The following is a 115,343-nucleotide window of genomic DNA, read 5'->3' as shown; positions in this document are numbered from 1 at the left end:
CGAGATCGCGCGCCAATTGGCGGCGGCCGATCTCGCCATGCTCGTGGTGTTCGTCTCGCCGTTCTATGACCCGCAAACGTTCATTGCCGAGTTGTCCAGCCGGATGCCCGACGTTCCGATCTTCGGCTGCACCACGGCCGGCGAACTGTCGCCCGGCGGCTGGGATGAGGACAGCGTCGTCGCGATGGGCTTTATCGCCGCCGATTTCGTCATCGCGGCCCGGCCGCTGTTCGATCTCGCGACGTTCCGGGTCGATCACGGCCGCTCGATGTGCACCGAGCTGCAAAGCGAATTCGCGCAACGCACCGAGCATTGCGACCACACTGAGGATTCCTTCGGGCTGCTCTTCATCGACGGCATGTGCCAGCGTGAGGAAACCATCATGTCGGCGATCTATGCATCGCTCGGCGACATTCCGGTGGTCGGCGGCTCCGCCGGCGACGGCCTGCGCTTCGAGAAGTCGTGGGTCTTCCACGGCGGTCAGGCCCATACCGACGCCGCCGTCCTGATCCTGATCCGGACGCGGCTGCCGTTCCGCACCTTCAAATGCGATCATTTCGAGCCGACCTCGACCAAGATGGTGGTGACCGAGGCCGACATCGAGCACCGTATCGTCAAGGAATTGAATGCCGAGCCCGCCGCGCTGGAATATTCCCGCGCGGTCGGCCTCAGCGACAGCAAGCTCGAACTGTTCTCGTTCGCCGCGCATCCGGTCCTGGTGCGTGTCGGCGGCGCCTATTACGCGCGGTCGATCCAGCGCACCAATCCGGACGGGTCGCTGCAATTCTTCTGCGCCATCGACGAGGGCATGGTGCTGACGGTGGCGCGCGAGCGCGACCCGATCGACGTGACGAGCCGCCTGCTCCAGGAACTGACCGAGGAGCTCGGCGAGGTCTCGATGTTCATCGGCTTCGAATGCGTGCTGCGCCGGCTCGATGTCGAGCAGCGCCAGCTGTCGCGGGAGATGTCGGAGCTCTATCGCCGCAACAAAGTGATTGGCTTTCAGACCTATGGCGAGCAGTATCGCTCCATGCATGTCAACCAGACGCTGACCGGCATCGCCATCGGCAAGCGGGCTGTCGCGCCGCAATGACCGACAGCAAGACCACGCGCATTGCGGCCCTCGAACGCGAAGCCGAGAAGCTGCGCAAGATCAACGCCGCGCTGATGTCGCGTGTCGAACGTTCGACCGACCAGCAGCTCAACGCTTTCTCGCTGTTCGAAACCGCCATCGCGCTGGATCAGCAGGTGCGCGACCGCACCCAGCAGCTCAAGCAGGCGCTGCAATCGCTGGAGAAAACCAACGGACGCCTGCTGCAGGCCAAGCAGCAGGCCGAGGCGGCAAGCTCGCTGAAATCATCGGTGCTGGTTTCGGTGACGCACGACCTGTTGCAGCCGCTCAATGCGGCGCGGCTGACGCTGTCCGCGCTGACCGAGATGGCCAGCGAGCCGAAGAGCGGCGCGCTGACCGATCAGATCGACCGTTCGCTGGCGACGCTGGAAGACATGCTGCGGACGCTGCTCGACATCTCGAAGCTCGATGCCGGCGTGCTCAGGCCCGAATTCGGTCCGGTCGCGATCGCCTCGCTGTTCGAGCCGCTTGAGCACGAGTTTGTGGCTACCGCCGCCAAGCGCAACCTCGGCTTCAAGATCATGCCGTCGTCGGCGGTGGTGCGCTCCGATCCGCTGATGCTGCGCCGGATCCTGCAGAACCTTGTGGCCAATGCGCTGCGCTACACCCAGCGCGGCACCGTGCTGATGGGATGCCGCCTCCAGGGCGACGACATCTGCATCGAGGTGCATGACACCGGGCCGGGCATCCCGGAGGCCCAGCGCGAGGCCATCTTCGTCGAGTTTCAGCGTGGCGACGCCGGTGCCGGCGACAAGGCGGGCATCGGGCTCGGCCTATCGATCGTGCGCCGGTTTGCCGACCTGCTCGGCCATGACATCAGGCTGAGTTCGCGCGCCGGCAAGGGCTCGGTGTTCTCGGTCACCGTGCCCCGCACCCTCGATCCGGTTGCGATCCCGGTACGCGAACAGGCCAGCGTCGATTATCGCTATGGCGGCATGGAAGGCGCGAAGATCCTGCTGATCGAGAACGACCTGTCGAGCGCCGAAGGCCTCGCCCATCTGCTGGAGAAATGGGGCTGCGACGTCGCGGTGACGATCTCCAAGACGGAAGCGCTCGAGCGCATCCACGCGCTGGACGGCATCCCCGACGCCATCATCGCCGACCTGCATCTCGACAATGGCGAGACCGGCATCCAGGCCGTCGACGTGATCCGCGGCGAGATCAACGCCAAGGTTCCAGCGATCATCGTGACCGCCGACTACTCGGCCAAGGCCGCTTCCGACGTCTCGGCCTTCGGCCACGAACTATTGAAGAAGCCGATCAAGCCGGCCGAGATGCGCTCGCTGCTGTCGTTCCTGCTGGCGGCCGAGCAGTCGAATGCGCGGCTATGAGTCCGCACCGGGCGGCGTGGCCGTCACCGGCGCGTGGTCGTGCTTGCCGAAATCCAGTTTCGACAGCGCGATGATGGCCTCGGTCCGGCTGCGCACGCCGAGCTTCCGCAGGATTTCGGAGACATGCACCTTGACGGTGGTGACCGAGATATCGAGCTGATAGGCGATGTGCTTGTTCTGCAGGCCACGGCAGATCATGTCGAGCACGCGTAGCTGCTGCGCGGTGAACTGGCCGAGCTGCTGCACCAATTGCTTGGTGTCGGCCTGGCCCTTCCGGGCGGCAGCCGAATCGCGGAAACGCGTCGGCAGACACACCTCGCCTTCGAGAATGCCGCGCAGCAGGCGCGCCAGCTCGAGCTTCGGCGTCGACTTCGGAATGAATCCGGAAATCCCGAGCGAAATGGCGCCGCCGATGATCCGGGAATCGTCATGTGCCGAGACGATGACGAGCGCGCTGCGCGGCGCGGCGGCCCGCACCCGGTAGGCACCGAGCAGGCCCGTGGTTCCCGGCATCGATAGATCGAGCAGGATCAGATCGAGGCCGTCACGCGCGGCGATCACGTCGAGCGCACCATCGATCGAGGTCGCCTGCAGCACCTCGGCGTCGGGAAACTCGGCCCCGATCACACCGATCAGGGCAGCACGGAACAGCGGGTGATCCTCGACGATCAGCAGTCGAGGCGCACCCGCTTGATCGACCGGCGGCTCGTCCGCCAGGGGCGCGGTCGTGGTCAATGCTGCGCCGTCCTCCCTCGGATGCTCATGACAGCCATTGTGCGCAGGACATTATCTCAAAGCCGACCGGCAGCCTATAGGTAGCATCCCGGATGCCCTCGCCTTGCAGCGCAGCAACCTAGGGCGCCTTCTCTGCCTTCGCAACCGAGCTGGCTTCAAAGACGGGAAGCGGAATCTTGCCGAGCTCGATGATCGCCTTGTTGCGGCTGAACAGCTTCAGCTTGCGCAGGATCTCGGTGACATGCGCCTTCACCGTGGATTCCGCGAGCTTGAGCTCGGAGGCAATCTCGCGGTTCTGCAGGCCGCGGATGATCAGATGCAGCACGCGAACTTGCTGCGGCGTCAGCTTCTGGATCCGCTCGCGCAGCGTCCGCGCCGACTCGGACTGATCCAGCGCGCCGACCGCGACGAAATCCCGCGGCGCCGAGACCGATCCGCTCAGCACACGCGCGATCGCCTGCGACAACTCGCCGAGCGAGGTCGATTTCGGCAGATAGCCGACCGCGCCCATTTCCAGCGCCTCGCGGATGGTGTGCTTGTCCTCTTCGCTGGAGACGATGGCAATCGGCAGCCGCGGATAGCGATCCCTGATCTTCTGGAAGCCGGAGAAGCCGACCACGTCGGGCAGCAGCAGATCGAGCAGCGCGAGGTCGATATTCGGCTCGCTGGCGAGGATACCAAGCGCGCCCTTGATCGAGGTGGCCTCATAGATCCGGGCATCGGGATGCGAGATGCGGATGGCGTTGCCAAGCGCCTCCCCAAACAGGGGGTGATCGTCGATGATCAGGAACCTCATCATGAGGACCCTCGCACTGCGCGAGCCTTTTCCGTTCCGATTGAATCGGAACGGGGCTCTCGATTCTCATTTTGACGCGTTGTCTTCACGCGAACCGGTGTCCACTTCGCTCGAAAACGCTTCTATTGCGGATCGCGGCAGCTAGTTCGATCCGCCGCTATCCTGCACACTCTGCAGATAGGCATATACGTTTCTGAGCTCGTCGTCGCTGAAGACGTCTTTCCAGGCCGGCATGCCCTTGGCCGGCCGCCCGTCATGGACCGTCTTCCAGAATGTCGTTTCCATGTCGTCAGCATAGCGCTTCTTCAGCAGCCTGAGATCGATCTTTCGCTCGGCCTGCACCGCATCCGGGCCGTGACAATGCGCGCAGGTGCCGTTGAAGACCTCCCGCCCCGCGGTGGCATCACCCTTGGCATCCCCGGTGGTTGCAGCTGTTTGAACCGGTTTCTCCGCCGCGGCCGCCTGCCCGACGGTCACCGGCTCGGCCGCGCCAGTGGACGACGTCGTTGCCCGATCCGCCTGGCCAAACTTCACCGGAGCGCCGTCCGGCACACCGTATTTGGCAAACAGGGCGGAAATCTCCGGCTGCAGCGAGGGCAGCACGCCGTCGACTTCATCGCGCATCGCGCCGGACGCCTTGGCGAAGCCGATCGCGGTCGCCCAGAGCAGGCCGTCACCCTCGGTCGACACGATCTGGTACTTGTCGCCATAGGTCGTCTTGTTGAGCCAGCCCGCCACCGGCGCCCAGATGAAGGCGATGTCCGCCTTGCCCTGTTCGAGGGCCGCCATGCCCTCCTCCGGGCTGAGCACCGTGACCTTCTGGATGTCGTCACGCAGCGCCAGCAGATTTTGCGGCGTCGACTGATACTGCACCGCAACCCGCAATCCCTTGAGGTCGTCGATGCCGGCGAGCTTGCGATCCTTGCCGCCGACCAGCGCGTAACCTTCATGGGCAATCGGCTTCGAGAAGATCACCGAAGGGCCCATGAAATCGTCGATCAGCGGCAGGCCGACCATGGCGTCGCACTGCTTGCTGAGCAGCGTCTCCCGTACGGTGCGCTTGCCGAAATAGGACTTGTACCAATTGGTGCTCACCGTGCGGCCGAGCTTCTGCGCCACCGCCTGGCCGATCTCGAGATAGAGGCCGGGCTTGCCCGGTTGGTCGCTCGAGAACGGCAGGTTGGTCGGGTCGGCGCAGAGCCGCAGCGGCGGTTTTGCCTCCTCGGCGCCGGCCGCCAGGGCCGGCACCATAAGGAAGGCGGAGAGCAGCACGGTCCGGATCGCATGTTCCAACCGCGTGTTGCGCGAGGGGGTGCGCAGTTCGTTTCGGGCGATGCAAGACACGGACAATGCTGCCTCCTTGACGATCGTTATTGCAGGGCGAACACGAACAGCGAGCCGCCTTCGGGCGCCGCGGCGACCATCTTCTTGCCGATGTCACCGAGGAAGGCCGGCAGCGCCGCGGTGCGTCCGACCACGATCGCGACATACTGCTTGCCGTCGACCGAATAGGTCACCGGACCCGCGCCGATGCCGCTGCCGAGGTTCTTGCTCCACACCACCTTGCCGTTCTTGGCATCGATGGCGCGGAAATCGCCGTGCAGATTGCCCGAAAACACCAAATTGCCGCCCGTCGTCAGCGTGCCGCCGTTGAAGGGCAGGTCTTCCTTGATGCTCCACACCTTCTTGTTGGCGACCGGATCCCAGGCCACGAGTTCGCCGAGGAAGCCACCGGGGCCTTCCTTGGTCGGGAATTCGGCGCCGAGGTAGAACACGCCGCGCTTGTAGTTCACGTCAGAGACCGACCAATCCATGCAGACATTGTTGGTCGGGATGTAGACGAGGCCGGTCTGCGGGTTGAACGACATCGGCTGCCAGTTCTTGCCGCCGATCAGGTTCGGACAGATGTCCTTGGCGGGATGGCCGGGGCCCGGACGCTTGTCCGGATCCTCTTCCGCCCGCATCGTGGTGATGTCCCACTTCTTGGCCCAGTTGGCGAAGACGTACTTCTCGGCCGAGATCATCTTGCCGGTCTCGCGGTTGGCCACGAAGAAGAAGCCGTTGCGGTCCGCCTTCATCAGGACCGGCGTCTCGCTGCCCTTGATCTTGAGGTCGGCGAGCAGCAGCTCGTTGACGCCGTCATAATCCCAGGCGTCAGCCGGCGTACCCTGGATGTGCCACTTGATCTTGCCGGTGTTCGGATCGATCGCCAGCGTCGAGGCGGTGTAGAGGTTGGTCAGCTTGCCGAAATTACCGTCGCCGGTGGAGCGCACGCCGGTATTCCAGGGTCCCGGATTGCTAGTCCCCCAGTAGACCGTGTCGGACTTGGCGTCGTAGGAGCCGACCAGCCAGGCGGCGCCGCCGCCATGCAGCCCGGTGTCGCCCTTCCAGGTGTCGCTGCCGGGTTCGCCCGGCGCCGGCACCGTGTAGGTCTGCCAGAGCAGCTTGCCGTCCTTGAGCGAGAACGCCTGCAACGAGCCGCGAACGCCGTATTCGCCGCCGCCGAAGCCGGTGATCACCTTGTCGCGGACGATGAGCGGCGGCGAGGTGATCACCGAGCCCTGCTTGTAGTCTACGACGGTCGAGGTCCAGAGCTCCTTGCCGGTCTCGGCGTCGAGCGCGGTCAGCTTGCCGTCGAGCCGGCCGACGAAGATCTTGCCGTCGGCGTAGGACACGCCGCGGTTATTGACGTCGCAGCAGGCGTATTGAAGCACGTCATCCGGAATGTCCGGCTGCCAGGTCCATTTGCGCGCGCCGGTCGCGGCATCGACCGCATAGACGTATTTCGGCCCCCACGATGTCGACACATACAGCATCTTGCCGATCACCAGCGGCGACGACTCGTTGGAGCGCAGCGAGGCCAGCGACAGCGAATAGACCAGCTGCAGCTTGCCGGCATTCTCGGAATTGATCTGCTTCAGGGGGCTGAAGCGCGTATTGCCGTAGTCGTGGCCGGCAATCGCCCATCCGTTCGGATCGGACGCCGCCTTCACGACGGAATCATTCGCTTTTGACGCGCCAATGCCTGCCATCACCATGGCAACCAGCGACACACCGGCAAAGAAAATCCCGCTCCTCAGCTTCATTGGCTTCCTCCAATATGGTTTCGTTGCCGCGATGGATGCATCGCGCGCGCGGATCGATACCCAATTTCATGAACCAGCGATCTGCTGTCGCTGCGTCGCCATTGAAAATGACAGCAACGCAATTGCGTCGTTATAGGCGGAAGGTAGTAGCAATCGCGGCGGCGATTTTCGGCGCGCCGTCACACCATCCGCCTGCCGAAAACCGCTTGCACTGCGGCGTGATTTCGTCGCGCCGGAGCATGCCCATGGCAGCTTGCAAATTGCCCCTCGAACGGCTGCCTGCTAGGATCGGAAATACAGCCCGGCGCCTTCACGACAGGGCCGCACCTACGACTTTGATCGCGGTTACGTCCCAAATGAAGCGTGGTCTACTGGGCCCATAACGAAGCTATTGGGAGAAACGCGTGTCTACAGTCAAACTGACGGTAAACGGCAGGGCAGTTTCGGTCGACGTCGAGGACCGGACCCTCCTCGTGCATCTCTTGCGCGAAAACCTCAACCTCACCGGCACCCATGTCGGCTGCGATACCAGCCAGTGCGGCGCCTGCGTCGTCCATGTCGATGGACGGGCAGTCAAATCCTGCACCATGCTGGCCGGCCAGGCCGCGGGCTCCAACGTCACCACGATCGAAGGCCTCGCCAAGGGCGACGAGCTGCACCCGATGCAGGCGGCGTTCCGCGACAATCACGGCCTGCAATGCGGCTATTGCACCCCCGGCATGATCATGTCCGCGGTCGATATCGTGCACCGCCATGGCGGCAAGCTCGACGAGGAAACGGTTCGCCACGAGCTCGAAGGCAACATCTGCCGCTGCACCGGCTACCACAACATCGTCAAGGCGGTGCTCGATGCCGCCGGCCGCATGAAGGTCGCGCAGGCCGCCGAATAGCCGGCCCACGCAGTACACACGATCAAGCTCATCACCGCCGGTCTCGATGGAAACGGCGGCAAATCGAATCTCCGTTGGGAGGACTAGACTATGGGTGTTGAAGGAATTGGCGCACGCGTCGTGCGCAAGGAAGATCGCCGGTTCATTACCGGACAAGGAAAATACGTCGACGACGTCAAGATGGTCGGCATGAGCTACGCTCACTTCATCCGCAGCCCGCATGCACATGCCAAGGTCAAGGGCATCAACTCCACCGAGGCCATGAAGATGCCCGGCGTGATCGCGGTGCTGACCGGACAGCAGATCGTCGACGACAAGGTCGGCAATCTGATCTGCGGCTGGGCCATCACCTCGAAAGACGGCTCGCCGATGAAAATGGGCGCGTGGCCGGCGATGGCGCCGGAGACCGTGCGCTTCGTCGGACAGGCGGTCGCGGTCGTGATCGCCGAGACCAAGAACCTGGCCAAGGACGCGGCGGAAGCCGTCGTCATCGACTACGAGGAGCTTCCCGCGGTGGCTGACGTCAGAGCCGCGATCAAGTCGGGCGCGCCGCAACTGCATCCCGAAGCCCCCGGCAACATCGTCTATGACTGGCATATCGGCGACGAAGCCGCGGTCGGCGACGCCTTCAGCAAGGCCGCCAACGTGGTGACGCTCGAGCTCACCAACAACCGCCTGGTGCCGAACGCGATGGAGCCGCGCGCGGCGGTCGCGCAATACGACCAGGCCGAAGAGCACTACACGCTCTACACGACCTCACAGAATCCGCACGTCGCCCGCCTCGTGCTGTCGGCGTTCTACAACATCGCGCCCGAGCACAAGCTGCGGGTGATCGCACCCGACGTCGGCGGTGGCTTCGGCTCCAAGATCTACATCTACCCGGAAGAGATGGTGGCGCTGTGGGCGTCGAAGAAGGTCAATCGCCCGGTGAAGTGGACCGGCGACCGTTCGGAGGCGTTCCTCACCGACGCGCATGGCCGCGACCATGTTTCGAAGGCGGAGATGGCGTTCGACAAGGACAACAAGATCCTTGGCCTGCGGGTGAAGACCCACGCCAATTTCGGCGCCTATATGTCGCTGTTCTCCTCGGCGGTGCCGACCTATCTCTACGCGACGCTGCTGTCGGGCCAGTATGTGATCCCGGCGATCTATGCCGAGGTGATCGGCGTCTACACCAACACCACGCCGGTCGACGCCTATCGCGGCGCCGGCCGTCCCGAGGCAAGCTATCTGCTCGAGCGCATGATGGAGACGGCGGCGCGGCAGCTGAAGGTCGATCCGACCGAGCTGCGCAAGAAGAACTTCATCAACGCGTTCCCGTATCAGACGCCTGTGATCATGGCGTATGACATCGGCGACTTCCACGCCTCGATCGATGCGGCGATGAAGGCGATCGACTATGCCGGCTTCCCGGCCCGCAAGGCCAAGGCGAAAGCCGACGGCAAGCTGCGCGGCATCGGTGTCTCCTGCTACATCGAGGCCTGCGGCATCGCACCGTCGAAGGCGGTCGGCAGCTTAGGGGCCGGCGTCGGCCTGTGGGAATCGGCCGAGATCCGCGTCAATCCGGTCGGCACCATCGAGGTGCTCACCGGCTCGCACAGCCACGGCCAGGGCCACGAAACGACGTTCTGCCAGATCATCGCCGAGCGGCTCGGCGTGCCGATCAGCCAGGTCTCGATCGTCCATGGCGACACTGACAAAGTGCAGTTCGGCATGGGCACCTACGGCTCGCGCTCGATCGCGGTCGGCGGTGCGGCGATCGTGAAGGCGATGGAGAAGGTGGAAGCCAAGGCCAAGAAGATCGCGGCGCACGCGCTCGAGGCGTCCGAGAGCGACATCGTGATCGAGAACGGCGAGTTCAAGGTCACCGGCACCGACAAGGCGATCGCGCTGCCGATGGTCGCGCTCGCCGCCTACACCGCGCACAATCTGCCCGACGGCATGGAGCCCGGCCTGAAGGAGACGGCGTTCTACGACCCGACCAACTTCACCTTCCCGGCCGGCGCCTATATCTGCGAGCTCGAGGTCGATCCGGGCACCGGCAAGACCACCTTCGTCGACTTCGTGGCGGCGGACGATTTCGGCCGGCTGATCAACCCGATGATTGTCGAGGGCCAGGTCCATGGCGGCCTTGCGCAGGGCATCGGCCAGGCGCTGCTCGAGGGCGCGGTCTATGACGACACCGGTCAGCTCGTGACCGCGTCGTTTATGGACTACACCATGCCGCGTGCCGACGACCTGCCGTCGTTCCAGCTCTCCCACACCACGACGCTGTGTCCGGGCAACCCGCTCGGCGTCAAGGGCTGCGGCGAAGCCGGCGCGATCGGCGCCTCTGCTGCCGTGATCAACGCGATCACGGACGCCATCGGCAACAACAAGCTGGAAATGCCGGCGACGCCCGATCGCGTCTGGCACGCCATTCACGGTTGAGGGAGGAAGAGCCATGTACGAGACCACTTATCACCGCGCTTCCTCGATCGACGATGCTGTGGCGCAATTCGCCAAGGGCACGGAGTCCAAGTTCCTGTCCGGCGGACAGACCTTGCTCCCCGTGATGAAGCAGCGCCTTGCTGCCCCATCCGATGTGATCGACGTCGCCAAGATCAAGGACATGATCGGCATCGACGTGTCCGGCGACACCGTCACTATCAAGGCCGCGACCACGCATTACGACGTGGCGCAGAGCGACGCCGTGCAGAAGGCGATCCCGGCGCTTGCCCATCTGGCGTCGATGATCGGCGATCCCGCCGTGCGTCATCGCGGCACAATCGGCGGCTCGCTCGCCAACAACGACCCGGCGGCGGATTATCCGGCGGCGGTGCTGGCGCTCGGCGCGACGGTCAAGACCAACAAGCGCTCGATCGCGGCGGATGACTACTTCAAGGGCCTGTTCACGACGGCGCTCGAGGATGGCGAGATCATCACCGCGGTCTCGTTCCCGATTCCGGCCAAGGCGGGTTATGCCAAGTTTCCGAACCCGGCCTCGCGCTTCGCCCTGACTGGCGTGTTCGTCGCCAAGACCAAGTCGGGTGACGTCCGCGTCACCGCGACCGGTGCGTCGCAAAGCGGCGTCATGCGGGTGGCGCCGATCGAGCAGGCGTTGAAGGCGAACTGGGCGGCCTCGGCGCTCGACAGCGTGACGATTCCGGCGAGCGGCCTGCTCGCCGACATCCACGGCTCGGCGGACTATCGCGCCAACCTGATCAAGGTGATGGGACAGCGGGCGGTGACTGCCGCCGGCTGATAGCGCCTAAACACAAGTCGAGCGGCGGCGCGCAGCGATGCGCGCCGTTCGCGTTTGACCGGCGTCTCGTTTTACCGGCGCTTCGGGGCAAAAGACGCTTGCCTCATCGCGCGTTCGGCGAGACAATTTAGCTAATCAGCTAATTAAAAATACCGTCCCACGGACGGCTGGGAGAACGCAGGACATTCGGCACCAAGCCAGCCGTAAGCACCTCAGCCGCTTAACGCCCACAACGAACGGATAACAACGTGCTCGATAAACCCGCCTCCCAAACCGCTGCCCGCACCTCGGGCCCGCTCGCCGGCTTCCGCATCGTCGAATTCGCCGGCATCGGCCCCGGCCCGTTCGCCTGCATGCTGCTCGCCGACATGGGCGCCGAGGTCATCACCCTCGATCGGGTCGGCGCGGGCAAGAATTTGAAGGCGGTGGCGACCCGCGGCCGCAAGGTCATCGAGCTCGACCTGAAGAACAAAGCGGCGATCGCTGAAGTGCTCGACCTGCTCAGCCATGCCGACGCACTGATCGAAGGTTTTCGTCCGGGCGTGATGGAGCGCCTCGGCCTCGGTCCCGATGTCGTGCTCGCGCGCAATCCGAGGCTGGTCTTCGGCCGCATGACCGGCTGGGGCCAGGAAGGCCCGCTGGCCAACGCCGCCGGCCACGACATCAACTACATCTCGATCACAGGCGCGCTGGCCGCGATCGGCACCAAGGAGAAGCCGGTGCCGCCGCTCAATTTGGTCGGCGATTTCGGCGGCGGTGCGCTCTATCTCGTGGTCGGCGTGCTCGCTGCGCTGCTGGAAGCGCAGAAGTCCGGCAAGGGCCAGGTGGTCGACACCGCGATGTGCGACGGCGCGGCCTCGCTGATGTCGATGTTCTACGACATGGCGGCGCAGGGCCGCTGGAGCGGCGGCCGCGACCAGAACTTCCTGGATGGCGGCGCGCATTTCTACGGCGTCTACGAATGCTCCTGCGGCAACTTCATCTCGATCGGCTCGATCGAGCCGCAGTTCTATGCGCTGCTGCGCAAGCATGCCGACCTAACCGACGCCGACTTCGACGCCCAGATGGACCGCAAGGCCTGGCCGGCACTGAAGGCGAAGCTGGAGAAGGTGTTCAAGAACAAGTCGCGCGCGGACTGGTGCACAATCATGGAAGGCACCGACATCTGCTTCGCCCCGATCCTGACCATGGAAGAGGCGCCGAAGCATCCGCACATGGCCGCACGCCAGGTGTTCGTCGAGCGTCACGGCGTCACCCAGCCCGCCCCCGCGCCGCGCTTCTCGCGCACGCCGTCCGCGATCCGCGAGCCGGAGCTGGCAAGCATCGGGGACGTGACGAGTGCGTGGAAGGCGGGGAAGTAACTCCGCCGTCATTGCGAGGAGCGAAGCGACGAAGCAATCCATATCTCCGCGAGCGGTGAGATGGATTGCTTCGCTTCGCTCGCAATGACGACGTATTGCGCCGCGGTCGCCACTCAGCAGTTAGGCCGCGTGATCGACCTTCAGCACGCCGCGGCGGATCTGGTCTTCCTCGATCGATTCGAACAGCGCCTTGAAGTTGCCTTCGCCGAAGCCATCGTCGCCCTTGCGCTGGATGAATTCGAAGAAGATCGGCCCGATCGCGTTCGCTGAGAAGATCTGCAGCAGCACCTTGGTCTGGCCGCCGTCGACCACGCCTTCGCCGTCGATCAGGATGCCGTTGGTCTTGAGCCGCGCGGTGTCCTCGCCATGCTGCGGCAGGCGGGCGTCGATCCGCTCGAAATAGGTCTCGGGCGGCGACGGCATGAACGGCAGGCCCTCCGCGCGCAGCGTCTCGACCGTCGAATGGATATCGCGCGCGCCGCAGGCGATGTGCTGGATGCCCTCGCCGCGATAGATGTTGAGATATTCCTCGATCTGTCCGGAATCGCCGGCATCCTCGTTGATCGGAATCCGGATCTTGCCGTCAGGGCTGGTCAACGCGCGGGAGAACAGGCCGGACGCGCGGCCCTCGATGTCGAAGAAGCGGATCTGGCGGAAGTTGAACAGCTTGGCATAGAAGCCGGTCCAGACATCCATCCGACCGCGATGGACGTTGTGGGTGAGGTGATCGACGTAATAGAGGCCGGAGCCCGCGGGGCGCGGGTTGGCGGCGCCCAACCACTCGAATTCGGCATCATAGGCCGAGCCCTTGGCGCCGTAGCGGTCGACGAAATACAGCAGGCTGCCGCCGATGCCCTTGATCGCGGGCACATCGAGCGTCTTCTCCGCGGACGACACATTCGCCGGCTCGGCGCCGCGCGCGATCGCGCGCTCATAGGCATGCTTCGCATCGACCACGCGGAACGCCATCGACGGCGCACAGGGGCCGTGCGCGGCGACGAAATTGAAGCCGTGAGTGCCCGGCTCTTCGTTGACGAGATAGTTGATGTCGCCCTGGCGATAGACCGTGATGGCCTTGGTCTTGTGGCGGGCAACCGCGACAAAACCCATCAGCTTGAACAGGGCATGCAGCTCGCCGGGGTTGGGGTGGGCATATTCGACGAACTCGAAGCCGTCGGTGCCCATCGGGTTCTCAGTGCTGATTTCGGCCGGCGGCGCATCGTGCGGAAACGGACCCATGACGGTAACTCCCTGATTTGTCTGGAGATCAGCTTCCGTCACCTGCTGCGCAACGTGCGTGCAAAATAGCCCCTGATTTGCTAAAATCGCGCACGATCCGTGCATGAATTGGACCATTCGCGCATGCCAGACGTCGATGCCTTCGACCTCAAAATGCTCGCCGCGCTGCAAGACGACGGTCGGCTGACCAACCAGCAACTCGCCGACCTGGTCGGGCTGTCCGCCTCGCAATGCTCGCGGCGGCGCATGCGGCTGGAGGAGGAGAAGGTGATCGCGGGCTACCACGCCGACCTCGCCGGCGAGGCGCTTGGCTTCGGCCTGATCGCCTTCATCCACATCACGCTTGCGACCCACTCGCCCGACAACGCGAAGCGGTTTCGCGAGCTGGTCAACCGCGTCGACGACATCCAGGAAGCCTATGCGCTGACCGGCGATGCCGATTACGTGCTCAAGGTGATGCTACGCGATCTGAAGAGCTTGTCCGACATCGTCAACAACGTGCTGATGCCGCATCAGAGCGTGGCCCACGTGCGCTCATCGATCGTGCTCGACCGCCTGAAGGAGAGCACCAGGCTGCCGTTGAAGGCTCTGCAGACCTGACTGGCGCAAATCGAGGGAATTCCGTCATTCGCTTCGGTGACACGACCTGCGATCATTCATCCAACATCCAGCTAGAGAGACGACCATGGCGCTGCAGCTGCGACCGAACTGCGAGTATTGCGACAAGGACCTGCCACCGAGCGCGCTGGAGGCGCGGATCTGTTCGTACGAATGCACGTTCTGTGCGGATTGTGCGGAGACCAAGCTCGGCAATGTCTGCCCGAACTGCGGCGGCGGTTTTGCGCCGCGGCCGATCCGCCCGGCCAAGCCGTGGCGCCCCGGCGTCTGCACCGTGAACCAGCCGCCGTCCGACAAGCGGGTGCATCTGAAATACAGCCTCGAGGACTGCGCGGCGAACACGGCGCGGCTGCGGGATGTCAGGCCGGAGGAGCGCTAATCAGCCAGCCGGTCATTCCGGGATCGTCCGAAGGACCAGACCTCAGATGCGCGATTGCGCATCGGTGAATCTCCAGATTCCGGGTTCGATGCTGCGCATCGCCCCGGCATGACGGATTCGTCACTCCGCGGCGACGATGGTGCCTTCGACATCGCCAAAGCCGACCCGATAGCCGTCGCCCTGGCACCAGCCTCGCATGACCAGCGAGTCGCCGTTTTCGAGGAACGAGCGCGTCACACCGCTGCCAAGCTCGACCGGCTCGGTGCCGTTCCAGCTGATTTCCAGGAGGCTGCCGCGCTGGTGCTTTTCGGGACCGGAGATCGTGCCGCTGCCTAAGAGATCGCCGACATTCATCGCACAGCCGCTGGAGGCGTGGTGCACCAGCTGCTGCACCGACGACCAGTACATGTATTTGAAGTTGGTGCTGCAGATCGTCTTCGCTTCGTTCATCGCACCGGCGCGCAAGCTCACATTGAGCTGCATATCGTAATTGTTCGGCTGGGTCTGCTTGAGATACGCCAGCGGCTCCGGCTGCTGCGCCGGGCCCTGCATCCGGAACGGCTCCAGCGCCTCGCGCGTCACCACCCACGGGCTGATCGAGGTCGCGAACGCCTTGGCCTGGAACGGCCCGAGCGGCACGTATTCCCACTGCTGAATGTCGCGCGCGCTCCAGTCGTTGAGGATGACGAAGCCGAAGATCATCTCTTCGGCCTGCTTCTCGGTGAGCATCTCGCCCATCGCTGATGCCTGGCCAACCACCACGCCCATCTCGAGCTCGAAGTCGAGCCGCTTGCAGGCGCCGAAGCTCGGCACCTCCGCAGTCGGCGGCTTTAGCTGGCCGCGCGGCCGCCGCACCTTGGTGCCGCCAACCACCACGGTCGAGGCGCGGCCGTTGTAGCCGATCGGCATGTGCAGCCAGTTCGGTTGCAGCGCATTGTCCTTGCCGCGGAACATGACGCCGACATTGGTGGCGTGCTCCTTCGACGAATAGAAATCGGTATAGCCCGAGACGGCGAACGGCATGTGCAGCCGGACGTCAGCCATCGGCACCAGCGCCCGCGCCCGCAACTCCCTGTTGTCGCGCAGCTCCGGATGATCTGATCGCAACAGCTCACTGATCCGCGCCCGCGTCGCCGACCACACCTTCGGCCCCAGCGCCATGAAGGCGTTGAGCGACGGCTGCGAGAACACGCCGAGCGGCCCGACATCGAGCCGCGAGTCCTGCTCGAGCTCCCAGAGGTCGAGCACGTAATCGCCGATCGCAACGCCGACACGCGGCGCAAGGCCGTCCTTCGACGAGAACACGCCGTAGGGCAGATTCTGGATCGGGAAGTCGGAGGTCGGGGCGACGTCGATGAAGGAGCGGAGGGATGGGTCGTTGGGGTGGGCCATGGTCTCGTCCCTGAAATGGTCGGATATTATTTCCGCCGTCATTCCGGGATGCGCCGTCAGGCGCAGGCCCGGAATCCATACTCATTATGGTGGTTATGGATTCCGGGCCCATCGCTTCGCGATGCCCCGGAATGACGGAGAGTTGTGTTTACGGCTTGGTCGGGTCGAACTTCTTCTCCAACCCCTTCCAGCAATCCGAGTAATCGTCCTGCAGCGTCGATGACGTCGCGGCATGCTGCGTCACGCGCTGCGGGTATCGGGTCTCGAACATGAAGGCCATCGTGCCGGTCAGCTTCACCGGCTTCAGCTCGCTGTTGCTAGCGTGCTCGAAGGCTTCGCGGTCGGGGCCGTGCGGCAGCATCATGTTGTGCAGGCTGATGCCGCCGGGCACGAAGCCCTGCGGCTTGGCGTCGTAGACGCCGTAGATCAGCCCCATGAACTCCGACATGATGTTCATGTGGTACCACGGCGGGCGGAAGGTGTTGTCGGCCACCATCCAGCGTTCCGGGAAGATCACGAAGTCAATATTCGCGGTGCCGGTGGTCTCCGACGGCGAGGTCAGCACCGTGAAGATCGACGGATCGGGATGATCGAACGCGATCGCGCCGACCGGCGAGAAGGTGCGGAGATCATATTTGTAGGGCGCGTAATTGCCGTGCCAGGCGACGACGTCGATCGGCGAATGCGGCAACGTGGTCTTGAACAGCGCGCCGCCCCACTTCACGTAGAGCTCGGTCGGCGTGTCCTTGTCCTCATAGCTCGCAACCGGCGTCAGGAAATCGCGCGAATTGGCCAGGCAATTGGCGCCGATCGGGCCGCGTTCCGGCAGCGTGAAGGCGCCGCCGTAATTCTCGCAGAGATAGCCGCGCGCCGGGCCGTTCGGAATCTCGACGCGGAATTTCACGCCGCGCGGGATCACCACGATCTCGCCGGGCTCGGCATCGATGCGGCCGAACTCGGTGACGAGACGCAGATTGCCCTGCTGCAGCACGAACATCATCTCGCCGTCGGCATTGTAGAAGTGCTGATCGACCATCGATTTGGTGATGAGATAGATGTGCGCCGCCATGCCGGCTTGGGTATTGGCATCGCCGGCCGTGGTCATGGTCTGCACGCCCTGCAGGAACGTCATGTCTTCCTTGGGGATCGGCGCCGGGTCCCAGCGCAGCTGCGCGATCGGCATGTCGTATTCGTGGCACGGCGCGGTGCGCCACAGCCCGCAATCTGCCTTGGCGAAGCGGCCGGAGTGCCGCACCGATGGACGGATGCGATACAACCATGAGCGCTCATTGGTGCCGCGCGGCGCCGTGAACGGCGAGCCCGATAGCTGCTCGGCATAGAGCCCATAGGCGCAGCGCTGCGGCGAGTTGCGCCCCATCGGCAGCGCGCCGGGCAACGCCTCGGTCTCAAAGCTGTTGCCGAAGCCGGACATGTAGCCCGGCGTGACTTGCCCCGAGCTGCGAACGATCTGATCAGGCGAGGTGTTGATGTTCATCGCTATCCTCCTTGCAGGGCAGCCCACATTTCCTGGTCGCGCTTGTCGGTCCAGATCACGGGATCGTCGATCCCGGACGCCTCGTCATAGGCACGCGAAACGTTGAACGGCAGGCAGTGCTCGTAGATCGCGAAGTCAGAGAATTTCGGATCCATCACCTCGCGTGTCGCCGCCATCGATTCCTTCAGGCTGCGGCCCTTGGCGACGGAGGATTCGGCGGCACCGTAGAGCGTGGTGACGAAATCGCGGGTCATCGCGATCGCATCGCGCCCGGTCTCGAGGCCCTTCAGCGCATCGCCGCGGCCCGGCGCGATCGCCTTGGGATTGAAGGCGCGGATCTCGTTCAAGGTCATCGGCCATTCGCGCAGATGCGCATCGCCGCAATAGCAGGCCGAGTGATATTCGATCAGGTCGCCGGAGAACATCACCTCGGCGTCCGGCACCCAGGCGACGATATCGCCCGAGGTGTGACCGGCGCCGAGCTGCATCAGCCGCACCTCGCGCTTGCCGAGATAGATCGACATCTCGCCTTCGAAGGTCAGCGTCGGCCAGGTCAGGCCGGGAATGCTCGCGGCGTCCTGGAACAGCCGCGGGAAGCGGCCGTATTCGGAATCCCAATCTTGCTGACCGCGCTCCTGGATCAGGCGATAGGTCTCCTGCGAGGCGACGATGCCCTGCGCGTGATAGGCCGAGGCGCCGAGCACGCGCACCGCGTGATAATGCGACAGCACGACGTATTTGATCGGCTTGTCGGTGACGGTCTTGACCCGCTCGATCACCTTGTTGGCCATTGCGGGCGTCGCCTGGGCGTCGAACACCAGGCAACCGTCCTCGCCGACGATGACGGCGGTGTTGGGATCGCCCTCGGCAGTGAAGGCATAGAGATCAGTTCCGATCTCGGAGAAGGTGACTTTCTTCTCCGCGAGATCCGTGGTCGATGCAAAACCTTTGGCCATCAGTTCAATCCTGTCCGTTTGATCAGTGCTATTGTTGTTGCTGTTGTTGCTGCTGGCTCGCGTCCAGCGTCCGCCGCTTCGCCAGCGCGATCGCCTCGCGCAGCACGTCGAGATCGCCGATGTGGTTGGCGAGCACCAGAACCAGCGCGGCATCGAGATCGGCGCTCTGCGCCTCGGTGAGGCCGCGATGCGCCTCGACGATGGCGCGGAAGGCGTCGTCGGGCTTTGCGAAGTTCGAACTGGTCGACAGCGCCATGACTGCTCCTCAGTTCAGACCGGCTGCGCGCGCCAGCGCCGCATCGAGTGCCGGCCGCGCCGCGTTCCGGAAGCGCGCCGCGACGTAGCCGTCCGGCCGCAGCAGATAGGCGGTGCCGGGCTCGGCATCATAGCGCTTGCCGGCAAGGCCTTGCGCGTCGACCAGCCCGCCCTCGCCGCCGACGCGGATAGTGCCGACGCCGTCAGGCACATCGACGGCCGCGTCATTGCCAAACTCCAGCAGCGTGAAACGCGTTCCCTGCCTGATGAAAACATCGGTCAGATAGCTGGAACCGCCGCCCTGCTCGGTCACCGGCGCATCCAGCATCGAGGCGCCCGGCCGCGGGCCGCCGCGCCAGTCGTCGCGATCGCCGCTCGACAGCGGCGTGTCGTAGACCGACGGCACCGACAGCCGGCCGCCATTGACCATGCGCTTGCCGAACTCGGTATCCTTGGCGAGCGAGAGCACCGCTTCGCGCAGCCGCGCCTCCTGCCGGGTCACCGGCGCCATGAAATCGGTCGAGCGGGTGGACTCGCGGATATTCTCATCCGCCGCCGCACTGCGCTCGATGTGATAGGTCTCCAGCAGGCCTTCCGGCGACAGCCGCCGCAGCACGCGATCGAGCTTCCAGGCCAGATTCTCGGCGTCCTCGAGCCCGGAATTGGCGCCGCGCGCGCCGAACGGCGAGACCTGGTGTGCGGAATCGCCCGCAAAGATCACGCGGCCGTGGATGAATTTTGCCATCCGGCGGCACTGGAACTTGTACAGCGAGATCCATTCGAACTCGAACTTGTCATGCCCGAGCATGCGCTCGATCCGCGGCCGCACGTTCTCGGGCTGCTTCTCGGCCACCGGATCGGCATCCGGATTAAGCTGCAGATCGATCCGCCAGATGTCGTCCGGCTGCTTGTGCAGCAGCGCCGAGCGTCCGGCGTGGAACGGCGGATCGAACCAGAACCAGCGCTCGGTCGGGAATGCCGCGGTCATCTTGACGTCGGCGATCAGGAACTGGTCCTCGAACACCTGCCCCGCAAAGTCCGCGCCGACCATCTGCCGCAGCGACGAGCGGGCGCCGTCACAGGCGACGACGAAGGAGGCGTGTACCTGATAGGAGCCTTCGGGTGTCGCGATCGTCAGCGCGACGCCATCGTTGCGGCTTTCCAGCGCGATCACCTTGTTGCGCCAGCGCAGATCGATGTCGGGCAGTTGCTCGACCCGGTCGACCAGATAGGCCTCGGCGTAAAACTGCTGCAGGTTGATGAAGGCGGGCCGCTTGTGCCCCTCTTCGGGCAGCAAATTGAACTGGTAGAGCTGCGAGGCGCCGTGGAAGATCTTGCCGACGCTCCACACCACGCCCTTCTCGACCATGCGGTCGCCGACGCCGAGGCGATCCCAGAACTCGAGCGAGCGCTTCGAGAAGCAGATCGCGCGCGAACCCTCGCCGATCCGGTCGGCATCGTCGAGCAGCACCACGCGCTGGCCGCGCTGCGCAAGATCGATCGCGAGCGACAGCCCCACCGGCCCGGCGCCGACCACCACGACCGGATGCTCCGCGACGTTGGCGCCCGACCGCTCCTGGTCGGGATGACGGCGATAGCCGAACTGGGTTTTGGCCTGTGCCGTGTTGGCTGCCATTGCGTGACCCTGGATGTTCCCTGGCGCCGGCCCTTGTCTGTGGCACGGACTGCGGCTTGTGTGACCGGCTTGCGACAAGACCTTGCGGGCCGAGCGCGACCTTGCTAAATTAGTCTCACTTGCAACTATCTTAAACTCCCAGTCGAGCTCGCCGTCAACTCAAATTGGAGGAATTTTTGGCCAGGACCTCTGCAAGCCAGCCTCCGATGCGGCCGCGCAGCGCCGTGGAAGCGGATGCGCGCGACAATACCGCGCCGACCAAGAAGCGCCTCGACCTCTTCCACTTCATGCCGTTCCGCCTGAACCGGCTGGCGGCCGAGGTGTCCTCGGCGCTGTCGAGCGAATATCAGGCGCGTTACGGCCTCGATATTCCGGAATGGCGTGTGCTCGCGACGCTCGGTTTCCGCAATGATCCCTGCAGCGCGCAATACATCGCGCATTGCACCCGCACGCATAAATCCACCATCAGCCGCGCGGTGTCGGCGCTGATGGAGCGCGAGATCGTGGAGCGCGTCGAGAACGCCGACGACCGCCGCGAATTCCGCCTGCGACTGACCAAGAAGGGCCAGGCGCTGTATGAAGAGCTGATCCCGCGCCTGCTGCGCAAAGAGCAGGAGATCCTGTCCTGCCTGTCCGCGCAGGAGCGCCGCGATCTCGCACGCCTGCTCGGCAAGGTGGAGACCAGCCTCGAGCTGGTGCAAACCAGCGAAGAAGCCGACGCGAAGGACGTGTATTAGGCTCACTCAACCCGTCATCCTTGTAAGTCTCGAATCGCCGGATCGGATAGAGTGTCCGGTGCGGTAGCGGACGGGAGACCGCTTCATCCAAGGGCTTTGAAGCCCGTGCCTCAGCGCGGCGCCCCGTCCGTTGTTCCATTGAACCCGAACAGTCGCGAGGCCGCCTGGCGAGCCCGGTTGCGCAAGGATGGGTGCAGATGGACGCGATCTACGTTGGCATTGATGTGTCGAAGGACCGGCTGGACGTGCATGTGCGTCCAAGCGGAGAAGCCTTTGCCGTGGCACGTGACGGCAAAGGCTTGGAAGAGCTCGTTGCGCGCTTGCAGGTGATCTCGCCGGCGCTGATTGCGGTGGAGGCAACCGGCGGCTTCGAGACCATCGTCGCTGCTGCGCTGGCGGGCGCCCAGCTGCCGCTGGTGGTGGTCAATCCGGCCCAGATCCGGCACTTCGCGCAGGCGGTTGGTCAGCGTGCCAAGACGGACCCGATCGATGCGGCAGTCATCGCGCGGTTTGTCGAGGCCGTAAAGCCGGAGCCACGTGCCATGCCGGATCAGGAAGCTCGGCTGCTGGCTGAACTGGTCAGTCGCCGACGGCAGATCATCGAGATGATCGTTGCCGAGCGTCAGCGCGAGAAGCGGGCCGAGAACGTCCGCGTCCGCAAGAGCCTTGCCCGCCATATCAAGGTCCTCGAGAAGGAGCTGCCGGAGATCGACAACGACATCGACACGCTGGTGCGCGGCTCGCCAGTCTGGCGCGCCAAGGAGGAACTGCTGGTCAGCTTTCCTGGCGTGAGCAACACCCTCGCGCGGACCTTCCTTGCCGAGGTGCCGGAGCTCGGCGCACTCAATCGGCGCCAGATCGCGAGCCTCGCCGGTCTTGCCCCGTTCACCCGCCAGTCGGGCCGCTGGAAGGGCAAGAGCATGATCGGCGGCGGAAGAGCCAAGCTGCGCGCCGGGCTCTACATGGCCGCTCTGTCGGCCAGCCGGTACCATCCGCAGCTCAAGGTCTTCTATCGGCGCCTGGTGACCGCTGGAAAGCCCAAGATGGTCGCCCTCATCGCCGTTGCGCGCAAAGTTCTCACCACCCTCAACGCCATGCTCAGGGACCAAAAACCATGGCAACCCGCTTGACGAAGAACACAGTCGCTGAGGAGCGCGCAGCGCGTCTCGAAGGATGCACGGCCCGGCTGGTGGCCGTCGACCCTTCGAGACGCGCGCAAAGAGTGCGCTCCTCCAGCGACAACGGCGATGCCGTTGCGCGGGGGTGACGGTGTGGAATGTTTGCCCGCGACTCCCTCCGATGTCATTCCGGGGCGTGCGAAGCACGAACCCGGAATCCATCGAGCCGCATTACTTGTGGTGGAATGGATTCCGGGCTCTCGCTTCGCGAGCCCCGGAATGACGATGGAGGGATTTACGCCCCGCCGATATGCTTCGCGATCACAGGGAAATAATTATCCCTCGATCCCGTGTCGATCGCCTCCTGTAGCACGGTGCCGATCAGCTCCGCGCCGCGGATCTTGATGCCGGCGTCGGCGGCGAGCTCCAGCGCGTAGGACAGATCCTTCAGCGCATATTCGGTCGAGAACGCGCGCTCCGGAAACACGCCGGGCACGATCGCCTTCATGCCGTGGTTGCGCAGCGCAAAGCTGTCGGCCGAGCCCTTCGACAGGGTTTCCAGCAAGAGCTTAGGATCGACGCCATTGTGCTTCGCCACCGCAACCGCCTCAGCCAGCGCGTTCACGGTCTCGAACAGCACCATGTTGTTGAGGATCTTGGTCACCTGCCCTGCGCCGACCTCGCCGCAATTGGTGACGTCGGTGGCAAAGCAGCGGATCAAGGGCTCGATCGCGGCATAGAGCACGGGCACCGCACCGACCATCACGCTGAGCGTGCCGTCCTGCGCCGCCTGCCGGGTGCGCGCGATCGGCGCGTCGGCCCAGGCCGCGCCCTTGGCTTGCAACTGCCCGGCGAAGTCGCGGGTCTGGCTGACCGAAGACGTGCCCAGATCGACCACGATCTGGCCGCTTCTGACGTTATTCAGAATGCCGTCGCCCTCGAACACCGCGCGCACGTGCCTGGCGCTCGGCAGGCAGAGGAACAGCACATCGCTCTGCTTGATGACATCGGCGACCGTTTCAGCCACATCGGCGCCATCGGCACGCAGGCGCAGCAACGGTTCGGCCGCGAGGTCGAACACCACGACGCGCTTGCCGCTCTTCTTGACCAGGTTGCGGCAAATCGGCTCACCCATCACGCCGAGGCCGATGAATCCGAGAGTTTTGTATTCAGTCATATCGCTTCTTCTTTTTGACGTTTCTTGACGTGTTGCAGATACGCCTCGCCCGGTCGGCGAGGCTATTTCGCGAACGATCGCGACGGCGCCAGATGCAGCGCGAACGCATCGACCTTGTCGCTGGCGCGCGGATAGATCTCGCTGACGATCGGATCGTGGCCGGGGATAAAGCGGTCGGGATGACCGGCAAGCCGCTCGACCGTCTCCCAGCCCTGCGCCATGTCGCCGACATTGTAGACGATCGGGAACGGGCTCTTCTTGTGCAAGTTCGCATAATAATGCGCAGCATCGGACGCCAGCACGACCGGCCCGCGCGCGGTCTCGACCCGCACCACCTGCAGGCCGTCGGAATGGCCACCGACGCGATGCACGGTGACGCCGGGCGCGATCTCGCCGTCGCCGGAATGGAAGGTGACGCGCTCGCCATAGACATGGCGCACCATCTGCGTGACGTGCTCGATCGAGAACGGATGGCGCAGCATGCCGTTGCACATGCAGCGGCCGGTCGCGTAGCTCATCTCGCGTTCCTGCAGATGGAATTTGGCGTTCGGGAAGCGATCCAGATTGCCGGCGTGGTCATAATGCAGATGGGTCACGATGACGTCGCGGATCGCATCGGCACTGACGCCGAAGGCGGCCAGCGCATCGACCGGGTTGAGCGTCAGCTTGCGGGCGCGCGCCTTGGCCTCCTCGGCGTTGAAGCCGGTGTCCACCAGGACGTCGCGGCCATGGCCGCGGATCAGCCAGACGAAATAATCGAGATCCTGCGCCGTGGTGTCGTGCGGATCGGGCACCAGGAAGTTGAGGTGGGGCGTGCGCGGCGACATCGTCGCATAGCGCAGGGCGTAGATTTCGAAGGCGTTTCCCATCGGTTTCGCTCTTGTTGGCTGTTCTTGAATGGCTTGGCGTCCCGACCACAAAGCCATCGCCTCGCGCAAAGGTCAAACCGCGCAAAGTGCGACGAGCGCATGACAGGTCGGCCCAAACCACTGCACAAGCCTCTGTGAATGCAATCACACTATCCGGTCGCAGGAACCTGCACCATGCCACGGAGGCGATGGCCGCCATGATCGCGGCTGTTGCACTGCGGCCTCGTTACCGCCGCCGCGATTAGCGATGGTGCCGCAGGCCGTTGACGGGGGTTTGACCGTGGTTTGATAATGGATTTTCGCTAGAGTAAGGTCCCCGGGGCGCAGGCTGAAAGCGGCGCCATTTCATTGCAATGCCGCGATCTGGATTAGCCGCGATTATGAAAATCCGCCTTGCCTTGCTCGCCACGCTGATTTTTTCAATCGCGTCGCCCACCCTGTCCGTCGCTGCCGGCGATCGTTTCGCGCTGGTCATCGGCAATGCCAAATATCCCGACGCCGACGCGCCGCTGAAGGAGCCGGTCAACGACGCCCGCGACGTCGCCGACGAGCTCAAGCGCGATGGCTTCACCGTCGAGGTCGGCGAGAACCTGACCGGCGATGGCATGCGCCGCGCCTTCGACCGGCTCTATGGCAAGATCAAGCCGGGCTCGGTCGCGCTGATCTTCTTCTCGGGTTACGGCATCCAGTCGAACCGGCAGAGCTACATGATCCCGATCGATGCCCAGATCTGGGCCGAGGCCGACGTCCGCCGCGACGGCTTCAGCCTCGAGACCGTGCTCGGCGAGATCAATAGCCGCGGCGCCGGGGTGAAGATCGCCCTGGTCGACGCCTCCAGGCGCAACCCGTTCGAGCGCCGCTTCCGCAGCTTCTCGGCGGGGCTCGCCCCGGTGATCGCCCCCAACGGCACGTTGGTGATGTATTCGGCCGCGCTGTCGTCCGTGGTCTCGGACAATGGCAGCGACCGCAGCCTGTTCGTGCGGGAACTGCTGAAGGAGATCCGCACCCCCGACCTGATGGCGGAGGAAACGCTGAACCGCACCCGCGTCGGCGTCACCCGCGCCTCGCGGCAGGAACAGGTGCCGTGGATCTCGTCGTCGCTGGCCGAGGATTTCTCGTTCAGTCCAGCCGGCGCAGCCACGCCAAGCGGCGCAGCCAGTCCAGGCGGCGCACCGGGACCGTCGAGCGCTGCGCCCGCGCCGGCCGCATCACCGTCGCCCGAGGTGGCCACGGCACCGCCGGTCTCGCCGCCGCCCGCTCCGCCAGCCCCACCCGCTGCAACGCCGAAGCCGACACCCACGCCTCCGGCTGCAACCGCGCCGCCACCGGCGCCGCCGAAGCCGGTCGCGACAGCGCCGGCGGCACCGCCGCCTCCGCCAAAAGCGCCCGAGATCGCGCTGCCGCCACCCGCGCCTCCGCCGCCGGTGGTAATCCAGCCCACGCCGGCCCCGAGCAATTCGCCGGTGCTCGCGGATGATCCGACGATCAAGGGCCTGAACGAGAAGCTCGACAAGAACCCGGATGACGCGGCTGCCCTGTATCGCCGCGGCCAGGTCTTTGCCAGCAAGGGCGCCTACGATCTCGCGGTCAAGGATTTCACCAATTCGCTGCGGCTGAACCCGAAGGATGTCGAGGCCTATAACAACCGCTGCTGGGTGCGCACCGTGATCGGCGACCTGCAGGCGGCGCTGAAGGACTGCAACGAGGCGCTGCGGCTGCGCCCGAATTTCGTCGATGCACTCGACAGCCGCGGGCTGATGAACCTGAAGGGCGGGCAGAACAAGAACGCCATCGCCGATTTCGACGCCGCGCTGAAGATCAACCCGCGGCTGACCTCGTCGCTGTACGGGCGTGGCCTTGCCAAGAAGCGCAGCGGCGCGGTCGCGGAAGGCGATCTCGATATCGCCAACGCCAAGGCGATGGACCCGAACATCGTCAAGGAATTCGCCGACTACGGCGTGCAATGACAACAGGCCGAGACCCGCCCGCGGCTCGAACCGCGGACGAAATTACGCGACTAATCAGAGGGTGCGTGCCGGGCAGCGATGCCCGCGATCAATCCGAAGCGTTGCATGGAACCGCGCCGGCCGGCGCAGGAGGAACCGAAATGTTCAAGCCGTCGGCAAGGGCCGCGATGCTTTCGATCGTGACCGTCGGCGCCGTGCTGTTATCAGGTATGGCGGCCGCCCGCGCTGGTGACGTCACCGAGGACCAGATCATCAAGGCGCTGACGCCCGAGAAGAAGCCGCTGACCCGCGGCCTCTCGGCCGGCCCGCAGACCTCGCCCGGACTGAGCGCCGACCAGGCCAAATTCGTGCAGAGCGTCCGTGGCCGCGCCACCCGCTCGCTGTCCTCGACCGAGCGCGAGGAAATCGCGACTATCGTCCAGGACAAGCCGAAGATCGATCTCGAGATCAACTTCGACTACAACTCCGCCGACATCAGCGCGAAGTCGCTGCCGTCGGTGCAGGCACTCGGCCGCGCCCTGACCAATCAGGACCTGAAGGGCTCGACCTTCGTGGTCGCCGGCCACACCGACGCTGCCGGCGGCGAGGACTACAATCAGGGCCTGTCGGAGCGCCGCGCCGACGCTATCAAGCGCTATCTGGTCGACAAATATGGCATCAACGGCACCGATCTCGTCACCGTCGGCTATGGCAAGAGCAAGCTGAAGGACCCGAGCCACCCGATGGCGGATGTCAACCGGCGCGTGCAGGTCGTGAACATGGAAAACAAGGACACCGCCGCCAAGTAATCCAGAGGCGATGGGCGGTGGCGTGACCGCTTTTTGAGGTTACAATGCGTCCCGCACCCCGGCGGGGCGCATTTGCTTTGGGGCGAACGCCCAAAGCGGGCCACAGGTGACCCGCCTCACATGACGTCAGGGCATGATCCGGAACAATGGACCCCGGCCCTTCCGATGCCCACACGCTACGACGGCGAGATGAGACTTCGACGAGCGCCCAAGACAATCACTGTCGATACGCGCCAAGTGCTGGATTGATCAGGCGATGCATTTTTCCCAATACCTCAAGCCTGCGCTCGGCACCGTGGTTTTCCTCGCGCTGGCGATCGCCTATTACGCGTTCGAGCACCGCTCCCATCCGGAGGAGAAGGAGACGCCGGGCCAGGCGCTGGTCGTGGTGACGAAGTCGACTAATGCCTGCTTCTCCGACATGGTCCGCGTCACCGGCTTCATCGTGCCGCGCCGCGAGGCGCAGGTGAATGTCGACCAGGACGGCTCCAAGGTCACCGATGTGCTGGTTCGCGAGGGCGACATTGTGACCGAGAACCAGGAACTGGCGCGGCTGACCCCGCCGCCGCAGCAGGCGGCGCAGGGCAATGCCAAGCCGCTCGTGCTGCGCGCGCCCGCCGCCGGCCTTGTCACCGAAGTGCGCACCGCGCCCGGCGCCCCGGCCTCGCCGCAGGCTCCGGCGATGTTCAAGATCTCCGTCAACAACGAGATCGAGCTCGACGCCGAGGTGCCGGGCTTCCAGCTCCTGAAGCTCAATCCCGGCGCCAATGTCCGGATCAGCCGCGACGACGCGCCCGACATCGTCGGCAAGGTCCGCCAGATCTCGCCGCAGATCGACCGCGCCACCCAGCTCGGGCACGTCCGCATCACCATCAACAACAATCCGACGCTGAAGGTCGGCATGTTCGCGCGCGCCAATATCGACGCCAAGCGCTCCTGCGGCGTCGCGGTGCCGCGCACCGCGATCGACCGCCTGACCCTGCAGGTCGTGAAGGGCAACACGGTCGAGAGCCGTAGGGTGCGCGTCGGGCTGACCTCCGACACCTCGACCGAAATCCTTGAAGGCCTCGACGTCGGCGAAATCGTCGTGGCCGATGCTGGCACCTCGCTGCATGACGGCGACCAGATCAAGACCATGTTCGCCGACGAACTCGATCGCACGCGATCACGCTAATTCGGATACGCTAATGGCTTTGAACATCTCGGCATGGTCGATCCGGAACCCGCTTCCCTCGATCGTCTTCTCGATCATCCTGCTGGTGCTGGGCTGGGTCTCCTTCACCAAGCTCGCCGTGACGCGGCTGCCGAGCGCCGACATTCCGGTGATCTCGGTCGCGGTCTCGCAGTTCGGCGCCGCGCCTTCCGAACTTGAATCGCAGGTCACCAAGACGATCGAGGACGGCGTCTCCGGCGTCGAGGGCGTGCGCCATATCTCGTCCTCGATCACCGACGGCCTGTCGGTGACCACGATCCAGTTCGCGCTGGAGACCAACACCGATCGCGCGCTCAACGACGTCAAGGACGCCGTGACGCGGGTGCGCGCCAACCTGCCGCAGAACGTCACCGAACCGTTGATCCAGCGCGTCGACGTGATCGGCCTGCCGATCGTGACCTATGCTGCGATCTCGCCCGGCAAGACGCCGGAGCAGCTTTCATACTTCGTCGACGACGTGGTCAAGCGCGCGCTGCAGGGCGTGCGCGGCGTCGCCCAGGTCGAGCGCATCGGCGGTGTCGAGCGCGAGATCCTGGTCTCGCTCGATCCCGACAAGCTGCAGGCGGTGGGGCTCACCGCCGTCAATGTCAGCCAGATCCTGCGCGGCACCAATGTCGACGTCGCCGGCGGCCGCGCCGAGATCGGCAAGAACGACCAGGCGATCCGGACGCTTGCCGGCGCCAAGACGCTGAATGAGCTCGCCGGCACCATGATTCCGCTGTTCGGCGGCGGCGAGATCCGGCTCGACGATCTCGGCACCGTCACCGACACCATCGCCGACCGCCGCACCTTCGCCCGCTTCAACGGCGAGCCGGTGGTCGCGCTCGGCATCAAGCGCTCCAAGGGCGCCAGCGACGTCGTCGTCGCGGCCGCGGTGCAGAAGCGGATCGACGCCCTGAAGGTTGCCTATCCCGACGTCGACCTCAAGCTGATCGACACCTCGGTCGAGTTTACGAAGGGCAATTACGAGGCGGCGATCTCGACCTTGTTCGAGGGCGCGATCCTCGCCGTCATCATCGTGCTGCTGTTCCTGCGCGACATGCGCGCCACCATCATCGCGGCGGTCTCGCTGCCGCTGTCGATCTTCCCGGCCTTCTGGGCGATGGACCTGCTCGGCTTCTCGCTCAACCTGGTCTCTTTCCTCGCCATCACGCTGTCGACCGGCATCCTGGTCGACGACGCCATCGTCGAGATCGAGAACATCGTCCGCCACATGCGGATGGGCAAGACGCCCTACCGGGCCGCGCTTGAGGCCGCCGACGAGATCGGCCTCGCGGTGATCGCGATCTCGCTCACCATCATCGCGATCTTCGCGCCGGCGAGCTTCATGTCCGGGATCGCCGGGCAGTTCTTCAAGCAGTTCGGCATCACCGTGTCGGTGCAGGTGTTCTTCTCGCTGCTCGCCGCGCGCTTCGTGACGCCGATGCTGGCGGCCTATTTCCTCAAGCATCACGACCACGACGACCCGCCGCCCGGCCGCATCCTGCGCGGCTATCACGGCCTCGTCACCTGGTCGGTGAAGCACCATTACATCACCGTGCTGATTGGCTTTGCGGTGTTCGCCGCGTCGATCTGGAGCATCACGCTGCTGCCGCAGGGCTTCCTGCCGGCGCAGGACACCGCGCGCTCGCTGCTGGCGATGGAGCTGCCGCCGGGCTCGCAGCTTGCCTATACCGAGAAGGTCACCGAGGAGATCGTGGCACGGCTGCGCAAGCGGGCCGAGGTGCGCAGCGTATTCGTCGACGGCGGCCGCGTGCCGCCGGGCATCCAGGAGGTGCGCCGCGCCGCGCTGATCATCAACTACACGCCGAAGGCGGACCGCAGGATCACCCAGCGCGAGCTGGAGCTGTCGATCGGCAAGGAGCTCGATAACGTCCCCGATATCCGGTTCTGGTTCCTCGACGAGAACGGCCTGCGCGCCATCTCGCTGGTGGTCACCGGCACCGACAGCAACATCGTCAACAACGTCGCCAGCGAACTGGCGACGCAGATGAAGCGGATCCCGATCATCGCCAACGTGATCTCGGAGACCGCGCTCGACCGGCCCGAGCTGCGCATCCGCCCACGCGCCGAGCTCGCGGCGCGGCTCGGCGTCTCGACCGAAAGCCTGTCGCAGACCATTCGCGTCGCCACCATCGGCGACGTCGGCCCGGCGCTGGCCAAGTTCGACGCCGGCGAGCGTCAGGTACCGATCCGCGTCCAGCTCGAGGACAACGCGCGCAGCGATTTGCAGATGCTGGAGCAGCTGCGCGTGCCGCTCGGTCAGCGCGGCGAGCGCGGCGGCGTGCCGCTCTCCGTCGTCGCCGACATCCAGCTCGATCAGGGCCCGACCAGCATCAACCGCTACGACCGCGAGCGGCAGGCCACGGTCGCGGCCGACCTGGTCGGCAATGCCGCGCTCGGCGATGCCACCAAGCTGATCTACGATCTGCCTGTGATGAAGAGCCTGCCGAAGGGCGTGAGGGTCAGCCCGTCCGGCGACGCCGAGAGCCTCGCTGAACTCTCCGACGGCTTCGCCACCGCGATCACCGCCGGCCTGATGATGGTCTATGCCGTGCTGGTGCTGCTGTTCGGCACCTTCCTGCAGCCGATCACCATCCTGTTCTCGCTGCCGCTCTCGATCGGCGGCGCAATTGGCGCGCTGCTTTTGACCGGCAAACAGCTCACCACGCCGGTGTGGATCGGCATCCTGATGCTGATGGGCATCGTCACCAAGAACGCCATCATGCTGGTGGAATTCGCGGTGGAGGCGATCCGTGACGGCAAAGCGCGCGAGGATGCGATGATCGACGCCGGCATGAAGCGCGCCCGCCCGATCGTGATGACCACGATCGCGATGGCCGCCGGCATGATGCCCTCGGCGCTGGCGTTCGGGGCCGGCGGTGAATTCCGCTCGCCGATGGCGCTCGCGGTGATCGGCGGCCTGATCTTCTCGACCGTGCTGTCGCTGGTGTTCGTGCCGGCGATGTTCATGGTGATGGACGATATCGGCAACCTGATCTGGCGCTTCGGCAAGCGGCTCGTAGTCTCGCATGCCGACCACGAGCTGACCCCGAGCGAGCCCGAGGCTGACAAGGCCAAGAAGCCCGGCCCGCCGAGCATGATCTCGCCCGCCGCAGAATGAATTGAGGCGCGGCGCGTCAGCGCACGAAGGGGCGCCCACCAAAATATCGAAAACAACCCCATGCACAGTAGCCGGCGGCCACCGCGTTCGACACGGCAACTTTACTCGTCGGGCAACTCAGGGGTATTTTTCCATTATCCAGAAATCGTGCAGACGTCCCTTCAGCTTGCTCAGTGTCATCACCCGCGCATGCGGGTGATCCAGTATTCCAGAGACCGCGGTGCTTGAGCCGAGGGGGCGCGGCGTACTGGATCGCCCGGTCGAGCCGGGCGATGACAGCGTTGGACTGGGATATACGTCTTGTTTGGCGGCTCAACTGTAGAGACGCCTCATGGTGAGCAGCGCCGCTCGCGGAGCGTCTCGAACCACGAGGCCATCCTGTCGCGCTCTAATACAGCCGCGTGCGATACGCCTCTTCCATCGTCTTCTCGGCGACCTCGACCTCGACCGCCGCGGTCTGCTCGGCGATGATGCGGCCGAGCGTCGGGAAGCTGTGGCGCTCGACCTGCGCGGCGGGATTCCAGAGCTTCGAGCGCATCAGCGCCTTGCCGCAATGGAAGTAGGTCTCATCGACATGCACCTTGATGCCGATGATCGGGGTGACGTTCTGCACCGTCAACGGCGTCAAGAGATCCGGCTCCTGCGAGATCTCGGCTCGCCCGTTGATCCGCAGGGTCTCGTTGATGCCAGGCACCATGAAGATCAACCCGATGCCGGGTGAAGCGATGATATTGCCGAACGTATCGACGCGGTTGTTGCCGCGGCGATCCGGGATCAGCAGCGTCTTGTCGTCGAGCACGGAGACGAAGCCCGGCGCATCGCCGCGCGGACTGGCGTCGGCATGGCCCTTGCCGTCGCTGGAGGCGATGACGAGGAACGGCGACAGCGCGATGAAGTCGCGGCAGAACTTGTCGAGATGGTTGAGCACCTTCTTCTCGGCTAGCGGGCTCAATTGCCCGAAATGCGCGCGAAGATCCTCCTGCGACTTGACCGGCGGCTTGCCGCCTGCGCCCTCGTGACCCATAGCGAACCTCCCTTTGTTGTTAGTCTATACCGCGTCGATGCCGGAATCGATCCTCGCCGTCTGGCGTGCGCCGGCCGCGGCCGCAAAGCCCGGCTGGTCGAAGAAATCGCGGCCGGGGATCGCATCGAGCAAGTCGCGGGTATAGGCCTGACGCGGCGCGGTGAAGACCTCGGCCGTGGTGCCTTCCTCGACGATGCGCCCCTTCTGCAGCACGATAACGCGATCGGCGATCTCGGCGGCGATGCGCAGATCATGGGTGATGAAGATCATCGCCAGCCGCATTTCCTGGCGCAGCTCGGCGAGCAGCGCCAGCACCTGGGCCTGCACCGAGACGTCGAGCGCCGACACCGCCTCATCGGCGATCAAGACCCGCGGCTTGAGCGCGAGCGCCCGCGCGATGCAGATGCGCTGGCGCTGGCCGCCCGAGAATTCGTGCGGATAGCGATCGGCAGCGGCCTCCGACAATCCGACCCGAACCAGCAGCTTCCGCGCCTGCGCCATCGCCTCGGCGCGCGAGGTGCCGTAGGCCATCGGGCCGCGCGCGACGGCATCGCCGACCTTTTGGCGGGGATCGAGGCTGGCGAACGGATCCTGGAACACGATCTGAAGCTGCCGCCGCGCCTGGCGCAACGCCTCGCCGCGTAGCTGCCGGAGGTCTGCGCCGCCGAAGCGGATGGCGCCGTCATCCGGCTCGGTCAGCCGCATGATCATGCGCCCGAGCGTGGATTTCCCCGAGCCGGATTCGCCGACGACGGCCAGCGTCTCGCCCTCGTGCAGGGTCAGGGAGATGCCGTCCGCGGCGACCACCTCGCGCGGCGGCTGCAACCAGCCGCGCTTGACCCGAAAGGTCTTTTGCAGGCCGACGACTTCGAGCAACGGCTCTGGCCGCACTATCGTGTCATGGATGTCGGCGAGCCGCGCCTTCGGCACCGCGTCGATCAATTCGCGCGTGTAGGCGGCCTGCGGATTGCGCAGCACCTCGCTGGTGGTGCCTTGCTCGACCACCTTGCCATGGCGCAGCACCAACACACGGTCGGCGACATCGGCGACGACCCCGAAATCATGGGTGATCAGCAACACGCCCATGCCGCGCTCGCGCCGGAGATCGTCGATCAGGCGCAGGATCTGGCGCTGGGTCGTGACATCGAGCGCGGTGGTCGGCTCGTCCGCGATCAAGAGCGCGGGCCGGTTGGCCATCGCCATCGCGATCATCACGCGCTGGCGCTGGCCGCCGGACAGTTCGAACGGGTAGCTCTTCTCCAGCAGCAGCGGGTTCGGCAGCCCGACCTGCGTCAGCAGCGTCTGCACCCGCGCGCGGACCTCCGCCATCGACGGCGTCGGCCGCTGGTGCGCCAGGATCATCTCCTCGATCTGCTTGCCGACCCGCTTGAGCGGATTGAGCGAGGACAGCGGCTCCTGAAAGATCATCGCGGCGTTGCCGCCGCGCAAATTCCGTAAGCCGCGGCCGTCGAGTTGCGACGGATCCTGCCCCGCGACCATCACGGTGCCGGACACGATATCGACGCCCCGCGGCAACAGCTGCAGCACCGCATGGGCGATCATCGACTTGCCGGAGCCGGATTCGCCGACCAGGCAAACGACCTCGTTCGGCTTGATCTCAAACGACACATTCTCGACCGCGAAGGGCCGGTCGCCGCCCTTGGGAAGCGCGATCGAGAGGCGATCGACGGCCAGAACGGGCGCGCTGGACTGCATGGTTTCGCTCATGACCGGCGCCTCGATACGCGCGGGTTGAGAACATCGGACAGGCCCTCGCCGAACAGGTTGATCGCCAGCACGGTGACGAGGATGGCAAGCCCGGGAAACACGCTCATCCACCACGCATTGCGGATCGCGGTGCGCCCCGCGCCGATCATGAAGCCCCACGACATCAAATTGGGATCGCCGAGCCCCATGAAGGACAGCGCGCTTTCGAGCAGGATCGCGGTGGCGACCGTCAGCGATGTCACGACCAGGATCGGTGAGATCGCATTCGGCAGGATGTGGCCGAGCACGATGCGCCAGGTGCGCTCGCCCTGGCACAGTGCCGCCTCGACGAATTCGCGGTGACGCAGGCGCAGGAACTCGGCGCGCGTCAGCCGCGCCAGCGGCGGCCAGCTCACAGCCCCGATGGTCAGGATGATCGTCAGCAGCGACGGATTGAAGGTCGCGACCAGCAGGATCGCCAGCACGAAAGCCGGAATGGTCTGGAACAATTCCGTCATCCGCATCAGCACCAGATCGACCTTGCCGCCGAAATAACCCGAGATCGCACCGACCACGACGCCGATCGCCATCGCCGCGAGCGCCGACGCGATACCGATCAACAGCGAGACGCGCGCGCCGTAGGCGACGCCGGCCGCGACATCGCGGCCGAGCGTGTCGCCGCCGAGCCACAGCCCGTCCTCGCCGGGCGGGGTGAACGGCGCGCCGACCATCTCCCAGGGCGAGACCGGAAACAGGATCGGCGCTGTTATCGCGACGACAACGACGATCAGCAGCAGGACAAGCCCGATCATGCCGCTGGGATGACGCAGGAACGCGCGTAACGTCGCCATCACGCCGCTCCCGTGGTCATGCGCGGATCGATCAGGCGATAGACCAGGTCAGTCAGGAGATTGAGCGCGATCACGACGATCGAGAGGATCAGGAAAATGCCGAGCAGGACCGGATAGTCGCGTTGCAGCAGCGCCTCGAAGGTCAGGCGGCCGAGGCCGGGCCAGGCGAACACCGTCTCGATCACCACGGCGCCGCCGACCAGCGCGCCGGCCTGCATGCCGGCGACAGTGACGACCGGCACCAGCGCATTGCGCAGCATGTGGCCGACGACGATGCGCGTTCCGGACAGGCCCTTGGCGCGCGCCGTCTTGATGAAATCCTGCTGCGCCACCTCGATGATCGAGGAGCGCATCAGCCGCGCATAGATCGCGAGGTAAATCGCCGCCAGCGAGGTCACCGGCATGATCATGTGCTTCATGATGTCGAGCGCGTGCGCGATCGGCGAGAGCTGAACGTTGATGGTCTCGTAGCCAAACGGCGGCAGCCAGCCGAGCGTCACCGAGAACACCAGCACCAGCATCAGGCCAAGCCAGAACACCGGCGTCGCGTAGAGCACGAGCGAGAGCACGGTGAATACCGTATCGAGCACGCTGCCCGCCGCGAGCCCCGCCAGCGCGCCGAGCGCAGTGCCGATCAGCAGCGCGAGACAGAACGCCGTCACCGTCAGCAGCAGTGTCGCCGGCAGTCGCTCGAGGATCAGATCGACGACCGGGCGGCGCTGGCGATAGGAATAGCCGAGATCGAGCCGGACGACGCGGCCGAGGTGACTTACGAGTTGCACGAAATACGGCTTGTCGAGCCCGTATTCCTTGCGCAGATCGTCGAGCAGCTTCGGATCGGACGCGCCGGATTGCCCGGCCATCACCTGGGCCGGATCGCCCGGGGCGGCCCGCACCAGCACAAAGTTGAACGTCGCGATGACGAGGATCACGGCGACGAGCTGCGCGATACGGCTGATCGCCCGGAGCCCGATCGCCGCTGCGCTCCCGAGTGGCGTCACGATTTGTAGACCGACCCGAAGGTTTCGTGCGAGCCGATGCCCGTCGTCACGATGTTCTTGAACGCCTTGTCGTAGATGATGGGATATTCGATCTCGAGCGTCCAGGCGACCGGCACGTCCTCGACCAGGATCTGCTGCACCTTGCTGTAGAGCTCCTGCCGCTTGGCTTCATCGAGCGTGATTGCGGCTTCGTCGAACAGTTTGTCGACCTCGGGATTCGAGTAGCCTTGCGTGTTCGAGAACAGGATGCCCTTCTTGATGTTCGACGAAATATAGGTGCGGGCGACGCCGAGCGCGGGATCACCGAGCTGATAGAGCAGATTCTGGGTCATCTCATAATCCCAGTTGCCAACCTTCTCGGCCCAGCCGGCCATGTCGGTGCCAACAAGCACGAGGTCGATGCCGACGCGCGCAAAGCTCTGGCGGAAGAATTCGCCGGCGCGCTGATAGGACTCGCCATAGGGCGGCACGATGTACTTGATCTCGGCCCGCTTGCCGTTGGCGCCAGGCTTCAGTCCCATATCGTCGAGCAGCACCTTGGCCTTGTCGACGGAGAACTCGTAGCGCTTCACGTTCGGATCGTAGAACCGCGTCTTCGACGAGATCGGACCGGTCGCGACCTTGGCGTTGCCGAAATACACCCGCTTGCTGAACGCCTCGCGATCGATCAGGTGCATCACCGCCTGCCGGAACCGCTTGTCGTTCATCGGCGCGATGCGGTTGTTCATTTCGAGCCATTGATGCGGCGCGAAATACTCGTAGCCCTTGGTGGTGAATTCGAGGTTCTTCTGCGTCTTGAAGCGCTGCACGTCGTAGAATTCAACGTCGGACCATTGCACGAGCTGCACGGTGCCGTTCTCGAGCGCGAGCGCACGCGACGCCGCATCCGGAATCACGCGGTAGACGATCTCGTCAAGATAAGGCTCGTCCTTCAGGTAGTAGCCATCGTGGCGAACGAGGTGAACATGCGAGCCGCGCACCCATTCCTTCAGCTTGAAGGGGCCGGTGCCGATCGCCTTGTCGTTCTCCGGGTTCTTGCGATAGTCGGTGCCGTCGTAGATGTGCTTGGGTACGATCGGGGCGGAGGTGCAGTCGAAGCAGCCGATGAACGGCGCGAACGGCTGCTTCAGCTTGAACACGACGGTGAGCGGATCGGGCGCTTCGGCCGATGCGACGCGCGAAAAATTCTGCCGGGCGCGCGGGTGCGTCTCCACCAGCAGCTTCATGCAGCTGAAAACTACGTCCTCCGAGGTCATCGGCTTGCCGTCGTGGAAGGTGATGCCGGGAAACAGCTTGAATGTGTAGGTCAGGCCGTCGGGCGATACCTCCCAGGATTGCGCCATGCCGGGCAACGGCTTGAGGTCGGCGCCGTATTTCAGCAGCCCTTCATAGATCTTGCCGCCGAGCGTCAAGGTCGGCTGCTGCTGGTTCAGCGCGGTCACCAGAACCGGCGGCTCCGGCTGGATGATGGTGTTGAGCGTTCCACCGCGGGTCTGGCCCGCCGCCCGCGTGATGCCGAACGGGATGGCTGCACCGCAGGCCAGCATCGCCTTGGTGAATTCGCGTCTGTTCATCGGACCTCTCCGTCGCCGCGCGTCAGGCATTCGATTTCGGCGAATGTCGCGGGGTGGGGCATTGTTGCCAAACGCCGTATCTCGCGCTACCTGATTGGGGACAACAACCATCGCGATCGGGCCAACTGGCCCGGAAGATGCATGAGCACCCTGCGAAAACGACGATCGATCAGGAGCTCACGACACTTGAAAGTCGCAGCGCGACGAAATGACACCGCCGACCTGCGCGTATGCCGCAAGCAAGCCGGTCCCGTAGCGGCCGCGCATTATGCCGGACAACTGCAACAGGTCGAACGGCCGCTCGCGGCGATGGCGGCCTCTTACCCGAACGAAAGCACGAGCGCGCGCCACGCGCATCGACGCGATCAGTTTATCCTGCAGACCGCAGGCGTGACCTCGATGATGACCGAGCGCGGACATTTCGTCGTGCCGCCCGGCCATGGCCTGTGGATTCCGGCCGGCGTCGCGCACCAATCGCGTGCATGGGGCGAGGTCGAGATCCAGACCATTTATGTCACGCCGGACCGTGTGCGGAATGCGCCGGCAACCTGCCGCCTGATCAGGGCCTCGGCGCTGGTCGAAGCACTGATGGAAGAAGCGGTGCATATGCCGACCCGTTACGACGCGGAAGGGCGCGACGGCCGGCTGGTCGATTTCCTGCTGGATGAGATCGGCAGGATGCCCGAAGTGTCGTTGCATGTGCAGATGCCGCCCGATCCGCGGCTCGCCGCGATCTGCGAAGCGGTGCTGGTCGATCCGAGCTCCGATCTCACGCTCAACGAGTGGGCCGATCGCAGCCAACTCAGCCGGCGGACCTTGACGCGCCTGTTCCGGCGCGAGACCGGACAGAGCTTTGCCGCCTGGCGCCAGCGGGTGCGGCTGCTCGAAGCGCTGGCGCGGCTCGGCGCCGGCGAAGCCGTCACCTGCGTTGCGCTCGACGTCGGCTATGACAGCCCGAGCGCATTCGCTGCGATGTTCAAGCGCGAGCTCGGCGCCGCGCCGCGCCAGTATCTGCGCTGGGCCAATCCCGAAGTGGTGATGAGGTAGGCGAGTTCGCGTCACGCACTCGCGCAACGCAAAACCCCTGCGGTCAACGGGAAAGACCGCAGGGGTTTGCAGGTGGATGGCGTGAGGCCAGCAAGGCTGGGTGTCACCCCAAGGACCGGCACGCGGATGAAAGCGATACCCGCCTCGTCATGCAAGCAAGTCTTTTAGGCAGGAGTGCGTCAACATTCGCAAGCAAGGCGCGCGAGAAAACGGCGATCCTCGCGCGCGCGTTGCATGCAACCGTTTAATCGTTGCGTGCGACCGCCGTCAGCTTGGTCATGTTGTGCAGCATGATCCGGCCGCGCTGCAGGTCGACGATGCCGTCCTTACGCCAGGTCTGCAGTTGCCGGTTGACGCTCTCGCGCGCAGCACCGACGAAGATGCCGAGCTGTTCCTGCGAGATGTGTACTTCGGAACCGAAATCCTCGGCCAACGCGCACAGCCGGCGTGCGAGGCGGACCGGCAATGGCTGCAATACGGATTCTTCCATCCGCTCGCTCTGCCAGCGGATGCGCTGGCACAGCAACTCGATCAGGCGGACCGCGACCTTCGGCTCGCGCTCGAGGAAGCCCAGAAAATCCTCCCGGCGCAGGACGAACAATTCGGTCGGTTCGCCCGCGGTCGCATCCGCGGTCCGATCCTGACCGTCGAGGACGGCGACCTCGCCGAACAGGTCGCCGGATCCCATGAAGTTCAGTGTGAGCCGGCTGCCGTCGGAGGCGCCGGTTTCAATGCGCACCTGGCCGCGGCGAACCCCAAACAGGGCATCGCCAGGATCGCCCTTCTGGAACAGCACCTCGCCGGAGGCGAGCTGCTGGGTGTGGCAGAGGCCCGAAAGCCGCGCCAGTTCGTCCGCACCGAGATCGGCGAACATAGGGTTCATTTTCAGAATGACCGCAAATTCGGCCTGTTTGCTCATTGTATTGCCTTCCAAATCGATCCGAGCGGTCCCCTCCGCCCGGTTAGCAACAATCACCCTCATAAGAGTGTGTGAGAGGTCACATAAGTTCATGCTGGTAACGGATTATTTTTCGCCTCGTTGGAGCGAGGTCCCGTTTGCGGGATAATCTCATGCGATCGGCCGTGCCTTTCCGCGGCGGAACCCTGTCTGCCCGGCCTGGAATATCGAGATGAGAGCACTGAAATTCGCCGGGGCTGCCATCGCTGTCGTGATCGTGATCATCGCGCTGGTCGCCGCGGTCGGGATCCCGTCCTCCTTCCTCACATCGGCCATCACCGAGCGGGTCGAGCGGGAGACCGGCTACACGCTCAGCATCAATGGCGGCGCCAAAGTTAGTCTCTGGCCGACCGTCAATCTGACGCTGCGTGACGTCGTGCTGCAGGACCCGCGGGAGCGCGAGACCAGCAACCGGTTCGCGGCCGATCGGGTCGAAGCCGAGATGACGTTGTCGAGCCTGTGGTCGGGCCGGCCCGACATCACCGACCTCGCGATCGTCAAGCCGGTGATCAATCTGCCGCTGCAGCGCGAGCGCACCCGCGACCACAATCCGCCGGCGAAGTCGTCCGCGTCCGACAACGGCGGCCTCACAATCCGGCATGTCAGCGTCAGCGGCGGCACCATCGTGTTCGCCAATGTGCGCGACCGGGTCGAGAACCGGATCGAAACGCTCAATGCCGATGCGACCATCGGCAACGATCGCAAGATCGTCGTCACGGGGAGTGCGAGCACCAGTGACAAGCCGCTGAAGTTCGCGATCCGCGCGACCGCGCCGCAAGCGCCGCTGGAACGTTCAAGCGTGCCGGCCGAATTCAACATCGACGCACCCGGCCTGTTGCCCGCGCCGATCAAGGCCAATGCCGAAGCGCGCCTGAACGGCACGGTGCTGATGTTCAACGGCGTATCCGGCATGCTCGGCGATGGCGGCTTCACCGGCTGGGCCTCGGTCGATTTCGCCAGCAACAAGCCGCTGGTGAAGCTCGATCTCGACTTCCAGCGCATTTCGATGGCGCTGACGCCGAGCCAGCCCGATGCGACCCAGCCATTGGGCAGCAACATTTGGAGCAACGCGTCGATCGACCTCGGCGGGCTCAACTATGTCGACGCGCAGGCGCGCATCTCGGCTGCGGAGCTTGTGGTTGGTGACGGCCGCTTCGCGCAGGCGGCGATCGATGCATCTGTTGACAGCGGCGTGCTGAAGGCCCGGCTCGCCGATCTCGGCGCCTATGAAGGCACCGCCAATGGCGACGTCACGATCAACGCCAGAGCCGCCACTCCGACCTACGCGCTGCGGCTCGATCTCGCCGGCGTGCGCGCGCTGCCGGTGCTGAAGAGCCTCGCCGAGTTCGACAAGCTCGACGGCAAGATGCAGGCGAAGATCGCGCTGACCTCGCAGGGCACCAGCGAACGGGCCATCGTCGGCAATCTCGGCGGCTCGGCGTTCGTCGTATTCCAGGACGGCAAGATCCTCGGCCTCAACGTCGCGCAGATGATCCGCAACCTCACCACCGGCACCTTGTCGGGTTGGCAGCAGAGCGAGGCGCTGTCGACCGATCTCAGCCAGCTCTCGGCTTCGTTCAAGCTCGACAAGGGCCAGGCCGTCACCACCGATCTCAACCTGATCGGCCCGCTGGTGAAGATGGGCGGGGTTGGCACCATCGATCTCAACACCCGCCAGATCGGGTTCCGCGTCGAGCCGCAGCTCGTGATGACCACCGAAGGCCAGGGCCGCGCCGGCAATCCGGTCGGCCTTGGCATCCCCGTGATGATCGAGGGGCCGTGGGTGTCCCCGCGGATCTATCCGGAGATGCAGGGCATCCTCGACAATCCCCAAGCCGCCTACGCCAAGCTCAAGGAGATGGGCAAGGGCCTGTTCGGGGCGAATGGCCAAGCCCTGAGCCAGGGCCTGAATGGACTGACCAACCTCCTCAACGGCGTGCAGGGCGGCGAGACCGGTGCGCAGCCCGGCACGGGCCAGGCGCCAGCCGGCGCGGCGGCCGACCAGAACAACCCGCTCGGCGGACAGCTCGGCGACACCATCGGGAACCTGCTGCAGCAGGGCCTCTCCACCCTCAATCAGGGCAACGCCTCCCGCCCGAGCCGCAGCCTGGCCCAGCCCGCGCCGGACGCGCCGGCGGCCGCTGCACCACCACCGCCCGCTCCTCCGCCGGCCGACGCCGCCGAGCAGCACGACAATCCCGCGATGAACGACGTGCTGCGGCAGCTGTTCAACCGCTGAATATTCCCAGGTATCCCCCGCTGGAATGCAGGGCTAACCATGCGACGGGAGGCCCCGCTCTGCCCCACCGATCCGTGCTAAACAGCAGCGGATACAGTGGCGCACCCGACTGATCGGAGGGGAACGGACGAGGCTGGATGAACGGGGCACCGGACAAGGGCAAGAACTGGTTCCTGCGCGGCGGCCTGTTCGCCAAATACGTCCTCGCGCTGGTCGGCCTCGTCGTGTTCGTGCTGGCGGTCAACGGTGCGCTCGAGACCTGGATCAGCTATCGCGGCATCAAGAGCACGCTGACGGATGCGATGAGCGAGAAGGCGGACGCCACCGCCAAGCGCATCGAGCAATCGATCGCCGACCTCGAGCGACAGATCTCCTGGGTCACCCGCGCCTCCTCCAACACCATCGAGCTGCGCCGCGCCGACTATGCCCAGCTGCTCGGCCAGGTGCCGGCGGTGAACCAGCTCACTTTGATCAACGGCCAGGGCCGCGAGGTGCTGCGGCTGTCGCGCCAGACCGTCACGCTGAACTCCAATGCCGATCTCTCCCGCGACTTCCGCTTCACCGAGGCGGTCGAGCGCGGTACCGCCTACGCGCCGGCGTACTTTCGCGACGAGCGGCCGTATATGTCGATCGGCGAGCAGCATTCCGGTTTCAACGCCGGCGTCACGGTGGCCGAGATCGACCTGCGCTTCCTGGGCGATTATTTCGGCGATTCCCAGGTCGGCCGCACGGCCTATGCCTATCTCGTCGACGCCAAGGGCCGCGTGCTGGCGAGCTCGTCGAAGGGCCCCGAGATTGGCAAGGATCTCGCCGCGCTGCCGCAGGTCGCCGCGGTGCTGTCGCGGAGCGGCAGGCCGGTCGCCTCCGGCAAGGATGTCGACGGCAACGCGGTGCTGACGACCGCGACGGCAGCGCCGGACCTCGGCTGGCACGTGTTTGTTGAGCAGCCGACCGCGCAGGCGCTGTCCCCGATCCGCGACCAGCTGGTGCGCATCGCGCTTCTGATCGCGCTCGGCCTCGTGGTCGCGATCATCGCCGGCACGATTCTGGCGCGGCGCATGCTGGTGCCGATCACCGCGCTGCGCACCGGCGCGCGGCGGTTAGGGGCCGGCGATTTCGGCCACCGCATCGAGGTAAAGACCGCGGATGAGCTCGAAGAGCTCGCCGGGCAATTCAACAGCATGGCCTCGCAGCTGGCCGAGACCTATTCCGGCCTCGAAGGCAAGGTGAGGGAGCGCACCCGCGACCTCGCGCAATCGATCAACGAGCTGAAGGTGCTGGAGGAGGTCGGCCGCGCGGTGGCGTCCTCGCTCGACCTCAACGCGGTGCTGCCGACGGTCGCCGCCCGCGCGCTCGAGATCACTCATGCCGACGCCGTGCTGATCTATGGCTATGACGCAGCACAGCGCACGTTCAACCTGACGCAATCGATCGGCATCGATGCCGAAGCCGAGGGCCATCACCGCGCGATCGACGCCGCGAACAGCCCGCTCGGCGAGGCCGCGGCCAAGGGCGAGCCGCTGGCGTTTCCCGATCTCGCCGCAAGTCCTGATGATCCGGCCGATCATCCCTTGCGCGATGTCGTGGTCGGCGCCGGCTTCCACTCGGTGCTGGTGGTGCCGCTAGTCGACCAGCAGGGCGTGCTCGGCTCGCTGGTGGTGCTGCGCAAGACGGCCGGCGATTTCCCCGCGAGCCTGATCGGCCTGATGAAGACTTTTGCGCACCAGGCCGTGCTGGCGATGCGCAATGCGCGGCTGTTCACGGAAGTGGACCAGAAGAGCCACGCGCTGGAAGAGGCCAACACCACCGTGCGCGAGCAGGCCGACAAGCTGCGCGAGCAGACGGAAGCGCTCAAGGACTGGAACAAGTCGCTGGAGCAGCGGGTCGAGACCCAGCTCGGCGAGATCGAGCGCATCCGAAGGCTCGAGCGCTTCCTGGCGCCGCAGGTGGCGCAGCTGATTGCCTCCTCCGACAATCCCGAGGGCCTGCTCGACAGCCACCGCCGCGAAGTCACCGTCGTGTTCTGCGACCTGCGCGGCTTCACCGCCTTCACCGAGGCGACCGAGCCCGAAGAGGCGATGAACGTGCTGCGCGAATATCACGCAGCGCTCGGCAAGCTGATCTTCAAATACGAAGGCACGCTCGACAAATATGCCGGCGACGGCGTGATGATCCTGTTCAACGCGCCGATCCAGCTCGCCGACCACACCGCGCGCGCCGTGCGGATGGCGGTGGAGATGCGCGACACGGTCGGCCCCCTGACCGAGAAGTGGCGCAACCGCGGGCATACCCTGGGCTTCGGCATCGGGATTGCGCTCGGCTATGCCACGCTCGGCCAGGTCGGCTTCGAGCAGCGGCTGGAATATGCCGCGATCGGCAGCGTCACCAACCTCGCCTCCCGCCTGTGCGGCGAGGCCAAGGCCGGCCAGATCGTGGTGAGCCGCCGTGTCTTCGGCATGGTCGAGCCCCACGTCGAGGGCCGCGCCATCGACGACCTCGTGCTGAAGGGCTTTAATCACCCGATCCTGGCCGCGGAGATCCTGAGCTGGAAGGGCGAGCCGTCAGCGGAAGTGGCGGCGGAGTGATCCGCGCTCCCTCCATTCCCGCAATCCGAGCGGGAACCCGGTACCGTCAGAACCTTGCATTCGCGGGGAAAGTGTGTATAGTGCGGCCATTCGATTAGCCGTTGCGCCTTGTTGAATGGTCAGAACGGCCCTCCTCCAAAGACATCGTCAGTTGAATGGATGGCGCGCGATTCTGCGCAACACATGCGCAAACGCGCAATTTGGAGAAGAGAAGATGGCGACAGGTACTGTGAAGTGGTTCAACGGTCAGAAGGGTTTTGGTTTCATCGAGCCGAGCGACGGCAGCAAGGATGTGTTCGTTCACATCAGCGCAGTCGAGCGTGCCGGTCTGACTGGCCTCGCTGAAGGCCAGAAGGTCTCGTTCGAGCTGAAGACCGACAAGATGCGCGGCAAGACCAGCGCCGAGAATCTTCAGATCGTCTGAGGTTCTTGCTTCGGCATGATTTCCGCGCAAACGCGTTCCGCGTTTGCCGCGATCATGCCAGTTCGTCATTCCACGGATGTACTGGGATGACGTCGCGACCCGCTCGGTCCACCGGATTGGGCGGGTTTTTGCGTATCTTTTTGCGCGTGATCCTGCCGGGCGCCGCGCCGGCGCGTGCGACGAATGCGAACCTCCACGCAGGGATCGCGCTTTAAAGAGGATGCCGATGAGCGCCAGAAAGCCCGACCCATCGCCCGCAAGCCTTGCGAGGGCCGACCGCCAGCGGCTGGCGGCCGAGGAAGGCGCGCGCGCCATCGCCGAAGTCGAGCGTGACGCGACCGCGATCCGCAAGAACATGGAGCGCCTGCGCGCACTGCGCGAAGCCCGCGAGGCCAAGGCTGCGGCCGAGGCCGAGCTGGCGCCGGCACCCATCGCCAAGAAGAAGGCTCGCGTGAAGCGCATCGTGCGCTGACGCTGTGGTCGCCTCAGCGGCACTGTCAATTCCGTCATCCTGAGGTGCGAGCGCAGCGAGCCTCGAAGGATGCACGGCCACCAGCCGGGCCGCCGACCCTTCGAGACGGCCGCGTCGCGGCCTCCTCAGTGTGACGGCGCTGCACCCAATCTAGTCCCCGACCAACATTGTCAAGCAGATGAAGAATATGCGTTCGCGATCTTGCGGCATGTTGCGCCCGAGGGATGCGATCAACTCACCCTCATTGATCGTGAGAGGGCGCAGGGAAGGCCAAGCGCTGAGTTGGGATGTCAAAGCAACTTCTGATAATCAGAATAATGGAAGCGGCTAAAAAATCGCAACTGTTACGACATTGCTTTCATTTCCGCGAACTCTCACGAGCTTCAAATCACCATCCAGTGAATCCGCTTGCCTCCGCAATCACGATCACGACCCCACCCGCCCCTCCCAGGAATAACCCACCCCCCTCCTCGCTCGCGTCATGACGGGCGCGCGGGAACCGCGTGCTCTGAGAACAAGAACACGCGAGGCATGGGTTTGATGACAGGATTGGACGGGACGCACGCGGCGGCGTCGGTGGTGGCGCTGCACTGCTCGCTGGGGTCGGGACGGCAATGGACGAAGCTTGCGGGCGCGCTCGGTGGCACGCCGTTCATGGCGCCGGATATTTCCGGCTATGGCGTCGCCGCCTGCGGGCGCGACTGGCCGCGGACGCTGGATGGCGAGATCGCGCGGCTCGAGCCCTGGCTCGCCAAGGCCACGGGGCCGATCCATCTGGTCGGGCATTCCTATGGCGGCGCGATCGCGTTTCGGCTCGCGACCATTGCGCCTTATGCGCACCGCATCCGCAGCCTCACGCTGATCGAGCCTGTCTTGCCGACGTTGCTGCGCGATGGCTCCGCCGACGTGCGGCTGTACGATCGCTTCGCGCGGATCGCGCAGGTGGTGTCGCAGGATATTTTCGACGGCGCGGTGCTGGAGGCGGTCGAGGCGTTCACGGCGTTCTGGGCCGGCTCCGGCCCGCGCGAGCAGTTCTCGCCGAGCGGACGGCTGCGGATGATCGAGCAGGCGGACAAGCTGCCTTACGATTTCAACGCCGCGCTCGATCTCGACGGCGTGGCGGCCGCCGCGCGCGCCTTGCGGGTGCCGACGCTGCTGGTGTCGGGCGGGCTGTCGCCCTATGTGACGCAGCGCATTGTCGCAAAACTCGCCGCGATCATTGATGGCGCCGAGATGCGGCATCTGCCGGCGGCCGGCCACATGCTGCCGGTGACGCACGCCGAGCGGGTCAATCCGGAGATCCTGCGGCACATCTGGCGCGCCGAGGAGCTGGCCAAGCTAGAGCTCGCCGCGTGTGCCGGCCCGGCCGAGGCGGTGGCCGCCGCTGCGCAGCCGGCTGGCTCGGCGAGGCCGCATCTGGTATTCAGGAGGCCCTCATTTTGGGAATAGTTTGCCGATGATTTTGCCTCGCCTGCGCGCTGCCGCCCTCGCCGCTTCCGCGCTGCTTCTGCTCGCGGCTTCTCCCGCGCTTGCCGCGGGCGAGGCTGATGCCGTGCCGAAGGGCGCGGCGGTGACAGTGCTGAAGGCCTCGAAATTCTGCTTCGGCAACATCGTCGAGGTCTCCGGCATCGTGCTGCCGCGCGACGAGCAGCAGGTCCGGCCCGATCGGTTCGGCTTGAAGGTGGCGGAGGTGAAGGCCGATCCCGGCGACACCGTCACCGCGGGCCAGGTGCTGGCGCGGCTGACCGACGGCACCAATTCGATCAACCTCACCGCGCCGGTGGCGGGCACGATCTCGGCGTCCTCGGCGATCGTGGGCGCGCCGGCATCAGGCAAGGATGCGCTGTTCTCGATCATCGCCAGAAACGAATACGACCTGGTCGGCATGGTGCCGACCCGCGATATCGCCAAGCTGAAGACCGAGCAGACCGCGCGGCTCAAGATCATCGGCGCCGGCGAGATGGACGGCAAGGTGCGGACGATCGCGCCGACCATCGAGCCGAACAGCCAGCTCGGCCAGGTGTTCGTCGGCATCGGATCGAACCAGCGGCTGCTGGTGAATTCGTCCGGCCGCGCGCAGATCAAGACCGGGCAGAGCTGCGGCGTCGCGGTGCCACTGACCGCGATCCTCTATTCCACCGCCGGCACCGTGGTGCAGGTGGTGCGCGGCGGCCGTGTCGAGACGCGGCGGGTCGAGACCGGCTTGATGTCGGCCGGCCAGGTCGAGATCCGCGACGGCATTTTGGAAGGCGACATCGTCGTCGCCCGCGCCGGCGCACTGCTGCGCGAAGGCGATCCGGTGCGGCCGGTGGGCGCGAGCGCGGACGCGAAGTAGACGGCGTTCCATCCACGGCGTCGTCCCGGGCAAGCGAAGCGCGACCCGGGACCCATAACCACCGGCAGAAATTTTGCGAAGATTGGCAGTGAATGCGCGCCGCGGTACACGCAGCACGCTTCATCGATAGATCACGCGGTATGGGTCCTGGCTTTCGCCAGGACGACATTGAGGAGACGGCGTGGCTCAGCCGCCGAGCTTGATGTCTTCAAGCAGCGACGACGACACGCTCGGCACCTGCTCGCCTTCAGAGGCGCGGGAGATCGCGACGCGGGTCTTGTTGAAGGCGGTCTCTGCGCCGGCCTGAGCGTTGAGGTTGTTGATCAGCTCGGAAACCAGGACGCTGTTGGGCGCTGAAGAGTCGTCGGCGACCTTGCCCGGCGTCGCCGAGGTCAGCACGATGGTGTTGTCCGGCGGGCTGATCGGGGCGAGGCCGTGCGAGAAGGCACGGAAGCGGCGCTCATAGGGATTGCGGCGCGAGGCATCGAGCACCACGAGCTTGGCTTTCGCGCCACGCTCCTTCATCGCATCGAGCACGGATTCGACGCTGACGCCGGTGCGCTTGACGTCGGCCTCCTTCCAGATCGTGGCATCGACCGGGATCATGTAGCTCTCACGACCGACCTGCACGCCGTAGCCGCCGAAGAACAGCATCACGACGGTGTCGGGCCGGATCTTGGCCTTCATACGCTCGACCGCGCGGAACATGTCGTCCTTGGTCGCGTCCTCGACCACGTCGACGTCAAAACCTTCGCGGCGCAGCGCCGACGACAAAGTGCGGGCATCGTTGATCGGCTGGACCAGCGGCGCGGCGGCGTCCGGATAGTGGCCGTTGCCGATGATCAGCGCGAGGCGGGAGGCGCCGGCCGCAACGCTGCCGGTCTGCCCGGTGGCGACGGAGCCGGTGACAGTCTCCTTGGCAACATCCGGTGTCCGCTTGTTGAGCGCGGCATGGGCGCCAATCGCCAGCGACACCGTGCCGGCCACCGCCACGCAGACGGCGATGGTGCGACGGGATATCTGAAGCTGCCTAAGGTTCATAACGTTCTAGTCCCAATCTCTATCCCGATGGCGTTCGAGCGAAATCGCGCCAGTTACTCGCGTCAGTGACGATCAGGTTTAATGGGGTTGAGGTGTGTGTGGCCGTTGAATTGATCTCAATTTGCGGCGCCGCAACAAACACTCCCTTAACCCGGCCGGACCGCCGGAGCAACCCGGTTTGCGGCATGCTGCCGCCCGGCAGAGGCCATTGACGCCGTTAAGATCCCGTTACGTGACTTCGGTCACATTTGTATTTCATACGGATTCATGTAGCTTTCCAAAGGCTTGCGAGTTTGGGGGAGGACCGGGGGAAACACCGCCGCGGCGGCGGCGTTAACCGGTTCCTTGAGAAAGGCACGCTTTGAGCTACTTGGGCCTTCACGAAATCGCCGGGACGGTGTGCCGGGCGCTGACCGCCAGGAAGGACGGCCCGTCGCTTTACGACGTCTGCGACCCCGTGCTGCAGGCCTATTGCGGCGGCGACGTCCATCTCGGAAAATTCTACCGGACCGCGCTCGGCAATCCGCCGCTGCGCGCGCTGCTCCGCCGCACCGGCCTGCCCGCCCTCAACGACCCCGACCGCCTGGCGAGCCTGCGCGCGGCGCTGGTCCAGGCGCGCGACGCCGCGGCGCCGGACTGGGCCGCGATCGGCGCCCCGGTCGCCGACCTGATGGACGGCATCGCCGTGCGCCACCCCGCCCCGCCGGCCGCGGCCGTCCCTCACCACTCGCCCGCGATGGCCGAGATCGACCGCGTGATCCGCGTAACCGGCGCGCATCTGCTCGGTTCGTTCACCAAAAACGGCTTCATCCCGACCTATGCTGCCTTCAACCTGATTGGCGACCCCGACATCAGCGGGCGCGAGATGCTGATGGCGCTGACCGGGCTGAATGCGCGCGGCTACAAGAACTCGACCTTGCTGTTCAGCCTGGCGCGGATCTTCATCGCGCATTCGCCGGCGCGCACGCTGATCAACCCGCCATGGCGCGGCATCGCCGAGCCGATGTGGGAGCCGGTGCAGATCCGCCACCGCTCGGCCTATTACGACGCCTTCTTCACCGAGGCCCTGCTGAGTTTTGTCGAGACCGGGCTCGCGTCATCGGATGAGGCCGGCGCGGCGCGGCGCGCGATCGCCGAGATGGTGGACTTCTGCCTGAAGACCAGCGCCGAGGAGGTGCCGTCGCATGACGGCTCGGTCGTAAAGGTGATCACCGCGCTGGCGCCGGGGCGGCATCCGCGCTTCTCGCGCTTCTTCGCCCAGATCAAGCAGGACCTCGGCTTCGGCGTCTATGTGCCCGACTGCGACACCACGGCGTGTTCGTTCTCGGCCGCCACACAAGCCGGCTCCGACGATCCGATCCTCAAGCAGCCGCTGCTGGATTTCTACCGCGGCTACCAGGTGCGATCAGGCGCCAACGAGCCGCGCGTCACCGTGCCGCTCAACGATAATATCGATTACGAAGGCGGCGTCGTCACCTGGATCGATAATCTCAGGGGCGAGCGGCCCTATGGCAACGACCTCGATCCGACGCTGAACCTCGACATCCTCGAGGTCTCGTTTCGCAACCTCGCCCGCTGGCAAATCATCGAGACGCCGCAGCGGCTGGAGACGGTGCATCGCATCATCGCGTTCCAGAAGAATCTGGTCGAAAGCGGCGCGTTCAGGAATCCGCGCTCGCATATCTATTATTTGCCGGAGCTCTATTCGGCCTATTTCGGCCGCTGCTACGCCGCCTTCATCGCGCTGCCGCTGCCGGCGCAGCGCGTCATCGATCCCGGCAATGTGTTCGGGCTGATCCGCGCCCGCGTGCTCGGCTATGTCCAAAGCGAGCTGATCGCGCATGAGATGAACCCGTTCGACGCGGCGCTCGCGCTGATGGCGCTGGCCCATCTTGGCGCCGAGGTTTCGAGCTTCACGCCGGCGCTGCACTGCATCGTGCAAGGCCTCGGCGAGGGCGGCCGCAAGGGGCCCTACAGGGCCTATGAATGGAATAAGATGAAGACCCCGACGCGGATCCTGGTCGGCGGGCCCGAGGTGACGTCGGCCTTCGTGCTGATGGCCCTCGCGCTGGCCAGGAAGCGAATGGTTGCGGTGTAGGATGGGTGGAGCGAAGTCGCCCGGTTCACCCTCCCCTGGAGGGGGAGGGTCGTATCGCATCGCGCGAAGCAAGATGCGATACGGGGTGGGGTGATCCCTCCACACGGGCACCGTTTCTGCGGAGAGACTGTCACCCACCTCGGTTCGCATTGCGCTACGCTTCATGCGAACCGATCCCAGAGCGAGCTTCGCTCGTCTCGACCCCTCCAGGGGAGGATGACATCGCGGAGCGGGATGACGCGAAGTTGAAACTGGCGGAAACACGACACCACTGGCAGGGTTGCCCAATTGCCCGCACAATCCTTGACGATCCTTTGCCTTGCCGATCCTTTGGACCCTGAACACTGAACGCAAGACCTGGCCGGGAATGCCGATGCTCAAGACGCTGCTCACTGCTGGCCTGCTGCTGTCGCTGCCGACGCTGGCTGTCGCCGCCGACATCGCCGGCGTGCCGAAGATCCGCGACGGCGACCAGCTCATGATCGGCAGCGTCAAGATCCGGCTCGGCGGCATCGACGCGCCGTCGACCGACCAGCTCTGCCTCAACACCAAGGGTGAGCGCTGGACCTGCGGCGTCGCTGCGCGCGACGAGCTGATCAAGTATGCCGGCCACAAGAGCTGGACCTGTCACGCCCGCTCGGTCGATCGCCGCGGCCGCACCATTGCGCGCTGCGAGGTCGACGGCGAGGACATCCAGAAGTGGATGGTCAGCAATGGCTGGGCGCTGGCCTACACCCGCATCTCGCATGACTACGAGCCGGACGAGAAAGCGGCGCGCGAGGCCAAGGCCGGGATGTGGCAGGGCGCATTCATCGCGCCGTGGGACTGGCGCGTGCGCAACAAGAAGACCACCGTGCTCGGCACCGTGAAGCCGCCGGAAGGCGCCAACGCGATCCTGCTCGCCTCGGCCTCCGGCCCGGTGGCGCCCTCGCCCGACTGCACCATCAAGGGCAACGTCAACCGCTCCGGCGAATGCATCTTCCACCAGCCGACCAGCCGCTGGTACGCCAAGATCGAGATGAAGATCTCAAAGGGCACACGCTGGTTCTGCTCGGTCGAGGAAGCCGAGGCCGCCGGCTGCCGCGAGACGCGGCGTTAAGCGGCACGACTGATACTCGACATAGTTCGATGGAATGAGACTCAAACGTAGCGGCGTCGGCAGCACGCCCCCTCTCCCGCTTGCGGGGGAGGGCTGGGGTGGGGGTGTCACTGCTTGCGATACTCGTTATGAGGAGAGAGCCCCACCCGGATTGCATCTTCGATGCAATCCGACCTCCCCCGCGAGCGGGAGAGGTGAAGGACCGCGGCATGACTGACGTCGAAATCATCCCGCCTGCGGCGCGCCGTCGCAAACGCGTGCGCTATCTGCAGCTGTTGCTGTTCGTCCTGGTCACCTATCTGATCGCGGCCTATCTGGTGCTGCCGGCGCTGTGGACGCACTACGAGCACCAGAAGGGCCTCGCCAATCTGCCGATGGTGACCCGCACCGCGCAGGGCATTCCCGGTGACCCCATGAATGTCGGGCTGATCGGCGACACCAAGGACGTGGTCTGCGCGATGCACGAGGCCGGCTGGTTCCCGGCCGACCCGGTCACGCTGAAATCCTCGATCGAAATCGTCGGCTCCGTGCTGCTCGACCGTCCCTACAAGGATGCGCCGGTGAGCAACCTGTTCTATCTCGGCCGCCGCGAAGACCTCGCCTTCGAGCGGCCGGTCGGCGCAAGCGCGGATCGCCGCAATCATGTCCGTTTCTGGCGGGTGCTCGATCAGGGCGAGGAGAAGCGCCCGGTGTGGCTCGGCGCTGCGACGCTCGACCGCAGCGTCGGCATCAGCAGCTACACCGGCGCGGTGACGCATCATATCGCGGCCGATCTCGATGCCGAGCGCGCGCTGCTTGCGACCGACCTCGAATCCGCCGGCATGGTCACCGCGAAATACCAGGTCACCGGCATCGGTCCGACCTTCGACGGGCATAACGGCGGCGGCGACCTCTATTACACCGACGGTGAAATCTGGGTGATGCGGCTGGTCGAGGCCTGCCGCAAGAACGACGGCAGCGTCGAGCAGATTCCGAGCCCTGCCGCGACCCAGTTCAAGGACCAGATCTGGCGTTCCGTGGTCGAGACCATCGACAAAGACAAATAAGGCCCGGCTGTGTCCCGCGCTTTTGGAAACGCTGGATTGCTTGGACCTGCTCGCAATCGCGGCCGCGATGGAATATCCTCCGGACTTGACCCCTCACACGCATGATTTGCGTAGCTTTACCCAAAAGGAACAGGACGATGACCGTTCGCGCGGGCCGGGAATTTCTGGCCATCCCCGGGCCCACCACGATGCCCGATCAGGTGCTGCAGGCGATGCACCGCCCGGCGCTCGATATCTACTCCGCCGAGATGTTCGAACTGACCGAAAGTCTGCTGCGCGATCTCTCGAAGCTGTTCGCCACCATGGGCAAGTCCTACATCTACATCGCCAACGGCCACGGCGCCTGGGAGGCGACGCTCTCCAACGTGCTGTCGCGCGGCGACAAGGTGCTGGTGCTGGAGAGCGGGCGCTTTGCGATCGGCTGGGGCCAGGCGGCGGCCGCGATGGGCGCCGATGTCGAGGTGTTGAAAGGCGACTGGCGCCGCGCGATTCGCCCGGCGGAGGTCGAGGAGCGGCTGCGCCGCGACAAGGAACACAAGATCAAGGCGATCCTCGCCGTGCAGGTCGACACCGCCTCGGGCGCCTATAACGACATCGAGGCGATCGGCAAGGCGATCAAGGCGGCGGGCCATCCCGCGCTGTTCATGGTCGACACCGTCGCCTCGCTCGGCTGCATGCCGTTCGAGATGGACAAATGGTATGTCGACGTCGCGATGTCCGGCTCGCAGAAGGGCCTGATGACGCCGCCCGGCCTCGGCTTCGTCGCCGCCAACGACCGTGCCTGGGACGCGCACAAGAAGGCCGACCTGCGCACGCCGTATTGGGACTGGACGGAACGCGAAGGCTCGGAGCACTACCGCAAATATGCAGGCACCGCGCCGGTGCATCTGCTGTTCGCGCTGCGCGAGGCGATCAACATGCTGCACGCCGAGGGCCTGGAGAATGCGTTCGAACGGCATCGCCTGCTCGGCGAAGCGGTGCGCCGCGCCGTCGCCGTCTGGGGCGAGGGCCAGGTGCTCGGCTTCAACATTGCCGAGCCCGCCGAGCGCTCCAACACGGTGACGACCGTGACCGTGAAGGGCGCCGATCCCGCCGCGATCCAGCGCTATGCCAAGGAGAAATGCGGCGTGGTGCTCGGCACGGGCATCGGCGATTTGCAGGGCCAGGCCTTCCGCATCGCGCATATGGGCCACGTCAACGCGCCGATGATCCTCGGCACACTCGGCGTCGTCGAGGTTGCGCTCACCGCGCTGAACATCCCGCACGGCAAGGCCGGCGCCGACGCCGCCATCCAGTGGCTCGGCGAGAACGTGAAGGCGTAATGCGACGCCTCCACGTCATTGCGAGCGAAGCGAAGCAATCCATGGCTCCGGATAAGTGGAGCTATGGATTGTCGCTATCGCTCCTCGCAATGACGGCTGCAGCGATTGCTCATTTTGGGATAATGGAGCGAAGAGCTCCCTCGACTTTATGACGGGGCCTCAACACTTTTCGTCGTCATCGTTTTCCGCTTTACTGCCGGCAACAGCCGGGCACGGATCCCTGCAACAGAACAAGATGGAGGGATCGCTTGGCATCGGTGGAACTGCGTGGCCTAGTCAAGCGGTTTGGATCGTTTGTCGCGGTTGATGACGTCTCGCTCACAATCGACCACGGCCAGCTGGTCTGCCTGCTCGGGCCGTCCGGCTGCGGCAAGACCACGACGCTGCGGCTGATCGCCGGGTTCCTAGAACCGTCCGGCGGCGAGATCCGTGTCGGCGACCGCGTCGTGTCGTCGAAGGCGCGCACGCTGCCGCCCGAGCAGCGCAACATGTCGATGATCTTCCAGAGCTACGCGCTGTGGCCGCATATGACGGTGGCCGAGAACATCGTCTATGGCCTGCGCCTGCGCAAAATGGATCGCGACACCATCGCGAAAAAACTCGCCGCGATTCTGGCGACCACCAAACTGGAGCCGCTGGCGCAGCGCTATCCAGGCGAGCTCTCCGGCGGCCAGCAGCAGCGCGTCGCGCTGGCACGCGCGTTGATCGTGGGCCCAGAGACGCTGCTGCTCGACGAGCCGCTGTCCAATCTCGACGCCAATCTGCGCGAGGAGATGCGGTTCGAGATCCGCCGCCTGCACGACGAATATCGCTACACCACGGTCTACGTCACCCACGATCAATCCGAGGCGATGACGACCGCCGACCTGATCGCGGTGATGAATGCCGGCAAGATCGACCAGCTCGGCAGTCCTGAGGACATCTATGCGCGGCCGGAATCCGAGTTCGTCGCGCGCTTCATCGGCGCGGCCAACGTGATCAAGGGCACCGTGCGCGACGCGAATCATGTGGAGTTCGCCGGTGCGACACTCGCAGTGGTCGGCGCCCAGCTGACGGCCGGCAAGAGCGCGCCGGTCGCGATCCGCCAGCATGAAATCCAGCTCTCGACGCAAGCGCCCGCTATGGCGCAGAACACGCTCAAGGCGATCGTGACGCGGCAGGTCTATCTCGGCATGAACCGCGACTACATGGTGGAAACCTCTGACGGCACCTCGCTGCGGGTGACCACGCCGACGGAGACCGCGGTCGAGAAAGGCAGCGAGGTCTGGCTGACACTTCCGGCGGAACGCTGCCGGGCGCTCAGTCGATAACCAACAAGAAACGGAGGGACGCGATGCGGAAACAAATCTCCAGACGCCACGTCCTGAAGGGCTCTGCGGCGCTTGCACTCGGAAAGGTGTTCGCTTCGCCGGCACGCGCCGCAGCGCCCGAGCCGGCCGCGATCACGCCTGACCTCGTCGCGGCCGCGACCAAAGAAGGCAAGCTCGTGTTCTATTCGTCGATGGACCTGCCGGTCGGCGAAAAGCTCGGCAAGGCATTCGAGGCGGCCTATCCCGGCATCAGCGTGCAGATCGAGCGCTCAGGCTCGGAGCGGCTGTTCCAGCGCGTGGCGCAGGAATTCGATTCCAACATCCATGCGGCCGATGTCGTCAACAGCGCCGATGCCTCGCACTTCATCCCATGGAAGAAGAACGGCTGGCTGATGCCGTTCGTGCCGGAGGACGTCGCCAGGCACTTTCCCGATGGATATCGCGATCCGGACGGCATGGCCGCGACCACGCGGCTGTGGCTGTCGTCGATCGCCTACAACACCAACCTGGTGAAAGCGGAGGATGCGCCGAAAAGCTTTGCCGATCTGCTCGATCCAAAGTGGATGGGCAAGATGGTGAAGGGCCATCCGGCCTATAGCGGCACCATCATGACCACGACGTTTCAGATCGTGCGCGAGCTCGGCTGGCCCTACCTGGAGAAGCTTTCGAAGCAGCGCGTGATGCAGGTGCAGTCCTCGACCGACCCGCCGAAGAAGCTCTCGCTCGGCGAGCGCGCTGTGATGGCCGACGGCAATGAATACGGCATCGTGCTCCTGAAGGAAGCCGGTCAGCCGGTCGAGCCGGTTTATCCGACCGAGGGCACGCCGACGATCTCGGGACCGACCGGTATCTTCGCCGGTGCGCCGCATCCGAACGCCGCAAAACTGTTTCAGGCCTGGCTGCACACCCGCGAGACCCAGCAGTTCTTCGTCGACTTCACCGGGCAGTATTCGGTGCATGCGCAGGTGCAGCCGAAGGCCGGCCGGCGCAAGCTCTCCGACATCAAGCTGATGAAGGAGGATCCGGCGGGGGTGGAGGCGATGACCGAAGAGATCAAGACGCGCTATGCGCGGCTGTTTCGGGTTTAGATGCTACGGCCTTCACACCAATCGTCATTCCGGGATGCGCCTCTTGGCGCAGACCCGGAATCCATACTCACGATGGTGGTTATGGATTCCGGGCTCGCGCTGCGCGCGCCCCGGAATGACGGGGAGAGAGTCTTCAAATGACAACCACCACCTCCCCCGTCGCCCGCCCCCGCATCGACTGGACGCGCCCGGTCCTGTGGCTGTTCGCCGCGGTTCTCATCCTCCTCATCCTGCTGCCGCTGTCGTGGCTCGCCGTCTACGCCTTCACCGACAAAAGCCGCCATCCGACGCTGCAAAACTTCATCACGCTGTTCAGCAATCCGGATTTCCTCGATCCGCTGCTGACGACCGCGATCATCGCAACGACCTCGGCGCTGATCTGCTGCATCGTCGCGGCGCCGCTCAGCTGGCTGGTGTCGCGCACCGACATGCCGGGCCGGCAGACCATCCGCGCGCTGGTGACGGCCTCGTTCGTGACGCCGCCGTTTCTCGGCGCGGTCGCCTGGGAACTACTCGCAGCACCGAATTCGGGGCTGCTCAATCAGCTCTACCGGCTGTTCGCAGGCGAAGATGCCGACGCGCTGTTCAACATCTATTCGATGACCGGGATCATCTTCGTGATCTCCTGCTACACCTTCCCGTTCGTGTTCGTGCTGGTGGCCAATGCGCTCGACACCATGCCGGGCGAGCTGGAAGACGCCTCCGCGATCCTCGGCGGCAATGCCTGGACCACGGCGCGGCGGGTGACGATCCCGCTTGCGCTGCCCGCGCTGGTCGCGGGCGCGCTGATCGCCTTCCTGCAGGCGATGACGCTGTTCGGCTCGCCGGCGATCCTGGCGCTGCCGGCCGGTTTCCACACCATGACCACCAAGATCTGGAGCCTGTTCCAGTATCCGCCGAAGCTCGAGCTCGCCGCCGCCGCCGCGGTGCCGCTGCTGGTGTTGACCATCCTGCTGCTGCAGGGGCAGAAGGCGCTGCTCGGTCGGCGCGGCTATTCGGTGATCGGCGGCAAATATGGCGCGCCGCGCCGGGTCGAGTTGCGCGGCTGGCGCTGGGCCGCGCTCGGCTTCTGCCTTTTGGTCCTGCTCAATCCCGTGTTCCTGCCCTACCTCGCGCTGCTCAACGCCGCGTTCTCGCCCAACGCCACCACGCTGGTGACGCCGTCGACACTGACCTTGCACAACATCGTCTTCGTGTTCACCGAGCTGTCGTCGACGCAACTTGCGCTGAAGAACACCGTGATCCTGGGCGCCGCGACCGCGACGATCGGCACCATCCTCGCGCTCGTCATCGCGTATGTGACGACGCGCAAGGTGATCGCGGGCCATCGCGTGCTCGGTTTCCTTGCCACCGCGCCGGTCGCCGTTCCCGGCATCGTGCTCGGTGTCGGCCTGTTCTTAAGCTACACGCGGCCGCCCTTCGTGCTGTACGGCACGCTGTGGATCTTGCTGCTGGCGTTCCTCACCATCAATCTGCCGTCGGCCTATCAGCAGTTGCAGGCGGCGTTCACGACCATCCATCCCGAGCTCGAGGAAGCGAGCCGCATCCTCGGCGCGACGCGGCTGCAGGCGCTGCGCCAGATCACCGCCCCCCTGCTGCGCACCGGCGTGATCGCGACCTGGTGCTTCATCTTCATCGGCGTGATGCGGGAACTGTCGGCCGCGATCGTGCTGTTCACCTCGCAGACCAAGGTGCTATCGGTCCTGATCTACGACCTCAACGAGGGCGGCGATCTCGCCGCGATCGCGGTGCTCGGCATCGCGATGCTGGTGATCACCTTCGCCGTGGTGCTGGCGGTGAACCAGATCCCGATGTCCGGCGGTAACGCCGGCGCGAAGCTGCGGAACGGATAAGCGCTGTTTTCTCCCCGTCATTGCGAGGAGCGAAGCGACGAAGCAATCCATCCTATCCCGTCGGCGAGAGATGGATTGCTTCGCTGCGCTCGCAATGACGACCCACCCATCTGGCAATCGCCACATTCATCCCGATATAAAGTGGAACCCCACACCATGAGGATCGCGTGACCAAATCCGCCACCACAACATCGCCCCCCGTCGCGCCGCGCCGGCCGCATTCCTTCACCACCCACGGCATCACGGTGAGCGACGACTATGCCTGGATCAAGGATCCGAAATGGCAGGAGGTGCTGCGCGATCCCTCGATCCTCGATCCTGACATCCGGAGCTATCTCGAAGCCGAGAACGGCTACACTGAGAGCCTGCTCGGCCACACCGACGGCTTGCAGAAGCGGCTGGTCAAGGAGATGCGCGGGCGGATCAAGGAGGATGATTCCAGCGTGCCGTCGCCGGACGGCCCATTCGCCTATTTCCGCAAGTTCCGCGAGGGCGGCCAGCATGAGCTGTACTGCCGCACGCCGCGCGACGGCGGCGACGCGCATGTCGTGCTCGATGGCGACGCGCTGGCGAAGGACCACGAATATTTCAAGTTCGGCGGCAGCCGGCATTCCAACGACCATCGCCTGCACGCCTGGAGCGCCGACACCAAGGGCTCCGAATATTTTTCGATCCGCGTGCGCGACTGGGCAACCGACGGCGATCTCGACGACCTCGTCGAGGAAACCGATGGCGGCGTGGTCTGGGCCGCGGATTCCAGGAGCTTCTTCTACGTCAAGCTCGACGACAACCATCGCCCGATGCAGGTGTGGCGGCACAGGCTCGGCACCAAACAAGCCGACGACACCCTGATCTATGAGGAGCAGGATTCCGGCTGGTTCACCCATCTGCACGAGAGCGCGAGCGGCCGCTTCTGCGTAATCGCCGGCGGCGACCATGAGACCTCCGAGCAGCGGCTGATCGATCTTTCCAATCCCGACGTACCGCCACGGCTGGTCGCAGCGCGCGAGGAAGGCGTGCAATATTCGATCGCCGACCGCGGCGACGAACTCTTCATCCTGACCAATGCCGACGACGCCATCGACTTCAAGGTCGTCACCGCACCGCTCGCCTCGCCCGAGCGCGCCAACTGGCGCGACCTGATCCCGTATCGCGAGGGCGTCTATGTGCTCGACGTCGAGCTTTATGCCGGCCACATGGTGCGGCTGGAGCGCGCCAACGCGCTGCCGGCAATCATCATCCGCGACCTCAAGAGCGGCGAGGAGCACGCGATCGCGTTCGACGAGGCGGCCTATTCGCTCGATACCATGGGCGGCTACGAGTTCGACACCACCAATTTACGGTTTGCCTATTCGTCGATGACGACGCCGTCGGAGGTCTATGACTACGATATGGCGACGCGGACGCGGGTATTGCGCAAGCGGCAGGAGATTCCGTCCGGCCATAACCCCGCCGACTACGTCACCACGCGCATCATGGCGACCTCGCACGACGGCGCGCAGGTGCCGGTCTCGATCCTGCACCGCAAGGACTTTGTCCGTGACGGCAACGCGCCGCTCTTGCTCTATGGCTACGGCTCCTACGGCATGGCGATGCCGGCGTCGTTTGCCGCCAACCGGCTGTCGCTGGTCGACCGCGGCTTCGTCTATGCGATCGCGCATATCCGCGGCGGCGCCGACAAGGGCTGGGGCTGGTATCTCGATGGCAAGCGCGAGAAGAAGACCAACACGTTCGACGATTTCGCCGCCGCCGGAAGCGCTTTGATCGAGGCGAAATACACGGGTGCAAAACGCATCGTCGGCCATGGCGGCTCGGCCGGCGGCATGCTGATGGGCGCGGTCGCCAACCGCGCCGGCGAACTTTTCGCCGGCATCGTCGCCGAGGTGCCGTTCGTCGACGTGCTCAACACCATGCTCGACGACACGCTGCCACTGACGCCGCCGGAATGGCCGGAATGGGGCAACCCGATCGAGAGCGAAAAGGACTTTCGCACCATCCTGTCCTATTCGCCCTACGACAATGTCGCGGCCAAGGACTATCCTGCTATCCTCGCGATGGGCGGCTTGACCGATCCTCGCGTCACCTATTGGGAGCCGGCGAAATGGATCGCGCGGCTGCGTGCCACCATGCGTGGCGGCGGCCCGGTGCTGCTGCGCACCAACATGGGCGCCGGCCACGGCGGCGCCTCCGGCCGCTTCAACCGCCTCGACGAGGTCGCGATCGTCTACGCGTTTGCGCTGTGGGCGGTCGGGATGGCGGACAAGGCGGAAGTGTAGCGAGGTCCCGTAACCCGGATACCTATCGTCGTCCTGGCGAAAACCAGGACCCATACGGCGTGATCTATCGAGCAAGGAAGTCGCAGTACCACGGCACTGCTAATCTTCGCCAAACCCCTCCCTGTGGTTATGGGTCCCGGCCTTCGCCGGGACGACGGCTGAATGCGTGGCGGTCACTCATCCAGACGACGGCGGTGGAGCTACCGCCCCTTCGCCTTCCGCCAGGCTGCAAAATCCTTCAGCGTCTGCTCGTCGGTCGCGGGATAGAGGCCGAAGATGCCGCGGCCGTTCTGGACCTGCTCGGTTACGAAATCCTCGAACGCGGTCATCTCGAAGGTCTCGTTCGCGATCTCGTCGGCGAGATGCGCCGGGATCACGATGACGCCGTCGCTGTCGCCGAGGATCACGTCGCCGGGAAACACCGGCGCGTCGCCGCAGCCAATCGGGACATTGATCTCGATCGCCTGATGCAGCGTGAGATTGGTCGGCGCGCTCGGGCGATGATGAAACGCCGGAAAGCCGAGCCGCGCGATCTCGGCGGAATCGCGGAAACCGCCATCGGTGACGACGCCGGCGCAGCCGCGCTTCATCAGCCGCGTCACCAGGATTGCGCCGGCCGAGGCCGCGCGCGCATCCTTGCGGCTGTCCATGACCAGCACGCTGCCGGGCGGGCAGTCCTCGATCGCCTTGCGCTGCGGATGGGCGCGGTCGCGGAACACCTCGATCGTGTTGAGGTCCTCGCGCGCCGGCATGTAGCGCAGCGTGAAAGCCTCGCCGACCATGTTCGGCTGCTCCGGGCTCAACGGGTGAACATCCTGGATCATCTGGATCCGCAAGCCGCGCTTGAACAGCGCGGTTGCGACCGTCGCGGTGGAGACGGATTTCAGCTTGTTGCGGGTGGTGTCGCTCAGTTTGGACATGACTTGCTTGCTCTCTGTTCTTTCGTCATTCCGGGATGACCCGCAGGGCCAGGCCCGGAATCCATCGGGCCGCATAGATCGAGGCGAAATGGATTCCGGGCTCGCGCTTCGCGCGCCCCGGAATGACGGAGGTTAGTAAATCGAAGGTTCGCCCACCGGTTTACCAAAACCGGTCTCGAGGAAATCGAAGTCGCAACCCTCATTGGCCTGCTTGATGTGCTTCGAGAACATCCAGCCATAGCCGCGCTCGAAGCGCTTTTCCGGCTGCTTCCATTCGGCACGGCGTTTGGCGAGTTCCGCCTCGGACACATCGAGATTGATGGTGCGCGCGGCGACGTCGAGCGTGATGCGGTCGCCGTTCCTCACCAGCGCCAACGGGCCTCCGATGAAGGACTCCGGCGAGACGTGCAGGATGCAGGCGCCGTAGCTGGTGCCGCTCATCCGCGCGTCCGACAGCCGCACCATGTCCCGCACGCCCTGCTTCACGAGCTTGGTCGGGATCGGCAGCATGCCCCATTCCGGCATGCCGGGGCCACCCTGCGGGCCGGCATTGCGCAGGATCAGGACGTGATCGGCCGTGACATCGAGATCGGGGTCGTCGACCGCCTTCTTCATCGAGGGATAGTCGTCGAACACCAGCGCCGGTCCGGTGTGCTTGAGGAAGCGCGGATCGCAGGCGCTCGGCTTGATCACACAGCCGTCGGGCGCGAGATTGCCCTTCAGCACCGCCAGCGCGCCCTCCTTGTAGATCGGGTTGTCGACGGTGCGGATGACGTCGTCATTATGGACTTCCGCGCCTTCGATGTTCTCGCCGAGCGTCTTGCCTGACACGGTCATGCAGTCGAGATGCAGATGCTGCTTGATCCGGTTCATCAGGCCGGGCAACCCGCCGGCATAGAAGAAATCTTCCATCAGATAGAGGTCGCCGCTCGGCCGCACATTGGCGATGACAGGCACCTTGCGGCTCGCGATCTCGAAATCGTCGAGCGAAATGTCCTGGCCGGCGCGGCGCGCCTGCGCAATGAGATGAATAATGGCGTTGGTCGAACAGCCCATCGCCATCGCGACCGTGATCGCGTTCTCGAACGCTTTTCGCGTCTGGATCTTCTGCGGCGTCAGATCCTCCCACACCATCTCGACGATGCGGCGGCCGGCTTCCGAACTCATCCGGATATGGTTGGCATCGGCCGCGGGGATCGACGAGGCACCGGGCAGCGTCATGCCGATGGCTTCGGCAATCGCGGTCATGGTGGAGGCCGTGCCCATGGTCATGCAGGTGCCATAGCTGCGGGCGATGCCGGCCTCCATGTCGACCCAGTCCTTGTCGGAGATCTTGCCGGCGCGGCGCTCGTCCCAGTATTTCCAGGCGTCCGAGCCGGAGCCGAGCGTCTTGCCTTTCCAGTTGCCGCGTAGCATCGGCCCAGCCGGCAGATATATCGCCGGCAGATTCATGCTGGTGGCCCCGAGCAGCAGCCCGGGCGTGGTCTTGTCGCAGCCGCCCATCAGCACCACGCCGTCGACCGGATGGCCGCGCAACAGCTCCTCGGCATCCATCGCCAGCATGTTGCGGTAGAGCATCGTGGTCGGCTTCAGCAGCGATTCCGACAGCGACAGCGCCGGCAGCTCCAGCGGAAAGCCGCCGGCCATCAGCACGCCGCGCTTCACGTCATCGACCCGGCTCTTGAAGTGCATGTGGCAGGGCTGCGCGTCCGACCAGGTGTTGATGATCGCGATCACCGGCCGGTCGCGCCACTCCTCCGGCGCGTAGCCCATCTGCATCGCGCGCGATCTGTGGCCGAAGGCGCGCAAATCGTCGGGCGCAAACCAGCGCGCGCTGCGCAATTGATCCGGGGTCTTGTTCTTCTTGGTCATCTTGGATGCGCCATATGCTTCGATACTGCGTGTTTCGATATTGCTCGCACGCGCGAGGTCTCAGCGCGCACGCCCTGCGCCACGCATATACAGGATTTCCGGACGTGTCGTCCCGCGCGCGGCGCAGACGTGCCGTTCACCGCCCGCACCTGTTTCGCAAATCGGTACTGGCCCGCACCACAAGCTGAGCGTGCGGTGCACAAACCGCGCAATGTGGAAATCCGCGCGCCAACCGGCCTTGGCCGGCCTTGGCTTACTTCTGCTGCGCCGTCATCACGATGCGGACGAGGTCGGCGGCATTGCGCGCGCCGAGCTTCTTCATGATGTTGGCGCGGTGATCCTCGATCGTACGCGGGCTGATCCCGAGATGACGCCCGGCCTCCTTGTTGGAGGCGCCCGCGGTGAACTGCTCAAGCACCTCGCGCTCGCGACGAGTGAGCGGCTCGCGCCCCGGAAAATGCAGCGCGGCGATGCGGGATGCCGAGGTCTCGGCCTGGCGCCTGGTGTAGGCGTCGATCGCCTCATTCAGGCGGCTGACGATCTCGTTGCCGCGGAACGGCTTCTCGATGAAGTCGAGCGCGCCGTTCTTGATGGCGCTGACCGCCATCGTGATGTCGCCCTGGCCGGAGATCATGAAAATCGGTGCCGGATAATCCTCGCCGTGCAGCTCCTTCAGGATATCGAGGCCGGATTTGCCGGGGATATGCACGTCGAGCAGGATGCAGGCCGGCGTCCGGCTGCGCGCCACCGCGAGCAGCGCGGCGCCGTCCGCAAAGCAGATCACCTTGTAGCCAGCGGTCGACAGGACCACGGAAAGCGTCTCGCGAACGGCGGGGTCGTCGTCGACTACAAAGATTTCCCCGCGAGGAGCGCCATTCTCAACCATATGCATCCGTCCATCAGTGGTGAAGCGTGCTGCCAAGACTGCACAAGACGTAACTCGACCATCTCGATCAATGGACCCGTATTTGTACGGGACGTCCGCTTAACGCACAAGTAGCACCGCGGTCCCTAAAAGTGGGGGCAGTGGAGAAACATGCATGGAAAATGCAGCGGCGGACGGCGTTGCGGTGTGCCTGGACGAGGGCAGCGATCCCTACAGCCTGATCGTGACCGACCTGGTCGCGCTGATCGGCCATGTCCAGGCGAGCCTGCGGCTGATCGAGGCGGCGATCGCGCGCGAGGCATTTCTGGCCGAGCAGGACGACGCTGCCAACATCTTCGTGCTTGACGACGTCACCCCGCGCTACGCAGTGGCCTCCACGGCCCTGAAGGCCTGCGACACCGGCCTCGGCATGGCACTCGATCGGCTGCGCGATCCAGAGGCACCGGCGCGTTTCCTGAACTGACCAGCCGGACCGGCCAGCGCCAAGTTCGGCGCCATCATACAGATTGTGCCGACGATGCCCAATTCTCGGGGCGACGATCCGTTCCAGGTTCGGATTGGCGGCAGGCATCGCGCGCCCAGCCGGGTCAGGCCTTCTTCACGTCAGACCTACTTGATATCAGGTCTTGTTGATATCACGCTCTGGCCCGCTCTTCGTCGGAGCCCGACCGCCGCTTGCTCGGCTTGCCCTTGAGGAAGCTGATGTCCATTTCGGTGCCGTTGACGCGGACCAGTTCGCAGCGGCGATAGGCGAGCCCGGTCGACGACAGCAAGAGGAAGAACTCCTTCAGGTTGAGCCCCTGAATGGAACCCTCGACGGTCAGCGCCGCGCCATTGTCGGAGATGGCATTGAGCTGGCAGTCGCGCCGCCAGGTGCCGTCGATGGCCATGATGCAGACATCGACGCCCCGGCTGAACGTGACACGCTCAATTGATTTGCCGTCCTCCGTCATCGCTCAATATCCAACCGCCATGGCAGTCCGCGGTATCGCAAGCGCCGGCCGCACTCCGCTCGGCCGGTACAGGCCACGCCGCTCGGGAATCGGCTTGAACGTGTCGGTCAGGCCGACCACGGTTTCGGCGGCGCCGAGCACCAGGAAGCCGTCGGCCTCCATCAACCGGGCGAGCCGGTTGAAGATGTTGATCTTGGTGTCCTGATCGAAATAGATCAGCACGTTGCGGCAGAAGATCACATCGAACGTGCCGAGCTGGGAGAAATCGTGCAGCAGATTGAGCTGACGGTGCTGCACCATCGCGCGCAACTCGGGATTGATCTGCCAGAGTTCGCCCGACTGCTTGAAATACTTCACCAGCATCTGGATCGGCAGCCCGCGCTGCACCTCGAACTGGCTGTAGATGCCGGCTTTCGACTTCTCCAGCACCTCCTGCGACAGGTCGGTCGCGGTGATCTCGACCCGCCATCCGGCAAGCGCCGCGCCCATCTCCTTGAGGCACATCGCCAGCGAATAGGGCTCCTGGCCGGTCGAGCCGGCGGCGCACCAGATCCGGACGCTGCGGCGCGCGGCACGCGCTTTCAGAACCTCGGGCATGATGGTGTCGCGAAAATGATCGAACGGCACCTTGTCGCGGAAGAAGAACGTCTCGTTGGTGGTCATCGCCTCGACCACCTGGACGGTGTGCGTGGACGAGCCGGCCTTGATCTTGGCGATCAGGTCGGGGATACCGGACAGACCGCATTTGCGGGCCAGCGGCAGCAGGCGGCTCTCGATCAGATATTGCTTGTCCGCAGACAGATCGAGACCGGAATGGTCCTTCAGGAGCTTACGCAGATACTCGTAGTCGGGGGGCGTCACGGGAGCCTCGCAAAGACAAAGGTTGAAACTGGGTATTAGGCTTCGGCCGGCGCATCGAGCGCCAGCAGACCCACTTCCTGGAATTTCGCGATCACGATGTCCTTGTCGAACGGCTTCATGATGTACTCGTTGGCGCCGGCATGCAGCGCCCGCGAGATGTGGTCGATGCCGTTCTCGGTGGTGCAGAACACAACTTTCGGCACATCGCCGCCGGGCATGCGGCGGAGCTGCACGAGGAATTCGAAGCCGTCCATGACCGGCATGTTCCAGTCGAGCAGTACCGCGTCCGGCAACGCCAGCTTGCAGGCTTCGAGCGCGACCGCGCCGTCCTCGGCTTCGATGACGGTGAATTCCATTCCTTCGAGGATGCGGCGTGCGATTTTTCGCACCACACCGGAATCGTCGACGACAAGACATGTCTTCATATGTTGGCCTCCTTGTAGAGTCCGCCGTCTCCGCGGCGGAGCGTTACGCTGCAGCAAGTGTCTTCGGCACCAATTCGAGCACGCGATCGACATCGAGGACGACCATGAGCTGTCCGTCGAGGCGGTGAACGCCGCCGGCGAGCCGGGCCATGCGGGGATCGAGGTTGACCGGGTTGTCCTGGCGGCTGTCGTCGGACAGCCGAAGCACCTCGCCGATCTGGTCGATCAGGAGGCCATAGGATTCGCCGCGCTGGTCGACGCCGACCGCCATCGGCGGCTTGCCGTCGTCGGCCTTCGGCAGGCCGAGCCGGGCGCGCATGTCGACCACCGTCACGATGCGGCCGCGCAGATTGAGCACGCCGGCGATTTCGCTGGAGGCCAGCGGCACCCGCGTCAGCCGCTCCGGCATGAACACGTCCTGCACCCGCGAGATCGGCAGGCCGAACAGCTGTCCGCCGATCACCGCGGTGACGTATTCGGCCATCGCACCTTCACTGGTCTCGGTCTTGCTGGTCATCAATTCGTTTCCTTGGATCCGGTCACGCGGCGCGGCGCAGTTCGGCGGTCTGCTCTTTCAGCGCCGCGATCAGCCCGGGACGATCAAACTTGGCAACATAGTCGTGGAAGCCGGCCTGCCGGCCGCGCTCGATCGCCGCCGGCGACACCATCGCCGACAGCGCGATGATCGGCAGCCCGACGAGGTTGTGGTCACTGCGGATGTTCTCGGCGAACTCAAAACCGTTCATCTCGGGCATCTCGATGTCGGTCAGCACGACGTCGAAGGCCTGCCCCGAGCGCAGCGCGGCGAGCCCTTCCTGCGCATTCGGCGCGGTCCGCACCTTGTAGCCGGCGGCCTTCAAGACCGGCGCCAGCATGTTGCGGAAGAACGCGCTGTCGTCGACCAGCAGCACCGACTGCGCCGAGGCCGACGGGCGCATCTCCTTGCGCGAGAACCAGTCGGCAAACGCCATCGGCAGGAAGTGGCCGACGTCGATCACCTCGGTGGCCTGGCCCTTGATCACGGCCGAACCCAGAATGCCGTCCTGGCTGCCCGCGACCTCGATGTTGAGCCGCTCCTCGACGATGTCGATGATCTCGTCGACCACGAGCCCCATCGAGCGGCCGTCGTCGGCGAACACCAGGATCGGCTGCGCCCCTTGGGTCTGCACCTCGACGCCTATCATCTGCACCAGCGGCATCAGCTGCTCGCGGTACTGCACCATGTAGCGGCCGTTGGAGAGCTCGATCTTGTCGGTTGCGATCTCCTCGAGCCGCGTGACGAGGCCGAGCGGCACCGCCTTGGGCTGCGAGGAACCGGCGCGGAACACCAGCAGCGAGGTCAGCTGCTCGCCGCTCGAGGCATGCGCCGCGGCATTGTCGTCGGCCATGTCATGGGCCGAGGAGCCGGAAGCGCCGAGCGCTTTTGCGATGCCGTTGGGGTCGATGATCATGATGACGGCGCCATCGCCCAGGATGGTGTTGCCGGAGAACATGTCGATGTGCCGCAGCTTGGTCGACATCGGCTTGACCACGATCTCCTCGGTGTGGAACACGCCGTCGACCACGATGCCAAAAGTCTGGCTGCCGACCTGCGTCACCACGATGAAGCTGTTCTCGGCATCCGACGTCGCGCCGTCGTCGATCTTGAGCAGCTTCTTGAGATGGATCAGCGGCAGCAGCTTGTTGCGCAGCCGCAGCACCGCGGTGTCCTTGATCCGCTCGATGCGGTGCTCGGAGTTGGCGCGGGCCCGCACCAACTCGACCACCGAGAGCTGCGGGATGGCGAAGCGGTCGCCGCCGGCTTCCACGATCAAGGCGGAGACGATCGCCAGGGTCAGCGGGATCTTGATGGTGACGGAGGCGCCCTCGCCGGCCACGCTCTTGATGTCGATGGTGCCGCCGATCTGGTCGATATTGGTGCGCACCACGTCCATGCCGACGCCGCGGCCGGACACCGAGGTCACTTGCGCTGCGGTCGAGAAGCCCGGCGCGAAGATGAACTTGTGGATCTGGGCCTCGGTCATCTTCTCCAGCTCGGCCTCGGTGACGAGACCGTTCTGGAGCGCCTTGGCCTTGATCCGCTCGGTGTTGAGCCCGCGGCCATTGTCGGCGATGCAGATGATGATGTGGCCGCCTTCGTGATAGGCGGAGAGGCGGATGGTGCCCTGCTCGGGCTTGCCGCTGGCGACCCGCTCGGCGGTGGTCTCCAGGCCATGATCGGCGGAGTTGCGCACCATGTGCGTCAACGGATCCTTGATCAGGTCGAGCACCTGGCGGTCGAGCTCGGTGTCGGCGCCGTGCATCTCCAGCTCGATCTGCTTGCCGAGTTCGCCGGAGAGGTCGCGGACGATGCGCGGCAGCTTCTGCCAGGCATTGCCGATCGGCTGCATGCGCGTCTTCATGACGCCTTCCTGCAGCTCGGCGGTGACGTTGGAGAGCCGCTGCAGCGGCACCTTGAACTCGGTGTCCTCGTTGCGCCTGGATATCTCGAGCAGCTGGTTGCGGGTCAGCACCAGCTCGGAGACCATGGTCATGAGGTGTTCGAGGGTATCGACATTGACCCGGATCGACTGGTTGGCGATCTTGTCGCCTTCCTGGACAACATCCTCGGCGGCGGCCTTGCGGGCCGGCTTCTTTGCAGCCTCCGTCGGCTCGGCTGCGGGGGCAGCGGCCGCGGGCTTCGCGACCGGCGCAGGTGCCGGTGCAGCCAGTTCGGTCTCGGTCTCGCGGAAGGCGCGCTCGAGCTCGTCGAGCGAGACCTCGCCCGGACGCAGCGGACGCTCCAGCGTCTGCACCACCAGCGTGCCTTCGGTCATTGCCGCCTGCACGGATGGCGATTCAACGACAGGCATATCTTCAGCAGCAGTCTCGCCGGCAGCCATCGCGGCCATGCCGCGCTCGACCATCGCCTCGAGCTGATCGATCAGATCGCGGTCGTTACCCTCGGGCTCGGCCTCGGTCGCCTCGAGCCCACCGAGGATCTCCTTGATGCGGTCGATCGAGGACAGGATCAGCGTCACGGCTTCCGCTTTCACCGGCATGCCGTCGCGGAATTTGCCCATCAGGGTCTCGCCGGCATGCGCCAGCGCTTCCAGCCGCGGCAGCCCGAGGAAGCCGCAGGTGCCCTTGATGGTGTGCACAAGGCGGAAAATGTTGTCCAGGATCTTCGCGTTGTTCGGATCCTGCTCGAACTGCACCAGCTGGTTGTCGACCGTATCCAGGCTCTCGCTGCTCTCCGTCAGGAACTCGCGCAACAGATCGTCCATGAATCGGTCCCCTCAAGGTGCTACGGAACGCTCGCCTCGCATCGATAACTTGGCCGGCTTCACGGCGACGTTAATTTCGTCGTCCGTGCAAATACGGACGATGAAGCCTTTCAAGGACGACGCATCACGACATCACGGCCCGTTTCACAGCAACAGGCCCATACCACCCGGACGGGAAAGAGCCCGTTCCACCTGTCGTCGCAATTTGAACGAAATGAGATCGAGGGGCCGTCAAATTCGGCGAAACGCTGGCAGCCATGACATCCGCCTGCATCAGGACGCGATCGCCCGTGGGTTGAACATGACTTGAAACCGACGGGATGGTTAAGCGAACCCAAAAGCAAAGGCGGCGGAGTTTCCTCCGCCGCCTCGATAGTCGTTGTCTGTCGCGACTACGCTTAGCGGAGCAGCTGCAGAACGCTCTGCTGCGACTGGTTGGCCAGAGCCAGTGCGGACACCGCAATCGACTGGCGGGTCGACAGCGCCTGGCTGTTGGCCGCTTCCTCGTTGGTGTCGGCCAGCGTCAGGTTGGACGAGCCGGTCTGCAGCACGTTGATCAGGTTCTTCGAGAAGTCCTGGCGGATCTGCACGATCGACAGGTTCGAACCGAGGGTCGAAGCCTGGGTGCGCAGCAGGCCGCTCGCGCTGTTGAGCGTCTTCAGCGTGGCGTTGGCCGAAGCGTTGTCGATGAAGTCCGTGCCGGCGGTCAGCTTGGTGAGGTTGAGGCCGGAGGCATCGAAGGTAACGCCCTGGATCTTCAGCGTCGAGGAGCCCGTCTCGTTGAAGGTTAGCTTGAGCTGATCGCCGTTGAGCAGGTTGATGCCGTTGTACGACGCATCCTGGGCGGTGGTGGTGATCTGATCCAGGATGTTGTTGTACTGATTGACCAGGTTGGCGCGATTCGACAGGCCGTTCGGATCCTGCACCGGGGCGCTACCCGCGAGGCCGTTGAACAACTTGCCGGAAGCAGCTGCCGTGCCACCGATCGTGCCGATGGTCGAAGACGCAGCATCGTTCGTGGTGCTGATGGTGAGCGCACCGCTTGCGCTGAGCGACGCCTGCAGGTTGTTGGCCGACAGAGCGTTGTTCAGGTCGTTGAGGGACTTCACCTGGCCCGCGCCGCTACCGAACGTAATGTTGGTAGCCTTGCCGTTGCCGGTCGCGCCGATCGTCAGCGTCAAGCCATCCAGCGGCGAAGGCGTTGCCACGGTGCGTGCCTTGGTTCCGGCGGTAAGGCCGAAAGCGGCGAGGCCCGAGCCGGAGATGTTGAGGTCCTGGTTGACGCCCGTGCTGATCTGGAGCGCACCAGCCGTAATGGTGGAAGCGGTGGTCGTGCCGGTGATGCCGTCGATCGCCGTGAGCAGGTCGCCGACGGTCAGGTTGCTGCCAGCGCCCGTGCCGAGGGTGACGTTGCCGGACGAATCGGTCGTCGAAGTGGTCTGCGAGGTCGAGAACGTGATCGACTTGCCGTTGACGTTGATCGTGCCGGTCGGAGTAGCCGCCAGGGTATCGGAGTTGGTCGCAGTGACGAGCTTGGTTGCGGTGGTGATTGCCGCGGGCGTCGTGAGATTGTTATTGACGGCCGTACCAGCGAGGATGGCATTGCTGTAGGTGGCGGTGCCACGGATATCGTCGGTGGTGGCGCCAGTAACCACGGCGGTCGTCACCTGCGACTTCTGGGAATAACCGACCGCGGCCTGCAGGGCCTGGTTGGCGACCGACTTGGCGCTGTCGACGAGCTTCTGCAGCGAGGTGATGCCGGTGTTGGCGGCCTGCAGCACCTGCACGCCGTTGCCGATGCCATCCAGCAGATTGTTGATGTCGCTGGCGCGGTTGTCGAGCGACTGCGCCGTGAAGAAGTTGGTCGGATTGTCGAGAGCGGTGTTGACCTTCTTGCCGGTGGACAAGCGGTTCTGCGTAGTGGCGAGCAGGTCGGCCGTCGACTGCAGCGAAAGCAGGTTCTGACGGACCGATGACGAAAGGACGATGCCGGACATACTGGTACCCTTCTGGATGAACACGAATGACGCGACGCCGTAAATTTCGCACGGCGACCGATGCCACACTGGTCCGTCCGCGCTACCCGTTCGTTAAAGGGCCGCTCCGTACAAATACCCAGGATAGCTTTGCCGGTAATTCTTGGGCCGCGGCGCAGAGGCCCGGCTGAGCGGCGCGTGTTCGCCGCCGGATCAATCTCGTGACAGCGAATTAGTCCTCGCATTTGCGGGACTTGGCGCATGCTCGCGCTGCCCATCGCGGGCTTCAATATCCGCGATGGCAATTGCGACGGCGCACGCTTGAGCAGGCATTAGAGTTAATGGAAATCAATAAATGCGAGGCAATGTCCCAACCGTATCGTCCGGGATGTGCGGCATCCGAATCGCCTCGAACGCCGCGCAAGTCGATGCGATTGCCGACCGTCTGCCCCCTAGAGGGTATAAGGTTCGCACCACAACCCTTGTGCTATTGGACAGGCAAGCTATGTTCGCTCTCCACACGCCAAGAGTAGGTGATGCGAGACCATAGTGCTCCCGCCCTCGGCAGGAGTTCCAATGTCCGCGGTATCGCGTCCGCCCAATCGCCTGTTGCAAGCACTTCCCTCCACGGAATACGCGCAACTTCATCCCCTTCTGGAATCCGTCGATCTGACCAAGGAAACGGTGCTCGCCAATGCCGGCGCGCCGGTGCAGCGGGTCTATTTCCCGCACGGCGGCGTGGTCTCGATGATGGTCAATCTGTCTGACGGGCAGTCAGTCGAGATTGCAACCATTGGTCGTGACGGCATCGTCGGCGCATCCGCCGCCCTGCATGAGCGGCCGCTGCTCGCCGACGCGATTGTGGTGGTGCCGGGCACGGCATCGATGGTGCGGGCGGAAGATTTCCGCGAGGCCGCCAATCGCAGCGCGCCGTTCCGGACCCTCGTTGCTCTCTATGAGCAGGCGCTGATGGCGCAGACCCAGCAATCCGTCGCCTGCAATGTGTCGCATCCGGTGGAGGCGCGACTGTCGCGCTGGCTGCTGCGCGCGCGCGACCTCTGCGGCAGCGAAGCCTTGCCGCTGACTCAGGAGATGCTGGCGCAGATGATCGGCGTGCGGCGCAATGCGGTTTCGATCGTCGCGCATGGGTTTCAGCAGGCCGGTATCCTGCGCTACAGCCGCGGCCATATCGAAATCACCGATATCGACGGCCTGCGGAAGGCGGCGTGTGAATGTTATGCGACCGTCAAGGCCCACGCCGAACAATTGATCGGGCCGGAAGATTGATCGAGGCAGCGCGCGCTCAACTGATTTGCCGGGCGACACAAACCCGATCCTGTGGCGATAGCTGTTCCTAATGGAACCAAGATATGTTTCCATTGGAACCAAGACGTGCCAGAATAAGTTGTAGAACGACCCAACTGCACGCATTAGCCCTGATGACCAGAGACAAGCTTTGCCGGGAGGCAGGAGGTTGCTTTGGAGACGGTTCCGCGACCGCCCAACGGATTTCTGGCTTCGCTCTCGGAGAGCGATTTTGGGCTGATCCGGCCCTATTTGCGGACGATCGACCTCGCCGCCGATTCAGTCCTGATCGAGACCGACGAGATGCTCAAGCGGACATACATGCCGCACAAGGGGGTGATCTCGTTGGTGGTCAGGCTGGCAAGAGGCGTGTGCGTGCAGACCGCGATGGTCGGCCGCGGCAGCATCTATGGTGCGTTCGCGGGGCTTGGTGAAGCCCCCACGCTGAACAGCGCCGTCGTGCTGGTGCCGGGCGTCGCTTCGACGATCGAGGTCGAAGCCTTGCGGGCGGCCGCCGGCGAGAGTCCGTCTCTGCGAGCGATGCTGATTCGGCACGGTCTCGCCGTCTATGCCCAGATCCAGCAGACCGCCGGCTGCAATGCCGCGCACACCGTGGAGTCGCGGCTGGCGCGATGCCTGCTGCACACGCGCGACCTTTCCGGCAGCAACAAGATCGCCCTGACGCAGGAGGCAATGGCCCAGATGATCGGCGCGCGCCGCAACAGCGTGTCGCTAGTCGCGCATACCCTGCAACAGGCCAATTTCATCCACTACAGCCGCGGCCATATCGAGATCACCAATGCGGACGGACTGATCAGGACCGCGTGCGAGTGCTACGCCACGGTCAAGGCGCAATATGCGAGGCTGCTGAGTTGCCAGGAAGCCGGCGGCTAGAGCTTGCCATTCTTGACACGTTTTCTTCCCGCGAACCGGTGTCCACTTCGCTCGAAAACGCTCTAAGAGGCGCGCAAGCCGTACTTCTACGGCGTACGATTTTCACCGTCGGATAACGCTGCATCCGCAAAGTTGCGTCGACGCACGGGGGAGCCGATGTTCACGTACGAGACGACCGACCGGAAGGAAGCCCGGCGCTTCCGCATGGCCCAGTTCAACGGCCGGCCCGCCACCGTCAGGTCCGCCGGCGCGACAGTGACGGGACGTGTGCGCGCGATCGTCGAGAGCAAGTCCGGCGCGATGGCGGCATGGGTGGTCACGATCGTTCCGGACGAGCCGAAGACAGCCGCCTCCGCCGCGCGGCCCGCACCGCGCCTGTGCTTCGCCGCGGAAGACAATTTCTAGAGCATTTTCGGTTCTGATTGAATCAGAACCGAAGCTCCAGACTCTTGTTTTGACGCGTTTTCTTCACGCGAACCGGTGCCCGCTTCGCCCGAAAACGCTCTAAGCAGAATGCAACAAGGCCTTGCGGACCAGATCTGCGGTGTTGCGCGCGCCGAGTTTGCGCATGGCCTCGGCGCGATGGCTCTCGAACGTGCGCGGGCTGATGTTCATCCGCAACGCGCCCTGCTTGTTGGAATAGCCATCGCTGATCAGGCTGAGCACCTCACGCTCGCGCTTGGTCAACGGCTTGCGGCCCGCCTCCGGCGTGAACATGACGTCGGGCGATCGGGCACCTGCCGGCTTGTCGTCGAGCGGCGGCCTGAGATCGGTGGCCGGAAGCGCATTCGGATAGAGATCGGAGATCTGCTTCAGCATCGCAGAAACCCGCTCGGTCTGCTCGAGCGCGTTCTCGATCACCTGCCGCAGATAGACGCCGTTGCCGGGCGCATGCGCGAACTGCTGACTGTGCTGTTTGAGCTCGTTCATATAGAGGAGCAGCGCCGTCACCGGCCCGTTGAACTGCCGGACGATCGCCGCACCGGCGTCCGCGGTCGCCTGCGCTCGCGGCGCAGCGGCTCCCTGAAGCTCGGGCGGCTGTGCCTCCAGCGTCGCGGTTCCGCCCATCCATGTCGGAAGGCGGGCCTCGGCTCGGTTGTCATGTTGCGTCATAAGTATGGTTTACCGAAGGTGAACTTGTGGCCGCGTTAACACGGGACTCCGTAAAACTACGGGTGACGCAACTGTGACCTCGGACCCCGACCTGCCAAGCAGGCGCAGATTACCGCTGATTTGGCAACGAATCTCCCTTGTTTGATCGGAAGGACGGTATTCTTACGGGACACCGAGGCGCCTCATTCCGATGATCGCGCAGGTGGGGCTTTACCTTCCCAGGGCGCTCCCGGGCGCATCCGCACCCACATCCGCCCGCTGGGCTCAGGTTGAAATGGGCACGATTCGCGCCGCCCCTCGGACATCAAGGTCGCCGGAGCCGAAAGAACTTCTCCAGGAAGCGTCCCGAAAGGACGAACCTGAGCCACCAATACGCCATTCGCCGGGTCGTCATCGACCAGCCCTCCGGGCATCGGGATCGCACCGGCTTACCGCATGCCGGGCTACGCGCGTATGAGACGGATCACATCGGCCTATCGGCCTAGAGCGTTTTCGAGCGAAGTGGACGCCGGTTCGCGTGAAGAAAACGCGGCAAAACGACAAACTGGAGCTTCGGTTCTGATTCTATCAGAACCGAAAATGCTCCAGGCCCCGCGGGTCAGGCGAATGTCAATTTACAGCCCCGGCATGCGCCGCGATGATCGCCGCCTCTCGATCAACAACAAAAGGGCGCGACAATGAAGCGAGGGCGGAACGGGCGGAAAGAATCCTGGATGGCGATTGCGGCGCTGGCCGCAGCACTGCTGTCCGGCACCGGCGCGCGGGCCCAGACCACGCCGACCGGCAATGCAGCGCCGACGTCAGACAACGCGATCATGGTCACCATCTTCTTCAAGCATGATCAGTCGCGCCCGCTCAGCGAATTGAATGCGCAACTCGAGCGGCAGGGCTTCTACAAGGCGTTTCCGCCCGACGGTGTCGAGGTCGTGAGCTGGTATGTGATGATGGGGGTCGGCCAGGTGGTGACCCTGCGGCTGCCGGCCTCGCGATTGCGCGAGGTCAATCGCGTCATCGAGAACAGTGCCTGGGGCGCCTATCACACCGAGTTTTATCCGACCTACGACTACAAGGCGGTCGGGATCGGCAATCACGAGAAGGCGAAGCCGTAACCAATCAGGTCCAAGTGCGCTTGCGGGACTTTTCACGCTTCGGTAGAGAAGCCCATCGCGGCGACGGAAGTCCAGTCATGACAACAACCGAGCACGGCCTAAGCGCACCCCGCAGGTGCCGACTGCGCGGCCGACTGAGCTTTGCGCTTGCCTTGCTGGCATCGATTGCCATCCATCCGGGCAGAGTACATGCCGCTGCTGACGACACGGAGCAATCCGCCGCCTGGGCCGTGCTGTTCGAGGAGGATACGAGCGATCCGTACGGCCGGAAGCTTCTGGGTTCGGTCGTCTGGCACACCGATACGATCAAATCGGCTGGTGCGCCCGATGAAACGATCGTGCTCGCCGACGTCGATATCCCGAAGCGCTTCAAGATGACGCTGACCCTCAAACGCATCACGGACAAGGCTCTTCCGGCCAGCCATCTGATTGAGCTGACATTCGTGCCGGTCCCTGGATTCATCGGGCAGCGCATCAATAACGTCGCGGGTATTCTCACGAAATCGACCGAGCAGGGACGCGGTACTGCGCTCGCCGGCATTTCCGCCAGGGTCACCGACAACATGTTCATGATCGGCCTATCGAATGGCCAGGCGGACCGGCAGCGCAACCTCCAGGCGCTCAAGGAGCGACCTTGGTTCGATATCGCGATCGTTGACGGCAATCAGCATCGCTCGATCCTCGCGGTAGAAAAAGGATCAGCGGGAGATTCCGCTTTCGCCACGGCATTAGCCGCCTGGGGGCAGAACTAGACCGCGCTTCGGACCTGCCGGTTCTGGCTCAGTCAGAACCGGCTCATCATTCCACCTGATCCACTGCCTAGGCGTGGGCCCGCGAGCGCTGGCTCAACCGCTTGGCCAGTTTCCGCAAATCCTCGCGGCGCCCGCTGCACAGCAGGCGGCTGAATTCGTCGGGATCGATGCCGGCAGGCGGAAATTCTGCTGAGTTGCGTGGGACGCGGCGTAGCCAGGTCAATCGGAAGAGACGCTTGAGCATCTTCATGGTTCGTTGCCCCGATGAGCGTCTGTGTTAAATCGCGGTAATGAAGTTTGGTTCCGCTTCCTGTGGTCGCCCGGCACAAAATTTGGTTCAATGCGATCAGGCGAGCAGTGCCTTGCGCTTTTGCACCCGCGCAATGGATCGGCTCGCCTTGGCCTGATCCAGCGATCCGTCCTGCACTGCACCCGCGACCGCGGTGGCGATGCCGGCCATCGCCTGCTCCTCATCGAACAGATTGTTGCCGATGCAGATCATATCCATGCCGGCGTCGATCGCCTGCAAGCTGGCCGCGCTGGTGCCGAGCGCCTTTTGCAGCCCTTGCATCTGCATGTCGTCGGTGATCAGCAGCGTCTCGGGCAGCCGGCGGCGAAGCCGGCCGATCCCCGCCGCCGACAGGGTCATCGGATGCTGCGCGTCCCACTGGCGGACAATGGCGTGACTGACCAGCACCGCATCGCCGAAGATATCCGGGGCCAACGCGTAGAACAGATCTTCCTGCTCCGGCCGCAGCGCATCGGAAATGTCCATGAACTCCAGGTGTGAATCGACATGCGCCCCGCCGATGCCCGGAAAATGCTTCAGGCAAAGACCGACGCCTGCCTGCCGCGCCGCAGCGTCGACCAGGCGGGCGTTGGCCTCGACCTCGCCGATCTCGGACGAATAGGACCGCTTGATCTTGCCGATGTTGGGATTATCGGGATTGTAGTCGACGTCGATGACGGGTGCGAAATTGTAGCGGATGCCAAGCCGCCGCAGCTCGCCATAGCTCGCCGCCAGGATCGCCTGCTTGTCCGCATGTGCGAGCAGATTGAAATCCTTCGCGCTCGGCAGCGGCTGGAAACCGAGGCCGTCCTTGAGCCGGCGCACCAGACCGCCCTCCTGATCAATGAAGACCAGCGGCTGCGACGGCAGCGCCGCGATCTCGGCGCAGAGCGACCGCACCTGCGCGGGCGAGGCGACGTTGTTGTCGTATTGCCGGGTCTGGCACGAGTAATCGAACAGGATCACCCCGCCGAGCCCGAACCGCGCAGCAAATTCCCTCAGCCAGGACGGGATGACCTTGCCGTGGAAGCCGAGGATGAAAAGTTCGCCGACGGACATGGCCGCTCGCTATCGGATAGGTATGGAATCAGCCCCGCACCCAACGCAATAGCACGCTGCGGCGGCGGTAAGAATATGACGCAAGCCGCGACCGCGACTGCGTTCCCCGTGCTCGCATCACTATGTTAAGACACGAAGGCTTGCCTCGATCGCGCATGCCACAACACAAGAGATTTCGGAAACGCCCATGACCGCACCTTACGTCCCGCAAATGGCCCTGTACCGCGACTGGCTGAAGGAGACGCGCGGCCTTGCGTTTGCGGATTTCGAGGCGATGCGGCGCTGGTCGGTCACCGATATCGACGCCTTCTGGCAGAGCGTCTGGGACTATTTCGACCTGCGCTCGCCGACGCCGCATGCGGCGGTGCTGGCCGAGCGCAAGATGCCGGGCGCGGTGTGGTTTCCCGGCGCTTCGGTGAATTATGCGCGTCAGGTCTTTCGCCATGTCGCGCCGGCGCATGCCGCCGGCCTGCCGGCCCTGATCTCCAGCGGCGAGGATGGCAAGCTGTCGGAGACGAGCTGGCCGGAGCTGCAGCGTAAATCGGCGGCGCTGGCGCTGCACCTAAAGGCCAAGGGCGTCCGCGCCGGCGATCGCGTTGCGGCCTATCTGCCGAACATCCCCGAGACGATCATCGCGTTTCTGGCGACCGCGAGCCTGGGTGCGATCTGGAGCGTCTGCGCGCCCGACATGGCGGCGCCTGCGGTGATCGACCGCTTCAAGCAGATCGAGCCGAAGGTGCTGATCGCCTGCGACGCCGTGACCTATGCGGGCCGGCGTCATGACCGGCAAGGTGTGATCGAGGAATTGCGGCGCGCACTGCCGACGGTCGAGCATGTCATCCTGCACAGCGACGCCGCACCGTCAGAGACCCGATTGTCGTCCATCCTTGCGGGCCAGAGCGCGGAGATCGACGCCTTCGAGCCGGAATGGCTGCCGTTCGATCATCCGCTCTGGATCGTCTATTCCTCGGGCACCACGGGATTGCCGAAGCCGATCCTGCACAGCCATGGCGGCGTGATCGTCGTGGCGCTGCCGCTCTCGACCCTGCACAACGACATCGGCTGCAGCTATCAGCCGAACTCGTTCGGGGAACGCTTCCACTGGTACTCGTCGACCGGCTGGATCATGTGGAATTGCCAGGCCAACGGCCTGCTCAACGGCACGACCTGCTGCATCTTCGACGGCAGTCCCGGCGGCACCAAGGACAAGCCGGACTGGACCACGCTATGGCGCTTCGTCGCCGACGCCAAGGCGACCTTCTTCGGCGCCGGTGCGGCGTTCTTCGCCAATTGCACCAAGGCGGAGATCGATCTCGCTGGTGTCGGCGACCTCTCGGGCCTGCGCACGCTCGGATCGACCGGCTCGCCGCTCAGCGCCGACACGCAGGCCTGGTTCAACGAACGCTTCGCCGCGCTTTCGAAGCGCAACGGCAACGCCGCGCAGGCCGACATCTGGTGGGCCAACATCTCCGGCGGCACCGACTTCGCGGGCGCCTTCATTGGCGGCAACCGCGAGCTGCCGCAGACGCCGGGCATCATGCAGTGCCGGCTGCTCGGCTGTGCGGTGGAAGCCTTCGACGAGCAGGGTCGCGCCGTGATCGACGAGGTCGGCGAGCTCGTCTGCACCGAGCCGCTGCCCTCGATGCCGCTGCGCTTCTGGAACGATCCCAGCAACGCACGATACATGGCGAGCTATTTCGAGACCTATCCCGACAATTTCGACGGAAGTGGCTGCGGCCCGGTGTGGCGGCATGGCGACTGGCTCAAGATCAACCCCGACGGCTCCTGCGTGATCTACGGCCGCAGCGACGCCACCATCAACCGCCATGGCTTGCGGATGGGCACCAGCGAGCTCTATTCGGCGATCGAGGCGCTGCCGGAGGTGCTGGATTCGATGGTCGTCGATCTCGAATACCTCGGCCGTGACAGCTACATGCCGCTGTTCGTGGTGCTGCGCGAGGGCGTTGTCCTCGATGCCGCGATGAAGGCGAAGATCAACAAGGCGGTCGAGGCCGGGCTGTCGCGCCGCTTCCTGCCCAACGACATCTTCGTGGTGGCGGAAATTCCGCGCACGCTGTCCGGCAAGAAGCAGGAGCTGCCGGTCAAGAAGCTGCTGCTCGGCCACCCCGTCGAGAAGGTCATCAACCGCGACGCGATGGCCAATCCCGGCTGCCTCGACTGGTATCTCGATTTTGCCAGGAGCTATCTGAGCAGGCAGGCCGGCGCGGCATAAGCGATCGCGCCGTCTGTCAGCGCGGCCTGCTGCGCCAGGGCGGCGGCGCAAGGGCGGCGCGCAGATGCTCGACAAAAGCCTGCGTGCGCCTGGCCCGCCCGCCGCGGCCCGGATTGAGCAGCGCGACGATGTCGGCCGGCGGCAGGCGATAGTTCGGCAGCACACGCACCAGCCGGCCACCGGCGAGCTCCTCGGCGACATCCCACTCCGACCGGACGATCAGGCCGTGGTCCGCCAGCGCCCAGGCCTTCACCACCTCGCCGTCATTGCTCGACAGCATCGGCTCGATCCTGACGACGTCAGGCTCCGCCGCCGCGCGCCTGCGCGAGAAGCGCCAGAGCGTCACGTCCTCTTCGTTCTCGCGCAACGCGATGCATTGATGCCCGCGCAGGTCCTGCGGGCTTGCCGGCATTCCCTTGCGCTTCAGATAGGCCGGCGCGGCGCAGAGAAAGCGATCATTGGGTGCAAGGCGCAGCAAGCGAAGCGTGGAATCCTTCAGCGCGCCGATATGGATCATGACATCCCATGCGCTCGCAGCGGCACGCGCCGGCCGATCGGACAGTTCGAGCTCGACCGATACCTCGGGATGCTGTGTTCGGAATCCGGCAACGACTGGGGCAATGTAACGGCGTCCGAAGCCGAGCGGCGCAAGAATCTTCAGATGGCCGGCGATGGTCCCGCGCCGCGCCTGCAGCGCTTCCGTCAACTCCGTCGCGTCGTCGAGCAGCGTGCCGCCGCGCAGCACCAGCAGCTCGCCCTCATCGGTCAATGTCAGCCGCCGGGCCGAGCGGCTGACTAGTTGAACGCCCAGGCGCTGCTCGAGGCTCTGCAGCCGCTGCGAGACGGCTGAAGGCGTCACGTCGAGCGCGCGGGCCGCGGCCGCGAGCGACCGGGCCGCAGCGATAGCCAGGAAGAAGCGGATGTCGTCGGTCGAGAGCATTAAGTCCAGACTTAATCCAAGAATGATATTCGGTAAATTGTACTTAGCATGGAAACGGCTAGTCTCGCCGGATGTCAGCAGCCCCTGTTTTGAACGCCCCGCATCCGCTTGCCGATATCGAGACGCCCTGCCTCGTCCTCGACGAAGACCGGATGCTGCACAATATCGCCCGCCTGAAGACGCGGCTGTCGCGGCTTGGCGTGCCGCTGCGCCCGCATCTGAAGACCGCGAAATCCGTTCCGGCGGCGCGCGCCGTGATGGACGGCCCGGGCGGCCCGGCCGCGGTCTCGACCCTGCAAGAAGCCGAGATGTTTGCCACGGCAGGCGTCAAGGACATCCTCTATGCCGTCGGCATCGCGCCGCAGAAGCTCGATCGCGTCGCGGCGCTGCGGAGGCAGGGTGTCGACCTCTCGGTGGTGCTCGACAGCCCTGAGCAGGCGGCGGCCGTCACCGCGATGGCGCGCGCAACCGGCGACCGCATTCCGGTGCTGATCGAGATCGATTGCGACGGCCATCGCGCCGGGGTCGGCGCGAACGATCCGCAGCTGGTCGAGATCGGCCGCGCGCTGCATCTAGGCGGTGCTGAGTTGCGCGGCGTCATGGCGCATGCCGGCGAATCCTATTCCTGCCGCAGCGTGGCGGCGCTCGAGCAGGCCGCCGAGCAGGAGCGTGCCGCCGCGGTCGCCTGCGCCGAGGCGTTGCGCGCGGCCGGACTGCCCTGCCCCGTGGTCAGCGTCGGCTCGACGCCGACCGCGCATTTCGCGTGCCGGCTCGATGGCGTCACCGAGGTGCGCGCCGGCGTGTTCGTGATGTTCGACCTTGTCATGGCCGGGATCGGGGTCTGCACGGTCGAGGACATTGCGCTGTCGGTGCTCGCGACGGTGATCGGCCATCGCGCCGATCGCGGCTGGACCTTCATCGATGCGGGCTGGATGGCGCTGTCGCGCGATCGCGGCACCGCGAAGCAGCCGATCGACCAGGGCTACGGCATCGTCTGCGATATCGATGGACGGCCCTATCCCGATTTGATCGTGACCGAAACCAATCAGGAGCACGGCATCATCGCGCTCCGTCCCGGCAGCACCGCGCCGCAGGTGACGCTGCCGGTCGGCACGAAGGTGCGGATCCTGCCGAACCATGCCTGCGCGACCGGAGCCCAGCACGACCGCTATCATGTCGTCGCCGCCGGCTCCGACTCGGTCCGGCAATGGGAGCGGTTTCGCGGATGGTAGGAAATGGAGCGCAGCCCGTGATCCGAACCTATGATGCCGTTCTGTTCGATCTGCTCACCGCGCTGCTCGACAGCTGGACGCTCTGGAACAAGGTCGCGGGCTCCAATGAGACCGGGCTGCGCTGGCGGGCCGAGTATCTCAGGAACACCTACGCCACCGGACGCTATCGTCCCTATGAGGATCTGGTGGGCGAGGCTGCGCGCAATGTCGGGCTGCCGTTCGAGCGGGCAGCGGAGCTCGGCGTACGCTATGCGGAGCTCGATCCCTGGCCCGAGGTTTTCGATGTCCTGCAAACGCTACACGGGGCCGGCGTCGCGCTCGGCGTCGTGACCAACTGCTCGGAGCGGCTCGGCCGCATCGCCGCCGATCGCCTCGGCGTTCCCCTCACCGTGTTCGTGACGGCCGAACGCGCCGGCTATTACAAGCCGCAACCGCAACCCTATCAGCTCGCCCTCGACGAACTGCCGGTCCCGGCCAATCGATGCCTGTTCGTCGCGGGATCGGGCTATGATCTGTTCGGTACGGCACGTGTGCAGTTGCCGACTTGGTGGCATAATCGGGCCGCAATGAACCAGCCGGAAGGGGCGCCCGCCCCGATCATGGTTCGTGACAGCCTTGCGACCTTGCCGGCTTTCGTGCTCGGTCGCGAAATGTCCGACCGGACCGTGCCTTGAGGACTGAATAGAGATGCCTTCACCTGGTTATATCGACCCGCTCAACGGAAAGCTCTATCCGCTGGATGTTCCGCGCTGGTGCTCCGACGAGGGCAAGCCGCTGCTCGTCACGCCACTGCCCGGCATCTCCCGCGACGAGGTCGATCGCGGGACGCGCTCGCTGTGGCGTTATCGCGCGGCGCTGCCGCTCGAGATCAGGCAGCCGATCACGATGGGCGAAGGCTGCACGCCTGCGGTCGAGAAGCCGTGGGGCGATCTGCGGCCGCATTTCAAGCTCGAATGGTTCAATCCGACCGCAAGCTTCAAGGATCGCGGCACCACCGTGATGCTGTCTTTCCTGCGCCAGCTCGGCGTCGACGCGGTGCTGGAGGACTCTTCCGGCAATGGCGGCGCGTCGGTGTCGGCCTATGGCGCGGCAGGTGGCATGCGGGTCAGGATCCTTGCGCCGGCGACGACATCGCCGATGAAGGTGGCGCAGATGCACGCCTTCGGCGCCGAGGTGCAGCTGGTCGAGGGCCCGCGCGAGGAATCCGAGGCGGAAGCGATCCGCCAGTCGAAGCAGATCTTCTACTCAAGCCACAACTGGCAGCCTTTCTTCCTGCAAGGCACCAAGTCGCTGGCCTACGAGATCTGGGAAGACTTCGGCTTCACCGCGCCGGACAATGTCATCATGCCGGTCGGTGCCGGCAGCAGCCTGCTCGGCTGCTATATCGGCTTCAAGGAGCTGCTTGCGGCCGGACAGATCGCGCGGCTGCCGCGGCTGTTTGCCGCGCAACCACTCAACTGCTCGCCGGTCGATGCCAGCTTCGCCGCCGGCGTCGACACGCCGGTCGATCGCGCGGTCCGCAAGACCATCGCCGAGGGTACCGCGATCAAGCATCCGCTGCGCCTGAAGCAGATGATCGCGGCGCTGAAGGAGAGCGGCGGCGGCACGGTCGCGATTCCCGAAGACGGCATCGTCGCCGCATTGAAGCGGATGGCGCATACGGGCCTGTTCGTCGAGCCGACCTCGGCCTCGGCCGCCGCCGCACTCGACGTCCTGAAGGAGCGCGGCGCGATCCGGCCGGCAGAGCGCACCGTCGTCATCATCAGCGGGACCGGGATCAAGGCAGCCGGGCTGATCACCGAATTGCTGGGTAACCAGTAGGCCCGGAAACCGGCCTCATCCTCCCGCTACGGCGGCGCGCGCCGGTGAGGCGTGCGCCCGCCCGATATTGTCGAGGAACTGACGCACGCTTTCCTGCCAGGTGAAGGTCAGGGCGTGGGCGCGGCATTTCTCGCGCGGCACCTGCAGCGCGCCGAGCGCCGCGCGGCGCAGATCATGATCGAGACAACCGCAGCCTGACTTGCCGATCACGTCGAGCGGCCCCATCACCGGAAAGGCCGCAACCGGCAGGCCGCTGGCCAGCGCCTCGAGGATCACCATCCCGAACGTATCGGTCAGACTTGGAAACACCATGACGTCGGCGGATGCATACACATCGGCGAGCGCGCGGCCGGTCCGCGTGCCGAGAAAATGGACCTGCGGAAACCGGGCCTGCAATGTGCTGCGCTGCGGCCCGTCCCCGACCACGACTTTCGAGCCCGGCAGGTCGAGACCGAGAAAGGCATCGAGGTTCTTCTCGACCGCAACGCGGCCGACATAGAGGAACACCGGCGCCGGGAAGGCGAGCGGCCGCTCGGCACGCGGACAAAACAGCTCGGCATCGACGCCGCGCGACCATGGCATCAATTTGCGGAAGCCATGGGCCTTCAGCGCCTGCTCGAGCGACGCCGAGCCGACCATGATGCCGTCTCCGCTATTATGGAAACGGCGCAACGCCGCGTAGCTCCACCGCAGCGGAACCGGCAGCCGCGCCGCGAGATATTCGGGAAAGCGCGTGTGATAGCTGGTCGTGAACGGATAGCCGCGGGTCTGGCAGACGTGCCGGCTGATCCAGCCGATCGGACCTTCGGTCGCGATGTGCACCGAGTCCGTGCGCGCAGCCGCGATGGCACGCGCGATCTGTCCGATCGTCGGCAGCGCGAGCCGGATTTCGGGATAGCCGGGCAGCGGCACGGTACGGAAATCGGCCGGCGTCAAGAAGCTGATCTGGGCGCCGAGCGGCGGCGCTTCACTGGCGAGATATTCGAGCGAGCGGACCACACCGTTGACCTGCGGCCGCCAGGCGTCGGTTGCCACCAGCACGCGCATCAGGCCGCCGCCTGCGCGAGCGGCACAAGCTCCGCCGCATCCAGCGTCGTTCGCGCCTCCGTCCATCGGACGATTTCAAACTGCCCATCATAGCGCTCGACTACGGCCGTGCAGGACTCCACCCAATCCCCGGTGTTGATGTAGCGGACGCCGAAATCGTCATGCAGCGCCGCATGGTGGATGTGGCCGCAGATCACGCCCTGAACATTGCTGCGCGCGGCCTCCGACGACAACACCTCCTCGAACCGGCCGATGTGGTTGACCGCGTTCTTGACCCGCAATTTCGCCCAGGACGAGAACGACCAATAGCCGAAGCCAAATCGGCGCCTGATCCAGTTGAGCCAGATATTGCAGGCCAGCGCAGCCCGATAGCCGGCATCGCCGATCAGCGCGAGCCAGCGCGCATGCCGCACCACGAGATCGAAATGATCACCGTGAACCACGAGATAGTCGCGGCCGTCGAGGCCACGATGGATCGCCCGATCGACAATCTCGACGCCGCCGAACGCTGCACCGGCATAGTCACGCAGGAACTCGTCGTGATTTCCGGCAATGTAGACCAGGCGACAGCCTCGTTGCGCGAGCTCGATCAGCTCCCGCGCAACCGCATTATGCGCCGTGGGCCAGTACCAGTTCGACCGCAGACACCAGCCGTCGACGATGTCGCCGACCAGGAATACGGTTTCGGCATCATGGTGGCGAAGGAAGTCGATCAACCGGTCGGCTTGGCATCCCCGGGTTCCGAGATGGACGTCGGAGACGAACAGGCTCCTGACCTTGACGACATCCCGCGGCGTGTGATCGCCAGCCCCATGCATCGGAAGTTGGGAGTCGACCTTGCCATCCGGCCGAAACGCCGCCGCCATGGCTTCGGCTAATCCCGCTAGAACCTTCGTGACATCGCGGCTGGCGCATCGCCGGAAGATCGAGCGGTGCCAATAGATGCCTGCGATAAGGACCAGCAGCGCGAACTCGGCCGCGCGATATCGCCCGCCGGAAGCAGCGTGACCGAACTGATAGCTTGCGGCCAGCACCAGCAGCGTCGCGGCAGCGCGCTCGAGCGTATCCGAGCCCGGCCGCAGGCGGGACAACAGGGCTCTCATGCACCTTCCTCCACCGGCAAGCGTGAGGGGAGCGCGCGCGGCTTGGCCAAAGGCTGCGGCGCGAGCGAGCGCTTGTAGAAGCGAAATCCCAGGAGCAGCGTGACCTCCACGGCGATCAGGATGACCACTACCCAGAAGCCAAGGCTGATCGGATCGTGGCCGCTGCCGCGCAGGACATAGCCGAGCGTGAGGAACGGCATGTTCCAGATCACGGTACCGATCGCCGTTGCCATCACGAAGGCGCGCGGCTCCAGGTGCAACACACCGGCTGGGAGAGCGAGGTAATTCCTCACGGTGGGCAGAGTCTGACCGATCAGCGTCACCCAGAAATGATTGCCGCGATAGGCGTCAGTGAGCTGTCGATAGAGCGACGGCCGCAGCAACACGAACTTGCCATAGCGCGTCACCAGCCCCTCGATGCGCCGCGAGCCGAGCGCGCGCCCGAGCCCGTACCAACCGATGGCACCGACGACGGACCCGACGCTGGTCGCGAGGATGGTCATTGCGAGCATCGAGCCGTCGGAGATCGTCAAGCCGAGCAGCATCAGCAGCACGTAGGACGGCAGCAGCGGAATGAATTTCTCGGCGACGGCGAGGCAGCCAACGCCCACCAGGCCGAAGTGCAGAAACATCGCGATCGTGCTCGACGTGTCCATGGCGCCTCGATCAAGCGTGGGTGTGGCGGCGTCTGATCCGGTACACGGAAGCCGGCGGCAGGTTGAGGAACGTCTGCCCGATGCAGCTCGCCTGCAGATCGAGACGATCCAGGATCGCGTCTGCGACAGGACACCGCGGGCCATAGGTGATCTGGTAGAACGCGCCGCCAGCGCGGAGATAGCCGAAGGCGCCGTGCAGGATGGTGATGACTTTCTCCGGCGGCATCATGAGAAGCCCGAGGCCGCTTACGACCGCACCGACCGGCGCCCCGTCGAACAGGCTCTCCCTGCGCAGCCAGGCCGCGTCCATCCAGAACACCCGCGCGCCCGGGAAGCGCCGCTGTAGCAGCGGGATGAACTCGGAGCCGTACTCCACGAGCGTGAGATCCTGCTGCCTCACGCCACGCTTCAGCAACGCGCGGGTGAAGACGCCCGTGCCGGGGCCGAGCTCGAGCACGGGGCCGGTGTCCGCGGTGATTTCCTGCGCCATGAGCGACGAGACCGCGGGCCCCGACGGCGCGACCGCGGCGACACGCAACGGATTACGCACCCAGGCGCGGACGAACGGCAGGATGTCAGCGGCCGACATGCTGGAGCTCCCGCACGATAAGCGCGCAATCGGTCTGGCGCCGCGGATTCATTAACAAGGCCATTCGCGTGTCTTTCGCATTGCGGGTGCCCACCATCATGTGTGGTAGGCTCCCGCCGGTTGAGCAGTGCCGGTCGGTGTCGAGACGATTCGATCGCCCCGATGCACGCTTCTGTCTCATGCGAAGCTTGCGCGAGCCTGTCGCGAATCCACGCACGTGCGGAATTTTGGCGTGCGACGCAATCACGCGGAGCAAACCGCAAGGTTGCCGCAATGAATGAGACATAAAGTCGGCAGATCGATGCGGAGGTAGAGACAACGAAATGCGGGTGCTGTTGGTGGAGGACCAGCCGGACATGGTCGCGGCGCTGCGTGCGGCACTCGCTCGCCACGACATGCTGGTCGATCACGCACCGGATCTTCTGGAAGCCGAGGCGATTGCCGCAGCGGGAATTTACGACGCGATCGTGCTGGACCGCCAATTGCCTGACGGCGACGGGCTGTCGCTGATCCCGAAGTTGCGCGCGAGCGGCAACACCGTGCCGGTGCTGGTGCTGACCGCGCGCGGCGAGCTCGCGGACCGAATCTCGGGCCTCGACAGCGGTGCGGACGATTATCTCGGCAAGCCGTTTGCGTTCGAGGAGCTGCTGGCTCGGCTGCGCGCGCTGCTGCGCCGGCCCGCCAATGTGCAGCAGCATGTCGCGCGGATCGGCCGCCTGTCGTTCGACTTCACCCATCGCGAGGCCAGCGTCGACGGACGCCCGCTGGAGATGCCGCGTCGCGAACGGCTGGTGCTCGAAACACTGATGCATCGGATGGGACGCATGGTGCAGCGCTCGGCGCTGATGGAGGCGGTCTACGGCCTCGACGACGATGTGCAGCCCAACGCGCTGGACAGTCATGTGTCGCGCTTGCGCCGCAGGCTCACGGAGGCCGACGCCGGTGTCACCATCAACGGCGTTCGTGGCCTCGGCTATATGCTGCGAGAGACACCGTGAGCGTGCTGCGACCGCGATCCCTCACCTGGCGCCTGGTCGGACGCCTCGCGGGTCTGCAGGCCGTTGCGTTGACCCTCCTGATTCTGCTGATCGGGGCCGCCGCGATCGGGCTGCTGTGGGCAGGGCTCTTGATCGGCGAGTACCAAGGCAGCACCCTCGATACGCTGAGGGACGCCATCACACGCGATGAAGCGGGCGCACTGACGCTGCGCCAGACACCGGAATTGGCCGCCCTGCGCGCCGAGCACGCCGATCTCTGGTACATCATCCGCGACGCTGACGGTCACCAGATCTCCGAAGGCACCGTGCCCTCGCAATTCGCACCGATCGCATCGGCCCTCGAGCATGTCAGCGAGGCGGTGCTCAAGTGGAACGACGCCGTGGCCGCGCGTCCCGCTGGACTCGTCAAATCGGTCGACACGTCGGCTGGATCAGTCCAGATCCTGACCGGAACATACGGTGAGCTCTCGATGTGGCGAGCGCTGCAGATCACACCCCAGCTGTTCCTCAACATGATCCTGCCGATCGTCGTGCTGATGACGCTGGCGACGCTGGTCGCGACCCCGTTCGTGGTGCGCCGGGCCATGAAGGGCCTCGCACTGGTCGCGGCGCAGGCCGAACGCATCGACATCGACCAGCGCGGCGCGCAATTGCCGCTCGACGAGGTGCCGGTCGAGATCACCCCGCTGGTCAAGGCCATCAATGCCGCACTCGACCGCCTCGACAAGGGTTACGAACGCCATCGCCGCTTCCTTGCCGATGCCGCGCACGAGCTGCGCACGCCGATCGCTATCCTCTCGACACGGGTCGCTTCGCTGGAGGCCGGACCCGAGAAGACCCATCTGCTCGAGGACGCGACCCGCCTCAGCGTCATGGCGGGCCAGCTGCTGGACCTGCAGCGGCTCGATCAGCGCGCCGACACGTTCGGCCCCGTCAATCTCGTCGGCATCGCGCGGCAGGTCGTGCTCGACCTCGCGCCGCTGGCTTTCGCGGCCGGGTATGAAATGTCGTTTGAGCACGATGGCGAGACGGTCATGGTGACCGGCGACCAGACCTCGCTCGAACGGGCCCTCACCAATCTCGTGCAGAACGCCGTCGACCACGGGCAGCGTCGCGGCACGATCCTGGTTCGGGTGACGACAGCCGGCCAGATCGAGGTCAGCGACGACGGCGACGGCATTCCGCCCGACGAACGCGAGCAGATCTTCGAACCGTTCCGCCGGCTACATCCAGGCGGGCGCGGCGCCGGCCTCGGCCTCGATCTGGTGCAGAGCATCATGCGTCTGCACGGCGGCCGGATCGAGGTCGATCAGGCGCCGTCCGGCGGCGCCTGCATGCGCATGGTGTTCCCGCAGGTTTAACCCGCCTTGCGCAGTTTCAGGGCCTCGTAGAATGAGGTCTCGAAATTGATGTAGCCGACGAAGGATGTCGGATCACCAAACGGCAGGATCTGCGTCGCCCAGAATCCGCCGAAGCCGTTCTGGCGATCGATCCAGTAGAACAGGTTGGCGAGGCCGGCCCAGCCGAGCGCGCCGGCGGGACGGCCGGTCGGAGCTTGCTCGTCATTGATCATGAAGCTGAGCGCCCATGATTTCGACTGGCCGGGGAAGAACTCGGCGTCGTTGGCGAGCGAGGTGATCACGCCGGTAATGGCGGTGACCTTGTTGTTGCCGAGATGGTTCTTCTCCGCCATCCGCACGGTTTCGGCCTTCAGGACCCGGCCATGCTCGCCGGCGCCGTCGTTCAGCCACATCCGGATGAAGCGCATGTAGTCGCCAATGGTGCCGTAGAGTCCGTGGCCGCCCATATGGATCTCCGGATTGGCCGGCAATTCGAAATCCATCGGCGTGAGCGATCCGTCGGCGTTGCGGGCGTGAATGCCGGCGAGCCGGCGGCGCATCGCGTCGGTGAGCTCAAATGCCGTGTCCTGGATTCCGAGCGGCTCGAAGATCCGCGTCTTGAAGACCTCGCCGAGCCGGCGGCCGGCGATCGACTCGACGATCTGGCCGCACCAATCCAGGTTGGTGCCGTATTCCCATCGCTCGCCGGGATCGAACAGCAGCGGCGTCATCAACGAAGCCTTCGACGCCGTGATCACGCTGGGCTGCCCCTTCTCCTGCGCGAGGCGATTATATGTGTGATTGATGAAGTCGTAGCCCAAGCCTGCGCTGTGGACCATCAGCATGCGTGTGGTGATGTCGCGCTTTGGTGCACGCAGCCGCGGTTCGCCGTTGTCGTCAAAGCCTTCGATGACTTGGAGCTTGCCCAGGTCGGGCGCGTAGGTCTTGGCCGGCGCGTCGAGATCGAGCTTGCCCTCCTCGACGAGTTGCAGGACCGCCGTCCCGGTGATCGCCTTGGTGGTCGAGAAGATGGCGAACACGCTGTCGGTCGTCATGTCCGCGGTCTGGTCGAGGCGGCGCTTGCCGGCAGCGCCTTCGTAGATGTTGCGATGGCGGTCGGTCACCATGGCAACGACGCCGGGAACGCGCGGGTTGGATGTCACGACGCCGTCGAGAATCGCATCTGCTGCCGCACCAAAGTTCATGCTCATTGTCGTCCTCCCATATTCTATCTTGTGATGTGATCGATCGTGGGCGGCGGCGCGGTCAGCGAAGACCGCAGCGCCGTATCGCGTCAGCCGCTACTGCACGGCAAAGCCCTGATAGCCGCTCGCGGCGACCTCGTCGCATTTCTGGCGATAGGTGCCGACGCCGCCGCAATAGGACAGCACCCGGCGCGGCTTGCCCGCGACATTCGAGCCGAGGTACCAGGAGTTGGTCTTGGCGATCAGCGTCGCGTTGGCGGTCTCGTCATGATGCGCCACCCACTGATCCTCGGTATCCCTGGTCGGCTCGATGACGTTGAGGTTCTTGCCGCGCAGATATTTGATGCAATCGGCGATCCACTCGACCTGCTGCTGCAGACAGGTCGTCATGTTGCAAAGTGCGGCCGAGGGCGCGAGCGGCACCGCCGTCGTGAACAGGTTCGGATAGCCATGGACCTGCAAGCCCATCGTGGTGCGGATGTCCCTGCCCCAATCGTCCTTCAGCGATCGCCCCTCGCGACCCCGGATGTCGATGCGCGTCAACGCCCCCGTTCCGGCGTCGAAGCCGGTGGCCAGGATGATGACGTCGAATTCGTGCACCGTGCCGTCGGCGGTCTGGATGCCTTCGGATGTGATGCGGGTGATCGGATTGTTCTTGACGCCGACGATCTCGACATTCGGCCGGTGGAAGGCCTCGAGGAAATTGCTCTCCAACGGCACCCGGTGCGTGCCGAAGCCGTAATCCGACGGAATCAGCTGTTCGCACAGCTTGGGATCCTTGATCCGCTCGCGCATCTTTTCGCGCACGAATTCGGTGATCTCGGCGTTGATGGCTTCGTCGAAGAACAATTCGGCGAACGACGAAACCCACAATTTGAGCGATCCGTCATTCCAGCAATCCTCGATCACCTGGCGTCGCTGCTGCGGCGTCAGGTCGGCCCAGACGTGCTCGAAGTCGAACTCGAATCCGGTGAACGTCTTCGGCAGCCGTTCGGTGAGGAACTTGAACTTCGACTTGTAGGCCGCGGCATCCGCCGCATCCCATTTCGGGTTCTTCATCGGGATGATGTATTGCGGGGTGCGGATGAACACCTTGAGATGACCGACCTCGCCGGCGATCGACTGGATCACCTGGATTCCGGTCGCGCCGTTGCCGACCACGCCGACGCGCTTTCCCGCGAGCTCGATCGGTCCCTTCGGCCAGCGCGCGGTGTGGAACAGCTCGCCCTTGAAGGTCTCCTGTCCCGGGAAAGAGACGTGCGGCGCCGAGAGCATGCCACAGCAGGTGACCAGGAACTGGGCGTCGATCACCTCGCCCTTGTCCGTCGTCACCAGCCAGCGCTGCGTCGCCTCGTTGAAGTGCGCGCTCTTGACCGTGGTACCGAACTGGATGTCCTTCCTGAGATCGAGGCGGTCGGCGACGTAGTTCAGCCAGCGCTCGATTTCGGGCTGGCCCGGGAACCGCTCGCTCCAGCTCCAGCCTTTGTAGAGTTCCTCGGAGAACAAATACTGATAGGTGTGGCCTTCGGAATCGAAGCGCGCGCCGGGATAGCGGTTCCAGTACCAGGTGCCGCCGACGCTTGACCCGGCATCGATCGCCTTCACGCTCAGTCCCTGTTCGCGCAGGCGGAACAGTTGGTAGAGACCGGCGACGCCGGCCCCGACGACCACAGCGTCGAGCTTGGTCGTTGCACGCGCACCATTGCTTCCATTCGACCTTGTGACGGTCTCGGTCATCGTTTCCTCCCGTTGTCTTGCTTCGCACGCGCTCATGCCCGCCGTGTCGCCGGGTGATGGTGCGTTGCGTCAATTGGGTCTCTGCCGCTGGCGCTGTCGCCGAGACGCAGAGCAGGCTACGGGTCATGCGACCGAGCGGCTTGGATGAAACCGACAATCTCTGGAACGCCACCGTTCAATCGAGCCATCGGCCGTTGGTCGCCTTGGCAAACCGCGAAAGCGGCCTATCCTGCGCTCAGACGTCCAGCCAAGAAGAAGCGGTCAACCGCGCCACGGATTCCACGGAGGAGGCTCGCGCGATGGGCCAATTGATCACGGTCGAGGAGCTGCCGCGCTATGCGCCCGGTGAGCTGAAGCTGGACAGCGCCTCAGTCGGGAGGAGCGACTTCCGGCTGCGGATCTTCCGCTATGAGCCATCGGATATCTGGGTTCCGCCGTCGGAAAACTTCCTGCTCGTGCTCTATCGCGACGGCGTGACGTCGATGAACCGTCGCGTCACCGGTGCGTGGAAGCAGGATCACGTCGGTCGCGGCGTCACGTCGCTGCTGACCCGCGCCGAGCCATCAAGCTGGCACTGGAAGAACGACATCGAGGTCACCCATTTCTATATCGCTCCAGCGCTCATGATGAAGACCGCGAGCGATGCCTTCGACCGCGACGCCGAAGCGATCGAGCTTCACGATCTGCTCAAGGCCGAAGATCCGATGCTGACCTGGATCAACGACCAGATGGTTCAGGAGGTTGCCGCGGGCGGTCCGGGCGGACGCCTCTGCTACGACGCGCTGGCGCTTCAGGCCAGCGTGCACATCCTGCGGAAATATGCTGCGATCGAATTCAAGATGCCGTGCGCGCAAGGACGCTTTCGCCCGGCGCACGCCCGGTTGATCGAGGACTATATCGAGCAGAACATCTTCCGGAATATCACGCTGGAGGAGCTGGCGAACATCTGCAATTGCACGCCGATCCAGTTCGCCCGCAAATTCCGCGTGCATTACGGCACGCGGCCGCATGCCTATGTCCTGCGGCGCAAGGTGGAGCACGCGTGCCAGCATCTGCGCAAGGACCGCGTGGCGCTGAAGGAGATCGCGCTGCTGAGCGGCTTTGCCGATCAGAGCCACCTCAATCGTGTGTTCCGGCAGCACATGAACGTCACGCCGGCGGAATACCGCCGGCAAGTCTGCGAACATTCCGCGCAGGCGTGAGACGGCTCGCGGCCGGCTCACACCGGCGGCGGGTTCAGCCGCGCAAAGCCGTCCTGGACTCGGTAGGGGTAATATGGATAGGCCGGCATCACCGCGCTCGCGCGGTCGAGGCGCGCGATCTGGTCCGCCGTCAGCGACCAGCCGACTGCGCCGAGATTGTCGCGAAGCTGCGCTTCATCGCGTGCGCCGATGATGACTGACGACACGCTGGGACGCGTCAGCAGCTACGCAATCGCAACCTGCGGCACGCTGCGGCCGGTCTCGGCAGCCACGGCGTCCAGCGCGTCGACGATCGCGTAGAGCTTGTCGTCATGGACCGCCGGCCCGAACCGCGCGGTCTCGTGCAAACGGCTGGTTTTCGGCAATGGTTGCCCGCGCCTGATCTTGCCGGTAAGCCGGCCCCAGCCGAGCGGACTCCAGACCAGCGCGCCGACGCCCCGGTCGAGCGCGAGCGGCATCAGCTCGGATTCATAGTCGCGGCCGACCAGCGAGTAGTAGACCTGGTGGGCCACGTAACGCGGCCAGCCGTGGCGCTCGGCAAGGCCAAGCGATTTCATCAGGTGCCAGCCTGAGAAATTCGAGGCGCCGACATAACGCAGCTTGCCGGCGCGCACCAGCGCATCGAGGGTCGACAGCACCTCGTCGATCGGCGTGAAGGCGTCGAAGGCATGAAGCTGCAGGAGGTCGATATAGTCGGTGTTGAGCCGGCGCAGCGCCGCATCGACCGAAGCGACTAGGCGATAGCGCGACGTGCCGGCATCGAGCGGACCGTCGCCCATCGGCAGGCCGGTCTTGGTCGAGATCAAGACCCTGTCGCGGCGGCCCTTGATCGCGGCGCCAAGGATCTCCTCCGACGCACCATTCGAATAAACATCAGCGGTGTCGAACAAGTTGACGCCGGCTTCGAGACAGATGTCGATCAGCCGTCGAGCCTCGCTGGCGTCGCTGCGGCCCCAGGCCGAGAACAAAGGTCCCTGGCCGCCGAAGGTGCCGGTGCCGAAGCTGAGTACGGGGACCTTGAGGCCGGACGCCCCTAGATTGCGATATTCCATGGTCATACTCCCTTGATCCGGTTCATTCGGCCGGGCACTGCGTGGCGAGGACGACCGGCCGGTCGAGGCGCAGGCTCCACAGCGCAAGCAACAGCCCGACCGCGGTGATGACGGCAGCGACCAGCGGCAGCGCGCCGAGACCGAAGCCGCGATCGATGGTGACGCCGCCGGCCCAGGCGCCGAGCGCATTGCCGAGATTGAAGGCCGCGATGTTGAGGCTGGACGCCAGCGTCCGCCCTTCGACGCCGGCGGCTTCGAGCACACGAAGCTGCAGCGGCGCGACGGTCGCGAACGCCGCGATGCCGAGCACGAACAACAGCGCGACCGCCAAGGCCTTGATCGAGATCACCGCCGCCAGCGCGACGAGGACGGCCGCGAGGCCACCGAGCGACACCAGCAGCGCGCGCGCGAGCCCCTTGTCGGCGAGCCGGCCACCCGCGACGTTGCCGATCGCTAGCCCAGCGCCGAACACCAGCAGGATCGGCGACACCGCGGCGTCGGAGAAGCCGGTGAGCCGGGTCAGGATCGGCTGCACATAGGTGAAGACCGCGAACAGCCCGCCGAAGCCGAACACCGTCATGGCAAGCCCGAGCAGGACCTGCGGGCGGCCGAGCACGGCGAGTTCCTCGCGCAGCGGCGCAGGCTTGTCGTTGGCGCCGACATGACCGGGGACCAGCACGGCCAGCACGACGAACGCGATCACGCCGATCACCGCCACGGCCCAGAACGCCGCGCGCCAGCCGAGCATCAGGCCGAACCAGGCGCCGAAGGGTACGCCGAGCAAGGTCGCGACCGTCAGCCCGATGAACATCGTGGCGATCGCCGACGCCCGCTTATCCTCGGGCACGAGACTGGTCGCGACCACCGAGCCGACGCCGAAGAAGGTGCCGTGCGCCAACGAGGTCAAAATGCGCGCAGCCATCAGCAGCTCGTAATTCGGCGCCAGCGCGCAGGCCGCATTGCCGAGCGTGAAGATCGCCATCAGCGCCAGCAGCACCGCCTTGCGCGGCATCCGCCGCGTCGCCAGCGTCAGGATCGGCGCGCCGACGAACACGCCGAGCGCGTAGCCGGAAATCAACAAGCCCGCCGCGGATACGGATACCTGCATGTCGGCGGCGACCTGCAGCAACAGCCCCATGATGAGGAATTCGGTGGTGCCGATGCCAAAGGCACCGGCGGTCAAGGCAAGGACTGCGAGAGGCATGTGTCGCTCCGGAGGGTAAGGATTCCGCAATGCGACATAGCGGTCCGGACCGAGAAGGATTAGAATGGCCGCAATCCAATCATTTGTGACGTGAATTCAAGATGTCCCGCACCGACACCAACCGCTCCGGCGAGATGGACGTGTTCGTCCGCGTCGTCGATCTCGGCGGCTTCACGGCGGCCGCAAACAGTCTGCGCCAGACGCCATCCGGCGTCAGCAAGCTGGTCTCCCGGCTCGAGACCCGGCTCGGCACGCGGCTGGTCAACCGCACCACACGCAAGCTGCAACTGACCGAGGAAGGCCAGGCCTTCTATCAGCGCGCCCAGCGCATCCTCGCCGACATCGACGAGGCCGAACGCGAGGCCGCTTCGTGCGTGCCGCGCGGCCATCTCACCGTGAACAGCAACATCCCGTTCGGCATGCTGCATGTGATGCCGCTGCTGCCGCGCTTCATGCGCGAGCATCCCGACATCACGCTCGACATCGTGCTGACCGACACGCTGGTCGATCTGATGCAGGCGCGCGCCGACGTCGCGATCCGCGTCGGCCCGCTCGGCGCCTCGCGGCTGATCGCGCGCAAGCTCGGCACCAGCCGCATGGTGGTGGTCGCCGCACCGTCCTATCTCGCGCGCTTCGGCACCCCGAAGACCCCGGCGGATCTTGCTACCCATCGCGGCATCGGCTGGACCTTTCCGCGCAGCATCCGCGGCTGGCCGTTCCGCCGCGCTGAAAAGATCGAGGAGGCGCTGCCGCCGCCGGTCGCCCGCGTCAGCGACGGCGAAGCCGCGCGCCAGCTCACGCTCGGCGGCATCGGCCTCGGACGGCTGGCGCTGTTTCACATCGGCGAGGATATCGAGGCCGGCCGCCTGGTGCCGGTGCTACAAAATCTCAATCCCGGCGATCGCGAGGACATCCACGCGGTCTATGTCGGCCATGCCGGCCCGCTGCCGGCGCGGGTTCGCGCCTTCATCGACTTTCTCGCGCAACACATCCGCATCGGCGATCCGGCACTGCGGCGTGGCGGAGACGGGAAATGGAAAGTCGTAAGTGACAAGTGAGCATTTGATGACGAACCAAACCTCGGTTTTGCAGACTGTCACCGAGTCGATCCGCATTGCCGGGGAGCCAACGCATGTCTGGGACGCGATCATCGACCCCAAAGCGGGCGAGACATGGCGCAACGCGCATTTCAACACCGATTGGCAGATCGGCGCACCGATCGAGATCGAGGCGGAGATCGGCGCGAAGCGCTATCGTGACAAGGGCCGCGTCATCCATGTCGAACCGCCGTCACGGCTCGCATATTCCTATTGGTCGCAGGTCTCCGGCATGCCGGATGTTCCGCAATCCTATGCAACAATCACGATGACGCTCGCGGCCGAGGGCGGCGAGACGTTGCTGACCGTCACCCAGCAAGTGCCGCCATCGCCGATCCGCCGCGGACAGGGATGGGAAATCGGCACCGACTCCGGCGCCAAGCATGTCGCGTTCTACTGGCGCATGGCGCTGCCGCGCCTGAAGCAGGCAGTCGAGCAAGGACACGCCGCGCAATAGCGAGGTCTCGAAAAATGCTCTATGCCCGCTTCAGCAAGAAGAGCTGCGTGACATAAGGAAACACCACCTCGTCGGCATCACCGAGGCCGGCCTCACGCAGGATGGCGTCGGTCCTGTCGCGAATACCCGCCTTTTCCGCATCGGGAAGATTGGCGACATAGCTCGTCGACACGACGCGCTCATAGACGCCCTGGCGCGCCATCCGGTGCGGATGGTCCTGCACGATTTCCTTCTCGAGCAGGAAGCGAGGATCCTGCAAGATCCAGCGCCAGTGCCCTGAGCGTTGCCGGGGTGTGTCTCCCGCATATTTCTCAATCATGACCGACAACGCGTCGACCCACGGCGCGCGGTCATCCCTGTTGTTCCAGACCAACGCCAGCGTACCGCCGGGACGCAGGAGGCGCGTGATCTCGGCGACCGACGGCTCGTTGTCGAACCAGTGGAACGCCTGCGCGCAGGTCACGAGATCGACGCTGCCGGTTTCGAGGGCGATCGCATCGGCGCGGGTGTTGATGACCTCGATCCCTGCTTCGTTCGCGAGTTTCGCCGACATCTCGGCGACCGGCTCGATCGCGACCAACCGCGCCGTCCCGGACAAATGCGGACGCAGCAGGCGGGTGAACTTGCCGGTTCCGGCTCCGAGATCGACGACACAGCGCGCAGCCTGCAGCGGCAGCGCGGCGACGATCTCCGCCGGATAGCTGGGCCGGCCCGCCTCATAGGCAGCGACCGCGACGCGATAATTCCTGGCCGTCGGGTTCAACGTCATTCGTGCTTCTCCTGCGAGCCGGGCATCTGCGATGAAACGTGCGGAACGGTATAAAGCAGCGCTGGCGCAGAACTGGAAGAGCACGTCGAGTCAAGATTCGCTGAGCACCCGTCACCTCTGCGTCAGTGCCACGCACCTGGCGTTGCTCCTTGTTGAACAAAGTGCACGCGGTTTGAATGATCTTGCTGCGCCAGGAATCGATGGCGCAACTTTGCACGCTTGTGTTGCATCATCGCCGCAGTTCCCGGTTGCAAGTTACTGTTGATTGAACCACAGTTCTTGAAAGCGGACGCGGTCTGTTGCGCTTGCGCAGGACAAGCCCGGTGCCTCTTCCGCACTGGTGCAGCCATGCCGCGATCCAGGGCCGTCTTTGTCACGGGTGTCGTCTACGCCTTGATTGGTCTGGTCCTCGCGGGCGGCGGCATCTGGCTCGCCGCACTGGGTGGCTCAATCTCCTACATTGTGATCGGCGTCGGCATTCTCGCGACCGCTGCGCTCTTGCTGGCGCAGCGCCGTTCCGCGCTCTGGCTGTTTGCGATCGTACTGGTCGGCACGCTGGCCTGGGCCGTCTACGAGGTGAAATTCGACTGGTGGCCGCTTGCGGCGCGCGGCGACATCATCTTCCCGATGGCGCTCTGGCTGCTGACACCGGTGATGGTTCGCGGGCTGCTGCGAAATGAGCCCGTGTCCTACGCGCGCGCCACCGCGCCGCTCTGGGTCGGCGCCGTGGCGGCTGCGGCTGTTCTCGTGGTCGGGTTGCTGTCCAGCTATCACGACATCAACGGCACGATCGCCGAAGCCGGGCCTGCTGTGCAACAGAGCGAAGCCGATCCGCAACCGGATGGCGATTGGCGCGCCTATGGACGCACGCAATTCGGACAGCGCTATTCGCCTCTGAAGCAGATCACATCAGACAATGTCGGCAAGCTCAAGGTCGCCTGGACCTTCCGCACCGGCGACGTGAAGACACCGGAGGATTCCGGCGAGACCACCTTCGAGGTCACCCCGATCAAGGTTCGCGACACGCTCTATCTCTGCTCGCAGCACCAGGTGCTGTTCGCGCTCGACGCCACGACCGGCACCGAGCGCTGGCGATACGACCCCAAGCTCGTGCACAACAAGACGTTTCAGCACATGACCTGCCGCGGGGTCTCCTATCACGAGACCGCGGCAGGTGCCGTCGACAGCAGCAACAATCCGGCCCCGGCTGAATGCCCACGTCGGATCTTCCTGCCGGTCAATGACGGCCGCATGATCGCGCTCGATGCCGACAGCGGCAAGCTCTGCGACGGCTTTGCCGATCACGGCGTCCTCGACCTGCAGCAAGGGATGGGGATCAAGACCGCAGGCTTCTTCGAGCCGACCTCGCCGCCGGTCGTCAGCGACAGGATCCTGGTCGTCGCTGCCGCGGTGATCGACAATTACGCCGTCGAAGTGCCGTCGGGCGTGATCCGCGGCTTCGATGTCTACACCGGCAAACTGGTCTGGGCCTGGGACTCCGCCGCGGCCGACGAGAACGCGCTGCCGTCGCCGACGCGGCATTACACCAACGGCTCACCGAATTCCTGGATCACGGCCTCGTTCGATCCGAAATTGAATCTGGTCTACATTCCGACCGGCAACAACGGACCCGACATCTGGGGCGGCAATCGCGATGCGCTGGTCGAGCGCTATTCCAGCTCCATCGTCGCGCTTGATGTAGACACCGGCAAGCGCGTCTGGTCGTACCAGACCGTGCATCACGATCTCTGGGACATGGACATTCCGTCGCAACCGAGCCTGGTCGACGTGACGACGGCCAAGGGCATCGTTCCCGCGATCATCCAGCCGACCAAGGTGGGCAACATCTTCGTGCTCGATCGCAGGACCGGCGAATTGATCGTGCCGGCGCCGGAACGTGCGGTGCCGCAGGGCCCTGCGCCCGGCGACCGCTCCGCACCGACCCAGCCGTTTTCCGAACTGACGTTCCGGCCGGAGGCAAAGCTGACCGGCGCCGACATGTGGGGCGGCACAATCTTCGACCAGCTGCTGTGCCGGATCATGTTCCACCGACTGCGCTACGAGGGCACGTTCACGCCGCCGTCGTTGCAGGGCACGCTGGTCTTCCCAGGCAATCTCGGCATGTTCGAATGGGGCGGCATCGCGGTCGATCCTGTGCGGCAGATCGCGATCGCCAATCCGATGTCGTTGCCGTTCGCGTCACGGCTGATTCCGCGCGGTCCGCAAAATCCTCCGGCGCCCACCGCCGAGAAGCCGGTCGGCAGCGAGGTCGGGACACAGCCGATGTACGGCACGCCGTTCGGGGTGGATATTTCGAGCTTCCTCTCGCCGCTGTCCGTGCCGTGCTACCGGCCGCCATGGGGCTCGATGGCCGCCATCGATCTCAGGACGATGAAGATCGTCTGGCAGCATCCGAACGGCACAATCCGGGACACCACGCCGCTGCCGCTTCCGTTCAAGATGGGCGTGCCGATGCTCGGCGGGCCGATCACAACCGCCGGCGGCGTCGCGTTCTACACCGGCACCTATGAGTACACGATCCGCGCCTATGACGTGCGCGACGGCAAGGTGCTGTGGGAAGATCGCCTGCCCGCCGGCGCGCAATCGACGCCGATGAGCTACGAGGCCGGCGGCAAGCAGTACGTCGTCACCGCGGCCGGCGGCCACGGCTCGTTCGGCACCAAGCGCGGCGACTATGTGATCGCCTATGCGTTGAAGGATTGAACCCGGGAGCGTCGTCATGCTTGCGTCCGGCGACCGAGCGAAGCATCCGACAGCGTTCTGTCTCTGGCTGGGTCTCACGGCGCTAGCGGTTTGCGCAGGCGGTGAGCTCGCACATGCCGCCGATCTGACGGCTCAAGGCGCGACGACCAATCCGATGCCGGCACCGGTCCCCTGGCTGCTCGGCGATTCGGACGGCGCGCGCACCCGGCTGTTGAATGCGGGCATCGATTTCCAGTTCGGCTACACCAGCGAGCTTGCCGGCAATGCAACGGGTGGACAGCGGCAGCAGGTCGCCTACACCGATCAATGGACCTTCGGCACCACGTTCGATCTTGCAAAACTGGGTGTCGTGCCCGGCGGCACGGTCCAGGTCACATGGACCGACCGCAACGGCAGCAATCTGAGTGACGACGCGCGCCTCGGCACGCTGCAGCAGGTGCAGGAGCTGTTCGGACGCGGCCAGACGCTGCGGCTCACGCAGTTCTGGTACGGCCAGAAATTCATCGACGGCCTGGTCGACTGGAAGATCGGACGCATCACCTTCGGCGAAGACTTCGCATCGTTCGCATGCGACTTCCAGAACCTGACATTCTGCGGCGCGCAGCCCGGCAACCTCGTCGGCAATTACATCTACAACTGGCCGGTCAGCCAGTGGGCCACCAGGCTGAAGTTCAACCTGCAGGGCTTCGGCTATTTTCAGTTCGGCGTCTATGACGCCAACCCCAATTACCTGAAGGTGTCGCAGTCGGCGCTTCCGGTGTTCTATTCGGGATCCACCGGCCTACTCATCCCGGCCGAGATCGCCTGGCTTCCGAAATTCGGCAATCTGCAGGGCAGCTACAAGTTCGGCGGCTGGTACGATACGTCGAATGCCCCCGACGTGGTCACCGACATCAACGGCAACCCGGCCGTGCTCAGCGGGCAACCGCTGCTGCAGAGCCGCGGACGTTACGGGGCCTATGTCAGCTTCGTTCAGCAGGTTATCCGCCCATCGCAAGCGAGCTCCGCGGGCATGCTCAGCCTGTTCTTCAACGCGACCATGGCCGACCGCCGCACGGCCACCACCGATTATCAAATCGCAGGCGGCCTGACCTATACCGGGCCATTCCAGTTGCGACCCGAGGACGACATCGGATTTGCGGTCGGCACCACCCATGTCAACGGCCGCATCGCCTGGTCGGAAGAGCTGCAGAACCTTGCCGGCCTCGGTCCCGTGGCTATCCAGGGCAACGAATACGTCATGGAACTCTACTACACCTACCGGCCGCTCGCCGGCCTGCAGGTGCGGCCGAACGTCCAGTACGTGATCGACCCCGGCGGCACCAGCAGGAACGCCAACGCATTGGTGTTCGGCCTGAAGACGGTTGCGAATTTCTGACACGTGCATGACGCCCGTGTCACTCCGCGGATCGTGAACTTTGTGACCTTCAGACGGGTTGGCAAACGTGGCCAAAGCCGCTAAAGGTCCGGCCCCTTTCACAGACACTCCGAGCATGACATGTCGAGCGCCCCGCGCGCCGTCTCGATTGGCGTCGATTTTGGCACCAGCAACACCGTGGTCGCGCTATCCGATGGCGACGGCCGCGTCGAAGCTGTTCGATTCGACCATGGCGGCCGCACGCATAGCGTCTATGTCTCCGCGCTGTGCTTCTGGGAGGACCGGCCGGGTGCCGGCCTGCATCCGCGCGCCGAGGGCGGCCCGTGGGCGATCGAGCAGTTCCTCGAGGGACGCACGATCCATCGCTTCATCCAGTCATTCAAGACCTTCGCGGCGAGCTCGGCGTTCAACACCACCCAGATCTTCCGGCAACGCTACAAGTTCGAGGATTTGCTCGCAGCGTTCCTGCGCACGCTGACGCGCCATGCCGGCGAAGGCTTCGACTTGGGCGCACCGACCATCATGGTCGGCCGCCCGGTAAAGTTTGCCGGCGGCAATCCCAATGACGAGCTCGCCATGCAGCGCTACCGGGCCGCGTTCGAGCGGCTCGGCGCCGGGCACGCGCGCTATGTCTACGAGCCGGTCGGCGCGGCATTCTCCTTCGCGCGCAGCCTCGATCACGACGCGACCGTGCTGGTCGCCGATTTCGGCGGCGGCACCAGCGACTTTTCCGTGATGCGCTTCTCGCGCAAGGGCGGCGTGCTGCGTGCCGAGCCGCTCGGGCATTCCGGCATCGGCATCGCCGGCGACACTTTCGACTACCGCATCGTCGACCACATCGTCTCGCCGCGGCTCGGCAAGGGCACCAACTACCGTTCGTTCGACAAGGTGCTGCCGATCCCCAATCACTATTATTCGAGCCTCGCGCGCTGGCATCAGCTCGCGATGATGCGAGGCAATGGCGATCTGCGCGAATTGCAGCAGCTCGCGCGCACCGCGATCGATCCGGCGCCGCTGCACGACTTCATCACCATCGTCGACCACGATCTCGGCTTCGCGCTGTACCGCGCCGTATCCGACACCAAGGTCGCGCTGTCGAGCCGCGACCGGGTCGAGTTCCGCTTTGCCCGGCAAGGCATCGATATCGGCGCGACCGTGACCCGCGACGATTTCGAATCCTGGATCGCCGACGACATCGAGCGGCTCGGTGCGACGGTGGACGAGGCGCTGGCGAAATCCGGCATCACCGCGCGCGACGTGGAGAAGGTGTTTTTGACCGGCGGCACCTCGTTCGTGCCGGCCGTGCAGCGCCTGTTCGCCGAGCGTTTCGGCGAAGCGCGGCTGACCTCGGCGGATCAATTCGAATCGATCGCCTATGGTCTCGCCTTGATCGGCCACACGCCGGATCCCGACCGCTGGACCTTCGCCGAAGCCGCGTGACGGTTCGCGGCGCGCCTTGATCCCGGCCCAATACGCACCTACATCAGTTCAACATCAATTCGAGAGGATGCCGAGAGCCATGGATTTCATCCGGACCGCAACGCCCATCAGCCTTGCCCACCGGGGTATCCATTGCCATGCCAGCATCGATCACGCTCTCCCATCTGACCCTGTCCGCGCCTGACGGCCGGGTTCTCCTTTCCAATATCGATCTCAGTTTCGGACCCGAACGGACCGGCCTTGTCGGCAGGAATGGCGTCGGCAAGACGACGCTGCTCGGCCTGATTGCAGGCGCGCACGCGCCGCAATCCGGTACGGTCTCGGTTCAGGGGCGCGTCGCGATGCTGCATCAGACGGTTCAGCTGAAGCCCGACGAATGCGTCGTCGATCTGTTCGGCGCGCGCGGCGCGCTCGCCGCATTGCGCCGCGCCGAACGGGGCCTTGCGAGCACTGAAGAGCTTGCGGACATCGACTGGACGCTCGACGCGCGCATCGCGTCGGCACTCGAGCGCGTCGGACTGAACGACGTGCTCGAAGCCCCGCTGGCGACGCTGTCCGGCGGACAGGCCACCAGGGCGCGCCTTGCCGCATTGAGCTTTGCGCAACCCGACTTTCTGCTGCTGGATGAACCCACCAACAATCTCGATCGCGCGGGACGTCAGGCGGTGATCGACCTGCTCGCGGACTGGCGGCACGGCGCCATCATCGTCAGCCATGACCGCGAGCTGCTGGAGGCCATGGATGCGATCGTCGAACTGACCTCGCTGGAAGCCCGACGCTATGGCGGCAATTGGAGCCAGTACCGTGCGCGCAAGGCTATCGAGCTGTCGGCAGCACGACACGATCTGGCCGACGCCGAGAAGCGCGTCGCCGAGATCGACCGCAAGGCACGGGAGACCTCCGAACGGCAGGCCCGCAAGGACGGCGCCGGCGCGAGGAAGCGCGCCAAGGGCGATCTGCCACGGATCGCCGCCGGGCTGCGCAAGGATCGCAGCGAGGACACCGGCGGCGAGAACGCCCGCCTCGCCGAGCGGCGGCGGACGCAAGCGCTCGAATTGGCCACCGCGGCGCGCCAGCGCATCGAGGTGCTGCAACCGTTCTCGGTGCAACTGCCGTCGACCAATCTGCCGGCGAGCCGGATGGTGCTGCGGATCGAAGCCGCCGATGCCGGCTACACCGCGGAGACGCCGATCCTGCGCGATCTTACCTTCTCCATGTCAGGACCGGAGCGTGTCGCGATCACAGGTCCCAACGGCGCCGGCAAGACCACGCTGCTCAAGCTCGTCAGCGGCGATCTGATCGCGGCGCGCGGCAGCGTCGAGGTGATGACCCGCTTTGCGATGTTCGATCAGGCGGTCAGCCTGCTCGATGCGACTGCTTCGATCCTGGACAATTTCCGGCGCATCAATCCGGATGCGAGCGAGAACGCCTGTCGCGCCGCGCTGGCGCGTTTCATGTTTCGCGCCGATGCGGCCTTGCAGAGCGTCGCGAGCCTGAGCGGCGGCCAGTTGCTCCGCGCCGGCCTCGCCTGCGTTCTCGGCGGCGTGAGCCCGCCGCCACTTCTGATCCTCGACGAGCCGACCAACCATCTCGACATCGAATCGATGGAAGCGGTCGAGGCTGGACTGCGCGCCTATGACGGCGCGCTGCTGGTGGTGAGCCACGATGAGACCTTTCTCGAAGCCATCGCCATCACCCGCAGGTTGGATCTCGCTGAGTGGAGGTCAAGGCTAGTCAGAAAGTGAACAGCCGAGCACGCGTCGCCTTGGGGTAGGTCGTAAGGCGCGGTGCTCGGCTGTCAGGCCGCGCGGCGGTGCGGCCATTCCGCCAACCTCGCTCGTCCCCACGAGCGAGGCCGTCGGAGCTGAATCTCGTCGGTTGCTAAATCCGTGCCGTCGAATGGAGTGCGTTTCTCCAAAGGGCAAATGCGACGAAGCCTGCCAGCAACAAAAAGCCGCCACCGGCCGCGATCAAAAAGTGCGCGAACGTCATCTTGGAAATCCCAAATTGAGAAGCATCCTGCGGCGCGACACGCACCGCAGCCTGGCAATCAATGCACTTCACAAATTGATTTGCCCCGCCGGCCGCCGCCGGACAGCCCGAAAGGTGGCTGGCACTGTGCTCTGCCCACCCTTCGATTCCAGAGAGGTCGTCAAGCCACTCGGCTGTTGCCTCTCATCGTGCGGTTCGTCACACCGCTCAAGTGTCACGAGGATAATCGATAAAACTTTATCGACAATCGAAACAGAAAATTAAGGTTACCGACGCGGGGTCGGACGCGGCTCCGTCAAAATATCGAAAACAACCCCATGCAAAGTAGCCGGCAGCGCTCCGGCCTGAGCGGCGGTCAATCGGAACAACGTCCTGCGGACGAAGGTGCGGGCGGCATGGCCGGGAACCCACGGTCCGAGCTACTAGACCAGGTGCACATTCATAAATTTCGCCATATCTGCGGCGATGCCGGATCGCGACTTCTCCGCGCGCTCCCGTCCATCTCGAAAGAAGTTGGCTGGTACCCCCTCGCCAGAGGCAGCGGGTGCTATTCAAGCCCGCCAGAAGGGTTTCGCGACTTCCAGAGCGATGTCGCTCCAGGAAAGCCCGACATCATGCAAGTCGCGGTCGGTCCATTGCGCCAACTCGCGGCGCCGCCGAACCCGGTCGCGCCAAGTGTGCAGGGTGTCGCTGACTTGCTTCACAAGATCCCAACCATGATGATTTGTCATCGACGCCCTGGTCTTCGGTCTCCGGGCACCACACGGGCTCGACCTGCACCTCCCCTTCATCGCCCCTGCTCTGCCCGGCCCTGCACGATCGCGATCGCACCGGCGAGCAACACAGCGGCCGATATCACGAGCGAGGCATGCGTGCCTGCCATGAACGGGTTGTTGCCTCCGACCAGCGAACCGAACAGGGCAACGCCAACCACGCTGCCGGTCTGCCGCGTCGCGTTCAATACACCGGCGGCGATGCCGGATCGCGATTTCTCGACACTGCCGAGCAGCGTCGAGGTCAAGGACGGCACGAGCAGCCCGAGCCCCCCGCCGAGGATGATGAGCTGAGCGCCGATCGCCCAGTAGCTGGTGCCTGAGGCCATAGGCAGCAGCGCAACGCAGCCCGCGGCGGTGATCACACAAGCCAGCGCAATGGTTTGCGGCGCGCCAAGGCGCTCGCTGACCGACGCCGCAATCAGGTTGGCGGGCAGCACCATCGCCATCATGGGCACGAAGGCGAGGCCCGTCGCGAACGGCGACCAGCCATTGACGTTCTGGAAGTAGAGACTGAGCACGAAGATCAGGCCGTAGAAGGCGATGTTGAAGAGAAGCCCGACCAGAGCGGTCAGCGCGAACATGCGATGGCGGAACAGCGACAGCGGCAGCATTGGTTGCAGCGCGCGCGCCTCGCGCCACACGAACAGGAGTCCGATTACGGCCGTCCCGGCGAAGCCCGCGATGACGAGCGGATGGCTCCAGCCGAGCACGCCGCCCTCTATCAGGGCGCCAGCCAGCCCACCGAGTGCTGTGATCGCCGCGATCTGTCCCGGCAGATCAATCTCGCGCTGCGCGAGCCGCGGCGTCTCCTCGGCGTAACGCCAGGCGAGCCAGAGGCCGGCGGCGCCGATCGGCAAGTTGACAAGGAAGATCGCGCGCCAGCCGACCAGCGCGATCAGCGCGCCGCCAACGAGTGGCCCCGCAGTCAGTGCGACGCTCGCACCTGCGGCCCAGAAGCCGACCGCGCGGCCGCGCGCCTTCGGATCGGTATAGGCGTGATTGAGTAGCGTCAGCGAGTTCGGCACCAGGATTGCCGCCGCGAGGCCCTGCACGGAGCGAGCCACGATCAGGAACATCGCCGACGGAGCCAATGCGCAGGCGAGCGAAGCCAACGTGAAGATTGCGAAGCCCCCTATGAATATCCGTTTAGCGCCAACGCGATCACCGAGCGCACCAGCGGTCAGAATGAAGGCAGCGAATGCGATGGTATAGGCGGTCACCACCCATTGCAGCTCGGCCACGCTGCCGCCGAGCGAGGTGCTGATGCTGCTCAGCGCGGTATTGACGATGGTGATGTCCAGCTGCACGACGCCGAGGCCGAGGCTCGTGGCGGCAAGCGCCAGCGCCGCGGCGAGCGGCGAACGGGATGGCGTGATGTCGGAGCGGGCTTGTTCCGGCTGCCTTGTGTTGAGCGAAGTTGCTTGCATTGATCACACTCGGTTGTCTGTGAGAATTTTGATGGCTCAGACCAGCCCGTTTTTCGGCTATCATTCGATGCCAATCGAATACTTGGAGCCGCGAGACGATCTTTCGTCCCGTCGCGGCGATGCCTTTCGCTTGGGCTTGGCGGTGTCCAGACAACCTATGTCCCGCGATTGCATCGGTCTTGCAGAAACACTACGGTCTTGGCCGAAGTATCCGTGCTTGGCACTGCGTCCTCGTGGGCGTAAAACAAGACATGGACACGGGACCCAAAATCGCCCAAGTCGCGGCACTCATCGGCGATCCGGCGCGCGCCAACATGCTCAGCGCACTGATGGATGGTCGAACATTGACTGCCTCCGAGCTCGCCTATGTGTCTGGCGTGGCGCCGCAGACAGCGAGTGGCCATCTTGCGAAACTCAGCGACGCTGGATTGCTTGCGCTCGCAAAGCGGGGCCGCCGACGATATTTTCGCCTAGCCTCTCCGCATATTGCGCGCGTGCTGGAAGGTCTAATGGTCGTGGCCCAGGAAGGGCCCGCCCGGCGCGATCTCTGGCGCGGCGGAGAGACGCTCCGACACGCGCGCACGTGCTATGACCACATGGCCGGCCGCGTCGCCGTCGCGATCGCCGACCGGCTTGTCCAACAGTCGTTTATTCTGCTCGACGAGGATGGCGGACAACTGACCGATGCCGGTCGGTCATTCTTCGATGAGTTCGGCGTTGATCTTCACCTCGCCTCCAGGCGCCGGGTGTTCTGTCGCCCCTGTCTCGACTGGAGCGAGCGCCGGCCGCATCTGGCCGGGGCGCTCGGCGCTGCCATCCTTCATCACGCTCTCGAGCACGATTGGGTTGAGCATGTCCGGGATAGCCGCGCGCTCGTCGTGACGCCTGCTGGTGTTAGAGGACTTGCCACAACGTTCGGAATCGAGGGCGCCCCCTCGAGGGACGGCCGCGAAGGGCAGTTTGCATCACTCTCCAGAGGCCGGGTAGCGGCCTTCTCGGGTTGAGTCAGCTCCAACGCGTCCAATACCCGCAGCAAGTTCAGCTCGACGGCTCGCCGCCAACTACCTCGCCTTCGTCCAGCTCGCATCTATTCGGCTACGGCTGGCCGCGCGTTATGAGTCCGCGTCCTAATCGTGCCTCCCGTTAGCGCGCCCGGTAGCGGTAGACGAGATCGTCCGCGTCTTCTCGCGGCGCCGCCGGATCGAGCTCGCCGTTCAATCGCTTCGCCACCGCGGCGGACATCGCATTGTCAGGCGCCATGTAGCTGACCAGCGAAGACAGCTTCAGCGTCGCAAAGGCCCAGTCGCGCAGGGCGAGCGCCGCTTCGGTGGCGTAGCCGTGTCCCTCGTGTCCGTCGTAGAGCAACCAACCGAGCTCCTTCTCCGGAAACAGCGGCCCATGGTTGATGCCGACCTGGCCGACGCACTGCCTCGAGGCGGTGAGCCCGATCATCAGCGCGCCATGGCCGAACAAGCGCCAGCACGCCAGGTCGTGGCAAAACATCCCCCACGCCGCACGCACATCGAACGGACCGCCCATACCGGCGGAGCGCGGCGAAGCCAGGAACGCGAGGTAAGCGGGGAAGTCCTCGACCACCTGCGGTCGAAGCGTCAGGCGAGCGCTCGAGATCGTTGGAATGTCGGGGGACATTGGCCCTACGCTTCTCCGAAGCTTCGGGAGACACCCTTCGCCCTGGTCTCAAAGGGTGGCGGAGAGGGAGGGACTCTCCCCCGCCGGTGCGAAAACCCCCGGTAAATACAAGTTTATCTGTGTTTTTGGGCGTTCCTTGAGCCGTCGGTTCTACACCGAGGGTCTACACCAATGGGAACGACCAGAATGCCGACCCCCTTCCGGCCCACCAAGGCCAGCGGCAACGAGCAGAACGTCTACTGGATCCGGAAGAAGGTGCCGAAACGGTACCGTGCTCTGGTCGGCAAGACCGAGGTCTGGCGGTCCCTGAGGACCACCGACCGACGGACCGCCAATGCCAGGATCGCGGTCGCCTCCGTCGACCTTGAGCGCGAATGGGAACTGCTGGCGTTGGAGGCCAAGCGGGGACCGAAGGCTCCCAAGGCCGGCTTGGCGCATCAGGACCTGTTCGCGATACAGCGCGAGACCCACGTCCGGATCCGCGACGCCCACGTCGCCGAGCCCGGGACTGGATTCGGCGCCCTTAGATGGCTCGCCCTCGCGGAGGACCAGGACGATCCGGGGGCCGACGAGGCGCTCGACCACTGGGCGCGCGAGGTCCTTACCCGCGAACTCGGAGAGCTCCCCGCGGACGCGCAGGTCGAAAAGTTGAAGCCTCTGCTCGCAGAAGCGAGGAAGGGCGCCTACGGCGACGTCTTCCGGGCCTCGAAGGGGGACTACAAGGAGAACGAAAAACTGGGCGAACTGCCCAAGACGAGGACGAAGCCCAAGGTCGACATCATGGAGGCCTTCGAGCTCTACTGCAGCCAGCCTCGGATCAAAGGCGGCCTCGAGGGGCCGACCGCCAAGCGCTGGCGGCCCGTCATCGAACGCTTCATCGAATGGATCAAGCATCGGGACCTCGCGCGGGTGACGCCGCAGGACGCGGTCCGCTGGCGCGACTACATGATCTCGCAGGGCATCGCTCCCAAGGCCGTGCGCGACGTCTGGCTGGCGGCGCCGCGGTCGGTGGCCACCCACATGCTCAACGCGCTGCGGCTCGAGATCAATCCCTTCGCCGGGATCAAGCTCGAGGGCGTCAAGGCCTGGAAGGAGGACGACGAGCAAGGCTTCGATCCGGAGCAGGCGCTGATGATCCTGTCTGCGACCGTCTCGACGCCGTCGCACCTGATCTCCGCCGAAATGAGAGCGGCCAGGCGTTGGGTACCCTGGATCTGCGCCTATACCGGCGCCCGCGTCAACGAGATCACTTCGCTGCTGCCGTCGGATGTTCAGCCCATTCTCGGCCATCAGTGCTTCGTGCTGAGACCCGAGGTCACGAAGGGTAAGCGGCTACGACGCGTGCCAGTCCACAAGCACTTGCTCGACCAGAAGTTCTTGGATTATGTCGAACAGCGCAGAAAGCTCGGCAAACCGTTGTTCTACGATCCGGTCCGCGCCCGCGGCGGAAAGGGAGCCAACCCCCAGTGGCACAAGGTCGCCGACCGTCTGGGAGAGTGGGTGCGCGATACGCTCAAGATCAACGACGTGCAGCCCAACCACGGCTGGCGCCATCTCTGGCGCGAGATCGTGCGCGGCACGAAGATGAAGCCGGAGTTGTGCGACTACATGTGCGGCCACGAAAGCAAGAGCGGGACCGGCGCGCGCTACGGCAAACGCAAGGTGCCGGTGCTCGCGAAGGAGATGGCCCTTTTCCCGAGATTCAAGGTTCCTGCCTTGAACCGGCCGCCCGCGCCTCTCAAGCGCACGCGGCGCTCGCCGCAGCAGGTTGCCGCGGACAAGGCAGAGAGGGCGGCTCGCCGCGCGGCCGCTTGACGGCCACGTGGAGAAGTCGCGCTCGGCGAGACGAGCGTCGGCGCACACCTTGCGGAGAGAACTGAACGCGGTCCAGAATGACTCGCTCGGAGCGCCACGCAAAATTGGACGTCGCATCTGGGCTCACAAACGGGAAGACTGAAATGGGACTAATTGCTCAAATCTACGATAGCCCGCTCGGCAACTGTTCGAACGATGGCCTGAGCGCGAAGCACAAGAAAGTTTGTGTCACCAATGTCGACGGCCCGTTCGAACCGACGCTGGACGCGCCGGCCGTTACTTTGGTCAAGGGCCGCGCCGGAAACTTGTTGTGCCAGCCGGTCGATCTAGAGAACAGGTGGGCAATGTTCGGCGGCGCATTCGTCTATAGTTCGGACAGCCGGTTCGGCGACGCAGTCCGCAAATTGTCCGGGTACGATCATGGCTTTCCGATCGCCCTACATGATCGGGTCGAATGATCGCTTCGATGGCGGTGCGAAGTATCGCCTGGAACGAGGCAGCACGGCGACGGCCCGAGTTCAGGGGTCCGAACGCAAGAAAATCAGCGAAAGCGGCCCGCCACGCTTGACAGCGTATATCTGCACTGGAATCAATTATAGGTAGTTTTTTTTGCGGAGGCATGCATGCCCGCGAGAACGCCATTTTTCATTCCTTTCATTCTTTTAGTCCTGACGAGCGCTGCGGCCGCACAGGGACTTCAAGTCATAGGAAACGGGCCGCAAGGTCCGATATGCGCGGGCCCGTTAGGGCCCGGCCCATGTGCGCAGGTCCAACAATGGATCATGACACATCCGATGCCTCCACCGGCCATCGTGCCTCTTGGCGGGCCGGCGATAGCACCACTCCCTCCGCCGCCACCGCCTGTTGCGTCTTTCCGGCCGATTCCGGGCGGTCCAACTGGCCCCGGCATCACGCCGCCTCGGCCAGGCGCGTCCTCGGAAGAAATCGCCCTCGCCTGCGCCCACGCTCGAGGCGCCGATGTAGCCGGTTTCGTGGAATGCACCGGCGCTCAAGTCATCCTCCAGCAACGCGAACACTCCGTCCTCGACTGCGCGGTTTCATCGAGGACAAAGACGGATTTCGCAAGTTGTGCCGCGGCAAGGGCGGGCGTCACGCTGAACAACGACCAACGCATGCTCGCGAACTGCGCCATGAAATCCGACGGCGAAGAGGATGACTTCCTTTCGTGCGCCGGCTCAATCGTCGGAAACCATTTGACGCCGCAGCAGAGGCAACTTCTGAACTGCGCCTCCGACGCCAACGACACGTCGGAGTTCGCGACCTGCGCGGCCAAGAATTTCCTCGGTTCGAGATTGACGAAAGAACAGGCTGTTGCTGTCGAATGTGCGGCGGACTCGGGGGCGGACTTCCAACAATTTGCTACGTGCGCCGGTACGCGATATCTGAATATGAACCTCAATCCCGAACAACAGATCGCGGTCCAGTGCGTCGTGACGACGGGCGGTCAGCCTTATGCGGCCGGCGGGTGCATGGTCACCAGATGGACCGCGAGGGAATTGGAAAAGTGTTTCCAGCACGGCTTTGGCGGCAGTGAAGGCTGCTTTGGAGACAACAACGACCTGGTCGGACGGAACGGCTGGGTCGCGCGCACGTTCGGCCAGATCGCAGGCGGCCCCAATTCGGTGGTCCACAATCCAGGCCAGATATTCGGGGGACCGAATTCGGTCTTCAACAATCCCTCTCAACTCGCGGGCGGCCCGAACTCCATAATCAACAACCCGCGGCAGATTTTCGGCGGTCCGAATTCGGTCATCAACAATCCAAGCCAACTTACGGGTGGTCCGAATTCCGTGATCAACAATCCGAGCCAACTCACGGGCGGTCCGAATTCAATGGTCAACAATCCGGGTCAAATATTTGGCGGTTCCAACTCCGTGTTCAACAACCCCGGTCAATTGCTACCCAAGTTCTGACCACTCAACGCGACGCACTGGTCTTCGGAAGGCCGAACGTTGGGGACGGCTTGCGGCTCGATCAGTGATATCTCTCCCGTTAGTCGCAGCCGGCCAGAGCCGGGTCCGGCGCGGCGCCGACGCGCCGCTGTCTTGTACCGATAGTCATATCGATCCAACCTCGCCTCTGGTCGTAGAAGGGTCCGCTCAGGAGGCTGTAATCGAAGCTCATCGACTTCTTGTCCGGCGAGATGACCGGCGTCGGAAATTGGAGGCTTGGCGGATTTAGGCTTTCGTGTCCTACTCCCTCGATCGCCTCGATGACGAAGCCCTCACGCGCCGGAATCACGTCGTGGTAGGATCTCACGGTATCGGTCACCCCGTGATCATCTTGCGTCCGGGAGAGAGCATCCGACACGTGGATGATGTCGGACGCCTGGGTGGGTTCCTGGGCGGCGGTCGAAGATGCGTCGGGGGGAAGGAGCCCCTTTATCGAGAGTACAGGCACCGCGAATTTGATGCCGTTGACGGGCTGCCCTTCGCGCTTCGTTATGGCGCCGTAGACGATCCCGATCACGCATCCGCGCGCATCGACGACCGGACCACCACTGTTGCCCTTATCGACGAGCGCGTTGGTGGTGATGGCATCCTGCGCCACGTCTCCGACCCGCCCGTCCAGAAAATGCGTGTCCGGAAGACCCAACGGATAGCCGAGCACAAAGAGCAACTCGCCCACCTTCGCCGCGCTGCGCCTCAACGGGAGCACCGTAAGGGCCGGAGGCGGCTTAACGAACCGCAACAGGGCGACATCGTAGGAATCACTCCGTTTGACCAGTTCGAGCCGCGAAGGCTTCGCGTCCGCCGTCGCGGGTCCCAACGTCCCACCTATGATCAAGGTCTTGTATTTCGCATCGTCCGGGATCACGTGGCTCGCCGTCAGAACGTAGCCGCTGCGGCTGATGACGAAACCCGTCCCGT

The 115,343-nt window shown here is 64.8% G+C and carries 96 protein-coding genes and 2 pseudogenes (2 of these 98 cut by a window edge); 53 read left to right on the top strand and 45 right to left on the bottom strand.

Annotated features, from left to right (window positions below; all coding sequences use genetic code 11):
• Positions 1-1,093, top strand: partial view of an FIST N-terminal domain-containing protein gene (locus ACE103_RS01845; protein WP_223974516.1) — the 3' portion only. The gene continues 80 nt to the left of window position 1, outside the view; only the last 1,093 of its 1,173 coding nucleotides appear in the window; its start codon lies beyond the left edge, outside the window; its stop codon occupies positions 1,091-1,093.
• Positions 1,090-2,463, top strand: a complete 1,374-nt coding sequence (locus tag ACE103_RS01840) for a hybrid sensor histidine kinase/response regulator (protein WP_375778109.1) — start codon at positions 1,090-1,092, stop codon at positions 2,461-2,463. Before ACE103_RS01845 ends, ACE103_RS01840 begins: the two co-directional genes overlap by 4 nt.
• Here ACE103_RS01840 and ACE103_RS01835 read toward each other — a convergent pair.
• The 4 genes from ACE103_RS01835 to ACE103_RS01820 all read right to left on the bottom strand — a co-directional run bounded on the left by ACE103_RS01835 (position 2,458) and on the right by ACE103_RS01820 (position 7,080).
• Positions 2,458-3,198, bottom strand: a complete 741-nt coding sequence (locus ACE103_RS01835) for a LuxR C-terminal-related transcriptional regulator (protein WP_375778108.1) — start codon at positions 3,196-3,198, stop codon at positions 2,458-2,460. The two genes, ACE103_RS01840 and ACE103_RS01835, sit on opposite strands and share 6 nt — an antisense overlap.
• Before the next feature lie 118 nt (positions 3,199-3,316).
• Positions 3,317-3,997 carry a response regulator transcription factor gene (locus tag ACE103_RS01830; RefSeq protein WP_223974509.1) on the bottom strand — a complete coding sequence of 227 codons (681 nt, stop codon included), beginning with the start codon at positions 3,995-3,997 and terminating at the stop codon, positions 3,317-3,319.
• A gap of 138 nt (positions 3,998-4,135) precedes the next feature.
• Positions 4,136-5,338 carry a c-type cytochrome gene (locus ACE103_RS01825; RefSeq protein ID WP_375781306.1) on the bottom strand — a complete coding sequence of 401 codons (1,203 nt, stop codon included), beginning with the start codon at positions 5,336-5,338 and terminating at the stop codon, positions 4,136-4,138.
• 26 nt (positions 5,339-5,364) lie between these two features.
• Positions 5,365-7,080 carry a PQQ-dependent dehydrogenase, methanol/ethanol family gene (locus tag ACE103_RS01820; RefSeq protein ID WP_375778107.1) on the bottom strand — a complete coding sequence of 572 codons (1,716 nt, stop codon included), beginning with the start codon at positions 7,078-7,080 and terminating at the stop codon, positions 5,365-5,367.
• 404 nt (positions 7,081-7,484) lie between these two features.
• Here ACE103_RS01820 and ACE103_RS01815 point away from each other — a divergent pair, with 404 nt between their 5' ends.
• From ACE103_RS01815 to ACE103_RS01800, 4 genes are all read left to right on the top strand, one after another.
• Complete coding sequence (locus tag ACE103_RS01815) at positions 7,485-7,970, top strand: (2Fe-2S)-binding protein (protein ID WP_097675807.1); 486 nt, start codon at positions 7,485-7,487, stop codon at positions 7,968-7,970.
• A 90-nt stretch (positions 7,971-8,060) separates the two neighbouring features.
• Entirely contained in the window at positions 8,061-10,400 is a 2,340-nt protein-coding gene (locus tag ACE103_RS01810) for a xanthine dehydrogenase family protein molybdopterin-binding subunit (RefSeq protein WP_375778106.1), read from the top strand.
• A gap of 13 nt (positions 10,401-10,413) precedes the next feature.
• Positions 10,414-11,214, top strand: a complete 801-nt coding sequence (locus tag ACE103_RS01805; protein ID WP_375778105.1) for an FAD binding domain-containing protein — start codon at positions 10,414-10,416, stop codon at positions 11,212-11,214.
• 248 nt (positions 11,215-11,462) lie between these two features.
• On the top strand, positions 11,463-12,575 hold the full coding sequence (locus ACE103_RS01800) for a CaiB/BaiF CoA transferase family protein (protein ID WP_375778104.1): 1,113 nt from the start codon (positions 11,463-11,465) through the stop codon (positions 12,573-12,575).
• 120 nt (positions 12,576-12,695) lie between these two features.
• Here the strand turns inward: ACE103_RS01800 and hppD are convergent, their stop codons facing one another.
• Positions 12,696-13,814 (bottom strand): 4-hydroxyphenylpyruvate dioxygenase, encoded by a 1,119-nt coding sequence (gene hppD / locus ACE103_RS01795; protein ID WP_375778103.1) that lies wholly within the window; start codon positions 13,812-13,814, stop codon positions 12,696-12,698.
• Between the two features lie 123 nt (positions 13,815-13,937).
• Between hppD and ACE103_RS01790 the strand changes: the two genes are divergently transcribed.
• Positions 13,938-14,414 (top strand): Lrp/AsnC family transcriptional regulator, encoded by a 477-nt coding sequence (locus ACE103_RS01790; RefSeq protein WP_223974494.1) that lies wholly within the window; start codon positions 13,938-13,940, stop codon positions 14,412-14,414.
• An 85-nt stretch (positions 14,415-14,499) separates the two neighbouring features.
• Positions 14,500-14,811 carry a DUF1272 domain-containing protein gene (locus ACE103_RS01785; protein WP_223974492.1) on the top strand — a complete coding sequence of 104 codons (312 nt, stop codon included), beginning with the start codon at positions 14,500-14,502 and terminating at the stop codon, positions 14,809-14,811.
• 120 nt (positions 14,812-14,931) lie between these two features.
• Here ACE103_RS01785 and fahA read toward each other — a convergent pair whose 3' ends face one another.
• The 5 genes from fahA to ACE103_RS01760 form a co-directional block, all read right to left on the bottom strand.
• Positions 14,932-16,203, bottom strand: coding sequence for a fumarylacetoacetase (gene fahA / locus ACE103_RS01780; RefSeq protein WP_375778102.1), 1,272 nt, complete (start codon positions 16,201-16,203; stop codon positions 14,932-14,934).
• A gap of 148 nt (positions 16,204-16,351) precedes the next feature.
• Complete coding sequence (gene hmgA / locus ACE103_RS01775; RefSeq protein ID WP_375778101.1) at positions 16,352-17,698, bottom strand: homogentisate 1,2-dioxygenase; 1,347 nt, start codon at positions 17,696-17,698, stop codon at positions 16,352-16,354.
• Positions 17,699-17,700: 2 nt separating this feature from the next.
• On the bottom strand, positions 17,701-18,654 hold the full coding sequence (locus ACE103_RS01770; protein ID WP_375778100.1) for an MBL fold metallo-hydrolase: 954 nt from the start codon (positions 18,652-18,654) through the stop codon (positions 17,701-17,703).
• 28 nt (positions 18,655-18,682) lie between these two features.
• Positions 18,683-18,910, bottom strand: a complete 228-nt coding sequence (locus ACE103_RS01765; RefSeq protein WP_092121894.1) for a DUF2783 domain-containing protein — start codon at positions 18,908-18,910, stop codon at positions 18,683-18,685.
• Between the two features lie 9 nt (positions 18,911-18,919).
• Positions 18,920-20,545, bottom strand: a complete 1,626-nt coding sequence (locus tag ACE103_RS01760; RefSeq protein WP_375778099.1) for an FAD-dependent oxidoreductase — start codon at positions 20,543-20,545, stop codon at positions 18,920-18,922.
• Positions 20,546-20,721: 176 nt separating this feature from the next.
• Here ACE103_RS01760 and ACE103_RS01755 point away from each other — a divergent pair, with 176 nt between their 5' ends.
• Both ACE103_RS01755 and ACE103_RS01750 read left to right on the top strand, forming a co-directional pair.
• On the top strand, positions 20,722-21,282 hold the full coding sequence (locus ACE103_RS01755; RefSeq protein ID WP_375778098.1) for a MarR family winged helix-turn-helix transcriptional regulator: 561 nt from the start codon (positions 20,722-20,724) through the stop codon (positions 21,280-21,282).
• Positions 21,283-21,479: 197 nt separating this feature from the next.
• Positions 21,480-22,412, top strand: coding sequence for an IS110 family transposase (locus tag ACE103_RS01750; RefSeq protein WP_375777642.1), 933 nt, complete (start codon positions 21,480-21,482; stop codon positions 22,410-22,412).
• 283 nt (positions 22,413-22,695) lie between these two features.
• On the opposite strand, the gene ACE103_RS01745 is transcribed toward ACE103_RS01750, so the two are convergent.
• A complete protein-coding gene (locus ACE103_RS01745; protein ID WP_375778097.1) occupies positions 22,696-23,577 on the bottom strand; it encodes an NAD(P)-dependent oxidoreductase in 882 nt (293 codons plus the stop codon).
• A 62-nt stretch (positions 23,578-23,639) separates the two neighbouring features.
• Positions 23,640-24,446 carry an N-acyl homoserine lactonase family protein gene (locus ACE103_RS01740; protein WP_375778096.1) on the bottom strand — a complete coding sequence of 269 codons (807 nt, stop codon included), beginning with the start codon at positions 24,444-24,446 and terminating at the stop codon, positions 23,640-23,642.
• 380 nt (positions 24,447-24,826) lie between these two features.
• Between ACE103_RS01740 and ACE103_RS01735 the strand changes: the two genes are divergently transcribed.
• From ACE103_RS01735 to ACE103_RS01720, 4 genes are all read left to right on the top strand, one after another.
• Positions 24,827-26,413, top strand: a complete 1,587-nt coding sequence (locus tag ACE103_RS01735; RefSeq protein WP_375778095.1) for a caspase family protein — start codon at positions 24,827-24,829, stop codon at positions 26,411-26,413.
• A gap of 140 nt (positions 26,414-26,553) precedes the next feature.
• Positions 26,554-27,201, top strand: coding sequence for an OmpA family protein (locus ACE103_RS01730; RefSeq protein ID WP_375778094.1), 648 nt, complete (start codon positions 26,554-26,556; stop codon positions 27,199-27,201).
• Between the two features lie 256 nt (positions 27,202-27,457).
• Positions 27,458-28,375, top strand: a complete 918-nt coding sequence (locus ACE103_RS01725) for an efflux RND transporter periplasmic adaptor subunit (protein WP_375778093.1) — start codon at positions 27,458-27,460, stop codon at positions 28,373-28,375.
• Positions 28,376-28,388: 13 nt separating this feature from the next.
• The gene (locus tag ACE103_RS01720) at positions 28,389-31,538 is read left to right on the top strand and encodes an efflux RND transporter permease subunit (protein ID WP_375778092.1); all 3,150 of its coding nucleotides are present in this window, start codon (positions 28,389-28,391) and stop codon (positions 31,536-31,538) included.
• Positions 31,539-31,926: 388 nt separating this feature from the next.
• Here ACE103_RS01720 and ACE103_RS01715 read toward each other — a convergent pair whose 3' ends face one another.
• From ACE103_RS01715 to ACE103_RS01695, 5 genes are read right to left on the bottom strand one after another with little or no spacing between them, the layout of a single operon-like run.
• The gene (locus ACE103_RS01715; RefSeq protein ID WP_375778091.1) at positions 31,927-32,562 is read right to left on the bottom strand and encodes a pyridoxamine 5'-phosphate oxidase family protein; all 636 of its coding nucleotides are present in this window, start codon (positions 32,560-32,562) and stop codon (positions 31,927-31,929) included.
• Positions 32,563-32,586: 24 nt separating this feature from the next.
• A complete protein-coding gene (locus ACE103_RS01710) occupies positions 32,587-34,290 on the bottom strand; it encodes an ABC transporter ATP-binding protein (RefSeq protein ID WP_375778090.1) in 1,704 nt (567 codons plus the stop codon).
• A complete protein-coding gene (locus ACE103_RS01705; protein WP_375778089.1) occupies positions 34,287-35,120 on the bottom strand; it encodes an ABC transporter permease in 834 nt (277 codons plus the stop codon). Before ACE103_RS01705 ends, ACE103_RS01710 begins: the two co-directional genes overlap by 4 nt.
• The gene (locus ACE103_RS01700; RefSeq protein WP_375778088.1) at positions 35,120-36,121 is read right to left on the bottom strand and encodes an ABC transporter permease; all 1,002 of its coding nucleotides are present in this window, start codon (positions 36,119-36,121) and stop codon (positions 35,120-35,122) included. The genes ACE103_RS01705 and ACE103_RS01700 overlap by 1 nt, the downstream gene beginning before the upstream one ends.
• Positions 36,118-37,695 (bottom strand): ABC transporter substrate-binding protein, encoded by a 1,578-nt coding sequence (locus tag ACE103_RS01695; protein WP_375778087.1) that lies wholly within the window; start codon positions 37,693-37,695, stop codon positions 36,118-36,120. Before ACE103_RS01695 ends, ACE103_RS01700 begins: the two co-directional genes overlap by 4 nt.
• A gap of 186 nt (positions 37,696-37,881) precedes the next feature.
• Here ACE103_RS01695 and ACE103_RS01690 point away from each other — a divergent pair, with 186 nt between their 5' ends.
• On the top strand, positions 37,882-38,742 hold the full coding sequence (locus ACE103_RS01690) for a helix-turn-helix domain-containing protein (RefSeq protein ID WP_375778086.1): 861 nt from the start codon (positions 37,882-37,884) through the stop codon (positions 38,740-38,742).
• A 244-nt stretch (positions 38,743-38,986) separates the two neighbouring features.
• Here ACE103_RS01690 and ACE103_RS01685 read toward each other — a convergent pair whose 3' ends face one another.
• Positions 38,987-39,661, bottom strand: coding sequence for a Crp/Fnr family transcriptional regulator (locus ACE103_RS01685; protein WP_097675829.1), 675 nt, complete (start codon positions 39,659-39,661; stop codon positions 38,987-38,989).
• Between the two features lie 211 nt (positions 39,662-39,872).
• Here ACE103_RS01685 and ACE103_RS01680 point away from each other — a divergent pair, with 211 nt between their 5' ends.
• The 6 genes from ACE103_RS01680 (at position 39,873) to ACE103_RS01655 (ending at position 47,755) form a co-directional block, all read left to right on the top strand.
• A complete protein-coding gene (locus ACE103_RS01680) occupies positions 39,873-41,939 on the top strand; it encodes an AsmA family protein (protein ID WP_375778085.1) in 2,067 nt (688 codons plus the stop codon).
• 137 nt (positions 41,940-42,076) lie between these two features.
• Positions 42,077-44,524: an adenylate/guanylate cyclase domain-containing protein gene (locus tag ACE103_RS01675; RefSeq protein WP_375778084.1), complete on the top strand. Its 2,448-nt coding sequence runs from the start codon at positions 42,077-42,079 to the stop codon at positions 44,522-44,524.
• Between the two features lie 214 nt (positions 44,525-44,738).
• Positions 44,739-44,948: a cold-shock protein gene (locus ACE103_RS01670; RefSeq protein WP_029084280.1), complete on the top strand. Its 210-nt coding sequence runs from the start codon at positions 44,739-44,741 to the stop codon at positions 44,946-44,948.
• Between the two features lie 226 nt (positions 44,949-45,174).
• Positions 45,175-45,420 carry a hypothetical protein gene (locus tag ACE103_RS01665; RefSeq protein ID WP_223974466.1) on the top strand — a complete coding sequence of 82 codons (246 nt, stop codon included), beginning with the start codon at positions 45,175-45,177 and terminating at the stop codon, positions 45,418-45,420.
• 540 nt (positions 45,421-45,960) lie between these two features.
• The gene (locus ACE103_RS01660) at positions 45,961-46,869 is read left to right on the top strand and encodes an alpha/beta fold hydrolase (RefSeq protein WP_223974464.1); all 909 of its coding nucleotides are present in this window, start codon (positions 45,961-45,963) and stop codon (positions 46,867-46,869) included.
• 7 nt (positions 46,870-46,876) lie between these two features.
• Entirely contained in the window at positions 46,877-47,755 is an 879-nt protein-coding gene (locus tag ACE103_RS01655; RefSeq protein ID WP_223974462.1) for an efflux RND transporter periplasmic adaptor subunit, read from the top strand.
• Positions 47,756-47,941: 186 nt separating this feature from the next.
• On the opposite strand, the gene ACE103_RS01650 is transcribed toward ACE103_RS01655, so the two are convergent.
• Positions 47,942-48,796: a caspase family protein gene (locus ACE103_RS01650; protein WP_223974461.1), complete on the bottom strand. Its 855-nt coding sequence runs from the start codon at positions 48,794-48,796 to the stop codon at positions 47,942-47,944.
• Positions 48,797-49,166: 370 nt separating this feature from the next.
• On the opposite strand from ACE103_RS01650, the gene ACE103_RS01645 reads away from it, so the two are divergent.
• From ACE103_RS01645 to ACE103_RS01610, 8 genes are all read left to right on the top strand, one after another.
• Positions 49,167-50,894 carry a hypothetical protein gene (locus tag ACE103_RS01645; RefSeq protein ID WP_375778083.1) on the top strand — a complete coding sequence of 576 codons (1,728 nt, stop codon included), beginning with the start codon at positions 49,167-49,169 and terminating at the stop codon, positions 50,892-50,894.
• A 373-nt stretch (positions 50,895-51,267) separates the two neighbouring features.
• Complete coding sequence (locus ACE103_RS01640; RefSeq protein ID WP_375778082.1) at positions 51,268-51,993, top strand: thermonuclease family protein; 726 nt, start codon at positions 51,268-51,270, stop codon at positions 51,991-51,993.
• Between the two features lie 209 nt (positions 51,994-52,202).
• On the top strand, positions 52,203-53,039 hold the full coding sequence (locus tag ACE103_RS01635; protein ID WP_375778081.1) for an LssY C-terminal domain-containing protein: 837 nt from the start codon (positions 52,203-52,205) through the stop codon (positions 53,037-53,039).
• A 137-nt stretch (positions 53,040-53,176) separates the two neighbouring features.
• Entirely contained in the window at positions 53,177-54,361 is a 1,185-nt protein-coding gene (locus ACE103_RS01630; RefSeq protein WP_176534284.1) for an alanine--glyoxylate aminotransferase family protein, read from the top strand.
• 257 nt (positions 54,362-54,618) lie between these two features.
• Positions 54,619-55,671, top strand: a complete 1,053-nt coding sequence (locus ACE103_RS01625; RefSeq protein WP_375781305.1) for an ABC transporter ATP-binding protein — start codon at positions 54,619-54,621, stop codon at positions 55,669-55,671.
• Positions 55,672-55,694: 23 nt separating this feature from the next.
• Positions 55,695-56,759: an ABC transporter substrate-binding protein gene (locus ACE103_RS01620; RefSeq protein WP_375778080.1), complete on the top strand. Its 1,065-nt coding sequence runs from the start codon at positions 55,695-55,697 to the stop codon at positions 56,757-56,759.
• 137 nt (positions 56,760-56,896) lie between these two features.
• Positions 56,897-58,612 (top strand): ABC transporter permease, encoded by a 1,716-nt coding sequence (locus ACE103_RS01615; protein ID WP_375778079.1) that lies wholly within the window; start codon positions 56,897-56,899, stop codon positions 58,610-58,612.
• Between the two features lie 167 nt (positions 58,613-58,779).
• Entirely contained in the window at positions 58,780-60,888 is a 2,109-nt protein-coding gene (locus ACE103_RS01610) for a S9 family peptidase (RefSeq protein ID WP_375778078.1), read from the top strand.
• Positions 60,889-61,088: 200 nt separating this feature from the next.
• Here ACE103_RS01610 and ACE103_RS01605 read toward each other — a convergent pair whose 3' ends face one another.
• The 3 genes from ACE103_RS01605 to ACE103_RS01595 form a co-directional block, all read right to left on the bottom strand.
• A complete protein-coding gene (locus ACE103_RS01605) occupies positions 61,089-61,808 on the bottom strand; it encodes a ribonuclease activity regulator RraA (protein WP_375778077.1) in 720 nt (239 codons plus the stop codon).
• 132 nt (positions 61,809-61,940) lie between these two features.
• On the bottom strand, positions 61,941-63,680 hold the full coding sequence (gene araD, locus ACE103_RS01600; RefSeq protein WP_375778076.1) for an L-arabinonate dehydratase: 1,740 nt from the start codon (positions 63,678-63,680) through the stop codon (positions 61,941-61,943).
• 253 nt (positions 63,681-63,933) lie between these two features.
• Positions 63,934-64,566, bottom strand: a complete 633-nt coding sequence (locus ACE103_RS01595) for a response regulator transcription factor (RefSeq protein WP_092121810.1) — start codon at positions 64,564-64,566, stop codon at positions 63,934-63,936.
• 154 nt (positions 64,567-64,720) lie between these two features.
• Between ACE103_RS01595 and ACE103_RS01590 the strand changes: the two genes are divergently transcribed.
• Positions 64,721-65,029, top strand: coding sequence for a hypothetical protein (locus ACE103_RS01590; RefSeq protein WP_375778075.1), 309 nt, complete (start codon positions 64,721-64,723; stop codon positions 65,027-65,029).
• 172 nt (positions 65,030-65,201) lie between these two features.
• Here the strand turns inward: ACE103_RS01590 and ACE103_RS01585 are convergent, their stop codons facing one another.
• The 6 genes from ACE103_RS01585 to ACE103_RS01560 form a co-directional block, all read right to left on the bottom strand.
• On the bottom strand, positions 65,202-65,519 hold the full coding sequence (locus tag ACE103_RS01585; RefSeq protein ID WP_223974450.1) for a PilZ domain-containing protein: 318 nt from the start codon (positions 65,517-65,519) through the stop codon (positions 65,202-65,204).
• 3 nt (positions 65,520-65,522) lie between these two features.
• A complete protein-coding gene (locus tag ACE103_RS01580) occupies positions 65,523-66,380 on the bottom strand; it encodes a CheR family methyltransferase (protein ID WP_375778074.1) in 858 nt (285 codons plus the stop codon).
• 35 nt (positions 66,381-66,415) lie between these two features.
• Complete coding sequence (locus ACE103_RS01575; RefSeq protein ID WP_375778073.1) at positions 66,416-66,805, bottom strand: PleD family two-component system response regulator; 390 nt, start codon at positions 66,803-66,805, stop codon at positions 66,416-66,418.
• A 43-nt stretch (positions 66,806-66,848) separates the two neighbouring features.
• Entirely contained in the window at positions 66,849-67,322 is a 474-nt protein-coding gene (locus ACE103_RS01570; RefSeq protein WP_223974446.1) for a chemotaxis protein CheW, read from the bottom strand.
• A gap of 22 nt (positions 67,323-67,344) precedes the next feature.
• Entirely contained in the window at positions 67,345-70,071 is a 2,727-nt protein-coding gene (locus ACE103_RS01565; RefSeq protein ID WP_375778072.1) for a chemotaxis protein CheW, read from the bottom strand.
• Between the two features lie 398 nt (positions 70,072-70,469).
• Entirely contained in the window at positions 70,470-72,068 is a 1,599-nt protein-coding gene (locus ACE103_RS01560) for a flagellin (protein WP_223977864.1), read from the bottom strand.
• Between the two features lie 555 nt (positions 72,069-72,623).
• Here ACE103_RS01560 and ACE103_RS01555 point away from each other — a divergent pair.
• The 3 genes from ACE103_RS01555 to ACE103_RS01545 all read left to right on the top strand — a co-directional run bounded on the left by ACE103_RS01555 (position 72,624) and on the right by ACE103_RS01545 (position 74,651).
• Complete coding sequence (locus ACE103_RS01555) at positions 72,624-73,334, top strand: Crp/Fnr family transcriptional regulator (protein ID WP_375778071.1); 711 nt, start codon at positions 72,624-72,626, stop codon at positions 73,332-73,334.
• Positions 73,335-73,526: 192 nt separating this feature from the next.
• Entirely contained in the window at positions 73,527-74,246 is a 720-nt protein-coding gene (locus tag ACE103_RS01550; RefSeq protein ID WP_375778070.1) for a Crp/Fnr family transcriptional regulator, read from the top strand.
• A gap of 156 nt (positions 74,247-74,402) precedes the next feature.
• A complete protein-coding gene (locus ACE103_RS01545; RefSeq protein WP_375778069.1) occupies positions 74,403-74,651 on the top strand; it encodes a hypothetical protein in 249 nt (82 codons plus the stop codon).
• A gap of 99 nt (positions 74,652-74,750) precedes the next feature.
• Here ACE103_RS01545 and ACE103_RS01540 read toward each other — a convergent pair whose 3' ends face one another.
• Positions 74,751-75,359, bottom strand: a complete 609-nt coding sequence (locus ACE103_RS01540) for a helix-turn-helix transcriptional regulator (RefSeq protein WP_375778068.1) — start codon at positions 75,357-75,359, stop codon at positions 74,751-74,753.
• A gap of 713 nt (positions 75,360-76,072) precedes the next feature.
• Between ACE103_RS01540 and ACE103_RS01535 the strand changes: the two genes are divergently transcribed.
• Both ACE103_RS01535 and ACE103_RS01530 read left to right on the top strand, forming a co-directional pair.
• Positions 76,073-76,468, top strand: coding sequence for a hypothetical protein (locus ACE103_RS01535; RefSeq protein ID WP_375778067.1), 396 nt, complete (start codon positions 76,073-76,075; stop codon positions 76,466-76,468).
• A gap of 77 nt (positions 76,469-76,545) precedes the next feature.
• On the top strand, positions 76,546-77,220 hold the full coding sequence (locus ACE103_RS01530; protein ID WP_375778066.1) for a hypothetical protein: 675 nt from the start codon (positions 76,546-76,548) through the stop codon (positions 77,218-77,220).
• A 67-nt stretch (positions 77,221-77,287) separates the two neighbouring features.
• Here the strand turns inward: ACE103_RS01530 and ACE103_RS01525 are convergent, their stop codons facing one another.
• The gene (locus ACE103_RS01525) at positions 77,288-77,470 is read right to left on the bottom strand and encodes a hypothetical protein (protein ID WP_375778065.1); all 183 of its coding nucleotides are present in this window, start codon (positions 77,468-77,470) and stop codon (positions 77,288-77,290) included.
• A gap of 96 nt (positions 77,471-77,566) precedes the next feature.
• On the bottom strand, positions 77,567-78,568 hold the full coding sequence (locus tag ACE103_RS01520; protein WP_375778064.1) for a glycoside hydrolase family 3 N-terminal domain-containing protein: 1,002 nt from the start codon (positions 78,566-78,568) through the stop codon (positions 77,567-77,569).
• A 187-nt stretch (positions 78,569-78,755) separates the two neighbouring features.
• On the opposite strand from ACE103_RS01520, the gene ACE103_RS01515 reads away from it, so the two are divergent.
• A complete protein-coding gene (locus ACE103_RS01515; RefSeq protein WP_375778063.1) occupies positions 78,756-80,801 on the top strand; it encodes an acetoacetate--CoA ligase in 2,046 nt (681 codons plus the stop codon).
• A gap of 16 nt (positions 80,802-80,817) precedes the next feature.
• On the opposite strand, the gene ACE103_RS01510 is transcribed toward ACE103_RS01515, so the two are convergent.
• Positions 80,818-81,741, bottom strand: coding sequence for a LysR substrate-binding domain-containing protein (locus ACE103_RS01510; RefSeq protein WP_375778062.1), 924 nt, complete (start codon positions 81,739-81,741; stop codon positions 80,818-80,820).
• 71 nt (positions 81,742-81,812) lie between these two features.
• Here ACE103_RS01510 and ACE103_RS01505 point away from each other — a divergent pair, with 71 nt between their 5' ends.
• Genes ACE103_RS01505 through ACE103_RS01495 form a run of 3 tightly spaced genes read left to right on the top strand, consistent with a single transcriptional unit; the run spans position 81,813 to position 84,794 of the window.
• On the top strand, positions 81,813-82,973 hold the full coding sequence (locus tag ACE103_RS01505) for a DSD1 family PLP-dependent enzyme (protein ID WP_375778061.1): 1,161 nt from the start codon (positions 81,813-81,815) through the stop codon (positions 82,971-82,973).
• Between the two features lie 17 nt (positions 82,974-82,990).
• Positions 82,991-83,647, top strand: coding sequence for an HAD-IA family hydrolase (locus tag ACE103_RS01500; protein WP_375778060.1), 657 nt, complete (start codon positions 82,991-82,993; stop codon positions 83,645-83,647).
• Positions 83,648-83,660: 13 nt separating this feature from the next.
• Entirely contained in the window at positions 83,661-84,794 is a 1,134-nt protein-coding gene (locus tag ACE103_RS01495) for a pyridoxal-phosphate dependent enzyme (protein ID WP_375778059.1), read from the top strand.
• Positions 84,795-84,809: 15 nt separating this feature from the next.
• Here the strand turns inward: ACE103_RS01495 and ACE103_RS01490 are convergent, their stop codons facing one another.
• The 4 genes from ACE103_RS01490 to ACE103_RS01475 form a co-directional block, all read right to left on the bottom strand.
• A complete protein-coding gene (locus ACE103_RS01490) occupies positions 84,810-85,841 on the bottom strand; it encodes a glycosyltransferase family 4 protein (protein WP_375778058.1) in 1,032 nt (343 codons plus the stop codon).
• A complete protein-coding gene (locus ACE103_RS01485) occupies positions 85,841-86,659 on the bottom strand; it encodes a UDP-2,3-diacylglucosamine diphosphatase (RefSeq protein WP_375781304.1) in 819 nt (272 codons plus the stop codon). Before ACE103_RS01485 ends, ACE103_RS01490 begins: the two co-directional genes overlap by 1 nt.
• A gap of 281 nt (positions 86,660-86,940) precedes the next feature.
• Positions 86,941-87,600, bottom strand: coding sequence for a DedA family protein (locus tag ACE103_RS01480; RefSeq protein ID WP_375778057.1), 660 nt, complete (start codon positions 87,598-87,600; stop codon positions 86,941-86,943).
• A gap of 10 nt (positions 87,601-87,610) precedes the next feature.
• Positions 87,611-88,189: a class I SAM-dependent methyltransferase gene (locus ACE103_RS01475; RefSeq protein WP_375778056.1), complete on the bottom strand. Its 579-nt coding sequence runs from the start codon at positions 88,187-88,189 to the stop codon at positions 87,611-87,613.
• Between the two features lie 323 nt (positions 88,190-88,512).
• Between ACE103_RS01475 and ACE103_RS01470 the strand changes: the two genes are divergently transcribed.
• A complete protein-coding gene (locus tag ACE103_RS01470) occupies positions 88,513-89,187 on the top strand; it encodes a response regulator transcription factor (RefSeq protein ID WP_375778055.1) in 675 nt (224 codons plus the stop codon).
• Positions 89,188-89,192: 5 nt separating this feature from the next.
• On the top strand, positions 89,193-90,548 hold the full coding sequence (locus ACE103_RS01465) for a sensor histidine kinase (RefSeq protein WP_375781303.1): 1,356 nt from the start codon (positions 89,193-89,195) through the stop codon (positions 90,546-90,548).
• On the opposite strand, the gene ACE103_RS01460 is transcribed toward ACE103_RS01465, so the two are convergent.
• The gene (locus ACE103_RS01460; RefSeq protein WP_375778054.1) at positions 90,545-91,738 is read right to left on the bottom strand and encodes a serine hydrolase domain-containing protein; all 1,194 of its coding nucleotides are present in this window, start codon (positions 91,736-91,738) and stop codon (positions 90,545-90,547) included. The two genes, ACE103_RS01465 and ACE103_RS01460, sit on opposite strands and share 4 nt — an antisense overlap.
• A gap of 90 nt (positions 91,739-91,828) precedes the next feature.
• Positions 91,829-93,469, bottom strand: a complete 1,641-nt coding sequence (locus ACE103_RS01455; protein WP_375778053.1) for a flavin-containing monooxygenase — start codon at positions 93,467-93,469, stop codon at positions 91,829-91,831.
• Between the two features lie 299 nt (positions 93,470-93,768).
• Between ACE103_RS01455 and ACE103_RS01450 the strand changes: the two genes are divergently transcribed.
• Positions 93,769-94,671, top strand: coding sequence for a helix-turn-helix transcriptional regulator (locus ACE103_RS01450; RefSeq protein ID WP_375778052.1), 903 nt, complete (start codon positions 93,769-93,771; stop codon positions 94,669-94,671).
• Positions 94,672-94,688: 17 nt separating this feature from the next.
• Here the strand turns inward: ACE103_RS01450 and ACE103_RS01445 are convergent.
• Positions 94,689-95,723: pseudogene (locus ACE103_RS01445) on the bottom strand (aldo/keto reductase).
• Between the two features lie 22 nt (positions 95,724-95,745).
• Positions 95,746-96,927 (bottom strand): MFS transporter, encoded by a 1,182-nt coding sequence (locus tag ACE103_RS01440; RefSeq protein ID WP_375778051.1) that lies wholly within the window; start codon positions 96,925-96,927, stop codon positions 95,746-95,748.
• A gap of 101 nt (positions 96,928-97,028) precedes the next feature.
• On the opposite strand from ACE103_RS01440, the gene ACE103_RS01435 reads away from it, so the two are divergent.
• Both ACE103_RS01435 and ACE103_RS01430 read left to right on the top strand, forming a co-directional pair.
• The gene (locus ACE103_RS01435; protein ID WP_375778050.1) at positions 97,029-97,985 is read left to right on the top strand and encodes a LysR family transcriptional regulator; all 957 of its coding nucleotides are present in this window, start codon (positions 97,029-97,031) and stop codon (positions 97,983-97,985) included.
• A gap of 7 nt (positions 97,986-97,992) precedes the next feature.
• A complete protein-coding gene (locus tag ACE103_RS01430; protein WP_375778049.1) occupies positions 97,993-98,481 on the top strand; it encodes an SRPBCC domain-containing protein in 489 nt (162 codons plus the stop codon).
• 19 nt (positions 98,482-98,500) lie between these two features.
• On the opposite strand, the gene ACE103_RS01425 is transcribed toward ACE103_RS01430, so the two are convergent.
• Positions 98,501-99,250, bottom strand: coding sequence for a class I SAM-dependent methyltransferase (locus tag ACE103_RS01425; RefSeq protein ID WP_375778048.1), 750 nt, complete (start codon positions 99,248-99,250; stop codon positions 98,501-98,503).
• Between the two features lie 348 nt (positions 99,251-99,598).
• On the opposite strand from ACE103_RS01425, the gene ACE103_RS01420 reads away from it, so the two are divergent.
• The 4 genes from ACE103_RS01420 (at position 99,599) to ACE103_RS01405 (ending at position 106,537) form a co-directional block, all read left to right on the top strand.
• Complete coding sequence (locus tag ACE103_RS01420) at positions 99,599-101,974, top strand: glucose/quinate/shikimate family membrane-bound PQQ-dependent dehydrogenase (RefSeq protein WP_375778047.1); 2,376 nt, start codon at positions 99,599-99,601, stop codon at positions 101,972-101,974.
• Positions 101,975-101,990: 16 nt separating this feature from the next.
• On the top strand, positions 101,991-103,352 hold the full coding sequence (locus ACE103_RS01415; protein ID WP_375778046.1) for a carbohydrate porin: 1,362 nt from the start codon (positions 101,991-101,993) through the stop codon (positions 103,350-103,352).
• Between the two features lie 120 nt (positions 103,353-103,472).
• Positions 103,473-104,792, top strand: coding sequence for an Hsp70 family protein (locus ACE103_RS01410; RefSeq protein ID WP_375778045.1), 1,320 nt, complete (start codon positions 103,473-103,475; stop codon positions 104,790-104,792).
• A 137-nt stretch (positions 104,793-104,929) separates the two neighbouring features.
• The gene (locus tag ACE103_RS01405; RefSeq protein ID WP_375778044.1) at positions 104,930-106,537 is read left to right on the top strand and encodes an ABC-F family ATP-binding cassette domain-containing protein; all 1,608 of its coding nucleotides are present in this window, start codon (positions 104,930-104,932) and stop codon (positions 106,535-106,537) included.
• A gap of 798 nt (positions 106,538-107,335) precedes the next feature.
• On the opposite strand, the gene ACE103_RS01400 is transcribed toward ACE103_RS01405, so the two are convergent.
• Together ACE103_RS01400 and ACE103_RS01395 are read right to left on the bottom strand one after the other, a co-directional pair.
• The gene (locus ACE103_RS01400) at positions 107,336-107,515 is read right to left on the bottom strand and encodes a DUF1127 domain-containing protein (RefSeq protein WP_375778043.1); all 180 of its coding nucleotides are present in this window, start codon (positions 107,513-107,515) and stop codon (positions 107,336-107,338) included.
• A 56-nt stretch (positions 107,516-107,571) separates the two neighbouring features.
• Positions 107,572-108,987 (bottom strand): MFS transporter, encoded by a 1,416-nt coding sequence (locus ACE103_RS01395; RefSeq protein WP_375778042.1) that lies wholly within the window; start codon positions 108,985-108,987, stop codon positions 107,572-107,574.
• Positions 108,988-109,238: 251 nt separating this feature from the next.
• On the opposite strand from ACE103_RS01395, the gene ACE103_RS01390 reads away from it, so the two are divergent.
• Together ACE103_RS01390 and ACE103_RS01385 are read left to right on the top strand one after the other, a co-directional pair.
• On the top strand, positions 109,239-109,991 hold the full coding sequence (locus tag ACE103_RS01390) for an ArsR/SmtB family transcription factor (protein WP_375778041.1): 753 nt from the start codon (positions 109,239-109,241) through the stop codon (positions 109,989-109,991).
• Positions 109,992-110,034: 43 nt separating this feature from the next.
• Positions 110,035-110,118 (top strand): annotated as a pseudogene (locus ACE103_RS01385) (IS5/IS1182 family transposase); the annotation flags it as partial.
• Between the two features lie 12 nt (positions 110,119-110,130).
• Here ACE103_RS01385 and ACE103_RS01380 read toward each other — a convergent pair.
• Positions 110,131-110,637 (bottom strand): GNAT family N-acetyltransferase, encoded by a 507-nt coding sequence (locus tag ACE103_RS01380; RefSeq protein ID WP_375778040.1) that lies wholly within the window; start codon positions 110,635-110,637, stop codon positions 110,131-110,133.
• A gap of 186 nt (positions 110,638-110,823) precedes the next feature.
• Between ACE103_RS01380 and ACE103_RS01375 the strand changes: the two genes are divergently transcribed.
• From ACE103_RS01375 to ACE103_RS01365, 3 genes are all read left to right on the top strand, one after another.
• Positions 110,824-112,452 (top strand): DUF6538 domain-containing protein, encoded by a 1,629-nt coding sequence (locus tag ACE103_RS01375; protein ID WP_375778039.1) that lies wholly within the window; start codon positions 110,824-110,826, stop codon positions 112,450-112,452.
• Between the two features lie 143 nt (positions 112,453-112,595).
• Positions 112,596-112,910, top strand: coding sequence for a hypothetical protein (locus ACE103_RS01370; protein ID WP_375778038.1), 315 nt, complete (start codon positions 112,596-112,598; stop codon positions 112,908-112,910).
• 693 nt (positions 112,911-113,603) lie between these two features.
• On the top strand, positions 113,604-114,386 hold the full coding sequence (locus ACE103_RS01365; protein WP_375778037.1) for a hypothetical protein: 783 nt from the start codon (positions 113,604-113,606) through the stop codon (positions 114,384-114,386).
• A gap of 79 nt (positions 114,387-114,465) precedes the next feature.
• On the opposite strand, the gene ACE103_RS01360 is transcribed toward ACE103_RS01365, so the two are convergent.
• On the bottom strand, positions 114,466-115,343 hold the 3' portion of the coding sequence (locus tag ACE103_RS01360) for a serine protease (RefSeq protein WP_375778036.1). 13 nt of this gene lie beyond the right edge of the window; the window shows 878 of its 891 coding nt (coding positions 14-891); its start codon lies beyond the right edge, outside the window; the stop codon is at positions 114,466-114,468.

The sequence above is a fragment of the Bradyrhizobium sp. ma5 genome, from assembly GCF_042258955.1.
In the GTDB taxonomy this organism is placed as follows: Bacteria; Pseudomonadota; Alphaproteobacteria; order Rhizobiales; family Xanthobacteraceae; genus Bradyrhizobium.
This window is presented reverse-complemented; position numbering and strand designations above follow the sequence as displayed.

Bases quoted from the DNA above. Each gene is read 5' to 3' on its own strand.
- ACE103_RS01635 (WP_375778081.1), top strand. From the start codon at position 52,203: ATGACTGACGTCGAAATCATCCCGCCTGCGGCGCGCCGTCGCAAACGC.
- ACE103_RS01390 (WP_375778041.1), top strand. From the start codon at position 109,239: ATGGACACGGGACCCAAAATCGCCCAAGTCGCGGCACTCATCGGCGAT.
- ACE103_RS01480 (WP_375778057.1), bottom strand. From the start codon at position 87,600: ATGGACACGTCGAGCACGATCGCGATGTTTCTGCACTTCGGCCTGGTG.
- ACE103_RS01745 (WP_375778097.1), bottom strand. From the start codon at position 23,577: ATGACTGAATACAAAACTCTCGGATTCATCGGCCTCGGCGTGATGGGT.
- ACE103_RS01810 (WP_375778106.1), top strand. From the start codon at position 8,061: ATGGGTGTTGAAGGAATTGGCGCACGCGTCGTGCGCAAGGAAGATCGC.
- ACE103_RS01440 (WP_375778051.1), bottom strand. From the start codon at position 96,927: ATGCCTCTCGCAGTCCTTGCCTTGACCGCCGGTGCCTTTGGCATCGGC.
- ACE103_RS01630 (WP_176534284.1), top strand. From the start codon at position 53,177: ATGACCGTTCGCGCGGGCCGGGAATTTCTGGCCATCCCCGGGCCCACC.
- ACE103_RS01715 (WP_375778091.1), bottom strand. From the start codon at position 32,562: ATGGGTCACGAGGGCGCAGGCGGCAAGCCGCCGGTCAAGTCGCAGGAG.
- ACE103_RS01595 (WP_092121810.1), bottom strand. From the start codon at position 64,566: ATGGTTGAGAATGGCGCTCCTCGCGGGGAAATCTTTGTAGTCGACGAC.
- araD (WP_375778076.1), bottom strand. From the start codon at position 63,680: ATGACCAAGAAGAACAAGACCCCGGATCAATTGCGCAGCGCGCGCTGG.
- ACE103_RS01675 (WP_375778084.1), top strand. From the start codon at position 42,077: ATGAACGGGGCACCGGACAAGGGCAAGAACTGGTTCCTGCGCGGCGGC.
- ACE103_RS01455 (WP_375778053.1), bottom strand. From the start codon at position 93,469: ATGACCGAGACCGTCACAAGGTCGAATGGAAGCAATGGTGCGCGTGCA.
- ACE103_RS01400 (WP_375778043.1), bottom strand. From the start codon at position 107,515: ATGACAAATCATCATGGTTGGGATCTTGTGAAGCAAGTCAGCGACACC.
- ACE103_RS01530 (WP_375778066.1), top strand. From the start codon at position 76,546: ATGACAACAACCGAGCACGGCCTAAGCGCACCCCGCAGGTGCCGACTG.
- ACE103_RS01365 (WP_375778037.1), top strand. From the start codon at position 113,604: ATGAAATCCGACGGCGAAGAGGATGACTTCCTTTCGTGCGCCGGCTCA.
- ACE103_RS01740 (WP_375778096.1), bottom strand. From the start codon at position 24,446: ATGGGAAACGCCTTCGAAATCTACGCCCTGCGCTATGCGACGATGTCG.
- ACE103_RS01410 (WP_375778045.1), top strand. From the start codon at position 103,473: ATGTCGAGCGCCCCGCGCGCCGTCTCGATTGGCGTCGATTTTGGCACC.
- ACE103_RS01485 (WP_375781304.1), bottom strand. From the start codon at position 86,659: ATGCATGGGGCTGGCGATCACACGCCGCGGGATGTCGTCAAGGTCAGG.
- ACE103_RS01720 (WP_375778092.1), top strand. From the start codon at position 28,389: ATGGCTTTGAACATCTCGGCATGGTCGATCCGGAACCCGCTTCCCTCG.
- ACE103_RS01435 (WP_375778050.1), top strand. From the start codon at position 97,029: ATGTCCCGCACCGACACCAACCGCTCCGGCGAGATGGACGTGTTCGTC.
- ACE103_RS01605 (WP_375778077.1), bottom strand. From the start codon at position 61,808: ATGTCCAAACTGAGCGACACCACCCGCAACAAGCTGAAATCCGTCTCC.
- ACE103_RS01830 (WP_223974509.1), bottom strand. From the start codon at position 3,997: ATGATGAGGTTCCTGATCATCGACGATCACCCCCTGTTTGGGGAGGCG.
- ACE103_RS01655 (WP_223974462.1), top strand. From the start codon at position 46,877: ATGATTTTGCCTCGCCTGCGCGCTGCCGCCCTCGCCGCTTCCGCGCTG.
- ACE103_RS01525 (WP_375778065.1), bottom strand. From the start codon at position 77,470: ATGAAGATGCTCAAGCGTCTCTTCCGATTGACCTGGCTACGCCGCGTC.
- ACE103_RS01670 (WP_029084280.1), top strand. From the start codon at position 44,739: ATGGCGACAGGTACTGTGAAGTGGTTCAACGGTCAGAAGGGTTTTGGT.
- ACE103_RS01620 (WP_375778080.1), top strand. From the start codon at position 55,695: ATGCGGAAACAAATCTCCAGACGCCACGTCCTGAAGGGCTCTGCGGCG.
- ACE103_RS01505 (WP_375778061.1), top strand. From the start codon at position 81,813: ATGTCAGCAGCCCCTGTTTTGAACGCCCCGCATCCGCTTGCCGATATC.
- ACE103_RS01790 (WP_223974494.1), top strand. From the start codon at position 13,938: ATGCCAGACGTCGATGCCTTCGACCTCAAAATGCTCGCCGCGCTGCAA.
- ACE103_RS01425 (WP_375778048.1), bottom strand. From the start codon at position 99,250: ATGACGTTGAACCCGACGGCCAGGAATTATCGCGTCGCGGTCGCTGCC.
- ACE103_RS01405 (WP_375778044.1), top strand. From the start codon at position 104,930: ATGCCAGCATCGATCACGCTCTCCCATCTGACCCTGTCCGCGCCTGAC.
- ACE103_RS01495 (WP_375778059.1), top strand. From the start codon at position 83,661: ATGCCTTCACCTGGTTATATCGACCCGCTCAACGGAAAGCTCTATCCG.
- ACE103_RS01660 (WP_223974464.1), top strand. From the start codon at position 45,961: ATGACAGGATTGGACGGGACGCACGCGGCGGCGTCGGTGGTGGCGCTG.
- ACE103_RS01555 (WP_375778071.1), top strand. From the start codon at position 72,624: ATGTCCGCGGTATCGCGTCCGCCCAATCGCCTGTTGCAAGCACTTCCC.
- ACE103_RS01470 (WP_375778055.1), top strand. From the start codon at position 88,513: ATGCGGGTGCTGTTGGTGGAGGACCAGCCGGACATGGTCGCGGCGCTG.
- ACE103_RS01820 (WP_375778107.1), bottom strand. From the start codon at position 7,080: ATGAAGCTGAGGAGCGGGATTTTCTTTGCCGGTGTGTCGCTGGTTGCC.
- ACE103_RS01375 (WP_375778039.1), top strand. From the start codon at position 110,824: ATGCCGACCCCCTTCCGGCCCACCAAGGCCAGCGGCAACGAGCAGAAC.
- ACE103_RS01665 (WP_223974466.1), top strand. From the start codon at position 45,175: ATGAGCGCCAGAAAGCCCGACCCATCGCCCGCAAGCCTTGCGAGGGCC.
- ACE103_RS01650 (WP_223974461.1), bottom strand. From the start codon at position 48,796: ATGAACCTTAGGCAGCTTCAGATATCCCGTCGCACCATCGCCGTCTGC.
- ACE103_RS01450 (WP_375778052.1), top strand. From the start codon at position 93,769: ATGGGCCAATTGATCACGGTCGAGGAGCTGCCGCGCTATGCGCCCGGT.
- ACE103_RS01475 (WP_375778056.1), bottom strand. From the start codon at position 88,189: ATGTCGGCCGCTGACATCCTGCCGTTCGTCCGCGCCTGGGTGCGTAAT.
- ACE103_RS01725 (WP_375778093.1), top strand. From the start codon at position 27,458: ATGCATTTTTCCCAATACCTCAAGCCTGCGCTCGGCACCGTGGTTTTC.
- ACE103_RS01585 (WP_223974450.1), bottom strand. From the start codon at position 65,519: ATGACGGAGGACGGCAAATCAATTGAGCGTGTCACGTTCAGCCGGGGC.
- ACE103_RS01380 (WP_375778040.1), bottom strand. From the start codon at position 110,637: ATGTCCCCCGACATTCCAACGATCTCGAGCGCTCGCCTGACGCTTCGA.
- ACE103_RS01710 (WP_375778090.1), bottom strand. From the start codon at position 34,290: ATGAGCGAAACCATGCAGTCCAGCGCGCCCGTTCTGGCCGTCGATCGC.
- ACE103_RS01615 (WP_375778079.1), top strand. From the start codon at position 56,897: ATGACAACCACCACCTCCCCCGTCGCCCGCCCCCGCATCGACTGGACG.
- ACE103_RS01415 (WP_375778046.1), top strand. From the start codon at position 101,991: ATGCTTGCGTCCGGCGACCGAGCGAAGCATCCGACAGCGTTCTGTCTC.
- ACE103_RS01540 (WP_375778068.1), bottom strand. From the start codon at position 75,359: ATGACGCAACATGACAACCGAGCCGAGGCCCGCCTTCCGACATGGATG.
- ACE103_RS01735 (WP_375778095.1), top strand. From the start codon at position 24,827: ATGAAAATCCGCCTTGCCTTGCTCGCCACGCTGATTTTTTCAATCGCG.
- ACE103_RS01590 (WP_375778075.1), top strand. From the start codon at position 64,721: ATGGAAAATGCAGCGGCGGACGGCGTTGCGGTGTGCCTGGACGAGGGC.
- ACE103_RS01520 (WP_375778064.1), bottom strand. From the start codon at position 78,568: ATGTCCGTCGGCGAACTTTTCATCCTCGGCTTCCACGGCAAGGTCATC.
- ACE103_RS01760 (WP_375778099.1), bottom strand. From the start codon at position 20,545: ATGGCAGCCAACACGGCACAGGCCAAAACCCAGTTCGGCTATCGCCGT.
- ACE103_RS01730 (WP_375778094.1), top strand. From the start codon at position 26,554: ATGTTCAAGCCGTCGGCAAGGGCCGCGATGCTTTCGATCGTGACCGTC.
- hmgA (WP_375778101.1), bottom strand. From the start codon at position 17,698: ATGAACATCAACACCTCGCCTGATCAGATCGTTCGCAGCTCGGGGCAA.
- ACE103_RS01570 (WP_223974446.1), bottom strand. From the start codon at position 67,322: ATGACCAGCAAGACCGAGACCAGTGAAGGTGCGATGGCCGAATACGTC.
- ACE103_RS01685 (WP_097675829.1), bottom strand. From the start codon at position 39,661: ATGAGCAAACAGGCCGAATTTGCGGTCATTCTGAAAATGAACCCTATG.
- ACE103_RS01430 (WP_375778049.1), top strand. From the start codon at position 97,993: ATGACGAACCAAACCTCGGTTTTGCAGACTGTCACCGAGTCGATCCGC.
- ACE103_RS01560 (WP_223977864.1), bottom strand. From the start codon at position 72,068: ATGTCCGGCATCGTCCTTTCGTCATCGGTCCGTCAGAACCTGCTTTCG.
- ACE103_RS01370 (WP_375778038.1), top strand. From the start codon at position 112,596: ATGGGACTAATTGCTCAAATCTACGATAGCCCGCTCGGCAACTGTTCG.
- ACE103_RS01805 (WP_375778105.1), top strand. From the start codon at position 10,414: ATGTACGAGACCACTTATCACCGCGCTTCCTCGATCGACGATGCTGTG.
- ACE103_RS01545 (WP_375778069.1), top strand. From the start codon at position 74,403: ATGTTCACGTACGAGACGACCGACCGGAAGGAAGCCCGGCGCTTCCGC.
- ACE103_RS01765 (WP_092121894.1), bottom strand. From the start codon at position 18,910: ATGGCGCTGTCGACCAGTTCGAACTTCGCAAAGCCCGACGACGCCTTC.
- ACE103_RS01515 (WP_375778063.1), top strand. From the start codon at position 78,756: ATGACCGCACCTTACGTCCCGCAAATGGCCCTGTACCGCGACTGGCTG.
- ACE103_RS01750 (WP_375777642.1), top strand. From the start codon at position 21,480: ATGGACGCGATCTACGTTGGCATTGATGTGTCGAAGGACCGGCTGGAC.
- ACE103_RS01640 (WP_375778082.1), top strand. From the start codon at position 51,268: ATGCTCAAGACGCTGCTCACTGCTGGCCTGCTGCTGTCGCTGCCGACG.
- ACE103_RS01705 (WP_375778089.1), bottom strand. From the start codon at position 35,120: ATGGCGACGTTACGCGCGTTCCTGCGTCATCCCAGCGGCATGATCGGG.
- ACE103_RS01680 (WP_375778085.1), top strand. From the start codon at position 39,873: ATGAGAGCACTGAAATTCGCCGGGGCTGCCATCGCTGTCGTGATCGTG.
- ACE103_RS01785 (WP_223974492.1), top strand. From the start codon at position 14,500: ATGGCGCTGCAGCTGCGACCGAACTGCGAGTATTGCGACAAGGACCTG.
- ACE103_RS01490 (WP_375778058.1), bottom strand. From the start codon at position 85,841: ATGCGCGTGCTGGTGGCAACCGACGCCTGGCGGCCGCAGGTCAACGGT.
- ACE103_RS01460 (WP_375778054.1), bottom strand. From the start codon at position 91,738: ATGAGCATGAACTTTGGTGCGGCAGCAGATGCGATTCTCGACGGCGTC.
- ACE103_RS01395 (WP_375778042.1), bottom strand. From the start codon at position 108,987: ATGCAAGCAACTTCGCTCAACACAAGGCAGCCGGAACAAGCCCGCTCC.
- ACE103_RS01565 (WP_375778072.1), bottom strand. From the start codon at position 70,071: ATGGACGATCTGTTGCGCGAGTTCCTGACGGAGAGCAGCGAGAGCCTG.
- ACE103_RS01510 (WP_375778062.1), bottom strand. From the start codon at position 81,741: ATGCTCTCGACCGACGACATCCGCTTCTTCCTGGCTATCGCTGCGGCC.
- fahA (WP_375778102.1), bottom strand. From the start codon at position 16,203: ATGGCCCACCCCAACGACCCATCCCTCCGCTCCTTCATCGACGTCGCC.
- hppD (WP_375778103.1), bottom strand. From the start codon at position 13,814: ATGGGTCCGTTTCCGCACGATGCGCCGCCGGCCGAAATCAGCACTGAG.
- ACE103_RS01840 (WP_375778109.1), top strand. From the start codon at position 1,090: ATGACCGACAGCAAGACCACGCGCATTGCGGCCCTCGAACGCGAAGCC.
- ACE103_RS01770 (WP_375778100.1), bottom strand. From the start codon at position 18,654: ATGGCCAAAGGTTTTGCATCGACCACGGATCTCGCGGAGAAGAAAGTC.
- ACE103_RS01420 (WP_375778047.1), top strand. From the start codon at position 99,599: ATGCCGCGATCCAGGGCCGTCTTTGTCACGGGTGTCGTCTACGCCTTG.
- ACE103_RS01695 (WP_375778087.1), bottom strand. From the start codon at position 37,695: ATGAACAGACGCGAATTCACCAAGGCGATGCTGGCCTGCGGTGCAGCC.
- ACE103_RS01535 (WP_375778067.1), top strand. From the start codon at position 76,073: ATGGCGATTGCGGCGCTGGCCGCAGCACTGCTGTCCGGCACCGGCGCG.
- ACE103_RS01575 (WP_375778073.1), bottom strand. From the start codon at position 66,805: ATGAAGACATGTCTTGTCGTCGACGATTCCGGTGTGGTGCGAAAAATC.